Origin of the sequence: Bacillus sp. 41-22 (assembly GCF_025809295.1) — a bacterium.
GTDB lineage: Bacteria > Bacillota > Bacilli > Bacillales > Bacillaceae_G > Bacillus_A > Bacillus_A mycoides.
The window spans coordinates 4,412,746-4,528,088 of record NZ_CP084035.1 but is presented as its reverse complement, the minus strand read 5'-3'; the positions used below and the strand labels follow the sequence as shown (position 1 = coordinate 4,528,088).

Here is a 115,343-nt window from a genome sequence, read left to right as displayed (position 1 = left end):
TCATTTTTTCCATATTCATTGTATATCTTTGTTTCCAAGAGAGTGAGGGGTCTGATTCCCCATGATGAAATTCAAGAAGTATACCATCTAACGTACCTTTATCGACGATATAACGTATACCTGATTTTTGTAATTGATTCATCGGAAGCATTACTTGCATATCTTTACTAATGATGCGTATAACACAATATTGACGCGTAGTGCCTAATATTTCTTTCTCTTCAATTGCTTCGATGATTCCTGCACCGTGCATTGGATAAACGATTTTATCACCAATTTGAAACAAATCATCCACCTCCGTATGTGGTAACTACTTTTAATGATAACATACTAGGATAAAAATGTCAAATTTTATATAATATCACATCTGATATGCTGTAGTCAATATATAAAAGTCGTTTTTTTGCTCTTATAAGTTGAATAAATAGGGGGGATTTTTTTAGAAAAATAGTACAGGCGCAGAAAGAGGGCATATCCACTTATTTTTAAGCATAAAATATAAAATCGCTAATACAATATACCTAAATCCGTTCTTTGCAAGGGAGGGAGAGAAGGTGGGGCGCACAATTAGAATTGATATTACAAATAAAGTTGTAGCTAAATTTAGGCAAGATTATTTGGAATTATATACGAGTAAGTTTATGATAGGTAAGTTTTATGTCTATACTGAAGATAAACAATATGTGTTAGAAGACGGATATATATATGAAGATGGAAAGTTTTATCGCATCATAGATACGCACCGTGGCAATAAACAAGCGGCGGAGGGCTGCGATCTAGGATGGTGTTAACATGATTCGTGTGAAAGTGTTTGATGAAAGTCATGAAAAAGACTTAGAAGACGCTGTAAATGTATTTTTGAAAAAAATTGATGATAGTAACTTTGTAGATATTAAGTACCAAGTCGGTGTTTCTATTAACGATGACGAAAACCAAATTTATTGTTTTTCAGCAATGATCGTTTATAAAACATAAAAAAGAGCTGGGTGAGCCAGCTCTTTTTTATGTTTTATGTTGGGACAACATGTGTCGGTAATACGTTCATAATAGATTGAGTTGTGCCTAATTTCTTTGTCGCTAAAAGAGGCGCCCCTGTTTCATGGTTTTGGGCATCTGTACACATACCAAGGTGATAACGATCACCTAAAAATGGATCAATATAAAAACCGTTTTTAAAAACTTTATCATTCGGGTGTTTTTCATGGTGAATTTCAGAACAGTTAATGCAATAGAACATAGCTTTCATCTCCTTTTTATTTTTGTTTGAAAAAGTGGGTTGGTAGTCATTTCGCTCCTAAGGAAATGTTGAGGAGAAGAGAAATAACTACCTACCCAAATGGCGGGCATACTCCTTCTGATTTTTACATATCTCGCGTATTGTCCCCGAGGGAAGGAGGAGAGACGAAGTACAGATGAGATAAGTTAGGCGCTTCTCTCAATAGGAGTGATAGAGTTTCATATTGAGGGAATTTTCTATTTTTCATTGCCTTTGTGAGTATATTATGAAGGAATGGTGAGAGGGTGTTTGTCCTGTTGAAAAAATGTTGAGAATTTCTCAACAGTGAAAAAGAGTCTTTCTTGACATGAAACCAAAAGGTGTTATATTGTTAATATGAAACTAAAAGGTGTTATATTTTAATGCCGAATAAAGGAGATATAAATGGAACAACAAAATACATTAAATGATATTAAACAAACAATCGTTTTTAACGCGCCTATTCAAAAAGTATGGAATGTAGTATCGACTGCAGAAGGAATTGCGTCATGGTTTATGCCAAATGATTTCGAATTGGCGGTAGGACATGAGTTTCATGTGCAATCACCTTTCGGACCATCACCATGTAAAGTGTTAGAGATTGATGAGCCGAATTATTTATCTTTCTCATGGGAAACAGATGGCTGGGTTGTTTCATTTAATTTGAAAGACCTAGGAGATAATAAAACAGAATTTACGTTAATTCACGGCGGCTGGAAACATCCTGATGAAATCCTTCCGAAAGCGAATGCGAAGAGCTCTATTATTCGCGATAGAATGAATGGTGGCTGGGTAGCGATTGTAAATGAAAAACTGAAAAAGGTTGTCGAAGGTTAAGTGTCCTCGTCAGCAGCGAAATATGATGTATTTCAAGCAATTGCTGATCCAACCCGCCGAGAAGTGTTACGGTTATTAAGTGATAAAGAGTTACCAATTTCAAAAATAACGGATCATTTTCCGATGAGCCGTACTGCAGTTGTAAAGCACCTTCATATTCTTTCAGAAGCGAATTTAGTGAGTGGAAGAAAGAGTGGAAGAGAGAAGATATATCGTTTGCACCCAGAACCATTAGAGGAATTACAGCAGTGGCTCTCGTACTATGAACGATTTTGGGATAATAAATTGTCCGTGCTTAAACATATTGTGGAGAATGAAGAGTAGATTTTATGCAAAAAGGATGACCAAAATGGTCATCCTTTTTTTATTGTTCACTTGTTTGTTTAGCTGGCTTTAATAGGATCCAAGCGATAATTAATGTGAATACCGCTAATACGAAAGTGCTCATATAAATGACGTGTACACTTGATGCTAATGCGGATTGTGACTCGGTTGCTACGTTTGCTGTAGCCCCTCCATGTCCGCCAGAAGAAACAAGATCAAGGTTTTTAATGCCACGTGCATGAATCATCGTATTGAAGATCGTTCCGAAGATTGCAGCTCCTAGTGTTTGACTAAATGTATTAATAAATGTATTTAAACCAACTGCCGTTCCGCGCGTATGGGCCGGTACAGCTGCTTGAATTGTTACCATGTAAATTGGTGTAACAAGCCCCATTCCTAAGCCGAATAATCCGACTGCAACATAAATAAGGAATGATGGTGAATCTGTTGATAATGTAAATAATAAGAAAGTAGCAACTGATAAAATGCTAGCTCCAAGTAAAATAATTTGTTTCGTTTGTAACTTACCAACTAAGTTACCGGAGAACATAGCACCGAATGTCCACATAACAGGAATCGGCATTAAAATGAGTCCAGCCTCTGTCGCATTTTTTCCTAAAACACCTTGGCTCCAAATTGGAAGATACACTGTAATACTAATAATCATTGCGCCAGCAATAAGTGTTAGTATGTTTATTGTAGATAATGTACGGTTAGAGAAAAGTGCTAGCGGAATTAATGGCTCCGGAGACTTTTTCTCGATGTATAAGAAAATAATGAATGAAACAGCGGCAAAGATTAATAGGCCGATAATTGAAATGTCTCCCCAGTTTTGCTTACTGCTACCTGTTAATAATGCGTATAGTAAAGCAATTGTACTTAATGAGAAAACTGTCGCACCAAGATAGTCGATATGTTGCTTAGCGGCGGACTTAACAGATTCCTTATAAGAAGTGGCAAACATTAAGCAAGCGATAATTCCAAAAGGAACGTTTAAGAAGAAAATATAGCGCCAAGAAAGAGAATCGACTAAAAATCCACCTACTAACGGCCCAATAACACCAGATACACCCCAAACGGCACTCATCCAGCCTTGTGCTTTCGCGCGGTCTTTCGCTTCGCTATATAGATCTCCAATAATCGTCATTGTGATCGGCATAACAGCACCAGCCCCTATACCTTGAAGAGCACGGAAGAAGATTAATTGTTCCATTGATGTAACGACTCCGCAAAGTGCAGAACCGATTAAGAAGATTGTTGCTCCGATGAGCAGAACTTTTTTACGGCCGAATAAATCAGCTAGCTTTCCGTATATTGGAGTCGAAACAGCTGTTGCAAGCATATAGATTGCATATACCCAACTAACAAGTTCGACACCTGACAAATCACTCGTTATACGAGGGATCGCTGTACTAACAATCGTTCCTTCTACCGCAGAAAGAAACGTCATTAGCATTAAAGACATCATGACTTTTTTTCTCATTTGTTTTCCCCTTACCCTTTTTCGAATATTCAACAATATAAAATATAAAGGTACTAAGGTATATAAAGCAACAAAAAAGCAATGGGAAGTTAGGAAGAAGGGATATTTTTGAAGAAACGGTCGACATATTTAAAGTATCGCCGATATAATTTCGTGTATTACTTTGCTATTTCAACATACTAAAAAAAGAAACAGGAGTCCCTGTTTCTTCTTTAATATTGCATTTTTGAATTTTGTCCTGCTGTTGTTCCGGCAATTCGGCCAGTAACAAGGGCAGATGTAATGTTATAGCCGCCAGTATAACCGTGAATATCAAGAACTTCTCCACAGAAGTATAAACCATTCGTGAATTTCGAAGCCATTTCTTTCGGGTTAATTTCTTTAACGGATACCCCTCCGCCAGTAACGAATGCTTTTTCAATTGACTGCGTACCATTTACATGGACGGTAAATTCTTTAAAATCTTTCACAAGTGCGCGAATCTTCTCATGAGAAACTTGTCCAGCTTGTTCGCTACCGTCAATTTCATTTTTTTCTAATAAGAATAGGAAGTAACGTTCAGGAACATAGCCTTTTAAAACGTTTTTAATTCCTTTTTTCGGATCTTCTTTCATTTGTTTCAGCATGCGCTGGAACAGTTGCTCACTATTTTCTTCTGGCAATGCATCGATACTCATGTGCACTGTGTTCGTTTTAAACTTTTTCATCGCTTTCACAACGAATTGGCTACAGCGAAGAGCAGCAGGACCAGATAGGCCGAAGTGAGTGAAAAGCATGTCCATTTTATGAGAAATGATAACTTTTCCTTTCGGGTTTAATACACTTAAGTTTACATCTCGTAAAGCAAGACCTTGTAATGTGCGGTCACGAATAAACGGTTCGTTTGAAAGAATTGGTACTTCTGTTGGGAAAAGTTCTGTAATTGTATGCCCAGCTTTTTCAGCCCAAGCGTATCCGTCTCCAGTAGAACCAGTTTGAGGAACAGATTTTCCGCCAACAGCGATAACGACGTGATTCGTTTCTAACACTTCACCTGTTTGCAGAATAACAGCCTTCGTTTGACCGTTTTCATACTCAATCGTTTCGACAGGCGTATTCGTACGTATTTTCACACCTAAGTCTTTTAATCGTGTTAACAGTGCATCTACAACAGATTGCGCTTTATTTGATACTGGGAACATGCGGCCATGATCCTCTTCTTTCAGTTGTACACCGAGATTTTCGAAGAATGTAATAATATCTTCATTACTGAAAATAGAAAAAGCACTGTATAAGAAGCGACCATTTCCAGGTATATGTTTAACGATTTCATCAAGTGGTAGACGGTTCGTTACGTTACAACGACCACCACCAGAAATCGCAAGTTTACGTCCTAGTTTATTTCCTTTATCAAGAAGTAAGACGCTTGCGCCTTCTTCAGCAGCACCGATTGCAGCCATTAGCCCTGAAGGACCGCCGCCGATGACAATAACATCATAATGCATAATATATCGACCTCATTTTCTACATTTCCTGCCTAAAAGAATAGCATGTTTTCCCTTAAAAGAAAAATAGAGTGAAGTACTGCTTAAGAGGAGAATTGTGGTACAATACAAAAGTTAGAGTTCAGCATTATCCTGCTATTTATGGGCAATAAGACTACTACCTTAAGATTTTGGAGAAGTAAAGAGGGAGTTAAAGCAGCCTGTAAATGCTTGAATGGTTAGTAGGAGGAGAGTCTCCCACTAATTATAGTTTCACTTTATGTAGATGTAGGAGGATTTTCGTATGTCCGATTCAAAATTTCTGCGCGGAACGCTTATTGTGACGTTAGGGACATTTTTAGTAAAGTTCTTAGGCATGATTTACGTTTTTCCGTTTCATGCATTAGTAGGCACAGAAGGCGGAACGCTCTATACATATGGATACATTCCATATACGATATTTTTAAGTATCGCAACGGCAGGAGTGCCGCTTGCTGTTTCTAAGTTTGTTTCCAAATATAATGCACTTGGAGATTATAAAACGAGCCGGAGAATGTTCCGCTCGGGAATGGTTATGATGATAGTAACAGGAGTTCTTTCCTTCTTAGTACTGTACATGACCGCACCATTATTTGCAGAAGCAATGCTTGGTAAACAAAGTTTACAAAATAAGATAGAAGAAGTTACGACGATTATTCGCCTCGTAAGTTTTGCGCTTATTGTTGTGCCGGCAGCAAGTTTGATTCGTGGTTATTTCCAAGGCCACCAATCGATGGGACCGACTACGGTTTCACAAATTATTGAACAAATTATTCGTATCGTCTTTTTATTAGCGGGTAGTTTCATCGTTATTAAAGTACTTGGCGGTACAGTAGCAACGGCAGTTGGGGTTGCGACATTCGCTGCGTTCGTTTCAGCAGTTGGAGCACTTGGCGTATTAATTTGGTACTGGTTAAAACGTAAAAAATATTTGGATCAATATTTAATTGAGCAAACTGTACCAGAATCGACGGTAAGTACCGCTCAATTGTTTAAAGAGTTGTTTGCATATGCAATCCCTTACGTTGTAATTGGATTAACAATTCCTTTATATCAACAAATTGATACATTGACATTTAACTCTATTATGCAGGCGATTGGTCAAGGAGATATCGCAGAGCGAGCACTCGGTATTTTCACGATGTGGACGCATAAATTAATTATGATTCCAGTATCACTTGCAACAGCGTTTAGTTTAACGCTCGTGCCAGCGATTACAAAGTCGTTTACTGAAAAGCAATACCGTTATTTGAAATTACAAATTACACAAACATTCCAGGCGAATATGTTTTTAACATTGCCAGCAGTTGTCGGTATTTCTACACTTGCATATCCGATTTACACTGCTTTCTACGATTCAGACCCACTAGGTGGACAAGTATTAATGTGGTATGCGCCAGTTGCATTGTTATTCGCTTTATTCACAGTAACAGCAGCAATTCTGCAAGGGATTAACCAGCAGAAACATGCGATTGTTGCGCTTGTGATGGGTGTTATTTTGAAATTTGCATGTAACGTAATCTTTATTCGTTATTTCGGTACAGTTGGGGCGATTTTGGCTACTGCAGTCGGCTTCTTAGCTTCCGTATGGTATACGAATAGACAAATTAAAAAACACGCACACTATTCATTTGGTGTTGTATATAAGAGAACATTCCAAATTGCAGTCTTAACACTTGTAATGGTTATTGCTGTAAAACTATCACAATGGCTTCTATCCTTCATGATTTCGCCTGATGGCCGTATTGGTGCTCTTATTACAGTTGCGATTTGTGCAGGTATTGGTGGTCTTGTTTACGGATTGTTAGCGATTCGCACAGGAGTACTAGAAAGAGTATTTGGTGGAGAAGCTTTAGAGAAAATCCAGCGTAAACTTGGTAGTAGATTCAAAATAAAGTTGAAATCAAAAGGGGCGTAAATACGTCCCCTTTTCTATGATAAATAAAGAAGGTGTAGAACATGAGATTAGATAAATTATTAGCGAATATGGGACACGGAAGTAGAAAAGAAGTAAAGAAATTACTGAAAGACGGCGTTGTGAAGATTGATGGAACGCCAGTGAAAGATGCGAAGTTTCATGTGAATGTAGAAGAGCAAGAGGTTATGATTCACGGTGAAGTTGTGGAATATAAAGAGTTTGTTTATTTAATGATGCATAAACCACAAGGTGTTATTTCAGCGACAGAAGATGATAACCACGAAACAGTAATAGATTTATTAGAATTAGAAGATGCGATTTTCGATCCATTCCCTGTTGGAAGGCTCGATATTGATACAGAAGGTTTCTTATTAATCACAAATGATGGGAAGTTAACGCATCAACTATTATCTCCGAAAAAGCATGTGCCGAAAAAATATTATGCACACATTTCAGGTGTTGTAACGGAAGAGGATGTAATAGAATTCGCTAAAGGTGTTATTTTAGAAGATGGCTATGAAACGAAGCCAGGCGAACTTACAATTTTAAAAAGTGATGATATTTCTGAGATTGAACTCGTTATTACAGAAGGAAAATTCCATCAAGTGAAGCGTATGTTTGAAGCGGTAGGGAAAAAAGTAGTTTATTTAAAGAGAACAGAGATGGGACCTTTAATGTTAGATGAAGAGTTAGAACTTGGGCAATATCGTGAATTAACAGATGAAGAAGTAGAAATGTTAAAGACGTATCAAGTAGATAACGAAAAGTAACGCCAATTTCAGAGCATAGAAAAGACCCCTTTCTAATGAGTTAGAAAGGGGTATGTATTTATTTACATACAATTATTTTTTATTATGAGGTCATTCTCACTTTCTTTCCTGTCGTTGTCCACTTGCCGCGGCAAGGGCTATACACGAGTTCATTAAACTGCAACACATTTAGATCACGTTGTATTGTTCGCGGTGTGATCCCGAACTCATCTACAAGGTCTTTCGTTGTTACCGTACCGTTTTCATTGATGTACATATAAATCGATTTAATGCGTGTTAGCATACGAGTAGTTGTAGGTTTCAAGAGAAAACCGCTCCTCTACTAGTTTTTTTGACCCCATTCAGGAAAGAAGGTCGTTACTACCATTGTACTCTACATGATAAAATTCATGCTTTAACTTACTTAAATTTTACAAAAGTTTAACAAATATTCATATAGAAAAATATTGGTAGTTGACATTGTATGTCTGGTCAGTCAACTAACTCATAAATTTCTACGTAAAACGCCAAATTCCTGCAAATTTTTTTAAAAAAATAAAAGAAAAACTAATAAGAAATATCTGAAATATTACAATTGTCCGTTATTAGGTTTTCATGTATGGCATAAGAGATTTTCGTTTGCTATGATGAAAGAGACAATATAGTGAAGGATGGATGCGTGATGTCGACGATTAATTGGACAGAAGAAGTTACAAAACGAAAAGATGATTTAATTCGTGATACACAAAAATTTTTACAAATTAAAAGTGTATGGGAAGAAGAATCTGCGAAAGAGGGCGCACCATTTGGTGAAGGTGTAGAAAAAGCCTTATCTTTCATGTTACATAAAGGAGAAGCAGAAGGTTTCTGTTCTAAAAATTTAGAAGGATATGCAGGTCATCTTGAAATGGGACAGGGAGAAGAATTAGTAGGTATTCTTTGTCACGTTGATGTTGTACCAGAAGGAGATGGCTGGACAACGCCTGCGTATAGTGCGGATATTCGCGACGGGAAGATTTTTGCACGCGGTGCAATTGATGATAAAGGGCCGACGATGGCAGCTTATTATGCGATGAAAATCGTTAAAGAATTAGGCTTACCTCTTTCAAAACGTGTTCGTATGATTTTAGGAACAGATGAGGAAAGTAATTGGAAGTGTGTAGATCATTATTTTAAAAATGAAGAAATGCCAACAATCGGTTTTGCGCCGGATGCAGATTTTCCGATTATTAATGCGGAAAAAGGAATTTCTGACATACAAGTTGTGCAAAGTGGTGGCGAAGAGAAAGAAGGCACATTTAAGCTTATTTCATTTGAGTCAGGTCGTCGTTTAAATATGGTTCCTGATTTTGCAGAAGCAGTTATTACAGGAGAAGATGTAAATACACTTACAGTAGCATATGAAGAGTATTTACAAACTGCTAAAAAAATAGGTAAAGCAATTGTAGAAGGAAAGACGGTGACGTTGCAAATCAAAGGGATTTCAGCTCACGGATCTACTCCGGAAAAGGGAGAAAATGCAGGTTTATTATTGGTAAACTTCTTAACGAAAGTTTCTCTTGATGGAAAAGGGGCTTCATTTGCCTCGTTTGTAACAGAAACATTTACAGGTGATATTATTGGAGAAAAAGCTGGTATTTCTTATAAAGACGATATTAGCGGGCCGTTAACAGTGAATGTTGGTCGCCTGTCTTACTCGCAAGAAAACGGTGGTAATTTAGGATTAAATGTACGCTATCCAGTTACAACTAACTTTGAAGAAACAATTGCAAAGTTAAAAGAATATGTTGGTACTCATGGATTTGAAGTAGCGGATTATTCTAACTCTCGCCCGCATCACGTTGACAAAGATCATACGTTAATTCGTACTTTGCAACGTGTATATGAAGAACAAACTGGTGAAAAAGCTGAATTGTTAGCAATTGGCGGTGGTACTTATGCTCGTTCATTGAAAGCTGGTGTTGCATTTGGCCCGTTATTCCCAGGAAAAGAAGAACTTGCGCATCAAAAAGATGAGTACATTGAAATTGAAGATTTATTAAAAGCGACAGCGATTTATGCTCAGGCAATTCATGAATTAGCGAAATAAAAGATATTTAAATAATGACCGCTCTCTACTTTAGAGGGCGGATTCTTTTTAGCTGAATGAGATAAGGAAGAAAAGCAACAATAACATAAAGGAGACGATGTAGATGGTGCCGCATTATTTTGTCGCAGTAACTTTACCACGTCATATAAAAGAAATTCTTTCTAATTATAAAGAGGAAATGAAGGGTGAATTACCATTTCGCTCGTGGGTACATGAAGAAGACTATCATATTACCCTTTCATTTTTAGGAAGTGCGACAGAGGAACAGTTAGAAGGAATAAAGAATGGATTACAAACACTTACAGAAAAAACGGAATTATCGTTCACGTTACAAGGACTTTCTACATTCGGACAGGTGGACCAGCCGCGTATATTTTGGGCGGGGATAAGTGATAATCAAGATTTGTTTACTTTACAAAAGCAAGTGCATACAATTTGTGAAGAAAATGGCTTCTCTCTAGATACACGTCCTTATCATCCACATATTACTGTTGCGCGTAAATGGGTAGGAGAAAAAGTGTTTGATCTGACAAATGTAAAAGAGTTACCTGTAACATCATTTCAAGCAGATACGATTACTTTGTATGAATCTCACGTTAAGGAAACGCCGAAGTATAAATCGATTACTGAAATAAAACTACAAAAATAGAATGTATGAAAACGTTTTTTATACAGGTGAATATACTATAGGGAATAATGTGTTACTGTATAGAGCTTCGCTGATAAGAAAACCCTTATCACTTGCAGCTCGTTTCACCCCCTATTTGCGGGCAGTAAGACTCCCATCTCCAAATTAGGATGAAGCAAAGAAGTTAGGTGGGAGATCTACTGCCCATAAAGGCCCAATTGGTGAAGGCTAATAATCAGTGGGAGTAAAGCGTTCCCATTGATTAAAGTTTCACTTTATTTTAATTTTGAGAATGATGGTGATTTTTTATGTTGAAAGTAAAACGTCCATTTGATGCCTATTTAGATGAAATGAATAAAATTACAATTTTGCTCCCGCATGCGTATGGAACAAGCCGGACATTTCGTTTACAAGAAGGAAGCAATGTGAAAGAGTTACCGATTGTTCATACTATTGCTCTTCCAGATGCAACGAAGTATGAATGCTTTATAGAAGAGCCGATAGATGTGGGGAAGTATTATACAGTACGGGATGAACGGAATGAAGAAACAGATTTACAAATAGGCGCTGTGATTCGAACAGTAGTTTTCGATGAAAAATATTATTACGAAGGTACCGACTTAGGTGCTGTGTATAAAAAAGAAGAAACAATATTTAAAGTATGGGCTCCGACTGCAAGGCTTGCGAAAGTACGGATTTATAAAAGTGATAAAGAATATATTGATTATGAAATGTACAGAGAAGAAAACGGAGTGTGGATTCATACATTACAAGGTGATCATGATGGAGCACGATATACATTCCTTGTTTGTATTAATTTAATATGGAACGAAGCGGTTGACCCTTATGCAAAGTCTGCGACGATAAATGGAAAATACGGCGTCGTTATCGATTTGGAAAAAACGAATGTGACAAAACGAGTAGAATTATCACCATTACAGTCAATGACAGATGCCATATTGTATGAACTGCATATTCGTGACGCTACTATTCACCCAAACAGTGGGGTGAATAAGAAAGGGACATATAAAGGGCTAATGGAAGAGGAGACAGTAGGGCGAAATGGGACATTAACAGGATTGTCTTATATAAAAGATTTAGGCGTTACACATGTTGAACTATTACCTTTACATTGTTTTGGTGGTATAGATGAAGTGAATCCTGCTTCCGCATATAATTGGGGCTACAATCCGTTATATTACAATATACCAACAGGATTTTATGTTACAAACCTTTCTGATCCATATAACAGGATAGTAGAGTGTAAACAACTAATTGAAACATTTCATGATCACGGCATTCGAGTGATTATAGATGTTGTATATAATCATGTTTATGAAAGAGAATTATCATCATTTGAGAAGCTTGTCCCGGGATATTATTTTCGTCATGGGGAAGACGGTATGCCTTCTAATGGGACGGGAGTTGGAAATGATATAGCATCTGAACGGAAAATGATGAGGAAATTTATTATAGAATCTGTTTTATATTGGCTTACTGAATACAATGTTGATGGCTTCCGATTTGATTTAATGGGAATTTTAGATGTTGAAACGATGAATGAATTAGAAAAAGAAGTACGAACAATAAAGCAGGATGCGCTGTTATTAGGTGAAGGATGGGATTTGCAAACACCGCTTCCTCTTGAAGAGAAAGCGACGTTAAATAATGCGAATAAAATGCCATGTATCGCACAGTTTAATGATCAATTTCGTGATGGAATAAAAGGAAGTACTTTTAATATAAATAAACGTGGCTTTGCATTTGGTGGGCATGTAGACTGTAATCATTTGCAGTATATAGTAGCTGGTAGCCTTTTAAGTATGAAAGAAACAGGATTGTTCCTAGAGCCAGTACAAAGCATCAACTATGTAGAATGTCATGACAATATGACGATGTGGGATAAACTAGTGCAAAGTAATCCAGAATCAGAAGAAATTTTGAAAAGGCGTCATCGTTTAGCAACCGCAATGGTTATTCTTTCACAAGGGATTCCTTTCTTACATGCGGGGCAAGAGTTTTATCGTACGAAGCAAGGGAACGAAAATAGCTATAATGCAAATGATGAAATTAATCAATTAGATTGGGATCAAAAAGAGAAAGAGATGGAGACCGTTAACTATATAAAAGGGTTAATTGCGATTCGCAAAGGGCACGGGGCATTCCGATTACAAAATGCGGACCTTATAAAAAAGCATATGACTTTTTTGCAAACATCTACAGAAGTACTGGCATACCACCTAGAGTATGTAGAATTATTTGGACCGTGGAAAGAGATTGTAGTTTTATTTAATAGCGGTTTAGAAGCTAAAACGGTGCAGCTTCCAAAAGAAGAAACGTGGCATGTGTTAGTAAACGAAAAGCAAGCGAAAATAGAGCCAATTTCTTCATTTAGAGGAAAGGAACTTCAATTGGCTCCAATTAGCACGTATATATTGACGATAATGTGACAAATCGCTACTTGACGATGAGAATGTAATAAATGTAGAATTGACAAAGGTGACGATTTTCATAAGTTGTCATTCTATGATTGATTTTGTAAAATAAACTAGAAGAACAGGTGATTTATCCTGTTTTCGGCTTATGCCAAGTTTTTTCATTCAAATACAGTAAAATATATGAATCCACAACATGCGTAGAAATGTTGCGGTTTTTCTTTTCATAACTATAAAAGATAAGGATTTGTTAACGGGTAATGAATATGGAATGGTTGGAACAATTATTAGGAAAAGAGTGGAGTCTTATACCGGCTGGTGGAGTAACGGGCGATGCATATATTGCGCAAAACGGACAACAAAAGTTATTTTTAAAGCGGAATACATCGCCCTTTTTAGCGGTATTGTCAGCAGAAGGAATTGTTCCAAAATTACTTTGGACAAGAAGGGTAACGAACGGTGATGTAATTTCTGCTCAAAAATGGCTTCCGGGACAGAAGTTAGAGCCAGAGGATATGAAACTAGAACGTGTTGCGAAACTTTTGAAGAAAATACACTCCTCTAAAGCGCTTGTGCAGATGATTCAAAGGCTAGGAAAGCAGCCGCTTCATGCGCAAGAGTTATTACAACAATTACAGCTCGTTTTAAGAGGAGATATAAGAGTTGATGAAACAATTCAGCAAGGCCTGCAATATTTAACGGAGTCATTAAAAGATATTGAGTACAATGAATTCGTTGTATGCCATTGTGATGTAAACCATAACAATTGGATATTGTCGGACGAAGATGAATTGTTTTTAATTGATTGGGATGGGGCTGTTATTGCTGACCCAGCTTTAGATCTTGGTATGTTATTATATTGGTATGTTCCGCGCCATGAATGGAGTGAGTGGCTCGGATATTATGAGATTGAACTAGATGAATCATTGCTTAGGCGTATGAGATGGTATGTGATAGCACAAACGATTTTATCTATGCAATGGCACACAACAAAAAAGCAGCAAGCAGAAGCTAAATATTGGCATCAATATTTACAGCAACTACTTGCTTCAGAATAATACTTAAGAAAAATTGTCCATTCCAGCAATCCACTGAGTAAGTTGTTCTTGATTATTGGAAATATGGTTGTCCAAATTAGAGGAAGATTTACCCGATTGACTATAAGAATATACATCGTTTAGCATTACTTTAGTGTCACTACTTATACTATCGTTTGCGAGTAACGATTGAATGAGTCGCTCTAATTGCTCGCATTCAGAAACTGTCCCGCAGCAATCACTTTGATGGTTGATTAAAATATCTTTTAACACTTCTAATTGATGCTGTTGATTAATTGGCATGAACGGATCATCCTTTCGAGTGTTTTTCTCTCCCTAGAAATGTAAGAGAAAAAGCTGTTTCGTCATGGAATGTTTAATGCTTTATGTAGTTTTTATCAAAATGGTACATCTTATACTTGAAAGAAACGGACCGAGTGCTCGTACGTACTTGGTTTTTTGTTTGATAGATTGATTAAAACAGAAAGAAGGAATTTTTCCTTTAAAATAGTTTTGTAAAGAGAGGGAGACATCTATGCGTTTAAGACATAAGCCTTATGCAATGGATCGAATTAATGAGTATTCACATATCGTAATTGGAAACCCAGAGGAGAGCGCTGGTAACTGGAAAGAAATATTTGGAAATGAACAGCCAATTCATATTGAAGTAGGTACAGGACGTGGCCGCTTCATGTATGATATGGCAAAAGCAAATCCGCATATTAACTATATTGGAATTGAAAAATTCACAAGTGTTGTTGTAGATGCACTTGATAAATTAATTGAAGAAGAAGTACCGAACTTAAAGTTAATTAATAAAGATGCTGAAGATTTAACAGTTTTCTTTGCGAAAGGTGAAATTGACCGCGTTTATTTAAACTTCTCAGATCCATGGCCGAAGAATCGTCATACGAAGCGTCGTTTAACGTATAAAACATTTTTACGCAATTATGAAGAAGTGTTAGTAGATGGCGGAGAAATTCATTTCAAAACTGATAACCAAGGTTTATTTGAATATTCTATTATGAGTATGGCTGAGTATGGTATGTTATTAACTTACCTTAGCCTAGATCTTCATAATAGTGATTATGAAGGAAACATTATGACAGAATACGAAGAGAAATTTTCTAGTAAAGGTCATCGTATTTATCGAGTTGAAGCAAAATATCGTACGGAGCCTATGCAGTAATGCATAGGTTTTTTATATGAAAAATAATCGGAATATTATGTTAAAATTAAATGAAAAAGGGGGATGGGATATGGAACAGTTACAAATTGGAAATATAAAAGTGACGTGGCTAAAAGGTGGGAATACACATTTAGATGGAGGCGCGATGTTTGGAGTTGTGCCAAAAATACTTTGGTCACGAAAATATAAACATAATGATACAAATCATATTTATTTACGAACAGATCCGTTACTCTTACAAACGAAAGAAGGAAACATACTTATTGATTCAGGGATAGGGAATGGTAAATTGAATGAGAAAATGAAGCGAAATCAAGGTGTAACAGAAGAATCATCAGTTAAGGAATCTTTGGAAAAATTGGGACTGTATACTGAAGATATTCATTACGTCTTAATGACGCATCTTCATTTTGACCATGCATCTGGTTTAACAAAATGGGAGGAAAATCACCTTGTTCCGGCGTTTCCGAACGCAACGATTTATGTAAGTGAGACTGAATGGAATGAAATGAAAAATCCGAATGTTAGATCGCGTAATACATATTGGAAGGAAAATTGGGAGCCAATCGTTGATAAGATTGTTACGTTCAGGAAAGAAATGGAAATTACGGATGAAATAAAGATGGTGCATACGGGTGGTCATAGCGATGGACATGCCGTTGTCGTCCTTGAAAGTCAGGGTGAAACGATGCTTCATTTAGCGGACATTTTACCGACGCATGCACATCAAAATGTATTATGGGTAATGGCATACGATGACTATCCAATGACATCGATTGAACATAAACAAAAGTGGATGAAGTATGGTGCTGAAAAAGAGGCGTGGTTTACTTTTTATCATGATGCATATTACCGTGCAGTAAAGTGGAATGAGGAAGGGCATATAGTGGAGAAAATAGAGAGACAAACAAATATAGAAGCTTAATATTAATAAGAGGAAGGTGTCCAAAAATATTTATTGGAACAATCTCCACTTATTATGTATTGCTGTTATTATCAGCTTTTGTTGGTAATTCTAAAAAAAAGAGGTTCACCTAATGGGAAACCTCTTTTTATGCTGCTATAACCTCTAAAACAGTACCTGTTTTAGCATCAACTAAAAATTCAAATCGTTCTTGTATTTCATCTAACATCGTTGTAAGACCGCCGCGATAAACTTCGTACGCGACATCATATTTTTCAAATGCCTCTGGAACCATATGTACCCAAGAGCCAGTAATTTCACCTTTATGACTTAATGCTTGTTTCACCATTTTCAATGCTTTTTCTGAAGAAATATGGGATTGTTCTTGTACTTTGTTTGCAACGAAATAACCAGCTGCGAACCCAACGCCAAGACCTGTGACTAAACCTTTCCAGCTCATATATTCACCTCAATTCTGTAAAATAAAAATAGTGTACCAATAATAATTATAATGCAAATGCAACTAAAAAAGAAGAAACTAGAAACATTTCGAAAATTTCGTTACAATAAAAGAGGTATTCTACTAAGGTTTGAAAGAAGGGGACTTCGTGAATAAAGAGACATTACAATTATTTCGTACGTTAACAGAATTACAAGGTGCATCAGGTTTTGAACATGATGTGCGCAGTTTTATGAAGCAAGAATTAAGCAAATATGCTGATGAGATTGTGCAAGACGGTTTAGGTAGCGTATTTGGTCTGAAAAAAGGGGACGAAACTGGCCCGCGCGTTCTTGTAGCAGGTCATATGGATGAAGTAGGTTTCATGGTTACGCAAATTACGAAAAATGGGATGCTTCGTTTTCAAACGTTAGGTGGCTGGTGGAGCCAAGTACTATTAGCTCAGCGTGTACAAGTTATGACGAAGAATGGTCCTGTTATTGGGGTTGTTGGTTCCATTCCTCCTCATTTATTAAGTGATGCGCAACGTGCAAAACCGATGGATATAAAAAATATGTTAATTGATATAGGTGCAGATAGTTATGAAGATGCGATTGAAATTGGCATAAAGCCAGGGCAACAAATCGTTCCAATCTGCCCATTCACGCCAATGGCAAATGAAAAGAAAATTATGGCGAAAGCTTGGGACAACCGCTATGGATGTGGCCTTGCTATCGAATTGCTAAAGGAATTAAAAGATGAAACATTACCAAACACATTATACTCTGGTGCGACTGTACAAGAAGAAGTAGGTCTTCGCGGAGCACAAACTGCTGCAAATATGATTCAACCAGATATTTTCTATGCGCTTGATGCAAGTCCAGCAAATGATGCATCTGGTGATAAGACGCAGTTCGGTCAATTAGGAAAAGGCGCTCTTCTTCGTATTTATGACCGTACAATGGTAACACATAGAGGAATGCGTGAATTCATTTTAGATACAGCAGAAACACATAACATTCCGTACCAATACTTTATTTCACAAGGTGGTACAGATGCGGGCCGTGTGCATACAAGTAACTCTGGTATCCCATCAGCAGTAATTGGTGTTTGTGCACGCTACATTCATACACATGCTTCTATTTTACATGTTGATGATTATGCGGCAGCGAAGGAATTAATTACGAAGCTTGTGAGAGCAACGGACAAAACGACGTTAGAGACAATTAAGAATAACGCGTAAAGAGGAAGGGTGAAAAACCCTTCTTTTTTTAGGTTGAATAGATGACCCAGCGATGAATGGGAGCGGTCAGTGCCTAGTTGGTGCTCGAATGGTGTATTAAGACCTTGGATAGGAAGAGAGAGGAAGGCTGTTTTTGGAAAACCTTTTCTTTTTTTAGGTGGGAGAGATGACACAGAGATGCGTGTGTGCGGTCAGGCGCACTACGGTATAAATCTCAGTCATGAAGACTGATTTGGTGTTCGAGGCTAGTATTAGGATAGAATGATGAATTTATATAGAGGTGAATGAAATGAAGGTAGTAGTTGGATCGAAGAATAAGACGAAGGTTGGGGCTGTGGAGAAGGTTTGGGAAGATGCTGAAATTACATCTCTTTCTGTTCCATCAGGAGTAGCAAATCAGCCTTTTTCAGATGAAGAGACGATGCAAGGAGCAGTAAATAGAGCGAAGAGAGCATTGCAGGAAGGTGCAGCTCATATCGGCATTGGGCTAGAAGGTGGCGTTATGAAAACGGAGCATGGGTTATTTATGTGTAACTGGGGTGCTTTAGCGACGATTGAAGGTAAAACATTTGTTGCGGGCGGGGCGCGTATTAAGTTACCAGACGATTTTTTAGCACCGCTTGAAGAAGGAAAAGAGCTAAGTGAAGTGATGGAAGAGTTTGTAGAGCGAAAAGATATTCGTAGTCACGAAGGTGCTATCGGTATTTTTACAGATGATTATGTCGACCGAACGGAATTATTTGTACACGTTGTTAAGTTACTTGTTGGGCAATATAAGTATGATGAAAAGCAAGCATAAACCTTGCACCATGCGCGATGTATGGTAGTATAAAGAAAAGATTATAGTGTGAAAAAGTGCACTCGTTAGAGGAGGAAATATAGATGAAATCATTAGAAAGCATGGAACAATTCCAAGAATTAAAAAATGAAGAGAATGTAGTCTTCATGTTCTCAGCAGAATGGTGCCCAGATTGCCGTTTCGTTGATCCATTTATGCCAGAAGTGGAAGAGAAGTATAGTGACTTCTCATTTTACTATGTAGATCGTGATGAATTTATTGATTTATGCGTGAAAGTAGACGTATTTGGCATTCCAAGCTTTGTAGCGTACAATAAAGGTGAAGAAACTGGACGCTATGTAAATAAAGATCGTAAAACACAAGAGCAAATCGAAGAGTTTATTGAAGGTTTAAAATAAGACAATTAGCCAATTGAATTGTAAAAACAACCTCTACCTTCGCGGGGGAGGTTATTTTTTTGGAAGGGAGGAAAAAGAGATGAAAATGACAAGTAAAAAGATGAAAGACGAGTTAATGAAGAAATTATCTCGACCAGAATGGGACTTTCATTATGATAGCGAGAAAGAAGTTCTTCGTATTGAACAAACAGACTCGAAAAAAGGTATTAATGTATCACTTCCAGGAGTAGTTGCAAAATGGGAAGTGAACAAAGAAAAAGCAATTGAAGAGGTCGCTTATTACGTACAAGAAGCGCTAATTGCAATGCATAAAGAAGAAAATAGCACGGCGAAAATTTTACCTGTTATTCGCTCTACTTCTTTCCCGAAACAATCAGAAGAAGGAAATCCGTTTATTATGACGGACCATACGGCGGAAACACGTATTTACTATGCGCTAGATTCTAATAAAACATATCGATTAATTGATGAGCGCTTATTGCAAAAATTAGAGCTTACAGAGGAACAAGTACGTGAAATGGCATTATTTAATGCTCGCTCATTAGGCTATGAATTTAAGCAGGAGACAGTAGCAGGTAATACATTCTACTTTTTAAACACAAATGATGGATACGATGCGAGTCGTATTTTAAACGAATCGTTACTACACTCGATGCGTGAAAAGATCTCTGGTGATATGGTTGTTGCAGTTCCTCACCAAGATGTATTAATTATTGCTGATATCGTCAACGAAATCGGTTATGATATTATTGCACAAATGACAATGAAATTTTTTGCCGAAGGGCATGTTCCGATTACATCACTTTCATTCGTATATGAAGATGGGGACTTTGAACCAATCTTTATTTTAGCGAAGAATCGGAAGAAGACAGATGGAAAAGAGAAAGGATGAACGAAGTGAACGTTTTTTACAACCTTGAAGGAATTGGTGACACTTTAATTGTTACCTTACAAGATATTACTTTAGAAAACCGTACATTTGACCGCAAAGGAGATGTTGCTCGCGTATACGATCGTGAAAGCAACGTAACAGCAGGATTCAACATCTTTAATGCGTCTTCTTATGTAGAAGTAACAGACAACGGAAACGTTACATTAACGAAAGAGTTTGTTGAAAAAATTAACGGAATTTTAGCGAAGAATGGCTTTGAAGAAAAAGTAGAAGCTGATTTCACGCCGAAATTTGTTGTAGGCTATGTAGCTGAAAAAGAGAAGCATCCAAATGCTGATAAATTAAACATTTGTACAGTAGAAATCGGTACAGAAACATTACAAATCGTATGTGGTGCACCAAACGTTGATGCAGGACAAAAAGTTGTTGTTGCAAAAATCGGTGCTGTAATGCCAAGTGGTATGTTAATTAAACCAGCTGAACTTCGCGGTGTTCCTTCTTCTGGAATGATTTGCTCTGCACGTGAATTAGAGCTTCCAGATGCTCCAGAAGAAAAAGGTATTCTTGTATTAGAAGATAGCTTTGAAGTTGGACAAGAATTTAAATTTTAATTGATGTTAGAAAAAGTAGTCTCGCATATGTGAGGCTATTTTTTTTGTACGAAATTTCTAGGATTGTAACGTTTCCTCTCAAAATCTATATTGTATTTCAAAAATGGATTAGGTAAAATTTAGAAAAAAGAAGGGGGTAGACGTATGAAACAACAACCAAAAATTGCAGAACTTCTGAAACGAATTGAAACTTCAAAACAGCAAGATATCGAACTAGGTTCCTATGAAATATATGTGTTTAGCGAAAATGAATTAGAAAAAGGACAAATCGGTTATCGATATGATAAACATAAAAATTCATTAATAAGTGAAGAAAGTGGAAAATGGAAAGAGGAATGGATTGTTATCGGATATGAAACGGATATGGGGGATCCTGTTTTCGTAAATGTAGCTGATGATGCTTATCTAGTCTATACCGCAGAGCGTGGTACAGAAACGTGGCAACCCGTTCATATTGGAAATATGGATGAAATTATAAAACAATTATAAGAAAAACTTTGAGACCGGTGCAAAGTGATAGGAGAGAAAAATGAAGTATATAAAAATAATGAGCGCTATTGCAGTCATTGGAATATATATGGGAGGTTGTTCGCAAGAAGAGCCGAAAAAAGAAACAACATCTTCTATACAAGAAAAAAACAAAGATAATAAGGAAGACGCACCGGTAGAAAAGCAGCAAGAAGAACAAGAAAAGAAAGAACAACCGCAAGCAATTCAAACGAATGAGCAAGTGGAACATAAGCAGGAGGAAGTGCCGGCCGAGGAAAAGAAAGAGGAAACTACGCCGCTGCAGCCAACTGAGCAACCAGTACAAAATAATGAACAAAAAGTAGAGAGTAATGAAAAACAAGAAAAGTTTCTCGTCGTTATTGATCCAGGGCATCAACAAAAAGCGAATTTAAATTTAGAGGCAATTGGTCCAGGAGCAACTACGCAAAAATATAAAGTAACAGACGGAACAGCGGGGGTTGTAACGAAAAAGAGGGAATCAGTTCTTGTATTAGAGATGGCTTTTATATTGAAAGAAAAACTGGAAGCAAAAGGTATACAAGTATTGATGACGAGAACGTCACATGAGGTTGATATAAGTAATAAGGAACGAGCAACATTCGCGAATGATCATAAAGCGAATTTATTTTTGCGCCTTCACGCAGATGGTTCTGAAAATCCAAATCAAAGTGGATTTGCTGTATTGACACCGGCAGAAGGAAGTCCGTATACGAAAGAGATTTATGCTGAAAGTCTTCAAATCTCTCAAACGATAGTAAATAAAATGAGAGAGAATCATCAAGTGAAAGTAAATGGAATTAAATTTCGGGATGATCTTTCTGGATTTAATTGGTCAAAAGTTCCAGGAGTACTATTAGAACTTGGATTTATGTCAAACCCTGAAGAAGACAAAAAATTATCTGACCCACAGTATGTAAATTCCTTATTGCAAAGTGTAACGGATAGTGTGGATGAATATCGGAAGGGTAAAGATTAAACGAGGTCTTACATGTAAGACCTCGTTTTTCTATATGAAAAACAATCGTGAATTAGAATATTATGGATAAAACTAATATGCTTAATTTTACCTGCACTTTTTGCCGAATGCTGATACAATAAAGGATGTTACTATTTAGTAGAAAGAGTGGTAAACATGTTAGATTGGATGAAAAAGCTGTTTAACAAAGAGGAAGAAAAAACAGTGATGAATAAAGAAGTACCGGCACAAATTGAAAGTCAGCCGAAAATTCCTCGTGTAAACCACTACACTGAAGCAAGAGAAGCACAAATGGCAAGTCGGAATGCAGGGAAATGTCGTTTTCCATTAATACCAGATAATGGCTTCGATGAGGAGGATGTAAGAGAACTGCCTAACTTTGAAGAACAACCTATTCAAAGAGGAGCATATGAAGAACAGCCTACTCAAAGAGGAATAAAAGTGGAAAGAAGCAGACGACCGTATGTGGAAACAGAAGCACCTACATATGAGGAACCGGAATTGCAATATGAACCGGAACCAGAGCCTGTCGTAAAAAAAGCATTCGTACCGTCGCAAGAAAGTAACCGTAGACCATTTCGTCCAACAGAAATGATTTCTCCGATTTATGGATATAACCGTCCTTCAGTAGAAACGAAGGTTGTGCAGGAGGAAGAAAAGGTAAGAGAAGATCTTGAAATATCTGTTGAAGGAAAAGCTGTTGTTGACGCATGGTTAGAGAAAAAGGGATATACATTATCTGACTTTTCGGGAGTTCTACAAGGAAGTTCATCTGTTAAGAACGGAGTGAACGAACGAAGTAATAAAGTAGAAGAAAAATCGGTTGTGGATACATGGTTAGAGAAAAACGGTTACGAAGTTGAACGTCAAGCCCCTTCATTAGAAGAAAGCCTAAGTGATGATTTGCTTCATAAAACAGTAGGACAGCATGTGGAAAAAGAGGCTACAATTGTACAAGCCTTGAAGCAGGAGCAAGATGTAGTGGCGTTATCATCTACAGAAGATAACGAAGAAACTTTACAAGAAGAGTCAATAGATTCTAAAGTAGAGCATGTGTATTCGATATTAACAGAAGAAAATGAATGTAATACAGAAATAGAAGAAACTGTTGCTGAAGTTGCAGCAAATCAAGTCGAAGAAGAAACCTTAGAAGATGTAGTGATTGTAAAAGCAGATGAAAAGCTTGAAGAAACAATTACTATAGAAATACCAGATGCTTTTGAAGAAGAAGCTAAGGAAGCAGAAGAAGTTGTGGAATTAGAGAAATCTGAGGAAGCGACAGAAGAAGTTGTGGAATTAGAGAAACCTGAGGAAGCAGCAGAAGAAGTTGTGGAATTAGAGAAATCTGAGGAAGCGACAGAAGAAGTTGTGGAATTAGAGAAACCTGAGGAAGCAGCAGAAGAAGTTGTGGAATTAGAGAAATCTGAGGAAGCGACAGAAGAAGTTGTGGAATTAGAGAAATCTGAGGAAGCAGAAGAAGTTGTGGAATTAGAGAAACCTGAGGAAGCAGCAGAAGAAGTTGTGGAATTAGAGAAATCTGAGGAAGCAGCAGAAGAAGTTGTGGAATTAGAGAAATCTGAGGAAGCAGCAGAAGAAGTTGTGGAATTAGAGAAATCTAGAAAGAAGAAGTTGTGGAATTAGAGAAACTGAAGAAGGAAGCGACAGAAGAAGTTGTGGAATTAGAGAAATCTGAGGAAGCAGCAGAAGAAGTTGTGGGATTAGAGAAACCTGAGGAAGCGACAGAAGAAGTTGTGGAATTAGAAGAAGCTAAGGAAGCGACAGAAGAAGTTGTGGAATTAGAGGAATCTAAAGAAGCAGAAGAAGTTGTGGAATTAGAGAAATCTGAGGAAGCGACAGAAGAAGTTGTGGAATTAGAAGAAGCTAAGGAAGCGACAGAAGAAGTAGTGGAATTAGAAGAAACTAAGGAAGCGACAGAAGAAGTTGCAGAATTAGAGAAATCTGAGGAAGCGACAGAAGAAGTTGTGGAATTAGAAGAAGCTAAGGAAGCGACAGAAGAAGTAGTGGAATTAGAAGAAACTAAGGAAGCGACAGAAGAAGTTGTGGAATTAGAGGAATCTAAAGAAGCAGAAGAAGTTGTGGAATTAGAGAAATCTGAGGAAGCGACAGAAGAAGTTGCGGAGTTAGAGGGTACTAAGGAAGAAGAACCAATTTCTCAAGAAACAGTAATTGAAGAAACGATGAATACAGATTTAGTGGAAAATACACCAGTTGCAGAGCAACCAGTGATTTCTCAACAAGAAACAATTACGTTCAAGGAAGAAAGTGAAGTATTCGTACCAGTTTCAGAAACGGATGAGCAAACAAAGAAAGATGTTCAAAACTTTGCGAACGTTTTAATTGAAGAAGCGGAAGAAAAGAAGCAAGTTGCTGAAGAACAGCCTGCTTTACAAATAGAAGAACCGAAACGTGAGAAAAAACGTCATGTCCCATTTAATGTTGTCATGTTAAAGCAGGATAGAAAGAAATTAATGGAAAGACATGCGGCAAGAACGAACGTAATGCAATCAACTGTCAGTGAGCGAGTGGAAGAAAAGCCAGTGCAGCAAGTGGTAGTAGAACCACAAGCAGAAGAAAAGCCAATGCAGCAAGTGGTAGTAGACCTGCAAGTGGAAGAAAAACCAGTGCAGCAAGTGGTAGTAGACCCGCAAGTGGAAGAAAAACCAGTGCAGCAAGTGGTAGTAGACCCGCAAGTGGTAGTAGAAGCCCAAGTGGAAGAAAAACCAATGCAGCAAGTGGTAGTAGAAGCTCAAGTGGAAGAAAAACCGATGCAGCAAGTGGTAGTGGAACCGCAAGTGGAAGAAAAACCGATGCAACAAGTAGTGGTGGCTGGACAAGTACAAGAGTCAATTTCAAGTACGGAAGTACAAGAGAAAGCATATGTTGTAAATCAAAAAGAGAATGATATGCGCAACGTACTACAAGCGCCACCGAAGTATGAACTTCCGCCATTAACGTTGTTGTCAATTCCACAGCAGGCAGCATTAGATAATACGGAGTGGCTAGAAGAACAGGAAGAATTATTAAATACGACATTTAATAATTTCCATGTTGGAGCACATGTTATTAATGTGTCACAAGGGCCGGCGGTAACTCGTTTTGAAGTACAACCAGACCCAGGTGTGAAAGTAAATAAAATTACAAATTTAAGTGATGATATTAAGTTAAGTTTAGCTGCGAAAGATATTCGAATTGAAGCGCCAATTCCAGGGAAGAGTGCAATTGGAATTGAAGTTCCAAACAAGGAAAGTAAGCCAGTATTCCTGCGTGAAATTTTAAGAAGTCCTGTATTTACAAAGAGTGAATCACCGCTTACAGTTGCGCTGGGGCTTGATATTTCCGGTGATCCAATTGTAACGGATATTCGAAAAATGCCACATGGACTTATTGCGGGTGCAACTGGTTCAGGGAAAAGTGTGTGCATTAACGCGATTTTAACGAGCATTTTATATAAAGCGAAGCCGCATGAAGTGAAGTTGATACTAATTGATCCGAAGATGGTTGAGCTTGCACCATACAATTCTGTTCCACATCTTGTAGCACCTGTTATTACTGACGTAAAAGCAGCTACAGCTGCGTTAAAGTGGGCGGTTGAAGAGATGGAACGTCGTTATGAATTGTTTGCTCATGCTGGTGCTCGTGATTTAACTCGTTACAATACGATTGTAAGTGGTAGAGAAATCCCAGGTGAGACATTACCTTATATTGTAATTGTCATTGACGAGTTAGCGGACTTAATGATGGTTGCTCCTGGTGATGTGGAGGAAGCGATTTGTCGTATTGCACAAAAAGCGCGTGCTTGTGGTATTCACTTATTAGTTGCGACGCAGCGTCCATCTGTAGACGTTATTACAGGTTTAATTAAATCAAACATTCCAACGCGTATTGCGTTTACAGTATCATCTCAAGTTGATTCGCGTACGATCATCGATATTGGGGGCGCGGAGAAGTTACTTGGTCGTGGTGATATGCTATTTTTAGGAAACGGCACATCTAAACCAGTTCGTGTACAAGGTGTATACGTATCAGATGATGAGATTGAAAGAACAGTTGATCATGTGAAAAAGCAAATGAAGCCAAACTACTTATTTAAGCAAGAGGATTTATTAGCAAAATCAGAGCAGAGTGAGTCTGAAGATGAACTATTTTTTGATGCATGTCAATTTGTTGTAGAGCAAGGGGGAGCGTCCACATCTTCTGTACAGAGAAAATTCCGCATAGGTTATAATCGCGCGGCACGTCTAATTGAAGAGATGGAGTCGCAAGGGATTATTTCTGAAGGAAGAGGAACGAAACCGAGAGATGTCCTTATTTCTGAGGATGAATTCGCTGCTATGCAGGAAACAAATGTATAGGAAACGGTTTTGCTGTATACTAATAGAAAATGTTGGATAGTAAAGTAGGGAGTAAAGCGACATGAAAGAAATTGAATTAAAATTAAAAGGTGAAATAAATCGACTAACAAATAAAACATTTAAATTTGATGAACGTGTTGGAGAAGGCTGGTTCTCTGCCGTTTACTTTTTAAAAACTAGAGAAATCATTGAAGAATTTCGCCCGAAAAGCGTTGTAACAATGCAGTTTTTTCAAAAAGAACATGCAGTTCTTTGCGGAGCAGATGAGGTAATCGCATTGCTACAAACATTTGCCAAAAATCCTGAGGAATTAGAAATTCATTCTTTAAAGGATGGCGATAATATTAGTCCGTTTGAAACAGTTTTAACAATTCATGGTCCTTATGAATACTTCGGCTTTTTAGAAGGTGTAATTGATGGGATTTTAGCTCGTCGTACATCAGTTGCGACAAACGTATATAACGTTGTCCAAGCTGCACGTAGTGTAGATAAAGAAAAACCGGTTATTTTCATGGGAGATCGTGACGATCATTATACGCAACAAGCTGGTGACGGCTATGCGGCATACATCGGAGGTATGAGCGCGCAAGCGACGCATGCAATGAATGAATGGTGGGGCAGAAGTGGTATGGGGACGATGCCTCACGCTTTAATTCAAATGTTTAATGGTGATGTTGTTGAAGCTGCAAAGGCATATCATAAAAAATTCCCAGAAGATGAATTAGTCGTACTAATTGATTATAACAATGATGTCATTACAGATGCACTTCGCGTAGCGCGTGAATTTGGATCAACATTAAAAGGTGTACGTGTCGATACGTCTCGCACAATGATTGATCAATACTTCATTCGTCACCCAGAAGTACTTGGAACATTCGATCCACGTGGTGTAAATCCATCACTTGTATTTGCACTTCGTAAGGCTCTTGATGAGGAAGGGTTCCAACATGTAGATATCGTTGTAACTGGTGGGTTTGATGAGAAGCGTATTCGTGAATTTGAAGCTCAAAATGTTCCTGTCGATATATACGGAGTAGGAAGTAGCTTATTAAAAATGAATATTGGTTTTACTGGTGATAACGTAGAATTAAATGGAAAACCAGAAGCAAAAGCTGGTCGTAAATACCGTCCAAATTCACGTCTAGAGCGTGTTCAATTAGAAACAAAAGAAGATATGTAAAAGCGAGAAAAACTGATAGGTGATTGACCCTATCAGTTTTTCTGTTATCATAGTATAGCGGCTTGTTTTTTGCTATAATAAATGTGTTATGGACATAAAAGAAGTACGTACGAGTTTATCACTGATAAGTGAATATAAAAAGAAATTCACTGCATCAGAAATGTATGATGATTACCAAAATAAGAAAAGATTCATATACTGTCTTATAGATAGGCCGTTGTATTAGTTCGAAATGTTGGAGGTTCTTTAAGATGACAGTTTACCATTTTGTAGGAATTAAAGGAACAGGAATGAGTTCATTAGCACAAATTCTTCATGACATGAAGCATACTGTTCAAGGGTCTGATTATGAAAAGCGTTTCTTTACACAAACAGCATTGGAAAAGCGTGGTATTTCCATCCTTCCTTTTGATAAGAATAATATTAAAGAAGGACAAGTGATTATCGCAGGAAATGCATTTCCTGATACGCATGAAGAAATCGTAGCAGCAAAAGAATTAAATATCCCAGTACATCGTTACCATCACTTCTTAGGTGATCTTATGAATCAGTACACAAGTGTTGCTGTAACTGGTGCACATGGAAAAACATCAACAACTGGTTTGTTAGCCCATGTAATGCAAGGTGCACACCCAACATCATACCTTATTGGAGATGGAACGGGGCATGGGGTAGAAAATAGTAAGTATTTTGTATTTGAAGCTTGTGAGTATCGTCGTCATTTCTTGTCTTACTATCCAGACTATGCAATCATGACAAATATCGATTTCGATCACCCAGATTACTTTGCAGACATCAATGATGTATTTAATGCATTCCAAGAGATGGCATTGCAAGTGAAAAAAGGTATTATTGCATGTGGTGATGATGAAGAACTTCAAAAAGTTCAAGCGAAAGTACCTGTTATTTTCTATGGATTTGGAGAAGATAATGATTTCCAAGCACGTAACATTCAAAAGAGAACTGATGGTACTATATTCGATGTATTCGTTCGTAATACGTATTATGACACGTTCAAAATTACAGGATACGGCGATCACAGCGTATTAAATGCATTAGCAGTAATCGCGCTTTGCCATTATGAAAACGTTGATGTAGAAGCAGTTAAGCATCAGCTAACAACTTTTGAAGGCGTAAAACGTCGCTTTAATGAAAAGCCAATGGGAGAACAAGTTATCATTGATGACTATGCACACCATCCGACAGAAATTAATGCAACGATTGAAGCAGCTCGTCAAAAACATCCAGAGCGTGAAGTTGTCGCTGTATTCCAACCACATACATTCTCACGTACAGAGAAATTTTTAGATGAGTTCGCGGAAAGCTTAAGTAAAGCTGACCAAGTATACTTATGTGATATTTTCGGATCAGCACGTGAAAACAAAGGTGAATTAACAATTGAAGATCTGCAAAAACGTATCGATGGCGCAGAACTAATTACAGATACAACAACGGATGTGTTAAAGAAACATAAAAACGGCGTTCTTATTTTCATGGGCGCAGGTGACATCCAAAAATTCGAAGCAGCTTACGTAAAAGAAGTTCAAGTTGCAGAGAAGTAATAGAAAAGACGCATAGCTTGGCTGTGCGTCTTTTTTGTGCTGTCGTGGGTGTACAGCGTTGTCGAAACGTTGATATATTGGGAGTTGTGTTCGATATATTTCAAAAATTGTTGATATATTATGGTGCATTTCTTTAGTTTAAAATGTTAGAATAATAAGAAAAAAGGGGCTAAAAAAACATGTTCACACTCCGAGTAGATGACGAAATCGAATTACAACTATTAGAAAAACATCATAAAGAGGGACTATATGAATTAATAGATCAAAATCGTAATCATTTAAGAAGATGGCTTCCGTGGGTAGATGGGACGAAATCAGCTGATGCGTATAATGAGATTTTTCCGATGTGGTTAAAGAAATTTGCAGAGGGAGATGGGTTTGAGGCTGGTATACGCTATAAAGGAAAGCTCGTTGGGATGGTAGGTATTCATCCGGTGAGCTGGGGTAAGAAAGCTACGAGTCTTGGATATTATCTTGCAGAAGATGCTGGCGCGAAAGGTATTATGACGCGAAGTGTGAAGACTGTGCTTCATTATGCATTTGATAATTTAAAGCTGAATAAAATTGAAATTCGTTGCGGTGTTGAAAATGCGAAAAGCCGTGCGATTCCAGAACGTTTAGGTTTTAAATTAGATGGTATTTTAAGAGATGAAGAATGGATATATGATCATTTCCAAGATATCGCTGTGTATAGTTTACTAGCTTCAGAATGGAAGAAGATTCGATGAACGAGAAGATTTGTATTATTCCGTATGAAAGTATGTTTCAAGATGAAGTAGTAGATCTTATCGTTCATATTCAGCAAAAAGAGTACAATGTCCCTATTACGAAAGAAGAGCAGCCGGACTTACTAGAAATAGAAACGTTCTATCAAAGGGACAACGGAAATTTTTGGGTAGCAACTTATGATGGGAAAGTAGTTGGAACGATAGCTTTATTAGATATTGGGAAGCATCAAGTAGCGCTAAGAAAAATGTTCGTGAAGAAAGAGTTCCGCGGAAAAGAATGGGGCGCATCACATACGCTACTTCAAACGGCAATTTCTTGGGCGAAAGAAAAGAACTTGGAAGACATTTATTTAGGAACAACAGTTAAATTTCTAGCAGCACACCGTTTCTACGAAAAGAATGGTTTTCAAAGCGTGAGTATAGAAGAGTTGCCAAAAAGTTTTCCAGTGCTAGAGGTAGATAAGAAATTTTATAGGTATACTGTTTAAAAAGGTCATTCATAAATGATCTTTTTTTATGAACTAAAATGGAAATGATGGTATAATTTGGATTAGTGGGTGTGGGTATGAACTTTCCAATTCAGAGAAGTAAGTTAGGAATAATTTTCGTTAGTATAACGTTAGCTTTTATGGTGATATATCCAATAGTTATGTTCTTTACAAGAAAAGGGGATTGGGCTTCAGCTCTAATTGGGATGGGATTATGTTTTATTGTAAATGTCCCTCTCGTTTGGGAAATGTTCATTAAAAAACATAAAGTAGAAAATGGTATTTTAAAATACGGAATTTTAAATGACGACGTTGTATTAAAAGATATAAGAGTTATTCGTCAAGTTGGAAAATCATTTGAGATTACAACGAATGCATATAAAGTACATATGATTGCGATGCCGCAAGATCCGGATGAATTTTTGGCGCTTATCGCGAAAGAAAATCCATATGTGAAAATAGAAATGGTAGGTAAGAAATGAAATATGTAAAACTTTTGTTTTGTTTGGAAATTTTGTTTGTGCTTGTTGGTTGCACTAGAGTATATATGAAATGGGATCTGCCCTTATATGTCCCAATATTAATAGGTACTATCGCAGTGACACTTTTATTTTATTTTCATTTTCAGCAAACAAAAAGCGAGAAAAATAGCTCCATATAAAGTAGGGGGATTAGAAATGAAAAAGATCTATATGTTGTTTTTGTTTCTGCTAACTGCATCCATTCTTTTAATAGGATGTAGTGCGAAGAAAGAGAAGTCTGATGTTAGTTTAGAAAAGGCACAAAAAATTGAAATTGAATCGCTTATTGATTCGAGTGATAAAAAAACAATTACCGATAAGAAAGAAATCACAAAGTTGTTTGAATCAATCAAAATGGATGAGTGGGAAATGGAATCGGCTCCTTTAGATACTCCGCAAGGGAAAACGTTTAAAATGTATCAAGAGGATACACCGAAATTATTGGATTCGGGTAAAGATAAAAAAGAGTTACATGAAATTGGTACTATGACAGTATATAAAGATGTCCCTTATGTCGAAGTTGAAATGAAAAATAAGAAAATGAGTTTTAAAGTACCAGAAGATGTGGCGAAAGATTTATTACAATATTAATAAAAAGACGCTCGGAGAAAATTCCGAGCGTTTTTCATTATTTTAAGTTCTCTGGGTTTAAAGCTTCTAGTTCAGTTACAACGAAGCGTCCGTCTTTACGGATTAATACGTCGTCGAAGTAAATTTCACCGCCGCCGTATTCAGGGCGCTGAATGCATACTAAATCCCAGTGAATGTTAGAGTTGTTGCCGTTCCATGCATCATCATAAGCTTGTCCAGGTGTGAAGTGGAAGCTGCCATCGATTTTTTCATCGAATAGGATGTCTCCCATTGGATGTAAGATGTATGGGTTTACGCCGATTGCGAACTCACCAACGAAACGCGCGCCTTCGTCTGTATCGAAGATTTTGTTAATGCGCTCTGTATCATTTGCAGTTGCTTCAACGATTTGACCGTTCTCAAATTTAAGTTGTACATTTTCAAATGTATAACCGTTGTAAGGAGATGGTGTATTGTATGAAACTGTACCGTTAACAGAATCGCGAACTGGTGCAGAGTATACTTCACCATCTGGAATGTTTAAATGACCCGAGCATTTAATAGCTGGAATGTCTTTAATAGAGAATGTTAAGTCAGTTCCAGGGCCAGTTAAGCGAACCTTATCTGTTTTATTCATTAATGTAACAAGGCTATCCATCGCCTTATCCATTTTACCGTAGTCTAAGTTACAAACTTCGAAGTAGAAGTCTTCGAAAGCTTCTGTGCTCATTTTAGCAAGCTGCGCCATAGAAGCATTTGGGTAGCGAAGAACAACCCAGCGTGTTTTCGGAACACGGATGTCTCTATGAACTTTTTTGCCAACTGTTTGGCCGTGAACTTTCATACGTTCACTTGGAACGTCAGCTTGTTCGTTAATGTTATCACCAGAGCGAAGGCCGATATAAGCGTCCATATCTTTCATTACGCTCGCTTCATATGCAGCGATTTGTTCGAAGTGTTCTTCAGTAGCACCCATTAATAAAGAGCGATCTACTTGATGATCTTTTAAAGAAACGAATGGGAAACCACCAGCTGCATATGCTTCTTTTACAAGTGCAGTTACAAGTTCTTTTTGTAAGCCAAAGTTTTCAATTAATACTTTTTCGCCTTTTTGTAAACGAATAGAGTAGTTAATTAAATTGTATGCTAACTTTTCAATGCGTGGATCTTTCATATGTAAAGCCTCCCTACTAATTATGTATCCTCTCCTATTGTAACCTACTTAGTGGAATTTGTTGAATCATTTATGTTACAGTTAACGAATAAGTATGAAAATTCTAATGATAAGATAGGGATTAGAATGAAACGGAAAATGATTGTATAATGGGAGAAAGTATGAAAAAGATAAAGGAAGTGATGAAATGCAAGTTCTTCTATATGTAAGTGCGGCTATTATCGCGGTTGCTTTCGCAGTATTAGTAGTGTATGTATGCAGAACGTTGTTATCGGTTCAGAAGACGTTAGAAAACGTTGCGAGCACGTTAGAAGGTTTAGAAAAGCAAATGCAAGGAATAAGCGTAGAGACGGAGCAATTATTACATAAGACAAATGCGTTAGCTGATGATATTCAACAGAAGTCACAGTCGCTAAATAAAGTAGTAGAAGGTGTGGATGGAATCGGAACGACGATCCACTCTTTAAATACGAAGCTTCGCAACGTTTCAGAGTCTGTTACGGACGAAATTGAAAATAATGCAGATAAAGTGGCACAAGTTGTACAGTGGAGCAGTGCAGCAATTGAAGTATACAACCATTACCGTACTACGAGACAAGAGAAAAAGGTTGAAAAAGAAGAGCGTAAACTTGAGAGAGCTGAGCAGAAGGCTGAAAAGAGAGAGAAGCGCTCTAGACTTCGCATGAGAGGTGAGTAACGATGAGTATGATGAAGATTGAAACGATTGAAGAACTTGAAGCGTTAGTAGAAAAGAACGAGCCTTACGTTCTTTTTAAGCATAGTACGACATGCCCAATTAGTCACGGTGCATATACTGAGTTTCAAGCGTATTGCGGTGAAGAAAGAGAAGTGCCAGCATATTGCTTATACGTACAAGAGGCGAGAGATGTTTCGAACCATGTTGCAGAGCAGTACAGCATTAAGCATGAATCTCCGCAAGTGTTATACATAAAAGATGGAATGGTAGTATGGCATACATCGCACTGGAATATTAAAAAAGAAGCTTTAGAAGAGAATGTAAAATAGGGAGAGGCAAGCGAAGGGCTTGCTTCTTTTTTATTTTGTTGCAATATATTTAGTGGTACACTAGAGATACTTTAAAACTAAGTAAATTGACTTTTGAAAGTGGGTTTTAAGCAATGAAGAAAATGGCATTATGCATCGCAAGCTTAAGTTTATTACTGGGGGCTTGCAGCAATAATACTATTGAGAAGAAGGATGAAGTTGTACAGAAAGATACGAAAGAAAAAAGTATGATTCCAAGAACTGCTGTTTCTAAGGATTACTATAGAACTGTTATTCCTTTAAAAGAACAAAAGGTAATTAATACAGTTAATGTTAAAACTAATTCTAAACTAGATTTAGCAGAATATGAAAATGGTTTAATGGATATTGCTTCAAAACAATTCGATACAGAAAATTACGTATTACAATTAAATCAATATATTCCAGAGAAAACAATTGATGAATTAGTTACGAAACAAGAAGTACCAGTTTTGACTAATATTATAGAACAGGACTACTTCGGCAAACAAAATTCAAATGAACTAAGCTTATCTGGCGTTGTTATTGGTTTATCTATGTCTTCAAGTGTATCTAATGAGGAAGCTATTTCTAAAGGTACTGAAGTCGCTAAGGGGCTTATAGAAGCTATTAATAAAAATGATAAATATAACAAATCTCCAATTACGTTTGCTATATTTAAGCAAGAAAGTACAAGTTCTTTAAAGAATGGTACTTATATTTCAAGCGCTACTGTTCAAAAGAACGAGACTAATCTTGGAAATTGGGATACTATTGATGAAAAGTCGTATTCGTATCCTTCTCAAGAATTTGAGGGGGCACATGGAGAAGATAATGATAAGCTAAAGGATTTTTCTAAAGCAATGAAGGCATTTTCTCCAGGAGATTATATCCCTGTTAATGCTAAGATTTCTTATAAGCAAAATAAGATGGATAAATTAAAGATGGATATTGTCGTTAAATATAACGGTAAGTCAGAATTAATGGCACTCTCTCAAACGGCTGCTCAAAGTATGTTAGAACAATTTCCTAAAGATGCTAAAGTTCAATTACAAATAAAGTCCGAGAATAAAATCGAGGCTGTTATTATAAAAGAGAAGAACAGCGATAAACCGTTTGTTTCTTTCTTATAATGAAAAGACAGTTTTTAAGCTGAGGCTACTGAAAAAGTGAATACTTCGAGAAAAACATTTCGAATTTCCTAAAGATGTTGAAAGAAGAAAGGAGGTCATTGCCTGTACATAGTAGAGAATGACCTCTTTTTTCTTATGAAATAGACTCTTTCAGTGCCTTCTTTAAAGTGTCAGATTATGTTGATGTTATTCAAATTGGCGCTCGCAATATACAAAACTTTGAACTGTTAAAGGCAGCTGGTGCTTTAAATAAACCAATATTATTAAAGCGTGGTTTATCAGCAACAATTGAAGAATTTATTAATGCAGCAGAATATAGTATGGCAGAGGGGAATGGTACTATCATTTTATGTGAGCGTGGTATTCGCACATATGAAACAGCAACGCGTAATACGCTTGATATTTCCGCTGTGCCAATTTAAAAGAAAGAAATACATTTACCTGTTGTTGTCGATGTAACGCATTCTACAGGGCGACGTGGCCTTCTATTACCGTTTGCAAAAGCGGCTATGGCAATTGGTGCTTTTGCTATTATGGCTGAAGTACATCCAGACCCAGTAGTTGCATTATCAGATGAAGCGTAGCAAATGGACATTCCAGAATTCAATGAGTTTATGAAAGAATTAAAAGCATTCGGAAGTAAATTATAAAAAGATTTCTTAGTCTATGTAGGCTTGTTACATAGCTTTTTTACAAAAATTGACCTTTTTTGCATAAGAAATACGAAAATACGAGAAAAGAAGCGAATTTTTTCGAAACTTTTGCGGGAAAATATTGTATGACCCTGTGTTTTTAGCGTATCATTAGTAAAAGGAAGAACTCGGGACGATTGTTGGCATCTGCAAATAGAGTTGATGTCTTTTTTTCATTCAAGTGAACCGATACATAAAAATAGATAACATAAATAGAAGGAGTGTGCGAAGAGATGAACGTAACAATCTATGATGTAGCGCGTGAAGCAAATGTTTCAATGGCTACCGTATCACGCGTTGTGAATGGTAACCCAAATGTAAAGCCTACAACAAGAAAGAAAGTATTAGAAGCAATTGATCGTTTAGGATACCGCCCGAATGCGGTAGCACGTGGACTAGCAAGTAAGAAGACAACTACAGTGGGTGTTATTATTCCTGATATCTCAAATACGTTTTATGCAGAACTTGCTCGTGGAATTGAAGATATCGCAACAATGTACAAATATAACATCATTTTAAGTAACTCTGACCAGAACAAAGAGAAAGAGTTCCACTTATTAAATACGATGCTTGGGAAACAAGTGGACGGGATTGTTTTCATGGGTGAAGATATTACAGATATTCACGTTGAAGAGTTCAAAAAATCTCCAGTACCAATTGTATTAGCAGCGTCATTTGATGAACAAAATGAAACGTCATCAGTAAATATTGATTATACACAAGCAGCTTACGATGCAATGAAGCATTTTATTGAGCAAGGACATAAACGTATCGGTTTCGTCTCTGGTCCTTTCATTAATAAAGCAGGAAGCGCGAAGAAGTTACAAGGTTATAAAAAAGCTTTAGAAGAAGCAGGTATTTCATATGATGAAAATCTTATAATTGATGGAGATTACACATATGATTCAGGTATAGAAGCGTTTGAAAGACTTTGGGGCATGGATGAAAAACCAACAGCAATCTTCGTATCTTCTGATGAAATGGCACTAGGTGTAATCCACGCAGCACAAGACGCGGGATTAAACGTACCAACGGATATCGAAGTGCTTGGTTTTGACAACACACGTCTTGCATTAATGGTTCGTCCGCAACTTTCGACAGTTGTACAACCAATGTATGATATCGGTGCAGTAGCAATGCGTCTACTAACGAAATATATGAACAAAGAAAAAGTAGAAGATCACTCAGTTATCTTACCTCACCGTATCCAATTTAGAGATTCAACGAAGTAAGAATAAGAGAGCTCACAGCGATAGCTGTGAGCTTTTATTCATATTCAGGATAATGGTGTTTAACTACTGTATCTACACTTTCAGTTTTCTTAATATGTAAAAAGCGTGCATATAATTCTTTTCCTGTCTCAAATGGTGTGTCATCTAATTCGAAAACATGCAACACTTTTCTAAACGTCCATGTTACTTGCTCACCGTACATATTATCGTACGTATCTTCAGACTGTAGAGCTATCTTTTCACCTAGATCATGAGCTTCCTCTAAACTGTTCGCCTTAACGAGAATGATACTTTCTTCAAAAAGTGTATCGTGATTCTCTTCATAATGTTCATCAATTTTACTAGGATTAGGTTTACCTGAATGGACAGATTCAAATAATAATTTTACAGCATACACATGAGATCAGTCTCCTTATGCTGAATGTTTTATTTTATAAACAATACTCGCGATAAGTGAAGCGGGTATTGTAAATACGTTGCTTTGATAATGGTAATGTATTTGGGATTCTTTATAAGACATTCGCTACAGTTGGGGTTATTCCTTGTTATATGTCACACAAGTGCAAATTTAACTATTATAGGGCAATGTCATGTATAATAGAAAGAAAAGGCTTGTGAGGGGGGAGAAGAGATGATCGTTCTTTGGATAATTACGCTTTGCATGACTGCTATTTTTGCATATATGACGTTAAAACAAAATGGCTTAAAGCGATTTGTTCCAGGAAGTATTCTTGCAGGAATCGCCCTTATCACGTATGTAATTTCTATTTTTATTGAAAGTGTATCAGTGGACATGAGCACAAGTTTAATGTTCATGGGTATTACACTATTTGCAGGTAGCATTATGGTACTTATGGTTGCAGGTATTATTGCATTTATTCATATGAATTCGGAAACGTTATAGCATATAAAAAAAGGCATGTCCCGAGGGGGCATGCCTTTTTATCCGTTCAATTATGCTCTATCTTTAGAAGAGTTTTGTTGTTTTAGTAAGTCGCGAATTTCGCCAAGAATTTCTTCTTCTTTTGTTGGTTCTGGAAGTTCTTCTTTCTTTTCTTCTTCTTCTCTTTTAGATGTTAGTTTGTTGAAAACTTTAACAAACATAAAGATAGCAGCTGCAATAATTAAGAAATCAAAAATAGTTTGGATGAAGTTACCATACATAATAGATGATTTACCGAATGTAAGTTTTAAATCTGTAAAGTTAACGCCGCCCAGTACCATACCAAGTAATGGTGTGATGATATCTTTAACTAAAGAACTAACGATTTTACCGAATGCAGCACCGATTACAACCCCGACAGCTAAATCGATTACATTCCCTTTGAATGCGAATTTTTTAAACTCGTTCCACATGTGTTAATCCCATCCTTTCCACGATTCAATATGAAATTTATAATTCCTATCAACATATTCTATAGAAATTTGTGATAGAAATAAAGAGGAAATGGGAATGAAAGTAAATTCTGAAAAATGTATCCGTTTTAATTTTTGCTTACAGCTTGCAGTAGAGATTGGAGCATTTGTTGAGATTTTAATCCTTCTAATCCATCTACAATAGGCTGTGTATCACCTTGTACACATTGGATAAAATGATGAACAGCATCTTCAAATCCGCGCTGCTTTAACGTTGTCTCCCATGATGGTGAACCACTTTGTGAAACGGAGTTTTCTTGCTCAATTTCAAATGTGTTCATATTTTTTACGCGAATGATTTTACCTGCCGTTACAAGTTCAATTTGTTCTAAATTTGTACCTGCATGGCGGTGCATCGCCGTAGAAAGTAAAAGTCCATTTGCAGTTGTATATGTATGATGTCCGTAAAGAAGTTCGTTCTTTTCATTGATTTGCATCATATTATGAACGATGTTAAGGTCATCGTTAGCTAACCAGCGAGCAGTATCTACAATATGTAAGTAATCATCTAACATAGTAAAGTCATACGTATATGGCCCCACCTTATTTGTGCGGTGCTTTTCAATTCGAATCCATGAAGTATCAGTAGCTTGCTCTTTGGCAGTAACGTACATAGGAACGAAACGGCGATTAAATCCCACCATTAACTTTCGATTATACTTTTCACTCATTTCAACTAGCTTCTCTGCTTGCTTAGTAGTAGCAGCTAGCGGCTTATCAACATAAACATCGATTCCTTTTTTCAGAAGTTCAGAAACGATTTCATAATGTGTAGCAGTTGAACTATGAACGAAAGCCGCATCACATTCTGAAGCGAGTGCCTGAAGGTTAGCGAAATCTTGAATACGATATTGCTCGCAAATTTGTTTTCTTTTATTAACATTAGGTGTAAACGCTCCCACAAAAGTCCAATCAGTTTCCTTTGTCAGTGTTGGAAGGTAAGCCTTTTGTGCAATACTACCTAATCCAATCATTCCAATACGAGGTTTGCTCATGTTTTTTTCCCACCCTATTATAAATATATAAGTTGTCTAGCTGTATAGCTATGTGACGAAATAACTGTAGCATAGACTGGGGAGAATGGCAAAAAATAGATTTAAAAATGATACGTTTTTTATAGGAAATGAGCTTTTATTTATTTGTCGCTAACAAAATCTTCTCTATCTCTTCAAAGTTATGAACACGGGCATGCTCTAGCGGGGTAACACCATCGTTGTCGGGAATATTTACATCTGCACCGTGCTCAATAAGAAGCTGAATGACTTGTTGCTGTGTTTCGTTCCATTACTTAGTACGATGGCTTCCATTAAAGCGGTCCACCCGAGATTATTTACATGGTTAACATCAATAGTTGTTCGCGTAAGGAGTTCTTTAATAACATCAATATAGCCATGTTCTGAGGCGGGGATAAGAGCTGTTCCGCCGTAACGATTTGTAAGCGATGGATCTGCACCGGCATCAATCGTTAGTTTTAAAATATCAAAGTAACCTTCTGCACCGGCGTATAGAAAGGGATTGTTTTTCATATCGTCTTGGATATTTACGTCAGCCCCTGCTTCAATAAGCACTTTTGCAGTTTTTACATCATTTTTGTATGTAGCAATCATAAGAGAAGTACGTCCTTTATTGTCCGTTATATTTATGTCAGCCCCTTTTTTGAGTAATGATATAACAGTATTCGTTTTTTGTTTCTCAGTAGCTGTTAGTAGTGCTGTCTCCATGTTTGTCATCTCCTTTTTAACTTCTTGTTCTTGTGAGCATCCTTGTAAAAAAATTACGCAACATATCATGCTTAATGTTTTTTTGAACATGGAATTTCAACCTCCTTTTGCAAGCAATTCGGTATCCTAATTTAAACTGTAAAATAGGAACATTAAATTTTTATAAACTGGTGCTAAAATTACTATAAAATCGCTTGAGTATTTGAACATATATTTTTATGCTTATGAATAACAAGGTTTGTTAAAGTGAGGATGTAAGATATGTCTATTAAAACAAGATTTTTATTTTCTTATATCGCTGTTATTCTCGTTTCCATCACGCTCATATTAGTCGCGGGATTTTTAATTGTTTTTTCCATAACAGGAGACTTGGAATCAGTGAAAAATTTCTATAAAAGTTCCTATATTCAAAAGCCGCTTACGCCAGAAGAAGAGAATACGTATATTGAATTGAAATTAGCGGCAAAGAAAAATCAATCACAACTATTAGATGAATCGTTCGTTTCATCACTTGAAAAAGAAGGTGTGAAAATAGTTGTAAGAAAGGGAGAAACCATTTCTTATGCTACAAAAATATTTGAAGGTGTATCTTTAAAAGAAGCCATTCCGAAATTTGAATCAGCAAATATTAATAGTCGTGGTACAACGGAACTAGGCGATACATTTTATCGATATGTAAAATTTGATTTTTATTTTCCCGGAGATGAAGAAGGGAGTATATTTGTACTAAAAAGGCAGAGTTCATTTGTCGATCTTACACAAAAATTATTTCCAATTTTGTTCGGAGCGCTTTTACTGTTAGCCATTTTACTCATAGGGTTATTAAGTTATTTCGTCTCAAGAAGTGTGATAAAACCAATTTTTGTATTGAAAGATGCGACTGGGAGAATTAAAGAAGGGGATTTAGATTTTCAAATTCCAGTTACATCCTATGATGAGATTGGGCGATTAAATCAAGGGTTTGAGGAAATGAGGAAGAGATTAAAAGAGTCGATAGAGATGCAAGCACAGTATGAAGAAAATCGAAAAGAACTCATTTCAAACATATCTCATGATTTAAAAACACCGATTACATCTATTATTGGATATGTAGAAGGCATAAAAGATGGAGTCGCAAATACGCCAGAAAAAATGGATAAGTATTTAACGACCATTCATACGAAGGCAAAACATATGGATACACTCATTGATGAGCTCTTTTTGTTTTCAAAGCTTGATTTGAATCGAGTTCCCTTTCAGTTTGAAACGATAGAGTTAAACGTGTTTATGCAGGAATTATTAGAAGAGATGCAGATGGATTTAAGTGAGGAAGGTATAGAAGTTTACTTACAATTACAATCATCACCACTATATGTAACGGCTGATTGCGAAAAGATAAATAGAGTTATATCAAATTTGATTCATAATAGTGTGAAATACATGGATAAAGAAGAGAAGAAAATTACTGTAACAGTATTGAGTGATAACAATAAAGTTATTGTGAAAGTGATGGACAATGGGTCAGGTATAGAAGCTGATACGCTGCCGTATATATTTGAGCGGTTTTATCGTGCAGAGCAATCGCGAAATTCTAGCACAGGTGGAAGTGGACTTGGCTTAGCGATAGCGAAGCAAATTGTTGAAGAACATGGCGGGGAAATTTGGGCGGAAAGTAAGCTTTGGGAAGGTACAAGTATTTTCTTCTCATTGAAAAAAGTACAGGAATGTGGTGAGTAGAATGAAGAGAATTTTACTAGTAGAAGATGAAATAAGTATTGCAGAATTACAGCGAGATTATTTAGAAATTAGTGATTTTCAAGTCGATGTAGAGTATTCAGGTGAAATAGGCCTACAAATGGCTCTTCAGGAAGACTATGATTTAATTATTTTAGATATTATGCTTCCGAAAATGAATGGTTTTGAAATTTGTAAACAAATACGTGCTATAAAAGACATTCCTATTTTGCTTGTTTCAGCAAAGAAGGAAGATATAGATAAAATTCGCGGACTCGGATTAGGTGCAGATGATTATATAACGAAGCCGTTTAGTCCAAGTGAATTAGTCGCAAGAGTAAAAGCACATATTTCTCGTTATGAAAGATTATCAGGAAATGTGAGTAAGCAACGCGATACGTTATATATTCATGGAATTTCTATCGATCAGCGAGCGAGAAAAGTTTTTATAAACAATGAAGAAATTGCGTTTACAACGAAAGAATTTGATTTATTAACATTCTTTGTAACGCATCCAAACCAAGTATTAAATAAAGAACAGTTATTTGAACGTATTTGGGGACTAGAATCAGCTGGCGATTTAGCCACTGTCGTTGTTCACATTAGAAAGCTACGTGAAAAAATTGAAAGAGATCCTGCTCACCCGCAATATATTGAAACAGTGTGGGGAGCTGGTTATCGCTTTAACGTGTAATGTACCTGCCAAGTAATTGGTAGGTTTTTTATGTTATTCGAACAAAAAGGGAATAATAGGTAATTTATGTTAAAATATAAAGAGAGATAAAACATAGGAGAGCATGAGAGGGCGTGCTACATTTTGGGAGATACATTAAAAGATAATAAATCAAACAAGGCTTTAAAGATTGGAACCAATATCATACTTATCTTATTAATTATCGGTGCAGTACAAATGTTTTATGATGAAGATTCTACGAATGATCATTTCGGTGGGTTATTTATGATGGTCTTTTTTGGAATTAAAATAATTTCTAATTTTATGATGAGTATAAAAGCAGGAGATAAAAAGTCGATATTCATTGATGTAGGCTTAATGATTTTTTTGTTCTTCTTGTTGTTTCTAGTGTGAAATATTTCTTTTGAAAAAAGTTCATATTCTTATAGAGGCTGTGAGCTTTCCTTAGTAATAACGGTATTAGTGTAACGATTTATAAAATGTTTGAGTAGTAGAAGTAAACTGAGCAGCTTCTTCTAAAAAAGGATAATGGTTACTCTCCTCAAATATCACAAAGATAGAATTACGTATACCCTCATGCATCTCGATAGAATATTGGATCGGGCACTGTACATCATATCTTCCGCATATAATAAGGGTCTTTGTTTGGATGGAAGGTAAATTCTCTCTTAAATCAAATGACGGATATTCATTGGCGAAAGTGTTCATCCGGCTAGCGGACATAGTTTTTTTGATTGGTTTACAAAAATAAAATTTGTAGTTTTCGGGTTTATACAATGATAATTTTGTTCTCTTAGTAGATAGTTCTTTCCGTTCTTCACTTGTAAGGTGAGGGCTTTTTAAAGTTTCGATGAGTTGTTGCATATAATGAAACTGAGGATGTGCTGGGTAATAAATGCAAAATAGTGTTTCGGTATAGTTACTTGCTGCGGCTCCAACGATGACTAATGATTGTAAGGAATTTGGATATGTAATCGCATATAAAAGTCCAAGCATACCGCCTGTTGAGTGGCCAGCGAAATGCCATGTTGGGAGTTGTAAAGCTTCTCGTATTGCTTCTAAGTCGTGAACGGTTTCAATCATACTTAATTCTTTTTCTGAATTGGCTTTTGCTGAGTTACCAGCGTTTCGTAAATTAATGAGCAATACACGATGCGTAGCAGTGAAAACATCCGCAAAGTAATCGCCAGTGTCATTAAATTGTGAATAGTGATGTGTAATACAAAGCGGTTCGCCATTTCCTTTTGTAAAGAGTTCGAATGTGCCGCGTTTCGTGTTGATTATTTGTTGTTTCCACATAGTGTCACTACCTTTTCTCATTAGAGTTGGGGTTAGTTCATTAATAAATAAAAAATATATCATCGATTCGACACGGAATATCGATTTAACGACAAAACACAACAATAGTAGCAAACAAACTATAAAAGAAAGGAGACTGTTCAAAAAGCGAGCCTCCTCTCTGTTTAATATAAAGATTTTGTCATATTATTCCGAATAATTTCAAGGGATTTCGCTACAGTTAATGCATTTTTTTCTTCGATTTCTGGTTTTCTAGGGATAGGTTGATACATGTTGTCTGGATCTTCCCATGTAAGGGGAAGGTCGGTTTCTGCTTGTCCTTTCCAAGCGTCAATCCATTCTGGAGGGAGATAACCTGAGATGTTTTGGATGTTGTTCATTTCGAGCCAAATGAGTGCCCAAGCTCTTGGTACGACGCGCCAGTGATCATAGCCACCGCCGCCGACAGCAATCCAGCGACCGTCGCAATATTCATTAGCGATTTCACGAGCGAGCTTCGGTATTTCACGGTAAATGTTCATCGTTGCGCAAAGGTGTGTAAGTGGATCGTAATAATGTGCATCAGCACCATTTTGCGTTAAAATAATATCCGGTTTAAAGTATGCTGCCACTTCTTTTACAACTGTTCGATATGAATCTAAAAATGATTCGTCTTCTGTAAAAGCGTCGAGTGGAACGTTAAAAGAATAATTATATCCATTTCCTTGTCCACGTTCATTTACTGCGCCAGTTCCAGGAAATAAATAACGCCCAGTTTCGTGTAATGAAATGGTGCATACGTTAGGATCGTCGTAAAAAGACCATTGTACCCCGTCACCGTGATGAGCATCTGTATCAATATATAAAACGCGTAAACCGTATTTCTTCTGAATATATTTCATTGCGATAGAGCTATCGTTATAAATACAAAAGCCAGATGCTTTCCCGCGAAAGCCATGATGTAAGCCGCCGCCTAAATTAAGCGCATGCTTTACTTTTCCGGAAAGAACAGCATCGACAGCTGTTAATGTTCCGCCAACGAGTAATGCACTTGCTTCATGCATATTTGGAAACATTGGTGTATCTTCTGTTCCAAGCCCATATGTCATCGCAATTGATTTTTCTAGCTTTCCTTCTCCAGCAAGTTTTACCGCATTTATGTACTCCTCTGTATGAATGAATGCAATTTCCTCATCTGTAGCCATTCTTGGCGAGATGACTTGAGAAGGGGAGATAAAACCACTCTTTTGTAATAAGTCATACGTAAGTGTGACGCGTAGTTGGTTAAAAGGATGATCAGGGCTAAAAGAATAGCCCCGAAAGTCATCCGAATAAATGAAGGCGCTGCTCATGCTTGCATCCCCATTATGTTTGGCCATAATACGCGGTAGCCCTCTGCTTCGAGTGCATCGATCACTTTTAGAGGATTCATCGTTTGAATGCGGAAAACGAGTACTTTATCATTCTCATCTTTTGCTGGATAGACGAGAACGCTCACAATATTTATTTGTAAATCACTAAAAATAGCAACGACTTTTCCAAGAATACCAGGTTCATTTTTCACTTGAATTTCAATTTGTGAACTTGGTTGATGAGCTCCTGTTAATTTTACTAACGTGTGCAGCACTGTAGATTCAGAAATGATACCTACGAGTTTTCCAGCTTTCGTAACAGGAAGACAGCCTATTTTATTTTCAAAAAATAAAGTCGCAATTTCCTCAACGAAATCGAGAGGGTGACAAGTCATAACAGGGTGTTTCATTATGAGTTCAAGCGGTTGCTTCAGCATATCGAGTGAAACTTGTTCATCTAAAATAGACGGACTTGCATCTCTTACATCTCGATCAGAAATAATGCCTACTACGTGATTATTTTGATCGACAATTGGAATGTGCCGAATACCTTTCGTACGTATCGTTCGGATTGCTGTTTCAATTGTATCGTTTGGATGTAGTGTTACTACATTTTGATTCATAATTTCTTCTACAATCATTCCAGTTGCCCCCTTTATTAATACATAAAACGATTGTGAAAACGTAGACGATCAAATGCTTGAATGGAATCCGTATCGACGCGTTTACCGATGCGAACCATTAAACAGTTAGCCGGGTGTGAACAAATTTCAGGATCGTCTGTAGCCATCCATTGTAAACCACCAGCATTCATCATTTTTTCCATTACTTTTCGGTATTCCCAAACATTTAAGCCTGTTTGTTTTAAATCCCAGTGCCAATAATATTCAGTCGTTAATATAATGTAATCTTCCATATGATCGTCCATCATTGAAACTTCTAATAAATTTTTTCCGACAGAGCAACCACGAAAGGCTGGGACAACTTCAATCGCCCCGAGTTCAATTAAGTTTTCAATCTTTCCTTCTGACCATCGCTCGAGCGGATCAGGATATAAGTATGTAACATATCCAACGATCGTTTGGTCATGTCTAGCAATAATGAGACGAGCTTCTGGTAATTTAGAAATTTCGACAATTGCTTTATATTGCTGCTCGGCAGGACGAAACGCAATTAAGTCTGGATGAAATTCATACATTTCAAGATTATGTGTAGAGACAGGACCTTCAATAATTAAAGTGCCTTTCGCTGTTTTTAAGTTTCTGGCATTATATATTTTTTTATGAATCAATTTATTGCTCACCACCTTGAGGGTTTGTGAATCTATTAATATCGTACTTTATAATATATGCGATGTGAATCGAATTTTGTCATTAAAAATTTGTCTAAAAATCAACAAAAATACTGAAAATTTTAAATAATGTCATTATAATAGATAATAGAATACATAGGAGGGGGATGTAAAGTATGAAAGTGGAAACGCTTCCTGTCATTAAAGGAGAAAATAATTTGCCGAATTATGAAGAGGCATACGCGAATTTTAACTGGGAAGAGGTTAATAAAAATTTTACTTGGAATGAAACAGGACGAGTAAATATGGCGTATGAGGCAATTGATAAGCATGCGAAATCAGATCGAAAGAATAAAGTAGCACTTTATTATCAAGATGGATCGCGAAAAGAGAAATATACGTTTAAGGAAATGAAGGATTTTTCTAATAAAGCAGGAAATGTCCTGAAAAACTATGGCGATGTTGAGAAAGGCGATCGCGTTTTTATTTTTATGCCGCGTTCCCCAGAATTATATTTCGCACTTTTAGGTGCAGTGAAATTAGGGGCAATTGTTGGACCATTATTTGAAGCATTTATGGAAGGCGCAGTTCGCGATCGTTTAGAAGATAGCGAAGCTAAGGTGCTAATTACAACTCCTGAATTGTTAGAGCGCATACCATTAAATGATTTACCTGCTTTAAAAACAGTCTTCCTTGTTGGAGACAATGCAGAAGAAGGCGGTAAAACTGTAGCGTTCAATCCTTTATTTGAACAAGCTTCAAAAGAATTACATATCGAGTGGTTAGGCCGTGAAGACGGTTTAATTCTACATTACACATCTGGTTCTACTGGTAAGCCAAAAGGTGTCCTTCATGCGCAAAACGCAATGGTTCAGCACTATCAAACAGCGAAATGGGTATTAGATTTAAAAGAAGATGATGTATATTGGTGTACAGCTGACCCAGGCTGGGTAACTGGAACAGCTTACGGTATTTTTGCACCGTGGTTAGTGGGAGCGTCAAATGTTATTTTAGGCGGGAGATTTAGTCCGGAAGCGTGGTATGAAGCGTTACAAGATTACGGTGTAACAGTTTGGTATAGTGCACCGACAGCGTTCCGTATGTTAATGGGAGCTGGACAAGACGCAATTAAAAAATATGATTTATCACAAGTGCGTCACGTATTAAGTGTTGGTGAGCCATTAAATCCAGAAGTAATTCGCTGGGGTATGAGCGCATTTGGACTTCGTATTCATGATACGTGGTGGATGACAGAAACAGGCGGACAAGTTATTTGTAACTATCCTTGTATGGAAATCCGTCCAGGCTCAATGGGGAAACCAATTCCGGGTGTGAAAGCAGCGATTGTTGATAATGAAGGAAATGAAGTGCCTCCATACACAATGGGGAACTTAGCGATTGGTAAAGGTTGGCCAGCTATGATGCGTGGAATCTGGAATAACCCACAAAAATATGATTCTTACTTCATGCCGGGAGATTGGTACGTATCAGGTGACTCAGCTTATATGGACGAAGATGGATACTTCTGGTTCCAAGGACGTATTGACGATGTAATTATGACATCAGGTGAGCGTGTTGGTCCGTTTGAAGTAGAAAGTAAATTAATCGAGCATGCTGCTGTAGCAGAAGCTGGTGTAATTGGTATTCCTGATCCAGTACGCGGGGAAATCATTAAAGCATTTATCGCGCTTCGCGTGGGATACGAACCATCTGAAGAATTAAAAGAAGAGATTCGTCAATTTGTAAAAAAAGGCCTAGCAGCTCATGCAGCGCCAAGACAAATTGAATTTAGAGATAAATTACCGAAAACGAGAAGTGGTAAAATTATGCGCCGTGTATTAAAAGCTTGGGAGCTAAACTTACCAACAGGTGACTTATCAACGATGGAAGATTAAGAAGGAAGGGTCTGAACAAGTAATATGTTCAGACCTTTCTTTTTTTTATGTTATGATGTAGTTGTTCAACTTATATATATGAGTTAGAGGGGATAGTATGATGAAAACAGAAAAAGAAAAGATGATACAAGGGGAAATGTACATACCGGCTGATCCAGTTTTAGTAAAGGACAGGGAGCAAGCTCGTATATTAACGAGAAAATTAAATGAAACACCAGAAGTAAAGCTAGAAGAACGTAGTGCAATCGTAAAAGAATTATTCGGAACGACTGGAGATAACATTCATCTTGAATCTTCTTTTAGATGTGATTACGGTTATAACATTCACGTTGGTGAAAACTTTTACGCAAACTTTGACTGTACGATTTTAGACGTATGCCCAGTTACAATCGGAGTGAACTGTATGTTAGCTCCAGGTGTTCACATTTATACAGCAACGCATCCGCTTGATCCAGTAGAGCGCATAAGCGGATCAGAGTACGGAAAACCAGTTACAATTGGCGATAACGTATGGATTGGCGGAAGAGCGATTATTAATCCGGGCGTAACAATTGGAGATAATGCTGTCATCGCATCTGGCGCTGTTGTAACGAAAGATGTGCCAGATAATGTAGTAGTTGGCGGGAATCCTGCGAGAATCATAAAAAAAATAAAATAATATTTGAACGAAGCGCCTTCCTCGTCTGTATACATTTATGAAAGAATAGATGAGGGAGGATTTTTATATGTCCAATAAATTGATGCTTACTTTTGCTTTAATTGGAATTATAGTTGTGTTTTCTTGTGGTATGTTATTACCTATACCAATTGGATTTAAAATTTCAATGATTACATTTGGGATTATTATGATTGTTATTTTTTCAATCCTTATTCCGTTTGATAAGAAGTATATTGTACGAAAAAATGGAAATAAAATTGATTTTACAAAAACAAAAATATATTTTCGTTGGAATGTATTTGATACAATTTCGGTCTGTCTTGCAGTGTATGCATGTATATGTGTGCTAGCGTTAAATATTTTAGTTTCAACCGGCCATACGATTCAAAACCCATATATTCAATTTTTTACGAATCAGTCACAAGCATGGGTCATTGTCGCAAGTGCATATTTAATTTCCCGTATTTCATTAACGTTAAAAGGAATAAAGGAGATCAAAAAAAATGGCGCAGATTGGGATTGAGGAGGAGCTCATGCTTGCGTACCAAAATGGAGATAAGCAAGCTGGAGAAAAACTATATGTTTTAATCAAACCAGCGCTATATACATTTTTGTATCGATTTAATCGTGATGAACAACTGAGTATAGATCTCGTTCAAGATACGTTTTTGACTCTAGAGCGTAAGAAACATATGTATGAAACCCGAAAAGGAAAAATTAAAACGTATTTATTTCAAATCGGTTACCGTCTTATGATTAATAAATTAAATAGAAGAAAAAAGTGGCGTTCGCTCTTACCGTTTTTAGTACCAATGCAAGAGGTAGAGTTTTCCCACGAAGACCGGCTTACGGTAAGAGAAGCAATTTTGAAAGTTCCTGAAGAACAGCGAGCGGTCCTGATTCTTTCTTATTATCATGATATGCAGCAAAAAGAAATTGCAGAGGTACTGGATATTCCTGTTGGAACAGTGAAGTCGAGACTTCATAACGGGATAAAGAAATTAAAACAATTGCTGGAGGTGGATGAAATTGAACGAAAATCCCTTTAAGAATGAATATAAATTAAAGCAGCATTTAGATAGCGATCATGTAGAAATACCGGATTTTCCAAAAACGGTAAGCCGCTTCGAGCGATTTCTTGGATTTCTTGCTTCTCCAGCGAAAGATCCTGTGGAAGCGACGATTGGGAATGATTTATCGGTTGTGTTTCATGTGTCGTTATTAGTTGGTGTTCCAGTTATTTCTCTTATTACGATATTCCTTGCGACTTTATAAAGGATTGGTAGGGAAAGAACTCATACCTCTATTTGACACGCCTATATAAATGATGGTATAAAGAAAAGTATATGAATAATTGAGCGTGGAAAGGGAGAAGTAGTGATCATTTCCCTGTTTTAGAGAGCTGATGGTCGGTGGAAATCAGCACATAGATGATCGCGAATTACGCCCCTAGAGCATCTTTTTTCGATTGAAGTGTATTCAAAAGGGAAAAGACGGTGCTAAGCCGTTATGTAAATAAGGTGGTAGGCTTTTTTTGCCTGCAACTAGGGTGGTAACGCGATAATCAAAATCGTCCCTTATTTAAGGGGCGATTTTTTTATGTTTTCAACCTTCACGCCAGTAATGAACTTAAAGGAGAGTATGTAGGATATGGGTATTTTACAAGATCTTGAATTTCGCGGTTTAATTAATCAGCAAACAGATGCTGAGGGACTTGAGCAATTATTAGAAAAAGAAAGCGTTAAATTATACTGTGGTTTCGACCCGACAGCGGATAGCTTACACATCGGTCATATGTTACCAGTATTAATGTTACGTCGTTTCCAATTAGCTGGTCACCAACCAATTGCACTTGTTGGCGGTGGTACTGGCATGATCGGTGACCCAAGTGGTAAAAAAGCAGAGCGTACATTAAATACGAAAGATACAGTTGCTTACTACACAGAAAGCATTAAAAACCAACTTTCAAACTTCTTAGAGTTTGAAAACGTGGACAACCCAGCAACAATGGCTAACAACTATGATTGGCTTGGTAACTTAGATGTAATTTCATTCTTACGCGATATCGGTAAAAACTTCGGTTTAAACTATATGTTAGCAAAAGATACAGTAGCATCTCGTTTAGATACTGGTATTTCATTCACTGAGTTTAGTTATATGATTTTACAATCATACGACTTCTTAAACTTATACCAAAACCATAATTGCCGTCTACAAATCGGTGGTAGTGACCAATGGGGTAACATTACAGCTGGTCTTGAATTAATCCGTAAATCAGAAGAAGATGCGAAAGCGTTCGGTTTAACAATTCCACTAGTTACAAAATCTGACGGTACGAAGTTTGGTAAAACAGAAGGCGGTGCAATTTGGTTAGACCCAGAGAAAACAACTCCTTACGAGTTCTACCAATTCTGGATTAACACAGATGACCGCGACGTTGTTAAATACTTAAAATACTTCACATTCTTATCTCATGAAGAAATTCTTGAGCTTGAAAAGCAAGTAACTGAAGCACCAGAAAAACGTGCAGCACAAAAATCATTAGGATCTGAAATGACAAAACTTGTTCATGGCGAAGAAGCGTTAGAGCAAGCAATTAAAATTTCAGCTGCATTATTCAGTGGCTCTGTAGCAGAACTTACTGCAAGCGAAATCGAGCAAGGATTCAAAGACGTACCATCTGTAGAACGTACTGCAGAAGATACAGTATTAATCGACTTACTTGTAGAAAGCAAAATTTCACCATCTAAACGTCAAGCACGTGAAGATGTAACGAACGGTGCAATCTACGTAAACGGTGAGCGTACACAAGCGTTAGACTACGTTGTAACAGAAAACGACCGCATCGAAGGTAAATTTACAATCATTCGCCGCGGTAAGAAGAAATATTTCTTAATTCGTTACTAATCAGAAACGAATTTAAAACAAATAGTACCCCGAATGGTAGGCTGAAAAGTCTATCGTTCGGGGTTTTTATGTATGCATTTAAATTGCCTCATGATTTCTTTTAAATAGAATATGAAGAATTAATACGAGCATGTAAAGTAAGCTAATTAGCATAACGACAAATGCCCCGGGATAAAATTTTGCCGCATATATAAAGAAATCGATTTGATAAATATCGTCATAATGTGAAACGTACCCTTTAAAATAATTCGTAAACTTAGCGCTATATTTCCATTCATCAGGATTATCTATTAAATTACTCCCTTGATACCAACTCATAAGTGCTGAAGTAATAAACAGCATAAATGCACTGCCTAACTGAACCATTTGGTTTATTGTCAAAAAAAACACCCCCATTTTATGGTTATTATAACGTGATAATTTGCCTTAATAAACTATTCTGTAGATAAAATATAGTTAGCAATCCTGTAACCTTTTTGTTGTAATCTCCTTTTCGAGTTCATACGGAAATCACATGTAAGCGATATGATAAACGTATAACAAATAGAAAGGAGTGGTAAAACAAAATGTCACTAGAAGCGCTCATTATTTTTTCTTTGCTAAATGCTGGTCAGCTTGCAGAGCATTCGAAGGTTGATGTACATAAAGAGCAGAAAGATGCTTATGTATATGTTCAAAAAGAGGAAAATAAATAATTTTAATATATAAATAAAAGCTACCAGAGAGAACGTTTTAGTTTCTTTGGTAGCTTTTTCTATTGAGATATAATTTGGAAGTAATGAAAAAAGGAGTAGTCTGAAAATGAAATGATTATATGTTTAAGGAAATAAGTATAACAGCATGTAATGAAGATGGATTATAAAATTTTGCACAATAAACGGAGCTAGTATTAAAGAGAATCCAATCGTTGGAATGAATAAAAGAGAAGTAAGGACGATTATCCATAACTCATGAAAAAACTTCCTTGAAGTATCTTACTATACATACGATATTTATATAAATAAAAAAAGCCCAGGACCCTTGATAAACAAGGTTCCTAAGGCTTTTAATAATACTCTTTGCAGAGTACCGAGATTAACGAGAGTAGAACTCTACGATTAATGCTTCGTTGATTTCAGCTGCTAACTCAGAACGCTCAGCGTGACGAGTGTAAGTAGCTTCTAACTTATCAGCATCGAAAGTTAAGTATTCTGGTACGAAGTTGTTAACTTCGATCGCTTCTTTAACAACAACAAGGCTGTTAGATTTTTCGCGAACGCTGATAGTTTGGTTAGGTTTAACGCGGTAAGATGGGATATCTACGCGAGCGCCATCAACCGTGATGTGACCGTGGTTTACTAATTGGCGAGCTGCACGACGAGTGCGAGCTAAGCCCATGCGGTAAACTAGGTTGTCAAGACGAGCTTCAAGAAGGATCATGAAGTTTTCGCCGTGCTTACCAGGCATTTTACCTGCTTGGTCAAATGTGCGACGGAATTGACGTTCAGTCATGCCGTACATGTGACGAAGTTTTTGTTTCTCTTGTAATTGTAAACCGTATTCTGAAAGTTTCTTACGTTGGTTAGGACCGTGAGGACCTGGTGCGTAAGGGCGTTTTTCTAATTCTTTTCCTGTGCCGCTTAGAGAGATTCCAAGACGACGAGACAGTTTCCATGCTGGACCTGTATAACGAGCCATAGTTGACTCCTCCTTTAAAAATGTTTTTATTTTCGTAAAATAAAAACAGACGTAATCGATATTTACGGGTATTTTGTTTTCATGTACCTTCGCTCCAGCAGCAGGGAGTTACGAGATACACCTCCGCAGAGGAACAAAATACAAACGATAAACTCACATTACAAGGCTGCCTTTTTATTTTACACAAACGCTATTATATCTTTTACTTACAGTTTCGTCAAGAGACTCCCTTTTTGTTTTATGCAGATAAATTTTGGAAATTAACAAGAAGGAATTTAAAACAATATAAAAGAAAAGATAGAAACACAAATAAAACGCTTACATAAAATGTAGTAAAAACGTTCATCAGATTTTTCCTGGTGGATATGTGGCAATAAAGACATAAGGGGGATGTTTTTATGAAAAAGAAACATATAGAGACAGCATTAATTCATCATGGATATGAATCAAATGAAAATAAAGGGAGTTTAACACCACCTTTATTTCAAACTTCTACATTTACGTTTGAGACAGCACAGCAAGGGGAAGCGAGTTTTGCGGGAGAAGATCCATCTTATATTTATTCAAGGCTTGGGAATCCAACTGTGAAATTATTTGAAGAACGTATGGCTGTTTTAGAAGGTGGAGAGGAAGCGCTGGCGTTCGGTTCAGGTATGGCAGCCATTTCAGCAACGTTAATCGGTTTTCTAAAGGCTGGAGATCATATTATTTGTTCAAATGGATTATATGGATGTACGTACGGTTTTTTAGAAGTATTAGAAGAGAAATTTATGATTACTCATTCGTTTTGTGATATGGAGACAGAGACTGATATTGAAAATAAAATTCGTCCAAATACAAAGCTCATTTTCGTTGAAACACCGATTAATCCAACGATGAAATTAATTGATTTAGAAAAGGTGATCGGGGTAGCGAAGCGAAATGACTTACTTGTTATTGTTGATAATACGTTTTGTTCACCTTATTTACAAAGACCTCTTGAACTTGGTTGTGACGCCGTCGTCCATAGTGCGACAAAATATATTGGTGGTCACGGGGATGTTGTAGCGGGTGTAACAATTTGTAGAACGAAAACGTTAGCTGACAAAATCCGTCCGATGCGAAAAGATATCGGCGGTATTATGGCGCCGTTTGACGCGTGGTTATTGTTACGCGGATTAAAAACATTAGCAGTAAGAATGGATCGTCATTGTGATAATGCGGAAAAAATTGTATCGTTTTTGAAAAATCATGAAGCAGTAGAAGGTGTTTGGTATCCGGAGGGAGAATTAGCATCTCGGCAAATGAAACGAGGTGGGGGCGTTATTTCTTTTTCAATTAAAGGTGGAAAAGAGGAAACACAGTCGTTTATCAATGACCTCCATTTTATTACAATTGCCGTAAGTTTAGGTGATACAGAAACGTTAATTCAGCATCCAGCGACGATGACACATGCAGCTATTCCGGCTGAACTAAGAAAAGAAATGGGTATTTTTGATAATTTAATACGCCTATCTGTCGGCTTAGAATCATGGGAAGATATCGTTTCTGATTTAGAACAGGCACTAAAGAAGATATCTACTGTTAGTAATCAATAAAATGAAACTTTAATCAGTGGGGGTTTTGTCCATCCCCGGCTGATTATTAGCCCTCACCAATCGGGCTTTTACGGGCAGTTATCTCCCACTTAACTTCCTTGTATTCGCCGAATTTACTGCTCGTTAATGCGGGATAAAAAAGAGTGAGCTATCGGTTTCGTACGTTACGTACGTAATCGATAGCTCACTCTTTTCTTTATTAAATATGTTTTAGGAGTGTTTCCACAAACTTTTCTAAATAGTGCTGATCTACTTCATCGAAACGATTTTTTTCAGGACTATCAATATCAAGCACACCAATGATATTTCCTTCTTTTATAATCGGTACAACGATTTCAGAATTAGAGGCACTATCGCAAGCGATATGTCCTGGGAATTGGTGAACATCTGCTACAAGTTGCGTTGTTTTTGTTTCAGCTGCAACGCCGCAAACACCACGTCCGAACGGAATACGCACGCAAGCTGGCATTCCTTGGAATGGTCCAAGAACAAGCTGATTTCCTTCTGTTACATAAAAGCCAACCCAATTAACGCGATCTAAAAATTGATTTAATAGTGCGGACGCATTTGATAAGTTTGCGACTACGTTCGGTTCGCCAGTTAATAATGCATCCAGTTGTTTAATTACTGTCTCATATTGCTCTTCACGAGATCCTGCATAACTTTCTTTTGTAAACATGGAAACAACTCCCTTTTTAGCGAGATATGTAAAACGATAGCAAAATACGATGTATTTCACATGACTTTGTCGATAGAAAATTAAAGGAATTTGTCTTAAAAGTCAAGAAATTTAAACTATAGCTGTTCATTGAGAGGAAGTGAGCGCATGAAACAGACGAAACAAAAAGTAATTGATGCGGCAATATCGTTGTTTAACACGAAAGGTTATGATGGAACGTCGGTGCGAGAAATTGCAAAGCGAGCGGATGTGAATGTAGCGAATATTTCATATTATTTTGCTGGAAAGCAAGGGTTATTAGAACAGCTTATTACTGATTTTTTAGAAGGATATATTCACGTAATTGAAACGTCATTTGAACAGAGAGAATATTTATCGGCTAAAGATGTGATGGTGCAAATGGTGCGCGGGATTTTACGATATCAATTTGATAATAGAGAACTGACACGTTTTTTTTATAGAGAGCTTTCGCTTGATACGACATTAATTCGTGAAGTGATGACCGTTTATTTTTCTAGAGAAAGATATTATATAGAGCAAATCATTAAACAAGGACAAATGAAGCAAGAATTTAAAAAGGTATCTTTTACAATGTTTATGACGCAATTAAAAGGCATGATGAATATGCCGTTTTTATATCCACAATATATATCAGAGGTGCTACACTCATTTCCGTCTGAGACGTTTTTCTTAGAAATGTATACGAAGGAAATTGAGCAATGGATGGAACGAACATTATATAAAGCGAGTATGTATTATGAACTACCAAGAGCTGTTCATATGTGAAAAATCCCCACCTAACGAACTGAGGTGGGGATTTTTATATGTTGTTTTCTTTGCCATAAATTGTTGCATACTAGCGCAATAATTGTTAATGAGGCAACGGCAATTTCTATGTTATCGACAGTATAACTTTGAAACATAGAACCGATAAGTGCAAATACAGGAACTAAATTCATAAATAATATGCCGTTAATAGATGAAATATATCGATTTCCCGTGTTCCAGCAAAATACAGTGATACCCCCCGCAACAATCGACATATAAAGGAGTTCAAAACGAACGCTCATAACGGTATGTAGTGACGGTACAGAAATTCTATTTGTACCGAGTTTAGCGGCTCATTACATATCAAAGTGTAAAGACTTATTAGAGGATACATATGAAATAGAATGGAAAATTGAGCATATGAAAGTATTAATAGAGTTATTTAAAGAGTGAAAAGTTGAAGCGATGTTCATCGATTCAGTAGTAGAAGGCGCTACATATATAAAAGAAATGCGGGAAGAAAAAATCGTTTGTGCTGTTTCAAATGATCATCCGTATAGAGTGAAAAAGGTAATCCGAATGGAAGAGTTGCAAAATGAACAGCTAATTGTATACCCAGAAATATGTGATGTAAGGAAAATGATTATGAATGTGTTTCAATGTATGGGCGCGAAACCAATAATTGCGATGGTAGGAGCTGGACTTGGTATAACATTGCTTCCGGAAACCGCTTTACAGTAAGCCGTAATGCAAGGTAACGTACGTGCGATTTCTGTAGAACCACCACTAATGCGAAAGATTTATTTCGTCTCTCATATGAAAGAGAGCTCGTTATCCTGCATTAACTGCCCGTAAAAGTCTTACCTTTATTGCATTCATTTGAGGACGGATAATGGAATAAGTGGAATATTAAGAAATATTACAATCACATGTAAAGAAACATGAAATTTTAAAAAAAACTAGGTCAAAAACACGTCATTACATGGTATGATTAGAACATTGTTAGTTGTTAAATATAGGGGAATTCCCTTTTTATACATAATGCCTTCCATTTCATAAACGGAACGGACAAAAAAAGAGATATAACTAGGAGGCTTTTTTGCATGGATTCTATCCTGACGATCGTTATCATTGTAGTAAGCTCTATTCTAGTGCTGCTCATGATAGAGCTTGTGATAAGAAATCGTTCATATAAAGATATTGAAGCACTGGAGCAGTGGAAACAAGAGATAAAAGATAAACCTGTGGCAGATGAACTAAAGCGGGTAAAAGATTTAAATATGACAGGTCAAACGGAAGAGCTGTTTGGTAAATGGCGTGAAGAGTGGGATGAAATTGTATCAACAACTCTTCCGAAAGCTGAAAAAGATTTAGGGCAAGCGCGAAAATTCGCCTCGCAATTCTCCTTCCGCAAAGCAAAGCATGCGATGAAAGAATCCATAAGTGGTTTAGATGACGCTGATAATCGTATTACAGAAATTTTAAATGAATTACAGCAACTGTTAGAAAGCCATGAGAAAAATAGCGCGGAAATTGAAGGGTTACGTGATACATATCGTAGTATGAAAAAGAGCGTTCTTGCTCATCGACACATGTATGGAGCAGCTGAGCAAAAAATTGAAGAGATGTTAGATGTTGAATCCGAGAAGTTCAAAACTTTTGAAGAGGCAACAGATAATGGTGATTATTTAAAAGCGAGAGAAATTGTTATTAGTTTAGAAGAAGGTTTAGCAAGTTTAGAAATCGTTATTCATCAAATTCCGGATTTATTGGTAGAGTGTCAAGCGACATTACCAGTTCAGCTGGAAGATTTATTACAAGGTCATGATGATATGATAAGACAAGGCTATGTATTAGAGTATTTGGAAATCCCTAAAGAAGTCCGCGATATGACGACACAACTACACACATGTTTAATGGATATACAGGAACTTCATATAACAGAAGCAGCAGAAAAAGTAGAGAACTTAAAAACTCGTTTAGACAGTTTTTATGATCAACTTGAACAAGAAGTGCATGCGAAACATTATGTGGAGCAAAAAACACTGTCTGTTTATGAAGATTTAGAAGAAATTCGTACAGAAACAATTGAAACGAAAATAGAAACACAACTTGTGAAACAAAGTTATCAATTACAAGACAAAGATATTGAGTCACAAAAAGTAATTGAAAAGCAAATGCATATTTTAATGAAACGTTTTGAAGTGTTACAAATACGCGTTGCTGAACAAGATATTGCATTCTCTATTATTCGTGAGGAACTAGAAGAGGTTTATGAGCAATGTGAAACTTTAAAAGTACTTCATGCAGAATATAAAGAAATGCTGCAAACGATGCGCAAAGAAGAATTTGAAGCACGTGAGAAGTTACAAGAAATGCGAAATACAATTTTTGAGACGAAACGTTTTATGCAAAAGTCGAATTTACCAGGTCTTCCAGAGAGTATTATGGAAGATTTACAAAAAGGGCAAATGGCGATGCAAGCTGTATATGAGCAATTAGAAGTAAAGCCGTTAAATATGAATACTGTAAATAACAGTTTAGAAGAAGCATACACAGTTGTGAATGGTGTATCTGAAATGACAGAAGAATTAATTGGACAAGCTTATTTAGTTGAAAAACTAATTCAATACGGTAACCGATACCGCAGTCATGATGAGAATCTTGCAGAAAGCTTAAATTATGCGGAGAAATTATTCCGTGAATATCAATACGATGCAGCTTTAGAACAAGCGGCTTCTATATTAGAGCAACTTGAACCTGGTGTTGTTCAAAAAATAGCTGAATATGTAGACAATGAGCAAACCCTTTAATAAAGGGTTTGTTTTTTTGTGTAATTTTGAAGTCGATGTTGCTATAATGAATAGCGGAATACAGTAAGGTTGTTCGTTTCAAAATAAAGTGAAACTTTAATCAGTGGGAGGGGGCCATCCCCCCACTGATTATTAGTTGAACCAATCGGGCATTTACGGGCAGTGGATTTCCCACCTAACTTCTTTGCTCCAGCTGAATTTTGAGGTGGGAGTCTTACTGCCCGTTAATGCGGGATAAAGTGAAACCATAAGTGATGGGGTTTCATCCACCACTGATTATTAATCTTCACCACTCAGTATGCCTGCAAATGGCCGGGGGAAATGTACACTTTTATATAAAAACGGAACCTTTGAGTAGTCTTAGCGTAATTACACGTATTTGTGATATGATTATATGATGTGATAGCGCTGAAAGGGGAAGAACGATGATCTATTTTGATAATAGTGCGACGACGAAGCCATATCCAGAAGCGCTTCAATCGTACGTAACGGTTGCAGGGAAATATTTTGGTAATCCTTCTTCTATCCACTCGCTTGGAGGAGAGGCAGAGCGTCTATTAACACAATCGAGAACGATTGCGGCACAGCTCCTTCACGTTAAACCTTCTGAAATTATTTTCACATCAGGTGGAACGGAAGGGAATAACCTTGCGATTAAAGGGATAGCGATGAGGAATCGTTCGCGCGGCAAACATATCATTACAACAAATATTGAACACGCGTCTGTGTTTGAAGCATATAAACAATTAGAAGATCTCGGTTTTGATGTAACGTATTTACCGGTTAACGAGCACGGTGTTGTATCGGTAGAAGATCTAAAACGAGCACTTCGTGAAGATACGATTCTTGTGTCAATTATTCACGTGAACAACGAGACTGGAGCGATTCAGCCCGTTGCTGAAATTGGAACATTATTAACGAACTATCCGAAAATAAGATTCCACGTGGACCATGTACAAGGGATAGGAAAAGTACCACTTGATTTATACGCTTCTCATATTGACCTTTGTTCAATATCTGGACATAAATTTCATAGCGTAAAGGGGACAGGTCTTCTTTACGTACGTGATGGTGTAAGATTAGATCCAATCTTATCAGGTGGTCAACAAGAGCTCAAGTATCGTTCAGGTACAGAAAATTTACCTGGTATTGTAGCGATGGTGAAAGCACTTCGTATGACGATGGAACAAGTGAAAGAAAAGATAGTTCATTTGCAAAATTTACAAACAGAGCTGGTCCGTTTCTTTAAAGAGATGGAAACTGTAACGATTAATACATCACTTGAATATGCGGCACCGCACATTTTAAATGTATCATTTGTCGGTTTAAAACCAGAAGTAGTCGTTCATGCTTTAGAAGAGCATGGTGTATATGTATCGACGAAGTCTGCTTGTTCTTCAAAAGCAAATGAAGTGAGCAGAGTACTAGTGGCAATGGGAGTACCGCACGCCGCAGCTACAAGTGCGATTCGCATTAGTCTAGCACCAGACAACACGATGGAAGAAGTAAAACAATTTGAAGGTATTGTTAAAGAGACGATGCCAAAATTATATGAAGTGATGAGGTAAAGAAATATGATGACATATGAATATATTTTAGTTCGTTATGGAGAAATGACGACAAAAGGAAAGAACCGTTCTAAGTTTGTAAGTACGTTAAAAGATAATGTGAAATTCAAATTAAAAAAATTCCCAAACATTAAAATTGATGCAACACATGATCGTATGTACATTCAGTTAAATGGTGAAGACCATGAAGCAATTTCTGAAAGATTGAAAGATGTATTTGGTATTCATAAGTTTAACTTAGCAATGAAAGTACCATCAGAATTAGAAGATATTAAAAAAGGTGCATTAGCAGCTTTCTTACAAGTAAAAGGTGATGTGAAAACATTTAAAATTACAGTGCACCGCTCTGATAAGCGCTTCCCAATGAAGACGATGGAGTTACTTCCAGAAATCGGTGGGCACATTTTAGAAAATACAGAGGATATCACAGTAGATGTTCATAATCCAGATGTGAATGTACGTATAGAAATTCGCAGTGGTTACAGCTATATTATGTGTGGTGAGCACATGGGAGCTGGCGGTTTACCAGTTGGTGTTGGCGGAAAAGTAATGGTGCTTCTTTCTGGTGGTATCGATAGCCCGGTAGCAACTTACTTAACGATGAAACGCGGCGTATCTGTGGAAGCAGTTCACTTCCATAGTCCACCTTTCACAAGCGAGCGCGCGAAACAAAAAGTAATCGATTTAGCACAAGAGTTAACGAAATACTGTAAACGTGTAACACTTCACCTTGTTCCATTTACTGAAGTGCAAAAAACGATTAATAAAGAAATTCCATCTAGCTATTCTATGACAGTTATGCGTCGTATGATGATGCGTATTACAGAGCGTATTGCAGAGGAGCGTAATGCACTTGCAATTACGACTGGTGAAAGTCTTGGACAAGTAGCGAGCCAAACGTTAGATAGTATGCATACGATTAACGAAGTGACAAACTATCCTGTTATTCGTCCGCTTATTACGATGGATAAATTAGAAATTATTAAAATTGCAAAAGAAATTGGAACGTATGATATTTCAATTCGTCCATATGAAGACTGCTGTACAGTATTTACACCAGCAAGTCCATCGACGAAACCGAAGCGTGAGAAAGCAAATCGTTTTGAAGCGAAGTACGATTTCGCGCCGTTAATTGAAGAGGCTGTAGAGAACAAAGAAACAATGGTATTACAAACAGTAGAAGTAGTGGCTGAAGAAGAAAAATTCGAAGAACTTTTCTAAACCCATAAATTACCACATTCAAATGTGCATGAAGTCATGTTGTTTATCACACTCTATACTCACAAGGAGGTGATACAACATGGCAAGCACAAATAAATTAGCAGTATCTGGTGCTCAAGCAGCATTAGATCAAATGAAATACGAAATCGCTCAAGAGTTTGGTGTTCAACTTGGAGCTGATGCAACATCTCGCGCTAACGGATCTGTTGGTGGCGAAATTACTAAACGTCTAGTTTCACTAGCTGAGCAACAATTAGGCGGTTACCAAAAATAATCCCATATACGATGGCTTAGAAAGAGCGGGTTCTCCCGCTCTTTCTTTTTGTCGTTTTCGTCGTTATTTGCCGGTGAATCGTTATGTTAAAAACATCGTCGCTATACATTCATACATCATTTCGACATAAATATAAAAAAATTGTCAAAAGAAGAGGGTTCAAAATTTACTGAAAATTCTTTATTATATAAGGGAGGCATAGAAATAAAGGAGGATGTTATATGAAGAGAGAGGAATTGTTAGCGCCGCCGTCTTATAATTTAGTTTCGGAAATAGAGAAATATACGAGTGATAAAGAGAAGCTTGCTTTAATTTGGCAAGATGATAAAGGGAATAGACGAGAGATTACATATTTTGAATTAATGCAAGGTGCGAATAAAATTGGAAACGCTTTTATAAAAAGTGGCTTACAAAAAGGGGACAAGCTCCTTATTATGATGCCGCGCTTAATTGAAGCTTACATGACGTATATTGCTGCGATTAAAGCAGGATTTGTCGTTATTCCAAGCTCAGAAATGTTGCGTAAAAAAGATATTGAGTACCGTATTGGGCACGGAGAAGTGAAAGCAATTGTAAGTTACGAACCGTATATTGGACAATTCGACGGCGTAGAAGCGGTGGAATCTCTTCAAAAATTCGTTTTGAGCGAGCGTTCAGTAGATGGATGGACGAATTTAAAAACAGCATTAGAAACGGAAAGTGATACGTTAGAAATGGCGAAGACGGATAAAGAAGATATGGTCTTTTTATCTTATACGTCAGGGACGACAGGAAATCCAAAAGGAGTTGTTCATACGCATGCATGGGCATACGCTCATTTACGTACAAGCGCCCCGAACTGGCTCGGAATCGAAGAAGAAGATGTTGTATGGGCAACGGCTAGTCCAGGTTGGCAAAAATGGATTTGGAGCCCGTTTGTAGCGACTCTCGGTTCAGGTGCAACAGGATTTGTATACAATGGTAAGTTTGAACCAAAAACGTATTTAAATTTATTAGGCGATAATAAGGTGAATGTGCTTTGTTGTACGCCGACTGAGTATAGATTAATGGCAAAGGTAGAAAATTTAAGTGAGTACAATTTAGAAGCGTTACATAGCGCTGTATCAGCTGGTGAGCCGTTAAACAGGGAAGTTATTGAAACGTTCCAAAGGCATTTTGATATTACGGTAAGAGACGGTTATGGGCAAACGGAAAACACATTACTCGTTGGGATAATGAAAGGGATGGACATTAGACCAGGATCAATGGGAAAACCGACGCCAGGAAACCATGTTGATATCGTAAATGAAGAAGGAACTCCTGTACAGGTAGGAGAAGTTGGTGATATTGCAGTTCACATTGAAACACCAGCACTCTTTAAACAATATTATAAAGACGATGAGCGCACAGCGATGCAATTCCGCGGTGATTATTATATTACCGGTGATAAAGCGAAAAAAGATGAAGAAGGCTATTTTTGGTTTGAAGGTCGCGGTGATGATATTATTATTAGCTCTGGTTATACAATCGGACCGTTTGAAGTCGAAGATGCACTTGTAAAACATCCATATGTAAGAGAATGTGCGGTTGTCGCAAGCCCTGATGAAATTCGCGGAAGTGTCGTGAAGGCATTTATCGTATTAAGAGAGAATATAGACAAGAACGAAGAAACATTAATTCCAGTGCTCCAACAACACGTCAAAGAATTGACTGCACCATATAAATACCCTCGCAAAATTGAATTTGTAGATGAACTACCAAAAACGATTTCCGGAAAAATTCGCCGTATTGAACTTAGAAAACAAGAAATGGAGCTTCCTTCAAAATAATTTTGAAAATAGGGAAGTAAATAGTTGAATGAAATGTAAAACGATGATATTATAAAAACGAACACAAGTTCGATTTTATAAATTAAAAAAAGAGGTGTCCGTATGATTTTAGGTATTAATCCGTACTTAGTTTTAGATGGTAGTGGGCAAGAGGCTGTACAGTTTTACAAAGAGGCGTTAGACGCAAAAGTAGAAGTAATGCAAACTTTTGGTGACATGCCTGAAAATCCAGAATACCCAATTCCAGCTGAAGCGAAAGAGCGCGTTTTACATGCTACTTTAAAAGTTGGTAATACGGACCTTATGATTTCTGATACATTCCCAGGTCAAGGGCATGCAATCGGATCTCAAGTAACAATCGCAATTCAAATTAATAATGCAGAAAAAGCGAAAGAAGTATTTGATAAGTTACAAGAAGGTGGAGAAGTTATTATGCCACTTCAAGAAACTTTCTGGAGCCCAGCATACGGACAACTAAAAGATAAATTTAGCATTGAATGGCAAATTACAACGAACCCTACTGAACAAAATTAATTTTTGGAAAAGCACCATTTTTAATCGAAATGGTGCTTTTTTTATACGAACGAATTTCGTAGACTAAAGGGAAAAGGGGGACGAGTATATGGGAGAAATTTGGTATGGCGGCACCATTTACACTATGCGAGAAGACAATGAAAAAGTAGAAGCTATTTACGTTGAAAATGGCGTCATTGTTCATATAGGGAATAAAGAAGAGTTAGAAAACCGATATTCAGAAGTGAAGTTATGTGACTTAAAAGGGAAAACGATGATTCCAGGACTCGTTGATAGCCATATGCATCTTATTGGGCATGGGGAGAGGTTGCTTCGTCTAGATCTATCAAATTGCAAATCTTATAGCGAAGTACTTACTCTTGTTCAGAAGCGCGTAGAAGAAGCGCCAAAAGGATCTTGGATTATCGGAGAAGGATGGAATGAAAATAATTTTACAGATACAAAACAAGTTCATGTACGTGATTTAGATGAAATCTCTAAAGAACATCCGATTTTATTAAAGCGCGTTTGTCGTCACGTGACATGGGTGAATTCATACATATTGCAAGAAGCGAACATAACAGAAGCGACGCAAGATCCAAAGGGCGGAAAAATTGGTCGTGACTCATTAAATAAATTAACAGGACTTTTATATGAGCAAGGACAAGAGTTAATTAAACATGTTCAGCCCGAAATAGATGGAGTGTATTTGCAAAGTGCTCTGCAAACAGCGATTTCAGACTGCTGGCAATACGGACTCGTTGGCGGACATACGGAAGACTTAAATTATTATGGCGGCTTTCAAAAAACGTACAATGCGTTTTCACACGTTATAAAAGAAATGCGGTTTAAGGCGCATTTACTCGTTCACCATGAAGTAGCGAATGAACGAAAAGAATATGAAAATGAGCACTATATTGAATTTGGTGCGATGAAAATTTTTTCTGACGGCTCTTTTGGCGGAAGAACAGCTTTATTAAGTGAACCGTATGAAGATGCGAAGGAAACAAATGGAGTTGCCATTTTCTCACGTGAAGAGCTTGCAGGTTTAGTGAAAAAAGCACGAGATTTACATATGCCAGTTGCGATTCATACAATTGGTGATTTATCGCTTGAATATGTCATTGATGCGCTTGAATTACATCCACCAGCAGAAGGATTACGAGACCGTATTATTCATTGTCAGCTAGCTCGTGAAGAGTTGATTGAAAGAATGAAACAATTGCCAGCTATTATTGATATTCAACCAGTCTTTGTTTCATCGGATTTTCCATCAGTGATTGAAAAACTAGGAGACCATCGTCTTCGTTATGCGTATGCTTGGAAGACGTTACTGGATGCAGGATTACACTGTAATGGAGGCTCTGATGCTCCAATTGAACAAGTGAATCCGTTTTTAGGTATATATAGTGCTGTTACACGTAGAAGTTTTATTGATGGTGTATGTTATATCCCAGAAGAAAGATTAACGGTATATGAGGCTGTTTCTTTATTTACAACAGGAAGTGCGTATGCAATTGGAAAAGAAGGAAAGCGAGGACAAATTACAAAAGGATATGAAGCAGACTTTACGATATTAGACCGCAATATTTTTGAAATTGAGGCGGAAGAAATAAAAGAAGTACAGGCAGAAATGACCGTCATTGATGGGAAGATTGTTTATAGAAAAGACGTCTAAAAATTTGAGGGAGCGGCTCCGAAAATACATGTTGGTGATGCTTCCTCTTTTTAGATAGGCTGATGATGTCGTAAATTGATATTTTGGGTAAAATCGTTGATATATTTTGACTTGTGATAGATACATTCGAAAAATCGTTGATATAATTTCATATACTGTTGTCCTGTTCCAAAATGTTTTGTGAAACAGCATCAAGTTGCATTTGATAAATAAAAAACCCTCGAATTATGGAAATCCCATAATTCGAGGGTTTTTTGATTACTATAAAAATGTTCTCTGTACTTTTTCCCAGAAAGAGTTGTTTTTTAATTTAACAGTTTTAATTTGTTTATCGCTTAAACGAACAACGGCTTTTTCCACTTGTTTAATGCTAAGTGCTTCGTTATCCATTCCGATAACAGGATAATCATTTCCATCTGGTTTAAGTGTTAAAGTTAACGTACGCTCGTGATTTAAAAGGAACGGTGACCCGAGTGTACGGTATGTGTTGTTATTTAAAGATGCTAGTTCGCTTACTTGGAAACATGGGATAAGTGGATCGACAACTGCACCATGTAATGATTTATTGTAAGCGGTACTTCCTGTTGGTGTGGAGATAACTAATCCATCACCTCTAAAGGTTTCGAAATGTAAATTGTCGACGTGTACATCTACGACAAATGTTTTAATGATACTAGAGCGTAATGTGAATTCATTTAAACAATGGAAAGATGTACCGTGATCTACATCTACTTTAATTGTTGGATATTTTCGCACTTCAATTTCGTTTTTTGTAATTTCTTGAAGGGCTGTATCAACGTGATCGATGTGGAAATCGCAGTAGAAAGAAATTTCATCTTTCGTAGAAATACCTGCGTATAAGCAATCTTCTCTAAAGCCGGTTTTACGAACGGCTTGTAAGAAAGTCCCATCATCTCCAACGCTGACGATAGCGTTTGCATTTTTTGGATGATCTAATATGGTAAATCCATTCTCCTCTAAAATACGATATACTGGTTTCATTTTTTCAACGAGCGTTACTTTGTCATCACCATAAAAGAAAAATAAATTGCGACGATTTGCCATTATGTATCCCTCCACTGCAGTTAAATTTTCTAGTCTTAGTGCTACATATCGTCAGAGTATGTTTCTGGATGATATGTTCAAATAGTATATTTCGATATAAATTGTCAAAATTCCTTTTTATTTTTAGAAAAATTTTTATATTCAATTTTATCAAAGTCTGTTTAATGATGAATAAACTTGTCGATAATGGGTATGGAGTGAAAGGATGGTACGAATGAAGTGGCTCGTAATTGGAATGATAATTCTTCTACTTTTTATTTTGCTTATACTATTATCGAAAATATCGCTTAAGGTGACGTTTTTATATTCAGAAATGGAAAAACAATGTTTGTTTCAAGTGAAAATATGGATGATTCGATATACGTTTGATGTATTGGAAAGAATTGAAAAACAGCAGAAGAAGACAGGACAAAAAATTAAAAAAGCTGAAGAGGACGGCGGAATAGATAATAAAATTATGGCACAACTCGATAGTATAGGGGAACTGATAAAAAAGCTTCAAGACGTTCATACTATTGTTAAAGATTTTCTCAAAAGAGTGAAAATCAATGGTTGGAAATGGCATACGCAAATTGGAGCAGGCGACGCGGCTAGTACTGGAATTGTCACTGGATATGCATGGGGGACAAAAGGAATGGCTGCTGGAGTTGTAGGACAATATATGCATATTGTCGACGTACCAGAATTTGAAATTACTCCTGTTTTTCAAGGAAAGGGATTTGCATCAAGATGCGAGTTAACAGCATCTTTTCGTATATTCCGTACTGTAAAAACAGCGATAAAATTACTCGTGTTTATGAGAAAGCAAAAATCTGGTATGACAGAAAAATCTGTTCAAGCATAGGGGGGATATAGAATGGACCATCCAATTCAAGGTTTAATGACAACCGCAATGCAGCATTTAAAACAAATGACTGATGTAAATACAATTGTTGGTGACCCAATTAAAGCGGCAGATGGAAGTGTAATTCTTACAGTTTCGAAAGTCAGTTTTGGATTTGCTGCTGGTGGAAGTGAATTTGGTAAAGTAGAACATTCAGGCCGTCATCCATTTGGCGGGGGAAGTGGTGGAGGAGTTTCTATTAATCCTGTTGCCTTTCTTGTTATAAATGGAGAAGGTGTGAAAGTATTACACTTAGATAAGCAAACACACGTCATCGATAAAATAATTGAATTAGCGCCACAAGCTGTTGATAAAGTGAAAGAAATGATGGATAAACGAAAAGAAGATGATCCTGAATTTCAAATTTAACGAATAAAGAAGCTGATCAGTGGATTAGCTTCTTTAATTTTTTTGTAAATAAAGCGATTTTATTTGCATTATCGATAGGGACAAACTATCATTTACATTGTACATATTTTGTTTAAAATAAGGGAGGATTTTTAAGTGGCAAATGTAACTTTTAAAGGTAACCCAATGACTTTAGTTGGAACAGAAGTTAAAGTTGGCGATCAAGCGCCTAACTTCCAAGTATTAGCAAATGACTTATCTCCAGTAAGTTTAGAAACATACAAAGGTGAAGTGAAATTAATTAGTGTTGTACCTTCAATCGACACAGGTGTATGTGATGCACAAACTCGTCGTTTTAACGAAGATGCAGCAGGTATTGAAAACGCGAAAGTATTAACAATTAGCGCTGATTTACCATTCGCTCAAAAACGCTGGTGTGCAGCAAACGGTTTAGAAAATGTTGTAACACTTTCTGATCACCGTGACCTTTCATTCGGTGAAGCTTACGGCTTAGTAATGAAAGAACTTCGTTTACTTGCTCGTGCAGTATTCGTAGTAGATAGCAATGACAAAGTAGTTTACGCAGAATACGTAGGCGAAGGTACAAGCCATCCAAACTATGAAGCAGCATTAGAAGCAGCTAAATCTGCGAAGTAATGCAAATGAAGACGACCTCTCATTAAAGTTTTACTTTAGAAGAGGTCGTCTTTTCTCATGTATTGTTAACTGAACCAATATATGAGAAAAGACGTTACATCATAAACAACTTGAAGGGGAGCTCTTTGCAAGAGGTCGCTTTTTCTTTTGGGAAAAATTTAGATTATGGTATGATATAAGTTATGTGTAAAAGAGAGAAGGAGGAATGTACGTGAGTCAGGCAGTAGAAACATTATTTTCTATTTTTGATTCTTCTACGGTAGTTTTACGTAAAGAATTAGATGTAACATATTTAGAGGCGCTTGTAGAAACAGGTGATAACTTGTTTGAAGGAGCGATTTTACAAGAGGAATTATCCGAATCAACAATTGAAAGGTTGAATCGTGAATATAGTACGTTTAATGAAGAAACATATAAAGGGGAAGAAATTCGTAAAGCATTTCAGCTAGCCATTTTAAAAGGAATGAAAGAGGGCGTACAAGCGAATCACGAAATGACGCCAGATGCAGTTGGAATGTTCATGAGCTACTTATTCCATAAATTTATGCAAGGTCAAAAAGAAATTACTGTTTTAGACCCTGCAATTGGAACTGGTAACTTAATGACTACATTGTTTAATAGCGCCAAAGAAGAACTAACAATGAGTGGATTTGGTGTAGAAGTGGATGAGGTGTTAATTAAACTTGCTTTAGTAAATGCAAATTTACAAAAGCATGCAATCGAATTCTTCCACCAAGATGGACTAGCACCACTTTATATTGATCCAGTTGATGCAGTCGTTTCAGATTTACCAATTGGTTATTATCCAAATGAAATTGTTGCAAGTGAATATACATTAAAAGCAGATGAAGGAATGTCATATGCACATCACTTATTTATTGAACAAAGTGTGAAACATACGAAAGAAGGCGGGTATTTATTCTTCTTAGTACCAAACTTCATTTTTGAAAGTGATCAAGCGCCAAAGCTACATGCATTCATTAAAGAGACATGCTTTATTCAAGGATTATTACAGCTTCCTGTTTCCATGTTTAAAAACGAGAAAAATGCAAAAAGTATATTTGTTCTCCAAAAGAAAGGCCAAGGTGTAACAATGCCGAAACAGGCACTACTAGTGGAATTACCTAAATTCTCTAACATGAAGGCTATGGAGAACATTATGAATCAATTGAATACTTGGTTTGCAACACATAAATAATACGATATATATGTAACAGGGTTAGTAATTAATGTAGTACAGTTTTATAGGATATGTAATGTTTTTTAATATATACAAGATTTAACTGAATTTTTTTGAAATCTGTAATATATTTTTTTTCTTGGTGTTATAATTTTTTCACTTGAAATATATGTCGGACGATGTTTAAATTAAAATCGTGAGTATAAAATTTACTAATGATGAAACGTTTTCATAATGAGTGAATTTAATTAGATAAAATCGAGCGGTTTGTGGAATGATCCACACAACTACCAAGAGAAAAAGGGGCGAAAGACTAGATGTCAAAAATCATCGCGATTAACGCAGGAAGCTCTTCCTTAAAGTTCCAATTATTTGAAATGCCAAGTGAAACAGTATTAACAAAAGGTTTAGTAGAACGTATCGGTTTAGAAGATAGTATCTTCACTATTACTGTAGATGGCGAAAAACAAAAAGAAATTACAAACATCCCAGATCATGCAGTAGCAGTTAACATGCTTCTTAAGAAATTAACTGAAAACGGAATCGTAAAATCTCTTGATGAGATTGGCGGTATCGGTCACCGTGTTGTACACGGCGGCGAAAAATTTGCTGATTCTGTTTTAATTGATGCTGAAGTATTAGCTGATATCGAAGAATTAAGCGATTTAGCACCACTTCACAACCCAGCAAACCTTGTTGGTATTAAAGCATTCCAAGAAGTACTACCAAACGTACCAGCAGTAGCAGTATTTGATACAGCATTCCACCAAACAATGCCGGAATCTGCATTCCTATACAGCTTACCATATGAATACTATGAGAAATTTGGCATCCGTAAATACGGTTTCCACGGAACTTCTCATAAATACGTAACAGAGCGTGCGGCTGAATTATTAGGTCGTCCACTTGAAAGCTTAAGCCTACTTTCTTGTCACTTAGGTAACGGTGCAAGTATCGCAGCAGTAGAAGGTGGTAAGTCTATCGATACTTCTATGGGCTTCACTCCACTTGCTGGTGTAACAATGGGTACACGTTCTGGTAACATTGACCCTGCGTTAATTCCATACATCATGGAAAAAACAGGCCAAACTGTAGAAGAAGTAGTTAGCGTATTAAACAAGAAGAGTGGTATGTTAGGTCTTACTGGTTACTCTAGTGACCTACGTGACATCATTGCGAAAGAAGAAGAAGGCGACCACCGTGCGAAAGTAGCACTTGACGTGTTCGTGAGCCGTATCCATAAATACATCGGTTCTTACACAGCTCGTATGAAAGGCGTTGACGCTATCATCTTTACAGCTGGTGTAGGTGAAAACAGTGCAATTATTCGTGAGCGCGTATTAGAAGGCCTTGAGTACATGGGCGTATACTTCGACGTAAAACGCAATAACGTATTCGGTGAAGAAGCATTCATCAGCTTCCCACACTCTCCAGTAAAAATTATCGTAATTCCAACTGACGAAGAAGTTATGATTGCTCGTGACGTATTACGTCTTGGAGATATTGGTTAATATACTATATGAAAAAAAAGACGAGATCCTATAGGATCTCGTCTTTTTTCTTTTGGATATATTTCAAAATTCCATCCGGATATAGTAATTTTTCTTTTTGAATGAATGCAGTGAGGGAAATCCATTTTGCATATGACAGTGTTTGTTCATCTGATATATTCAGTATTTCCATTTCATATAGTGACATGTCTAATAAGCGTAAAGAATATAGCTGAATGATTTCATGACCAATTTCTCCATCTAGATGAAAGATGTTTTCTAAGCAGCCTAAATAATTGGTGATTTCCACTTCTGTGTGAAGCTCTTCTTGAAATTCGCGAATAACAGTATGTGCTGATTTTTCACCAAGTTCAATTGATCCGCCAAGGGGTCGGTAATATGTTTCATCGCCTGTATGATATTCTTGTACGAGAAGGCGACCGTGATGTATAGCGATGCCAAAAGCTTTTGCACGTGGATACATATATAATCACTCCTTATTTATTTTGTATAAGGATGATTATAAGGCAGGGTGTGATAAAAGGTGACGTGTATTTAAGCGTTTGGCCGAATTGTGATGCCATTAAATAAGTCATTCCAAAATGCTTCATTGTACTGGCATATATCCATCACTGGGCATTTTATAACACAAATATTTTGTAATCCCCAATCTTCTTGGGCGATAGTTGGTACATCTTCAGGAATGAGTAATAGGACAGAGAATGTATGTTTAACTATTTGAGATAAAATTTGTTCCAAGGAACGTGCTTCTTCGTATGTTCCTCCTGTTCGAATAAACAATGTGGATTCTGCCGTTTCGATTGTAGTTAGAAAACGATTAATTCGATGCTCATAGTTTAACTTAATTTCTGTATAAGAAGGCCAGGATGTTGGTGTGTTTACATCTGTTTTAAAGTCGTGACAGGAGTCGATTTCATATAGGTTGTCACGGAGTCTTAATTTCGCATCATCATCCCAAAATGAGATGAAGGATAAGTTTTCGAACTGTAAAAAACGGTCAAATCGATTTTGTAATAATAAATTCACTTTTTCTAATGAAGGGCTTAGCATAAAATCGATAACACCAAAAAATGGTGATAATTCGAATTGATATAAAGCCCAAGCAGGCCAGCAGTTTTGTCCTAAGCTGAATACTGCATTATATTCTTTTTTTATATTGGATAGATTCATGTGATTCATCTCATCCTTTTTGCTAATATTTTATGTCACTAAAAAATGGTATGTGAATAAAGATAGACAAGCATATTTGCAAAGAAGAAGCAGAAATATGTTACAATAGAAAAAAATCGAACGAGGTGGTTGTTACGATGCGATCGAAGCGAGAACAAGCCATTTTAGACAATATAAAAGAGTGGGAAGGGCAATTAGTAGAGCAAGAAGCGACCGATTTTCAAAAGATGTTTGATAAGTGGTTGCATACGACAATTGCGAAACTGCCTGAGAAAAAACGAAAAGACTTTTTTACGAAAGCAGATGGATGGCTCTTTCATTTGCATGCGCTTATTCAAAGTTCACAATCACAGCTAGATGCACGTAATCGTATTTTAGGAACGTCGAGATTATTTGATGAATCGATTGAGCAACTTGAAGATTTGAAGGCGTTATCTATTGATCAATTAACATACATAGCAGAGCAGCAAACAGCACGTCATCGTCTATATTCATTCGTACAAGGCGGAGCAACAGGTGCTGGTGGTTTATTATTATTAACGGCTGATTTTCCGGTTATGATTGCGTTAAATGTGAAGGCTGTCCAACTTGTTGCGACATCATTTGGGCATGATGTGAACAAGCCGTATGAAATGATGCTTGCGTTAAAGGTATTCCATGCAGCATTATTGCCGGCGAGACTTCAGCAATATGCATGGTACAATTTACTGAGAGAACTCGAACAAGAGGATTCATTCTTCTATGAAGGAGACGAAGCAGTATTAAAGCCAGCTTCTACTGAGGTTGTGTTAAAACAAATTTTGAAGACGTTTTCGATTTATGCTCTTCGTCGTAAAGTATTCCAAGGCATTCCTGTACTCGGAATGGCGATTGGCTCTACAGTGAACTATCGCCTAACGAGGAATGTTACTGAATTTGCAAATAAGTTTTATCAAGTACGCTACATATTAGAAAAAGAAAAGAGAGCATGAAAAAAAGCGAGAGGCCGAAGCCTTTCGCTTTTTAGTTTGTCGCATGTTTTTTGGATATTGGAATAGAAACGGGTTGCTTTGCTGCTTTCTTTTCTGTTTTTGGATAGTAAATTAAATCCAATGTTTTTGCCTGTACGGCAATCGAAAGAATAGTAAAAGCAATTTCTGTCCAATTTAAATAATATAATGAAAGCGCAAGAACAATCGCGTCAAAGACGAAGAAAATTTGCCCAATTGTAAACCGAGTTCGTTTACTTAATATAATTGTTAAAATATCGTCTCCACCGGTTGCACCGCCAAATCGCAATATAAAACCGAGTCCAATACCAGCTAACGCACCGCCAACTACTGCAGCTACAAATAAATTATTTGATAAATCTACCGTAAAAGGAGAATAATTTTCCATAAGGGAATAAAATACTCCAAATGAAAGTGAACCTAAGAATGAATAGCCAACCATTTTTCTACCTAAAAATGAAGCACATAGTAAAATAATAGGGATATCCATTACTACAGTTGAAATAGATGGTGAAATATCATAAAAATTTTGGATAAATAGTGCAATACCTACAAAGCCACCTTCTGTTAAGTGGTTTTGGAAGTGAATGTGATATAGCGCTGCTGCTAATATAAATGAACCGATTAAAACCATAAAAACTTCTTTAATAATTTGTCGACTTTGGATGTTCCTCATCGTTATTCCTTCTTTCCGTAGTTAGTAGTCCTTTTGGTGTTGTAAACTAACTACGAGCTCACATGTAGCTTTCAGTTAGTTTACGAAAAAAACTAACTACGCTATATGTCGCTGAAGAAATAACGAATAATCCTCTCGTCCATCAATTCTCCCTACCTTCGTTTTAGTTTAAGTCTTAAAGCGACTAAACAAAACGGGGAGTAGGATTCTTCATTTAGCAATCCTGCTCTTCTTTGTTTTGTTTAGCTAGTAACAATTAAGTCCTAAACAAAACGCTATGTGTAAGAAGAGTCTTTTTTTTGCCAAATTATCCTTCGGGCAATCATAATTTCCCCACTCTCGTATTTTTTTTCGCTAGACTAAAGTATCTGAGCTAAAAAATACGCTACGTGTATGATTCGTCAATACGATGCCACATGCTCCTTCGAGCGATCATGATATCAAAATCCCTTCCTTCAAGATTTATATTATTATATCATACTTTCAAAAAATACATGCGGATGGAAACCGACAATAACCGGAGGGAATCTACAAAAAATGTTATGTTTAAATATTTTTGTAGAAAAGCCTAAGTTATTTCGTAGAACTGGACAACTTTTAGAAGTTTGTCCAATAAGTAAGAAAAGAAGGGTTTTTATTCAATTGTATTGTTCTCATCACTTTTATCTTTAAAAAATGCATCCCAGCTAATGATACTTAAAAAAGTTAAAGCGATAATAATGAAAGCTCGCATAAGTTTGAGACCTCCTTTTGTACATAGTATATGAATAATTTGTTTCGGAATGTGTCATTTTTTTACAAGCTCTAACTATTATGAGAGTATATTAATATAGATAGATGAGGGGGAGAATGGAGATATGCTAAAAGACATGTTTAAAAGAAAAGAATTAAAATGTGTTTCATGTCAGAAAAAGATTCAATATGAAGAAGAGCTAGTTGCTTTTGTAAAGTTGCCGAAAGAAAGAAGTATATTAGTAGGCCCGTTTGATGTATGTTTAGCAAAAACGGCGCAAGAAATATATTGCAAAGCTTGTTACGACAAAAAAGCATGACCCAAATTAATTGAGGGGCATGCTTTTTTCATTGGTGTGCTTTTCCCTCAGATACGTTTTGGGTTAGACGATACCAAAGCCAAAGATCGTTAATAATTGAAGCAAGATCGGCAATTTCTGAATTTAGCTTGCAAGAAATTCCAAAGTCTTCTTCGTTATTTAAGTGGTGTTGTTTAGCGTTAATATGGTGCTCAAGTTCCTTTATGCGATCAGGTATTTTTCCGCGAACTTGCTCCCATTTTAATAAAATAGAATGCTGCGCTTGTTCAGAGATGTCTTCCCATTTTTCTTGTATGTTCGGTACTTCAATTCCTAGATGTTCATTGTATATAAAATACTTTTTCATGGACACCCCTCCATTTTCCTTCCTCTATTTTACATAAAAAAAGAAAGAAGTTCGACGAAATTGTTTGAAAAAATTTTATAAATTCCCCTTGATTCATTTTATGAAAGGTGATAAAGTTTGGATTATTATAATAAAATATGAATATTTATTCTTTAGGGGGATGCAAAATGGAGAAGAAAAAAGTTGTATTAGCATATTCCGGAGGTCTTGATACTTCCGTTGCAATTAAATGGTTACAAGAGAAAAATTATGATATTATCGCGCTTTGCTTAGATCTAGGGGAAGGTAAAGACTTAGCGTTTGTAAAAGAAAAAGCACTTTCAGTAGGTGCAATTAAATCATATATGATTGATGTTCAAGAAGAATATGCGAATGAATATGCATTGATAGCGATGCAAGCTCACACGTTATACGAAGGGAAATATCCTCTTGTCTCTGCATTATCTCGTCCGCTTATTGCAAAAAAATTAGTAGAAATTGCAGAGCAGGAAGGCGCAAGTGCAGTTGCACATGGATGTACAGGAAAAGGGAATGACCAAGTTCGTTTTGAAGTTTCTATTCAAGCGTTGAATCCATATTTAGAAGTTATTGCGCCCGTACGTGAATGGAAATGGTCACGTGAAGAAGAAATTGCATATGCAAAAGAAAATGATATACCGATTCCAATTAATTTAGATAGCCCGTTTTCAATCGATCAAAACTTATGGGGACGCAGCAACGAATGTGGAATTTTAGAAGATCCATGGGCAGCGCCGCCAGAAGACGCATACGAGATGACGTTGGCATTAGAAGATACACCGAATAAACCAGAGTTTGTAGAAATCGAATTTGAAGCAGGGGTACCGACGACTTTAAACGGCACTGCATACCCACTCTCAGAACTAATTAAAACGTTAAATGCACTTGCTGGAAAACATGGCGTGGGACGTATCGACCATGTAGAAAATCGCCTTGTCGGTATTAAATCTCGTGAAGTATATGAATGCCCAGCAGCAATGACATTAATAACAGCGCATAAAGAACTTGAAGATTTAACACTTGTGAAAGAGGTCGCTCATTTCAAACCGATGATTGAGCAAAAACTAACAGAATTAATTTATAACGGTTTATGGTTTTCACCTTTAAAACAAGCGCTCAATGCTTTCTTACAAGAAACGCAAAAAAATGTAACAGGTACAGTACGTGTGAAATTATTTAAAGGTCATGCGATTGTAGAAGGGCGTAAATCTGAGTACTCTTTATACGATGAAAAATTAGCAACGTATACTGCCCAGGATGAATTTAATCATGATGCAGCAGTTGGATTCATTTCATTATTCGGTTTACCTACGAAAGTATACAGTCAAGTGAATCAAAAGAAGGTGGAAGCGTGAGCAAACTTTGGGGCGGACGTTTTACAGAAGAAGCGGAAGCGTGGGTTGAAGAGTTTGGAGCATCCATCTCCTTTGATCAACAATTAGTAAATCAAGATATAAAAGGGAGTATCGCACATGTAACGATGTTAGCAAAGCAAGGCATTGTTACGAAAGAAGAAGCAGAGAAAATAAAGATAGGGCTTCAATATTTACTAGAGGAAGCGAAACAAAATAAATTGAATTTCTCAGTCGAGGCTGAGGACATTCATTTAAACATTGAAAAGATGTTAATTGAAAGAATCGGTGAAGTAGGAGGGAAACTTCATACAGGCCGAAGCCGTAACGATCAAGTAGCGACAGATATGCATTTGTATTTAAAAGAAAAAGTAGAAGATATTATAAAAGCTACAAAACAATTGCAAACTGTTCTTGTTCATCAAGCGGAAAATAACATTGAAACAATTATGCCCGGCTATACGCACTTGCAACGTGCACAGCCGATTTCATTTGCGCATCATATTCTTGCTTACTTTTGGATGTTAGAGCGCGATGTGAATCGTTATGAAGATTCGTTAAAGCGTATTAACATTTCACCATTAGGAGCAGGAGCACTAGCTGGTACAACATTCCCGATTGACCGAGAATATAGTGCGGAGCTTCTCGGATTTAATGGAATCTATGAAAATAGTTTAGATGCGGTAAGCGATCGTGATTTCATATTAGAGTTTTTAAGTAACTCATCTATGCTTATGATGCACTTATCACGCTTTTGCGAAGAACTTATTTTATGGAGTAGCCAAGAATTTCAATTTATTGAAATGAGCGATCAATACGCAACAGGAAGCAGTATTATGCCGCAGAAGAAAAATCCGGATATGGCGGAACTTATTCGTGGTAAAACGGGCAGAGTATACGGTAATTTATTCAGTTTACTTACAGTAATGAAAGGATTGCCGCTCGCTTACAATAAAGACTTACAAGAAGATAAAGAAGGAATGTTTGATACAGTGAAAACAGTAGAAGGATGCCTTCATATTATGGCAGGCATGCTTGAAACGATGACTGTAAACAAAGAAAAAATGGGGCAAGCTGTGACGCAAGACTTCTCTAACGCAACAGAAATTGCCGACTATTTAGCAAGCAAGGGACTGCCGTTCCGTCAAGCTCATGAAATTGTCGGGAAACTAGTTCTTCATTGTACGCAAAAAGGAATCTATTTATTAGATGTACCACTTGAAACGTATAAAGAAATGAGTCCGTTATTTGAAGAAGATTTATATGAAGTCCTTTCACCTTATGCAGCTGTAAAGCGCCGTAACAGTGCTGGCGGGACAGGATTTGAGCAGATTGAAAAGGCTTTGGAGAAGGCGAAGGGGTTAGCAATAGAGTTTGTTGGAAGTTAAATGATATATGATATAGAAGGTAAGGTGCTTTTTTAGAAAGTACCTTACCTTTTTGTATTTAGATTTTTAGGTATGTATCTATCATTTCATAATTATGTTTCATAATCATAAAATGATGCTTCTCATGAATCGCTAATAGTTGGATAGATTGAATAAGGTTAGGATAGTGAGCAATTGGATCTAAAAATACGATATGTCCTGCAATATCTTCTTCTATATTTTGAACTAGTTTTTTTATTTCATCTGTTTCACGTGAAAGTAATTCTTCTAATTCGTTTACATTCATAGAGTAATAGACTTTTTTTGAAGGGATTAAAATCCAAGGAGCTTTCATTCCTTTACCGTGTTTTTCTTTATATTCGGCATAAATGTCATGCATGTCAGTTGCAAATGGGGCGTTTTTTCTTAGTTTGGCATAAGGGATAAGAGTGAAAGAGAATTTAATCGCTACTTTTAGCATCCTTGCAATTAAATATAAGTGATAAAAGTGTTCACCAATAGACCATTTTCCGTCCTCTTTTCTATGCCATAGTTGTTCTTGTGAAAGTGAATGAAGCTCAGGAAGGAACTGGTTTCTTTGCACATGTAATGTGTGAAAATGTTTTGAGATATTTTCAGATTTCATATTCTGGTATCCTCTGCGTTTTTTCCTAATTATAACATTTTTCGTATAGATGTAATTAAGCCTAGAACAATATGTTCTAGGCTTAAAGCTTCATTGATTAATCATACTTGTGGCGATCTTCTGTAATTCGAATGTATTCAATATCCATTAAATCTCTAAGTAATGCACCGTGACTTAGTTCAACACCATGTTTTTCTTTAAAATGCTCGCGAATCATATCTAACATTTCGATTTCTTTCCCATTCACATCTAAAATAATGCGTTCATAATCATCCATGTAGCATCCTCCTTTTCTAAACACATATATTTTGTCCGTCTATTTCTAAAAAATGTATGTTAACCTAATGTTAGGAAATGAGAAAGGAATGGAAGATGAGACGTATTTATTTTGTAGGGTTAATTTTGTACACGCTAATTGTATTACACGTTGCATTCCCAGAAGTATTTTCATTTGAGAATGTAACAACAATGCATATAGCAATCTTTATCTTTACTTTATTTGTAGTAGATTGCTGTATTTCTGTATGGCTTTCTAGAAAAAAGAAAGTACAAGAAGTAAAAGATAAAAAAAATAGAACGGAAAAAGAGAAAACGTTCATTTTGGATGATGACGTATTGTTTTTCTTTAGTGATTGCTGCTGCATTTTTTAGTGAGCATATTCCACTAGAAAGATTGGATATTGAATTTTGGGCAATAATATTTACATGTTATTTTTTCATGCACTTTCTTCCTTATATGAAAGAAAAGGGAGAGAACAAGAGAGTAAGAGAATAGAAGAAGACATAAAGAAACTTGGAGAACACAAGTGGTATTTAAAATCTAAAATCATATATGTTCTTTGTTTTATTACGCCGCCAATTGGTTATTTGTATGTTTTTTTACTTCGCAAAAAAATGACAGAAGATGCAAAACAAACGTACTTAACGGTTGCGACGTTAATGATGGTGTTATGGTCTTTGAAGTTCCTTCCGCCTTATGTGTTTGCAGTTGTCATTGTTGTTCTAGCTTGTCTCGTATTTGTAGTGAAATATGTGAAATGAAAAACACCAAGCCCATGTGGACTTGGTGTTTTTTTATTATAAATTAAAGATCACCTTGCTCCTCGTCACCACGAACAACAAGGACATCGCATTTCGCATAGCGAATAATATGTTCAGAGACGCTACCAATTAGGAAACGTTCTACAGCATTTAAACCAGTTGCACCACACATAATTAAATCCACTTTATGGTTTGGAGCGATTTCTTTTGAAATTTTAGATTTAGGATTACCAAATTCTAATACAGTTTCCACTTTTTCAAGACCAGCTTCAAGCGCAGTTTTTTTGTAGTCTTCTAATAAGTCTTCTGCAAATAGATTTGCACGTTCAGCAATTGCGCGGCTATAAGCCTCTACTGCTGAGTATGCTTTTACATCAACGATATGAGCAATTGTTAATGTTGCGTTGTTTCGTTTTGCAACTTGAATTGCTTTTTTAAAGGCTTTTTCTGCTTCTTTAGAACCGTCCACCGCAATTAAAATATTTGTATATGTATTATTCATAGTAAATTCCTCCCAATCATTTTTATTACCGTTTACAATTTTATTATAAAACAAATTTTGGTAATGTGCTTGTTGGAAACGTTACAGAATTTTGAAAACTTTGCCTTAATTCATTTTAGTTGTAATTGAAGCGAGAACTTGTTACATATGGAGTATAGCAATTTAAAAGGAGGCATGTTTGTGAGACACGCGCTCATTACAGCCGGTACGAAAGGTTTAGGAAAGCAAGTAACAGAAAAGTTATTGGCTAAAGGATATTCAGTAACAGTAACATATCATAGCGATACAAGTGCTATGGAAACAATGAAAGAAACATATAAAAATATGGAAGAACGTCTACAGTTCGTGCAAGCTGATGTCACGAAAAAGGAAGATTTACATAAAATAGTAGAAGAAGCGATGAGCCGTTTTGGCAAAATTGACTTCTTAATTAATAATGCTGGTCCTTACGTATTTGAAAGGAAAAAATTAGTCGATTACGAAGAAGACGAATGGAATGAAATGATCCAGGGTAATTTAACAGCGGTGTTTCATTTATTAAAACTTGTCGTACCGATTATGAGAAACCAGCAATTTGGCCGTATTATTAACTATGGATTTCAAGGGGCAGATAGCGCGCCTGGATGGATTTATCGTTCAGCCTTTGCAGCTGCGAAAGTCGGACTTGTTTCTTTAACGAAAACAGTCGCATACGAAGAAGCTGAATACGGTATTACTGCGAATATGGTATGTCCTGGTGATATAATTGGTGAAATGAAAGAGGCAACGATTGAAGAAGCACGAAATCTGAAAGGTAGTAACACACCAATTGGTAGATCTGGAACAGGGGAAGATATCGCAAGAACCATTTCGTTTTTATGTGAGGACGATTCTGATATGATTACTGGCACGATTATTGAAGTAACAGGCGCTGTTGATGTTATTCATAGACATCGATAGAATTAAATAAAGTGACGTTTCGAATAATTGGACAGTTTATCCTTTATACTGAGAGGTACGGATAATACTGTCCTTTCATGCAAGATTAAATCTATCGGAAAACTTGTATTATTTTTTTGTCAAATATTGAGATATTATGTTAGAATATAAGAGTATAGAAAGCGCTTTAAAAAATGATTCAGGGGTCATTTCATAACTCAAGGGGGAACTAATAATGCGTATCGGTATTCCAACAGAAATTAAAAACAATGAAAACCGCGTGGCAATGACGCCAGCGGGAGCTGTACATTTAGTACAAAATGGTCATGAAGTTTTTGTTCAAAAAGGATCAGGTGTAGGATCAGGCTTTACAGATGAAGAATACGTACAAGCTGGTGCGAAACTTGTTGAAACTGCTGAAGAAGCATGGAATCAAGATATGGTTATGAAGGTAAAAGAGCCAGTTGAAAGTGAATACGGTTATTTCCGCGAAGGTTTAATTTTATTCACATACTTACACTTAGCTCCAGAGCCAGAATTAACGAAAGCATTAATTGATAACAAAGTGGTATCAATTGCATACGAAACAGTACAATTAGACAATCGTTCTTTACCATTACTTGCACCTATGAGTGAAGTAGCTGGTCGTATGTCTGCGCAAATCGGTGCACAGTTCCTTGAGAAAAACAAAGGTGGTAAAGGTATTTTACTTGCAGGTGTTCCAGGGGTGAAACGCGGTAAAGTAACAATTATCGGCGGTGGTCAAGCTGGTACAAACGCAGCGAAAATTGCAGTAGGTTTAGGTGCAGATGTAACAATCATCGACTTAAGTGCAGAACGTCTTCGTCAATTAGATGACATTTTCGGAAACCAAGTAAAAACGTTAATGTCTAACCCGTATAACATTGCAGAAGCTGTAAGAGAATCTGATCTTGTAATCGGTGCAGTATTAATCCCAGGTGCAAAAGCGCCAAAACTTGTAACAGAAGAAATGATTCAATCAATGGAACCAGGTTCTGTCGTTGTAGATATCGCGATTGACCAAGGTGGTATTTTCGAAACAACTGACCGTATTACAACTCACGACAACCCAACTTATGAGAAACATGGTGTTGTTCATTATGCAGTTGCAAATATGCCAGGTGCGGTTCCACGTACATCAACTCTTGCATTAACAAACGTAACAGTACCATATGCAGTACAAATTGCTAACAAAGGCTACAAAGAAGCTTGCCTAGGCAACACTGCATTATTAAAAGGTATTAACACATTAGATGGATACGTAACATTCGAAGCAGTTGCAGAAGCGCACAGCTTACAATATGCAGATGCAAAAGAGCTTCTTGAAAAAGCTCCTGCTTTATCATAATAGAAATAAAATAAAGACCTTTCCTTTGTAGGAAGGGTCTTTTTGTTTAAACTAATTATCTAATTTCTTCACAATTTTCAAGCCGAACATCATTGTGAAGAAAAGAATTCCAAACAAGTAATACAGGGCATACTCTACTCGTATCGTCGAATTTTTGTCAGTAATATATAAAATAAATAGTATCGCAGAGCCGATTAAATGAGAGAGACCGAAAATTTGCGCCATAAGCTTTAAGCCCATTTTTTCAATTCTTTCATCTGTCTCAGGTAATGGGTATTGCTCGGACTCTTTCTTTTTTTTCTTAAAGAATATTCGTTTCACTACTAATAGTACCAAGGCTAAGAGTATGTATACGCTAGCGAATAGAAGGACAGAACGAATCTTTTCTTCATCACTACTATTGAAATAAAGAAAGGCCGATCCTAACACTAAAATAGTAAGATGCGAAGCAAACCCTTGGATAAAATTATTTTTCATTTCTTTCCTCCCCAGTCTTATCTAATTGAAATAAATCCTCCACTTTACAGCCGAAAAACTCACATAATTTCAATGCTAATTCTAAACTCGGGTTGTATTTATTCTTCTCGATAGCGATGAGGGATTGTCTAGTGATTTGAACAGAGGAAGCTAATTGCTCTTGGGTGATGTCTCTAACGACGCGGAATTGTTTTACTTTATTTTTAATCAAATATACAAAGTCTCCTTTTTGTAAATTTGTTACATTTATAATATCCATTTTTAGGTAAAAAGTAAATAAAACTTTACAAAAAGTAAATAAAACTTTACGAGAAATATTGCTTGTTATGATGTTGTTTTTTGTGATAATTTGGAATTAAATGAAAAATGAAAGTCGATAGAGGAGATTCAATGGGGAGCAAAAAGAGTAAGAAAAAGCAAGCTAAAAGACAAAAGTATATAAAGAAAAAACAGGAACAGAACATACCTCTTTCAAAAAAAGTAGTCATTATGATAGAAAAAACATTTCGGTATATTTGTATGGCTCTGTATGTGATTTTGTGTATGTATTCATTTGGACTGTTTTACAGTTTTGAGATAACTCCTAATATTATTGAGAGTAGTCTAGTTTTTATCCTTGTTGTAATAGAATTGGTTTTATTCGTTATATTCTTTCATAAAGTATGGCCTAGTTATGAAAGTAAGAGAGATAGGAAAAGAAAAAAGAGAAAAAAATCTTCATCCGATTCAAGCTCATCAAGTGGATTTGGTGATTATAGTAGCAACGATTGTAGCAGCTCAAGTGATGGTGGAGGAGATTGCGGAGGTGGTGGAGACTAAGTTAGTTTTTCAGAAGAACGACTAATGAAAGGGTGGGACGAAAGATGGAAACTGTAAATTTATTAGAATTAACAAAGGACATTCAAGAACAACATAAAAACTTCGTTGTTTCAAATGTAAATAATCATTGCTTACGAATAGCCGTATTTACTGGTGAATATGATTGGCACTATCATTCTAATTCGGATGAATTATTTATTGTGCTAGAGGGAGAACTACTTATCGATTTTGAAGATGGAGAGACGGCGGTTTTAAAGCCAAATGATTCTATCTTAATTCCAGCATGCACGATCCATAGAACGAGAGCATTCAAGAGAACGGTAAATCTTTGTTTTGAAAATATAGAGGCGGATACGATTAAAGTGGAGCAATTATGAAAAAATTATCTGTAGCCCAGTATAGAAAAATCCTTCCGATTTTAGAAGGTCATACAAGGACAACAACCTTTGCTCATGCGGTATGTGATCAAATGATAGATGGTGAAGTTTTTGCAAACGAGAAGTTAACAGCAGGACTAATTCGTACAGCTAATGGTATCTATTATTTATTTGGTGATACGGATGATCAAAATTATAACGAATATTTATTTGCATATTTAAAAATGGCTATTGAAAAAACAGAGAAGAGATTTACATTGTTCACTTCGAGTGACGAGTGGGAAATGATGTTAGAAGAGCGTTTTAGTAATGCATTTCGGAACATCCCACGAATGACATTTCAATTTCAAAGAGAAGTTTTTGAAGATAGAAAAATAGAATTAAACAAAAATACATATGAAATTAAACGTATTGATAAAAGTGATATAGAACGAAGTAATGAATTTACAGAGGATTATTATAAAGAATATTGGGGATCAAAAGAAGTGTTTTTAAATAACGGCTTTGGTTTTTGTATAGAACAAGATGGGATGATTGTAGCCGAATGCGTCTCAATATTTAGAGGGAATGGTTTTGCTGAAATTGATATTGCAACACATGAAGCACATCAAGGGAAAGGGTTAGCTCAAGCTGTCGCAACACGTTTCATTGAACAGTGTATACAAAATCATATTACACCATGCTGGGATTGTAATGTAGATAATATTCCCTCGCAAAAATTAGCTAGTAAATTAAGCTTCCATAATCCAGTAGAATATGTTTTGTTTGTCCGCAAGAAAATGGGGGAATAAAAGATGAACGTAGAATTAACAAGATTCAAAGTCAAGCCAGGTAAAAGTCATCGCGTAGATGAATGGATGCAGCTTCTTAATGATAATATGAAAGAAGTGCTTTTGACATTAAACGACGAAAAGATGTATGTAGAGACAATTTTCCGGGAAATAAGAGATGGAGAAGAGTACTTATATTGGTATTCTGTGCAAGGAGAAGGCGGGGCTCTTGTCGAAAATTCTCATCATGCAATTGATAAAAAGCACTTAGCGTTTTGGTATGAATGTATTGATGAAGAAGCACTGGCTGTCGATCTGAAGACGGAAGTCGTTATGATTCAAGATGTTGTGAAAGAAGCGATGAAATAATAGAGTAGTATTTTGTAAAGATAAACCATCCTCTTTTTTGGTGAAATATATATTATTGGAGATGCTGTAAGATGCGAATTAGTCATAAATATATCACTCTCGATGAAATAGAGATAATCAGAGACTCATTAGATAAATTGCATGAATATCATAACAGTAAATCAAAATATTTTTCTGGTGATTATCCAAGAATGACATTTGAGGAACGTATTGAAGATTATAAAAAAAATTCAAAGTACGGAGAATATAGAATTGAACTATTGATTGAGTTAGAAACAGATAATATATTAGGCTTTTGTATAGCGTATAGTAAAAGCGTAAGTGGGAAGATTGAAGTTTTATTTGTTGATGAAAAATATCGAAGAAACGGATTCGGTTTGAAATTAATGAATAGTGCAGTGGAATGGTTTAAAGAAAAGCAAGTAGATGACATTGAATTAATAGTAGTGTACGGAAATGAAGCTGTATCGTTTTATCAAAAGCTGGGATTTTATCCACGTTCAATTATTATGACAACTAAATCATAAAGATATTATGAGAATATATCTTTTAAATGAGTGGAAGTTTTTATTTCGAAAAAATTGATTTGTATGTTAAAAAATTAAAATATATGTGCTTTTTATTATGAAAATGTTTTTGGATTTGAAGGAAGTTATTCAAAAGTGAAAGAAGATATGAAAAACGATATAACAATAAACTCAAAAGAGTTTCTATACCAAATGAAGTATTTAGCAAAAAATAGTGAGGGTATACCAAGTGATTATTTTGAACAATATTATAAAGAAATAAAAAACATCAAACCAAAAGACCTACCAATATACGGTGTAGTTGTAACAGGGAAAACAGAGGATTTACAAGGTTTACAAGGAGCCCCATATATTAAAGCGGCTGTTAGAGGTGTAACAGTGGAGAAATATTAATTACAGTTAATTAATGTGAATAATCAGAAAATTTATGTTATAATATGGGAAAAGGAGGCTTATATGAGGCAAATACATGGAGCAATTTATATTTACATAACAATGTTTTTCGTGGCGATATCCTATGGATTAGGGCACGTGTATTCGCATCCTATACTAACTTTTTTAAGCGGAGCATGTATGGCGTTTGCGCTTCTTGTCCACCTTTTCTCAGTTTGGATCGTAAAATTTCAAATAAATATTAGTGAGATAGAAGAAGGCACTTTTTAAAGGGCCTTCTTTAATAAAAAGGTAGCGATCACGCTACCTTTTTTATTATTTCACAAATTGTAATTCTTTCGGGAATTTCGTTAAGATTTCTGATCCGTCTTTTGTGATGTAAATATCATCTTCAATACGAACGCCGCCTACGTTTGGTACGTAAATACCTGGCTCGATTGTGAAGACCATACCTTCTTTTAATAGAGACTCATTGCCTTCTTTTACATCTGGATATTCGTGTACGCTAATTCCAAGTCCGTGACCAAGTCGGTGTGGGAAGAAGTCTCCATAACCTGCATCTGCGATAACAGAGCGAGCGGCGTTGTCAATTGCACCAAATGTAACGCCTGGTTTACATGCTTCAACTGCTTGTAGTTGTCCAGCAAGTACAGTGTTGTAAATGCGAGTTTGTTCTTCAGAAAGTTCACCAAATGCTACTGTACGCGTAATGTCAGAGCAATAACCTTCAATGATCACACCTAAATCAAATAGTACGAAATCACCGCGTTTCATTTTGTTTGCACCTGGAATACCGTGTGGAAGAGCAGAGTTCGCACCTGCTAATACCATCGTGTCAAATGACATTTTATGTATGCCTTTTGTTTTTAATTCGTGTTCAATGATTGCTAATACTTCTAGCTCACTACGATTTTCTTTAATTGCATTTACACCAACTTCAACAGCATAATCTGCCATTTTAGCCGCTTCACGCAAAATAGAAAGTTCTTTTTCGTCTTTAATTAAGCGAAGTTCGCGAATTTTCTCTTCAGCTGATTTGAAAGCTGCATTTGGGAATAACTTTGTTAATTCTTCGTAACGTTCTACGTTTAAATGTTCTTTTTCAATTGCAACTGCATTTGCATCAATACCACGATCTTTAATTGCTTTTGCAATCATATCCCATGGTCTGTCCGTATCAGTAAATCCGATAATCTCATGTGCCCAGCCAGCGTTACGTGCTTGGCCTTCTTCCATTTTAGGACAAATTAAAATAGGCTCTTTTTCTTGGAATACAAACATACCAAGTAGTCTTTCATGTGGTTCACAGTGGAAGTTTGTCATGTAGAAGACGTTCGGTGTAGAAGTTAAGAACGCAGCTTCTACGTTTTTTTCTTTTAGCCATTGCATTAAATTTTCTAATCTAGCATTCATCGATTGGCACCCCCGAGATATTTAATTACAAATATAACTTTACATCGGACGAAAGCGTTATGACAAGTAAATCGATGTTAGAAAAGACAGGGAATTGAGAAATCATGTAGAATAAAAAGTGTGAATGTGAATAGGGGAGGAATGTAATGATGAAAGTATCGTATCACGGGCATTCAGTTGTAAAGATTGAAACGAATGGAAAAGTTATTTTAATTGACCCATTTTTAACGGGAAATCCGAAAACAGATTTAAAGGCTGAAGATGTAAAAGTTGATGCGATTATTTTATCGCACGGACATGGTGATCATGTTGGGGATACAGTAGAGCTTGCGAAGAAAAATAATGCAGTTGTAGTAGCACCATTTGAACTGGCGACATTTTTAAGTTGGCAAGGTGTAAATACACATCCAATGCATATTGGAGGTTCTCATGAATTTGACTTCGGAAAAGTGAAGTTTACACAAGCATTCCACGGTTCTAGTTATATTGACGAAGAAAATAAGACGATTACATATACAGGTATGCCAGCGGGTATTTTGTTTACAGCAGAGGAGAAAACGGTATATCATGCAGGAGATACTGCTTTATTCTCTGATATGAAGTTAATTGGAGAACTGAATAATATTGATTTAGCATTTTTACCAATTGGCGATAATTTCACAATGGGGCCAGAAGATGCTGTGTTAGCAGCAAAATGGATAGAGGCGAAAACAGTTGTACCGATGCATTACAATACGTTCCCAGTTATTGAACAAGATCCATATCAATTTGTAGGAAAGCTACAAAATTGTACAGGGAAAGTATTAGAAGCTGGAGAAAGTATTACACTATAAAAAAGAAACCCTTCATTTGAAATGACAAGTGAAGGGTTTTTTATGTGTGTAGTACAGTTTTTAAAGCCTGTATTTGTTTAGCTGATTCTTCTCGTTTTGTACGTGGCTGTTCAGGTGTTTCATTCAATTCCATCGCAACTTTTTCCCCATCTACGAAAGCTAAAAACACAGCACCTATAACCTCTAAAAACTTTTTCATAATGTATTCGCTCCTTTGTTTCATTTCTTGTCTTAATTGTATATTGAAGCGTGTGGACAAAACATCGAACGAGATGACAATACCATTACATTGTTGTAATAGAATGACTGGTGTAATGTAAGGAGCATTTTGTTATAAAAAAAATAGTACAGACATACAAAGAGAGAGTGTAACAGTTTTGGAAATATAGTATACTGAAAATACAACACATGAAGAATTTAGGGAAAAGAAAGTATGGTGAAACCATTTGGCTACCAAACATAATCAAATTTTAGAACATATTAATAGCCTGCCAGTAGGGCATAAAATTTCTGTGCGGCAAATTGCGAAAGATTTAAGTGTAAGTGAAGGGACCGCTTACCGTGCAATTAAAGACGCAGAAAATAAAGGATATGTTAGTACAATTGAACGTGTCGGAACAATTCGAATTGAACAAAAGAAGAAAGAGAATATCGAAAAACTGACATATGCAGAAGTCGTTAACATTGTCGATGGTCAAGTACTTGGAGGCAGAGAAGGACTACATAAAACATTAAATAAATTCGTAATTGGGGCTATGAAATTAGAAGCGATGATGCGCTATACAGAAGCAGGGAATTTACTTATCATCGGTAACCGTACGAACGCACATCAATTAGCATTAGAAACAGGGGCTGCTGTATTAATTACAGGTGGATTTGATACAGAAGAGCATGTGAAAAAGTTAGCAGATGAATTGAAATTGCCAATTATTTCAAGTAGTTATGATACATTTACGGTCGCAACGTTAATTAACCGTGCAATTTATGATCAACTTATTAAGAAAGAAATTGTACTAGTTGAAGATATTTTAACACCAATTGAAGAAACACTATATTTAAAGCCTAGTGACATAGTGCAGAAATGGCATGAGTACAATGAAGAGACGATGCATGGACGTTATCCAATTGTGGATGAAAATAAAAAGGTGTTAGGTATCGTAACTTCGAAAGATATGATTGGTGTTGCGAAAGAAACACCGATTGATAAAGTTATGACGAAACACCCTATTACGGTAAACGGAAAAATGTCTGTCGCAGCTGCAGCACGTATGATGGTGTGGGAAGGTATTGAATTACTTCCTGTTGTGGAGGATGGAAATAAATTGCAAGGTATCATTAGTCGTCAAGATGTACTTCAGGCCTTGCAGATGATTCAGCGTCAACCACAAGTTGGTGAAACGATTGATGACATTGTAACGAATCAATTTATGACGCCGAAAGAAGCAAAAAATGAGCATTTATATCAATTTTCAGTGACACCACAAATGACGAATTCAATCGGGACGTTATCTTACGGTGTATTCACAACAATTGTGACAGAAGCAACAAACCGCGTCATTCGTGCGCAGAAGAAGAGCGATTCAATTGTTGAGAACTTAACAATTTATTTCGTAAAACCGGTTCAAATTGATAATGTTGTATCGGTTCATCCGAAAGTATTAGAAATTGGCCGTAAATTTGGTAAGGTTGATGTAGAAGTACATCATGAAGGTAATGTTGTCGGGAAAGCATTACTTATGGTGCAGTTAATCGATAAATAAAAAGGTGGAACAAATCGCTTTGGTTTGTTCCATCTTTTTTGTTTTATTGGGTTTTGAAGCTGTTGCTAAAGATGTGGAGGAGTTTTAGCTGGAAATATATATATAAGGAGAGATGATTGTATAATTAGAAAAAACAGAATATTAATCCATTTAGAGTGTATACTATGATATAATTAGATTGTAAGATAATGGATGACGGAAGGGGGATGCAATATGTCATCAGAATTACTCTTTTTTGGTGGTATCGCACTCTTTTATTTCCTTGTGATGATACCAATTCAATACTTATACTTACAAGGATTAAATGAAAAAAAGAAACGAACAGGATTATCTCAGCAAGAACTATACAAACAGATGTCTTTTGGAGAAGAACAATTACATTTTCACGTGCAAGGTAATCCCTTTAATATACCATCTGCGTTTGTTGCATATATGATTTTGAAAGTGAAGGGACGTAAAAAAGCATCACAATGTTGATGCTTTTTTTACGTTGTTTTATAAGATTCGGCTTCTTTGACTGCTAATGGTAGAAAATGTTTATATTGGCGGAATCCATTAAATGTACTCGCGCTGCCAAGTAACATAAACAAAACACCAACGATAATGCGTGCAGTTGAAAGTTCTAAAAAGAATTGGTTTATCCCAAAGAATAGGACGAATAAGCCGAGTGCCATTGCGGATTTTCCAGAGAGCCAACCTTTCTCCATTGGACGGTTTGTACGAAAGAATTTTGTTTTATAGAAGAGGTACAACACAAATGAGATGATAATACAAAAGACGAATACTGGCATAATACACGCTCCCATCGATTGGTATAAAAATAACAATTTAGAAAAAAGAAAAATCTAAACTTTCTAACTTTTATTATAAAGCAATTGTTCGCATGTATGAAATGTTTTCCGTTATAATGGGGGATAAAGTGAAACTTTAATTAGTGTGGGGAGATCCCACGTGCTAATTATTAGCCCTCACCAATCGGGCTTTTACGTGCATCCAGGCTCCAAATTAATTTTGCCCCATTGTTTTTAATACTTTTGAGGTGGGAGTCTTACTACACGTTAATGCGGGATAAAATGAAGAAGTTGAATAAAAAGGAGATTATACATATGCATGAGCAAATTTTAGGAGCAATTAAAGAGTTTGATACAATTATTATTCATCGTCATGTACGTCCGGATCCGGATGCGTTAGGTTCTCAGTGCGGACTTGGTACAATTCTGCAAGAATCGTTTCCAGAGAAAAATATTTATATGGTTGGGTACAACGAGCCTTCTTTATCGTTTTTACGAGTAATGGATGATATTGAAGATAGTGTATATGAAGATGCACTTGTTATCGTTTGTGATACAGCGAACCAAGAGCGTGTTTGTGATCAGCGTTATGCAAAAGGAAAGATGTTAATTAAAATTGATCATCATCCGAATGAAGACCCGTACGGAGATATTACATGGGTGGATACGACAGCAAGTTCTACAAGTGAAATGATTTATGAATTTTACAGTTATGGAAAAGATAAAGGATTAACGATTTCAAAGGAAGCAGCTCGCCTTATTTTAGCGGGTATTGTTGGAGATACAGGGCGTTTCTTATTCCCGAATACAACAGCGAAAACACTTCGTTACGTAAGTGAGCTCGTTGACATGGATGTAAAATTCACAGATTTATACAATGAAATGTATAAGACGAAAGAAAAAATTGCTCGTTTGAACGGTTATATTTTACAAAACTTTACGATGGTAGAAGAAGGTGCAGCGTACATTAAATTAACGAAAGAGGTACTAGAAGAGTTTGATGTACTTTCTACTGAAGCATCTGGTGTTGTCGGAGCACTTGGTAATATTGATGGATTAAAGGCATGGGTTCTATTTTTAGAGGAAGATGATGTTATTCGTGTTCGTCTTCGTTCAAAAGGACCAGTTATTAATAAATTAGCAATGCAATATAATGGCGGAGGACATCCGATGGCTTCTGGTGCAAAAGCATCTTCTTGGGAAGAAGCAGATCGCCTGTTTGCTGATTTACGTGAGCTGTGTAGATAAAAATTGTATGTTGAACGAAAGAGAAGGAGAGGCACAGAAGCCCTCCTTTTTTTTATTTTTCTTTCTCTATATCAATACTAATTTCAAGTACGGTATCAAAAGAGACTGTGTCTACTTTAAAGCGGTATATACGATCGTAATGTTTGTACGTTTTATTTTCGATGACTTTTTTGAGCAGGTCTTTATTTTTTGCGATGCTTTGAATGTTTTTCGTTAAAAGATGCTGGAGATCATTATGGATAGAAGTGGTCATGTTTTCAAGTGTAAGATTGTCTAAATCATATTTTTTTCGATTTATAATTTTTATTTTGATTTCTTGAATTGTTAAGAGCCGTTTATTTTCTGTGTTCAATTTCTCTTGGTCTTCGAGAAGGACGTGGAGTTTTGCTTCTTGTTTTTCGATAATTTCTTTTTGTTCTGCTATTTTACTAGTTTGTTCTTCTTGAAAAACACCGTATATGTACAAAAAAACAAACCAGCTCAATACTCCTCCAACAGCAGCGCCAGCTAAAACTAAATACCACCTTTTGGCTGTATTGGCACTGGGTACTCTCATACATGTTCCTGTGTAAGCCATTTAATAATAATAAGACCAGTTTGCATACCGCCAGTTGCAAAAAAAATAAGGAGAATTTGTTTTACGATATCTTTCATATCTCCGCCAAAGAAGCTTCTTTCAAAGCTATAAAAGGTATCGAACGTTCCGCCAATTGCTGCAACGAGTGCCCAAATTCTTAAATTTTGGGCGAATTGATTAATATAAGTTAGAGTTGGTTTTCCGATGAGAAATGCACCAAATCCGCCTATTAATGAACCACCAAGTATAACTCCAAAGGCAATAAAATAACTAATAATAAGCAGAGAGAAAAAAGTATGTTCTCTTACATCCATCGTCATTCCCCTTTCTTCTTCATATATATGGACAAAGTATGAGAAGTATGTTTTGATTTCCGCTTTCCTCATCACCTATAATAAAAGTAGTCACATAGGTAAAGAGAGGGTACAACAGTGAAGTTTGTGCATTTACAATGTCAAACCGTTTTTAGTTTATTAAAAAGTGCTTGTAAAATTGATGAGCTTGTCATTCGGGCGAAAGAGCTTGGATTTTCATCGCTGGCCATTACAGATGAAAATGTTATGTATGGAGTTATTCCGTTTTATAAAGCATGCAAGAAAAATGGTATACAGCCTATTATCGGCTTAACAGCTTCTATTTTTAGTGAAGAAGAAGAAAGGTCTTATCCACTTGTCTTACTTGCTGAGAATGAAATAGGCTATCAAAATTTATTAAAGATCTCTAGCAGCATTATGACGAAGTCAAAAGAAGGTATCCCGAAGAAGTGGCTTGCTCATTATGCGAAAGGGTTAATTGCAATTTCACCAGGGAAAGACGGAGAGATTGAACAGCTATTATTAGAAGACAAAGAGAGTCAGGCTGAAGAAGTAGCTCATACGTATCAAAATATGTTCAGCAATTTTTATATAAGTTTGCAGCATCATGCAATTCAAGATGAACTGCTTTTACAAGAAAAACTGCCTGAATTTATTAATAAGGTAAACGTTCCAGTCGTTGCAACAAATGATGTTCGCTATATTAATCAAAGTGACGCACTTGTTCATGAATGTTTATTATCTGTTGAAGGCGGAACGAAAATGACTGATCCAGATAGACCGAGAATGAAAACGGATCAGTATTATTTAAAGTCATCGGATGAAATGGGAGCACTATTTTCTCATGCTGAGGAAGCGGTTCAAAATACAATAACAATCGCGGAACGTTGCCAAGTAGAAATTCCTTTCCATGTAAATCAATTACCGAAATTTCCTGTTCCATCTAACGAGACGAATGATACGTATTTGCGCCGTGTTTGTGAAGAAGGCTTGCAGAAACGCTATGGTACGCCGAAAGAAGCGCATATAGGACGTTTGGATCATGAATTAAATGTTATTTCTCGTATGGGATTTAGCGATTATTTCCTCATCGTATGGGACTTTATGAAATATGCACATGAAAATCATATTTTAACTGGGCCAGGCCGTGGATCGGCAGCTGGTTCACTCGTTTCTTACGTATTGGAAATTACAGATATTGATCCGATTGAATATGAATTATTATTTGAAAGGTTTTTAAACCCTGAACGTGTGACACTTCCAGATATTGATATTGATTTTCCAGATATAAGACGTGATGAGATGATTCGATATGTGAAAGATAAATATGGTCAGCTTCGTGTTGCTCAAATTGTAACGTTCGGAACTCTTGCAGCGAAAGCCGCAATTAGAGACATTGCTCGTGTAATGGGGCTCCTGCCAAGAGATATTGACATATTTTCAAAACTTATCCCATCAAAGCTTGGTATAACGTTAAGAGATGCATATGAGGAATCGCAATCGCTCCGTGAGTTTATACAAGGGAATCTGTTACATGAGCGTGTGTTTGAAATTGCAAAACGTGTAGAGGGATTACCGCGTCATACGTCTATTCATGCAGCTGGCGTTATTATGAGCCAAGAACCGTTAACGGGAAGTGTAGCGATTCAAGAAGGGCATAACGATGTTTATGTTACGCAATATCCAGCTGATGCATTAGAAGAACTTGGATTGCTCAAGATGGACTTTTTAGGCTTACGTAATTTAACGTTACTTGAAAATATTATAAAATTTATTGTTGAAAAAACTGGGAAACAAATTGATATAAGAAATTTACCTCTGCAAGATGAAAAGACGTTTCAATTGTTAGGAAGAGGGGATACAACAGGTGTATTCCAGCTTGAATCAGGTGGTATGCGAAATGTACTTCGTGGGTTAAAACCGAATGAATTTGAAGACATAGTCGCTGTTAACTCGTTATACAGACCAGGACCGATGGAACAAATTCCAACCTTTATTGAATCGAAGCATGGGAAAAGACAAATTGAATATTTACATCCGGATTTAAAGCCGATTTTAGAAAGAACATACGGCGTAATTGTATACCAAGAACAAATTATGCAAATCGCATCGAAGTTAGCTGGATTTTCGCTTGGAGAAGCGGATTTGCTGCGTCGTGCAGTGAGTAAAAAGAATCGTGATATTTTAGATCAAGAACGTAAGCATTTTGTTCAAGGTTGTTTGGAAAATGGATACGATGAGACATCTTCAGAACAAATTTATGATTTAATTGTAAGATTTGCGAATTACGGTTTTAACCGAAGTCACGCTGTAGCTTACAGTATGATCGGATATCAGCTTGCATATTTAAAAGCAAATTATACGCTGGAATTTATGACTGCGTTATTATCAAGTGCAATTGGAAATGAAGATAAGATTGTGCAGTATGTACGAGAAACGAAGCGGAAAGGTTTTCACGTTTTACCGCCGTCTCTTCAGAGAAGTGGTTACAACTTCCAAATAGAAGGAAATGCGATTCGATATAGTTTACTTTCGATTCGGAATATCGGGATGGCTACCGTGACGGCATTACTCGAAGAACGAGAGGAAAAAATGTTCGAAGATTTATTTGAGTTTTGTCTTCGTATGCCATCAAAATTTGTAACAGAGCGAAATTTAGAAGCGTTTGTCTGGTCTGGTTGTTTTGACGGTTTTGGTGTTTCGAGGACGACGTTATGGAGAAGTCTTAAAGGAGCGTTGGAGTATGCAAATCTTGCACGTGATTTTGATTTAGGGGATGCTGTTCCGAAATCAAAATACGTACAAGGAGAAGAGCTATCCTTTATTGAACAGTTAAATAAAGAGAAGGAAGCACTCGGTTTTTATTTATCTAGCTATCCGACAGCGCAGTATGCGGAACTAGGAAAAGAATTAGAAATTCCATCTCTTGCTCAGGCGATGCGACATAAGAAAAAAGTACAAAGAGCGATCGTATATATAACAAGTGTGAAAGTTATTCGTACGAAAAAGTTGCAAAAGATGGCGTTTATTACATTCTGTGATCAAAATGATGAAATGGAAGCCGTTATTTTTCCAGAAACGTATATACATTTTTCGGACAGGTTACAAGAAGGTGCAATCGTTTTAGTTGATGGTACGATCGAGCAAAGAAATCATAAGTTGCAATGGATCGTGAATGGACTATATCCGCTAGAAGAAATGGATGTTTATGAAGGAATGAAAGAAGCATCTGTTTACGTGAAATTGCCGTCTCAATATGAAAAAAAGCTTGTAAATCAAGTTACAAAAATATTGTTTGATTATTCAGGTTTTACGAAAGTACTAATTTATTATGAAAAGGAACATAAAATGGTACAATTATCTCGAAGTTTATCGATTCATCCAAGTGAAGAATGTCTAGGAGCACTTCGAGAAATTGTCGGTGACGAAAATGTCGTTGTGAAAATATAATGGACAATTTCCCTACACTTCGATTATTATAGTAGTAGTGTTCGTGGTCAGACCACTTGGAGAAATTGATATCAGCAAGCATAATTTGAGGAGAGTGGATAGTTTGTCAACACTTCGTGAAGAAGCACTTCACATGCATAAAGTGCATCAAGGAAAATTAGAAACTGTATCAAAAGTAAAAGTAGAAAATGCAAAAGATTTAAGTCTTGCATATTCTCCAGGGGTTGCAGAGCCTTGTAAAGAAATTTATGACGATAAAAGTAAGGTATATGAATATACAATGAAGGGAAATATGGTAGCAGTTGTGACAGATGGAACGGCTGTACTTGGTCTTGGTAACATTGGACCTGAAGCATCTCTTCCAGTAATGGAAGGTAAAGCTGTATTATTCAAGAGCTTTGCTGGTGTAGATGCATTCCCGATTGCCTTAAATACAAACGATGTAGATAAAATTGTTGAAACTGTAAAATTAATGGAGCCAACTTTTGGCGGTGTAAACTTAGAAGATATCGCAGCGCCAAACTGCTTCGTTATTGAAGAACGTTTGAAAAAAGAGACAAATATTCCAATATTCCATGATGATCAACACGGAACAGCTATCGTAACAGTAGCAGGCCTTGTGAACGCGCTGAAGTTAGTTGGAAAGAAAATGTCTGACATTAAAGTTGTCGCAAATGGTGCAGGTGCAGCAGGTATTGCAATCATTAAACTTTTATATCGCTATGGTGTACGTGACGTTATTATGTGTGACCGTAAAGGTGCAATCTATGAAGGTCGTCCTGTCGGTATGAATCCGGTGAAAGATGAAGTTGCAAAATATACAAATAAGAGTCGTATAGAAGGTTCTTTAGCTGATGTTTTACAAGGTGCGGACGTATTCATTGGTGTATCTGCAGCAGGTGCATTAACTGAAGAGATGGTTCGTACAATGAATGACGATGCAATTATTTTTGCAATGGCGAATCCGGTTCCAGAAATTATGCCAGAATTGGCAAAAGCAGCGGGCGCAGCTGTTGTTGGAACAGGTCGTTCTGACTTCCCGAACCAAGTAAATAATGTACTAGCGTTCCCAGGTATTTTCCGCGGTGCACTTGATGTACATGCGACACAAATTAATGAAGAAATGAAGATGGCAGCTGTACAGGCCATTGCAGAGCTTGTATCAGAGGATGAGTTGAATGCAGATCATATCATTCCAGCACCATTTGACGCGCGTGTAGCGCCTCAAGTAGCGGCTTACGTTGCGAAAGCAGCAATGGAGACAGGAGTAGCTCGCCGTCAAGTAGATCCAAATGAAGTCGCTGAGAAAACAAAACAATTAGCGCTGATTGGTAAAGAATAAGCGAGGAATTTCCATTGACATCATCAAATACAAAAGTATATCTCGAAATTGTAAAAAAAATCCGTTCCATTATGGAAGAGGATTGTTTAGTAGCAGGGGATCGTTTGCCATCTGAGCGTGAGTTAAGTTCACGCTTAAATGTTGGACGTTCCTCTGTAAGAGAAGCATTACGTGCGTTAGAACTGGTAGGATTAATTGAAACGAGACGTGGTGAGGGGACGTTTATTCGAAACTTTTACGATAACGGTCTTGTACAATTAATTGCTCCGTTCTTGCTGCAAGATGAGAAAACAATTCGTGATTTATTACAAACAAAACGATTGCTTGAGAAAGATATGATTCGACTTGTATGTAATTTACCGAAAGAAACGTTTTCTGAAGTACTAAGTAAATTACACCAAGTGCTTGAAGAAAATGAAAGCTCAATTCCGGTGCTTCATCAAACGTTCTTTAAAACACTTATTGAACAATTCAATAATTATTTACTCTATCGCATTTGGATGATCGTAAATGATTACGTTGCAACTCTTTCTTGTGAAGTTTCAGGAGATTCTATCGAAATGTATAGAAAGCTTTATGCTACTTTGGAAGTGAAACAAGAAAATGATGCGTTAAAAATTTACGATGAATTAGTAGAGAATATACAGTTTCACTCGTAATGTATAAAATTTGTCGAAATGACCATGACACGTTATGACAAACATTCTACCGCATAGCGGTTAAAGTTAAACGTAAAGAGAGAGGTTATTAGACAGATTGAGAAGATAAGGCTAACATCAAACATTGGTGTTAGCCCCATTTTCTTCTTACGCTAACCTTAGCTCTCAATGAAGGGGGTCAAATTGTGCTAAGAGATTTATTCGTGAAAAAGAAAAAGTACGCTGCAATACCTTCAGAACAAGTACGAAAAGATGTACCAGATGGCGTTATGACAAAATGTCCGAAATGTAAAAAAATCATGTATACGAAAGAGCTTCTTAAAAATTTAAAAGTATGCGTGAATTGTGGATATCATCATCCGATGAATGCATGGGAACGCCTTGATAGTATATTGGACGAAGGTTCATTTCGTGAGTATGACAAAGAGATGGTTTCACTAAATCCACTTGAGTTTCCGGGATATGAAGAGAAACTAGAAAACGATCGTAAGAAGACTAAATTGAATGAAGCGGTTGTAACTGGTGAAGGAACAATTGATGACATGCTTGTTGTTGTTGCAGTAATGGATTCTCGTTTTCGAATGGGCAGCATGGGCTCTGTTGTAGGAGAGAAAATTGCCCGTGCGGTTGAAAAGGCATACGACTTACAAGTTCCATTTATTATCTTTACTGCGTCGGGTGGTGCTCGTATGCAAGAAGGGATATTAAGTTTAATGCAAATGGCAAAAACAAGCGTAGCTTTGAAAAAGCATAGTAATGCAGGAGGGTTATTTATTTCTGTTATGACTCACCCAACGACGGGCGGGGTTTCAGCGAGTTTCGCTTCACTTGGTGATTACAATCTTGCAGAGCCAGGTGCACTTATCGGATTTGCTGGTAGACGCGTAATTGAACAAACAGTGCGTGAGAAACTGCCGGAAGATTTCCAAACGGCAGAATTTTTACTAGAGCACGGTCAATTAGATGCGGTGGTGCATCGTGATGATATGAGAGAATCACTCCGTAAGATTTTAGAAGTTCATCAAGGAGGGGAAATGGCTGTATGGCAGAGCTAGAATTTGAGAAACCAGTTGTTGAGCTAAGAAATAAGATTCGTGAACTGAAAGACTATACGAAAAACAGCCAGATGGACTTCAGTGAGGAGATTCGTATTTTGGAAGACAAGCTAGAAAAACTAGAGGAAGATATATACGGCAATATGAAAGTATGGGACCGTGTTCAAATTGCTCGTCATGCAGAACGACCGACAACGCTCGATTATATTGAGCACTTATTTACTAATTTTTTTGAATGTCATGGAGATCGCCTATTTGGCGACGATGCAGCGATTGTCGGCGGCATTGCGAAATATAAGGGGATGCCCGTAACTGTAATTGGGCACCAACGCGGAAAAGATACGAAAGAAAATATTCGTCGTAATTTTGGGATGCCTCATCCAGAAGGATATCGAAAAGCACTGCGTCTAATGAAACAAGCGGAAAAGTTTAATCGTCCCATTATTTGTTTCATCGATACGAAGGGAGCTTATCCTGGTAAAGCAGCTGAAGAACGTGGACAAAGTGAGGCAATTGCCCGTAATTTATTTGAAATGGCGGGTTTAACTGTACCTGTTATTTGTATCGTTATCGGTGAAGGTGGTAGCGGTGGTGCGTTAGGTCTTGGAGTAGGAGATTACATTCATATGCTGGAAAATTCCACTTATTCTGTTATTACACCAGAGGGTGCGGCGGCGATTCTTTGGAAAGATGCTGGTAAAGCAAAAGAAGCTGCAGAAGCGATGAAAATTACAGCATTAGATTTGAAAGAATTAGGTGTAATTGACGAAATTATTCCAGAGGCAAAAGGCGGAGCACATCGTAATGTTTTGAAACAATCAGAAAATATAGATTTAATGCTTAAGAAAACTTTTGAACAATTAAGCGGAATTTCGAAAGATGAATTAATCGAAAAACGTTATGAAAAATATATGAAAATTGGGCAAGTTTCGTTTTCAAACGCTTCCATTGGGATAAAATAAGAAAAGCGTGCGTTCCTCTTCGCGAATGCACGTTTTTATTATGAAAAGACACATCTTCTCCATTGTGTTTTTGTATTTTTTCGTGTTATTTTATTATAAGGCAAATAATCTTTATGAGGTGAGTACAAATGAAACGTATTGGTGTATTAACAAGTGGTGGAGATTCACCTGGTATGAATGCTGCCATTCGTGCAGTTGTTCGTAAAGCGATTTTCCATGATATTGAAGTATATGGTATTTACCATGGGTACGCTGGTTTAATTTCTGGTCATATTGAAAAATTAGAACTTGGTTCTGTTGGCGATATTATCCACCGTGGTGGTACAAAATTATATACAGCAAGATGTCCTGAGTTTAAAGACCCAGAAGTACGACTAAAAGGAATCGAGCAATTAAAGAAACATGGTATTGAAGGACTTGTCGTTATTGGTGGAGATGGTTCGTACCAAGGCGCAAAAAAATTAACTGAGCAAGGATTCCCATGTGTAGGTGTACCAGGTACAATCGACAATGATATCCCTGGAACAGACTTCACAATTGGTTTTGATACAGCTTTAAATACTGTTATTGATGCAATTGATAAAATCCGTGATACAGCTACATCTCATGAACGTACATATGTTATCGAAGTAATGGGACGTCACGCTGGAGATATCGCATTATGGGCTGGTTTAGCTGATGGTGCAGAAACTATCTTAATTCCAGAAGAAAAGTATGACATGGAAGATGTTATCTCTCGTCTGAAACGCGGTAGTGAACGTGGTAAAAAGCACAGTATTATCGTTGTAGCTGAAGGTGTTGGAAGTGCAATTGACATCGGTAAGCACATTGAAGAAGCAACAAGCTTTGATACTCGTGTAACTGTATTAGGTCACGTACAACGTGGTGGATCACCAAGTGCACAAGACCGTGTATTAGCTAGTCGTCTTGGCGCAAGAGCAGTTGAATTATTAATTGCTGGTAATGGCGGACGTTGTGTTGGTATTCAAAATAATAAACTTGTTGATCATGACATTATCGAAGCGTTAGCTCAAAAGCATACAATCGATAAAGATATGTATCAATTATCTAAAGAATTATCTATCTAATCGGCTTAATGCCTTGTATTTGGGAACGGTTTCATAATTTTCGGAGGTGCAATATGCGTAAAACTAAAATTGTATGTACTATAGGTCCTGCTAGTGAAAGTATTGAGAAATTAGAGCAATTAATGGAAGCGGGTATGAACGTTGCTCGTTTAAACTTCTCTCATGGTAGCCATGAAGAGCATGGAGCTCGTATTAAAAATATTCGTGAAGCTTCAAAGAAAACTGGTAAAACAGTTGGTATCTTACTTGATACAAAAGGTCCAGAAATCCGTACACATGACTTCGTAGACGGACAAGCTGAGCTTGTAACAGGTGCAGAAGTAATTCTTTCTACTGAACAAGTATTAGGAACTGCAGAGAAGTTCTCTGTATCTTATGCTGGTCTTTATGATGATGTTGATCCAGGTTCTCGTATTCTAATCGATGACGGTCTTATCGAACTAGAAGTAATCGAGAAAGCTGACGGAAACATCCGTACAAAAGTATTAAACAGCGGAACTGTAAAAAATAAAAAAGGTGTTAACGTACCAAACGTAAGCATTAAGCTTCCTGGTATCACTGAAAAAGACGTGCAAGATATCGTTTTCGGTATCGAGCAAAAAGTTGATTTCATCGCAGCATCTTTCGTACGTAAAGCATCTGATGTATTAGAAATTCGTGAATTATTAGAAGGGCATAACGCTCAATACATCCAAATCGTACCAAAAATCGAAAATCAAGAAGGTATCGACAACATCGATTCAATCTTAGAAGTTTCTGACGGTTTAATGGTTGCTCGTGGTGATATGGGTGTAGAAATTCCACCAGAAGAAGTACCATTAGTACAAAAACGTCTAATCAAAAAATGTAACGTATTAGGCAAACCAGTTATTACTGCAACACAAATGTTAGATTCTATGCAACGTAACCCACGTCCAACTCGTGCGGAAGCAAGTGACGTAGCAAACGCAATCTTCGATGGAACAGATGCAATCATGCTTTCAGGTGAAACTGCTGCGGGTCAATACCCTGTAGAAGCTGTAACAATGATGGCTAACATTGCGGTACGTGTTGAAAAATCATTACAATATGAAGATATGTTCAAAAAACGTATTAAAGAGTTCACACCAACAATTACAGATGCAATTAGCCAATCTGTTGCGCACACAGCACTTGCTCTTGATGTAGCTGCAATCGTAGCTCCAACAGAAAGTGGACATACTGCGAAAATGATCTCTAAATACCGTCCGAAATCTCCAATCGTAGCTGTAACATCTGACGAGCAAGTAGGACGTCGTCTTGCACTTGTTTGGGGTGTTCAAGCATTTAGGTCTGAGAAACGTGCAGCTTCTACTGACGAAATGTTAGATACAGCAATTCAAACAGGTATGGATGCGGGTCTAATCGGACTTGGAGATACTGTAGTAATCACTGCTGGTGTTCCAGTTGCTGAAACTGGTACAACAAACTTAATGAAAATCCACGTTGTTGGTGAAAAAGTTGCTAAAGGGCAAGGAATCGGTCGTAAATCTGCAAAAGGTAAAGTAGTTGTAGCGAAAACAGCTGCTGAAGCTGTAGCGAACGTAAACAAAGGTGATATCCTTGTTACAACAAGCACAGATAAAGATATGATTCCTGCAATTGAAAAAGCTGCTGCTCTAGTTGTAGAAGAAGGCGGTCTAACAAGCCATGCAGCTGTTGTAGGTGTATCAATCGGTATTCCTGTTATCGTTGGTGTAAACGGCGTAACAACAACTTTAAAAAATGGCCAAGAAGTAACAGTTGATGCAGCACGCGGAATTGTTTATAATGGACATGCGGAAGTGCTATAAGAAGTAATACGGAGAGAAGGATCGGAGTCCTTCTCTTTTTTTTACACAAAAAAGGATAGAGATAGCTTTAAATACCTGAAATCGCTTTGAAAAACGTTTATTATAATGTTTAGTGGAAGAGGGTTATTTGTCCTTTATGAAGCTTGTATGAGCGTTTTAAGGGGCTTATAAGGGGTTTTGCAAGGGTGATACTTTCAAAACTTTTAAATGAAATATGAAGGAGTGCGAGCTATGAAGTGGTTACTGTTCTTACTTATTTTAGTGCCGGCGATTGAGATTACGGTGTTAATAGGATCGAGTCATGTAATAGGTTTATGGTCTACGTTCGCTATGATTGTATTTACGGGTATTGTGGGTGTATATTTGGCGAAACGACAAGGGTTTAAAGTACTTAGAGAGATTCAATTTAGGCTAAATAGAGGAGAAATGCCGGGTGATGCGGTTCTAAATGGTATTTTTATATTCGTAGGAGGTATTCTTTTAGTACTGCCTGGATATGTGACGGATATAATAGGTTTTATCTTTGTTGTTCCTATAACGAGGGCTTTATTGAAGCCGGCTGTTATGAAGTGGATTGATTGGAAATTTAGAAAGAGAACTACTATTATTGTTCAGAAATAACGCGTAGATTATAGCGATCTACGCGTTATTTTTTTATTTGCTATTTATAGTCAATCGTTAGCTTCCTGCTCGGGTTGGATTTTTGTTAGTTATTAAACGATAGGATGCAGAGGGTTCTTGTGAATGAAAAGTGTTACATTAGGATGCTGTTTTTTGCTTGTAGTAAGATTCGACTAGTGAGCAGAAGTTAGACAGGAGAAGAAAAATTACTGATTAAAGGGTTCATCTGCCTCGTTTTGTATATTTATTCATTTACATAAAAAGTAATAAATGTAAGTAATAATTATAAAATATATAGAATAAAAATGTATTTCCGTCCTAAAATATGCGTTTTTATGCAAAAAAATAAGAGGATTATCCTTTTTTAGGAAATTCTCTTATAGATGTAGGTAGTACAAAAAAGTACAGTGAGTAATCAGTGGGAATTTCCCACTGATTACAGTTGATTTTTTATTGTGTATGAATTAGGAAATATTATTTTGATGGTGAACCCTTAATGAATTTCCATAAGTCGTGGAATACATGAGCTTTGTGTAATGTATTAAGTAGTACTAATATGACTGGACCGATGATTAATCCTAAAAAACCAAAGAGCTTAAAGCCGACAAATAGAGCGATGAGTGTCGCTAATGGATCTAGTCCAATATTAGATGAAAGTACTTTTGGCTCCATGATTTGTCTTTGGACAATCACGACGATGTATAGGATGAGAAGACCGATGGCGAATGCAGTATCACCTGTGAAAAATACGTATATAACCCAAGGAACGAATACGGCTCCAGTTCCTAAATACGGGAGTAAATCTACAACCCCTGTAATAATCGCGATAGTAATTGCGTATGGCACGCGTAATATTAAAAGGCCGATTAGTACAATGATAGTTGTCATAGATACGAGTGTAAGTTGCGCTTTAACAAAACCAAACAAAGCTTTTCTTAAATCGACAAAAATAGTTTTTCCGTATCCATGCAAACGATTAGGTAGAAGTTTTCTTACTTTATGAGCAAGACGGTGCCAATCGTAACTAATGAAGAAGGTGGCTAATAAGACGAAGACAAGGACAGTTAAAGTTGTTGGTAATGCACTAATGAAATTTGTTAACCCACTTATAATGGCGGTTAAAAGTTCTTTCATTTGTGTCGTTGCTTCGGTGCCTAAGTTTTGAATGTTTTGTGTAATAGTGTATCGCTGTGGTTCTCCGAGATGATTAAATTTAGAGATTAAATCATCATAGAGAGGCATAATATGATTAAGTGCAAATTGTTGGGCGAATGCAACGATATCTGGAAACTTAACTGTAACAATTTGTAGTAAGTACGTTGTGGCAGATATTGCTTCAGTTACAAGGTATGTAACAAGTCCAACGATAGCTCCGAATACGAGAATTAAGCTAACGAGTACCGCTAATGCGCGAGGGAATTGTAGTTTTTGATTAAGGAAATTGACGACAGGATTAATCAAATAAGCGAATGCAAAAGCGATAATAAAAGGGTAGATAAGACCTGACATGTACAGCAATGCATAGAACCCAACTACCGTTGCTACAATGACAAATATGAGTCGTAATATCATATATAGTAAGTTTCGGTTCAAAGATGTATACCTCCCATTCCAATTTGGATTATCCTAATTCGTTCAACTTATAACTAGTGAGATTCACTGATCAAAGTTTCACTTTATGTTATAGTGGAATGATGGATTTAGCCTGCTTCTGCAGCGGATTAATGACTACAGAAGCTTGTTGGTGATGCTTCTACTATATGGTAAAAACTTCATTTTCTCTCCTTTTTATTTTACCTGTTTCTTATTATAAAAGAAAGGAGAGACATCCGCTTTTAAATGTATATGCATGCTTTATTTTTTTCTGGTTAAAGTCTTGTTTGTAATTTTGAAATGCGCATGAAAATCAATTTGTTTCTTTATTATAATTGGTAAATACGCATCGATATAGCATGTATAACGATAGGTTTAAAGGTATTTTTGTTTGGAAGCGAGTTCATTATTTTCAGAAAGGAAGTGCAAACATGATTAGTCAGTCAACGTTATTTTTATTCATACTACTTATTATAGGACTTATTGCTAAAAACCAATCGCTTACTGTAGCTATTGGAGTGTTATTCTTATTGAAATTTACGTTTTTAGGAGATAAAGTCTTTCCTTATCTACAAACGAAAGGGATTAACCTTGGTGTAACAGTCATTACAATAGCAGTGCTCGTACCGATTGCGACAGGGGAAATAGGCTTTAAACAACTCGGAGAAGCAGCGAAATCGTATTATGCATGGATTGCTTTAGCCTCAGGTGTGGCGGTCGCTTTGTTAGCGAAAGGCGGCGTACAATTATTGACGACGGACCCACATATTACAACCGCACTTGTTTTTGGGACAATTATAGCTGTAGCTTTATTTAATGGAGTCGCTGTAGGTCCATTAATTGGGGCTGGAATTGCCTATGCAGTTATGAGTATTATACAGATGTTTAAATAAGGAATTTTATAGTAATATAAAATTTTTGAATTCTTTCTGTTCACAAAAGTCAGATAATTGTTTATAATAGGATTAGAAACTTTGAAAAGTTACATAACAGCAGAGACTTTACACCAGATAAAATAAAAACAACATAAAACAATTTTATAATGATATTGTTTTATGTTGTTTTTATCATAAACTCTTCGGAATTCATTTTCCTCACTAACTTGTTGTTCTGAGCGTGAGGATTCGGGGAGACATTCACGCTCATGCTTTCCATGTAAGCAATGGACAATAAGAGGGGAACATCGCAATAAATTTGCATGAACGTGCATTTTGCTTGCCTAAAGAGTGAACGAGCGTTCATAATTTATAAGGGGAGCAAATAGATATAAGGAGCAAGGTTGGGAGAATTTTCAGGAAAAGGAGAGAATGTCATGACTGTTATTCGAGGTTTAGAAGGGGTAGTAGCAACAACATCATCTGTGAGCTCTATTATTGATGATACATTAACTTATGTTGGGTATAATATTGATGATTTAGCTGAGAATGCTACGTTCGAAGAAGTAGTGTACTTATTATGGCACCGCAAGCTTCCTAACGAAAAAGAACTAGCGGAATTTAGTGGAACAGTATCTGAATACTATAAGGTACCAGGTGAGGTTTTAACATATTTGAAACAAGTAGATTTAAAAATCGCGCACCCGATGTCGGTTTTACGAACTGCGATTTCCATGCTATCATTATATGATGAGAGCGCTGAAATAATGGATGGAAAGTCTAATTATTTGAAAGCGGTTAAATTACAGGCTCAGGTCGGAACTTTAATTGCGGCTTATGCAAGAATTCGCAAAGGTTTAGATGTTGTTGAGCCAAGAAAAGATCTATCATTAGCTGCAAACTTCTTGTACATGTTAAATGATCGTGAGCCAAATGAAGTTGAAATTGAGGCTTTTGATAAGGCACTTGTACTTCATGCCGATCATGAGTTAAACGCTTCTACATTTACTGCACGTGTTTGCGTAGCTACACTTTCAGATGTGTATTCTGGTATTACAGCAGCAATCGGTGCATTAAAAGGTCCTCTTCACGGCGGGGCAAATGAAAATGTAATGAAGATGTTAACTGAAATTGGCGAAGAAGAAAATGTAGAATCATATATTCATAATGCTCTTCAAAATAAAGTGAAAATTATGGGATTTGGTCATCGCGTATATGAGCATGGTGATCCACGCGCGAAACACTTACGCGAAATGTCTAAGAGATTATGCGTGCTTTTAGGAGAAGACAAATGGTATAATATGTCTATCAAAATTGAAGACATTGTAACAAAAGAAAAAGGTCTTCCACCAAATGTTGATTTCTATTCAGCTTCTGTATACCATTGTTTAGGAATTGACCATGACTTATTTACACCTATCTTTGCAATTAGCCGTATGTCAGGCTGGTTAGCTCATATTCTAGAACAATATGAAAACAACCGTTTAATCCGTCCGCGTGCTGATTATGATGGACCGACACATCAAGTGTACGTTCCGCTAGCGCAACGATAAGCGAAAAACACTATTTTGATAGTGAAAATACGCTTTCAAAAGTCTGATTTTTTTGGGAAGATGTAATGATTAGAATATTTAAATTTGACTAACGGTTTGAACTGAGGGGTTATTCCCTCAGTTTCATACATATGAAATTTCAAACATGGGGGTTATCACATTGACGACAGGTGAAAAAATTACTGTAACTAATGGTGTTATGAATGTACCAAACAATCCGATTATTCCATTTATCGAAGGAGATGGAATTGGTCCTGATATTTGGGCTGCAGCATCTCGCGTAATAGAAGCAGCAGTTGAAAAAGCTTATGATGGTGAGAAGAAAATCGTTTGGAAAGAAGTGCTTGCAGGGGAAAAAGCATTCAACCAAACAGGCGAGTGGTTACCAGAAGAGACTTTAAATTTAATTCGTGAATATTTAATCGCAATTAAAGGTCCACTTACAACTCCAGTTGGTGGTGGTATTCGTTCTCTAAACGTTGCGCTTCGTCAAGAATTAGATTTATATGTATGTCTACGTCCAGTTCGTTACTTTGAAGGTGTTCCTTCACCTGTAAAACGTCCGGAAGATACTGATATGGTTATTTTCCGTGAAAATACAGAAGACATTTACGCTGGAATTGAATATGCACAAGGTTCTCCAGAAGCAGAAAAAGTTCTTGCTTTCTTAAAAGAAGCAATGGGTGTTAATAAAATCCGCTTCCCAGAAACATCAGGGATTGGTATTAAACCAATTTCAGAGGAAGGGACAAAGCGTCTTGTTCGCGCTGCAATTCAATATGCAATTAACGAAAAACGCTCTTCTGTTACATTAGTTCATAAAGGAAACATTATGAAATTTACAGAAGGTGCTTTCAAAAACTGGGGTTACGAAGTAGCTGAACAAGAATTCGGCGACAAAGTATTTACTTGGGCTGAATATGATCGCATTGTTGAAAAAGATGGAAAAGATGCAGCGAATAAAGCGATGGCAGACGCAGAAGTGGCTGGGAAAATCATCGTAAAAGATTCTATTGCAGACATCTTCTTACAACAAATTTTAACTCGTCCACGTGAGTTTGATGTTGTTGCAACAATGAACTTAAACGGAGACTACATCTCTGATGCACTTGCTGCACAAGTAGGTGGAATTGGTATTGCACCTGGTGCAAACATTAACTATGTGACTGGACATGCTATCTTTGAAGCTACACATGGTACAGCTCCAAAATATGCAGGTTTAGATAAAGTAAACCCATCTTCAGTTCTTCTTTCTGGTGTATTATTATTAGAGCACTTAGGATGGAACGAAGCTGCGAATTTAGTAACTGATTCAGTTGAGAAAACAATTGAATCAAAAGTAGTAACTTATGATTTCGCACGCTTAATGGAAGGTGCAACAGAAGTGAAATGTTCTGAGTTCGCTAATGAACTTATTAAAAACATGGATGTAGCGATAATCAAAAACGCATAATTAAAGCGGGGGGTAAATTATGACAATCAAACGCAAGAAAGTTTCAGTCATCGGTGCAGGATTTACAGGAGCAACAACAGCATTCTTATTAGGACAAAAAGAACTTGCAGATGTTGTATTAGTGGACATTCCACAGCTGGAAAATCCAACAAAAGGGAAAGCGTTAGATATGTTAGAAGCGAGCCCAGTACAAGGTTTTGATGCTAACATTATTGGTACATCTGATTACGCAGATACTGCTGATTCTGACGTTGTCGTTATTACAGCAGGTATTGCGCGTAAGCCTGGTATGAGCCGTGATGACTTAGTAGCAACAAACTCTAAAATTATGAAAAGTATTACGCGCGACATTGCGAAACATTCACCAAATGCGATTATTCTTGTATTAACAAATCCAGTTGATGCAATGACATATTCTGTATTTAAAGAAGCAGGATTCCCGAAAGAGCGTGTTATCGGTCAATCGGGTGTATTAGATACAGCTCGTTTCCGTACATTTATTTCACAAGAGTTAAACCTTTCTGTGAAAGACATTACAGGATTTGTTCTTGGTGGACATGGTGACGATATGGTACCTCTTGTACGCTATTCCTATGCAGGTGGCATTCCGTTAGAAACATTAATTCCAAAAGAGCGTTTAGAAGCAATCGTAGAACGTACACGTAAAGGTGGCGGTGAGATTGTAGGCTTATTAGGAAACGGTAGTGCATATTACGCACCAGCAGCTTCTTTAGTTGAAATGACAGAAGCGATCTTGAAAGATCAACGCCGTGTATTACCAGCTATTGCGTACCTTGAAGGTGAATATGGTTATAGTGACCTTTACTTAGGGGTACCAGTAATTCTAGGTGGTAACGGAATTGAAAAAATTATTGAATTAGAACTTCTTGCAGATGAGAAAGAAGCGTTAGATCGCTCTGTAGAATCTGTACGTAACGTTATGAAAGTTCTTGTTTAATAATTAAATATAAGTGGAAAAAGATTCGGGGCCCCGAATCTTTTTCTACTATATATTGAAATGTTTTTTTGAAATAATATGAAAACGCTATCATTTGGTGTATCCTATAATGAAACTATAGACTTATACTATACATTGCCCTCATCACAGTAAATTTCGGATAAGGTATCGCTTTTAGTAGGATAATAAGGTGAAAAAATCGGAGGGGGTTGTAACATGTTAAAGAAAAAAGTTCAAATTGGTCGTAGAATGGATGAAATTACAGTAGGAGAGAAATTATCTATCACTGAAAAAATTGAGGATAAAGATTTGTTATTGTACTTAGGGTTAACGAATGATGCCAATCCATTATATATTCAGCATGATTACGCATCCCAAACTCCGTATGAAAAGCCGATTGTCCCAAGCATTATGCTAACGGGATTGATTACAACGGCGGTTACGAAATATTTACCAGGTCCAGGTAGTCATATTACTAGGAAGGACCTTACGTTCGTGAAACATGTTCACCATTATGAAACGTTACAAATCCACTTTGAAGTTGTGGCTGTTTCAGAGGAGGAACATACAATTGATATGCTTGTATTTGCTCATGATGAAAAAGGAGAAACTGTTGTAAAAGGTTCATTAACAGTAACACCACCTTTTAAATCTGTTTCCATTATGGAAAAAGCATTAGATAATTTTTAAAATATGAAAATATGAATAGCGCTAGCATACCTTTTATAAGGGGCTAGCGCTATTTTAGTTGAAAAATCCTTCTTTGAACCCTTCAGCAAATTCTGAACAACCTGTTTTAATCGTATCCCAGCTAGGTACGTTAAAAGTAAGGAAACATGTTACTACTAAAGTTAAAATAGGTAGTAATATTCGCATAATAGCCCCCTTTTATCGAATTTATTTATATATTTAAATTAATAATATGATTATTGGTAATTGAAGTCAATTAAGGGGGAGGTTTTTTTAGATGAAGTGGAAAAGAGAAGACGTTATCTTTGAAACGATAAGAGAAGCTGAAGTATGGGCCGATTCAATCGCAAATGAAATGTACGGGAAAGTATTTGATGGATATGAAACACCAGATTATAAAATAGCGTATGCTCTTTCGTTTTTCCTAGCGCAAAATCGAGAGTTTATAGTTCATACGGAAGAAGAGTTTAAAAAAGATAGATTCATCTATAAAGTTTGGATAGCGACCGGATAGAGGGAATGAAGTTACGATTGCTTTTATTTTCCGAAACTCTAGTACAAACGAGCTCCATGAATAGACAATTATATTGAGGGAGACCTTGTTTTCTAGTATGATGAGAATAACGGGGAAAATACTAGGATGAAGAAGGTTTCAAGTCTATAACTTGGAGGAAAAGAATGAACAATCGTATTTTAGTAGTTGATGATGAGGAATTTATCTTAACTTTAATTGAATTTAATTTACAACAAGCTGGGTTTGAAGTTATTACAGCAATGGATGGAGAAATGGCGCTTCAAAAAGCGACTACAGAACGCCCAGATTTAATTATATTAGATTTAATGCTTCCAAAAATGGATGGTATGGAAGTTTGTAAAGAATTACGATTGCAGCGTATTATGACGCCGATTTTAATGTTAACAGCAAAAGATGATGAATTTGATAAGGTGCTAGGTCTTGAGCTTGGGGCTGATGATTATATGACGAAGCCATTTAGTCCAAGGGAAGTTGTTGCTCGTGTGAAGGCGATTTTGCGCCGTACGAAATTACAGCAGGAAGAACAAGTTTCAGAATCGCCAGATGAAGAGAGCATCAAAATTGGAGAGCTTAAAATTTTACCGGAGTTTTATGAAGCGTACTTCCAAGGAAGGAAACTGGAATTAACACCGAAAGAATTTGAGTTACTTGTTTATCTTGCGAAAAATAAAAGTCGTGTATTAACTCGTGACCAATTATTAAGTGCTGTATGGAATTATGATTTTGCCGGTGATACAAGAATTGTTGATGTCCATATTAGCCATTTGCGCGATAAAATTGAACAAAATACGAAAAAACCGACGTACATTAAAACGATACGTGGTTTAGGTTATAAATTAGAGGAGCCAAAAGTGGATGAATAAGTTTCGTTCCAGGCTTCTTTTTACATTTGTTTCTCTTATCGTTTTTATTTTAGTTGGACTAGGTGTATTATTAGAAACTGTATTTGAAAACTACTATATAGATCATGCTAAAGAGAGAATGATAAAAGAGACACAGTATGTTGCGGTATTAGCAGAAGAGCAAGGGTTTGATGCTGTTTTAAAAAAGCCTTATGTATTTGAAAAGTTAGAAGAAAAAATACCAGCTTCTATTATATTTGTTGATGAAAAAAAGAAAGTTCAATATAGCGGAGGGCAACCATCTGCATTTAATCAAGAGATGATTAAAGAACTTTCTTCTGAAGCAGCAAAACAACGAAGTAAAGTGATTACGCAAGAAACAGATCAAAAGAATGAATTTTATCATGCGGTGTTCGTTCAAGATCTAGCAGGAAAACAAGGATATATTTTGGTGAAAAGTACAATTGAGCCATTGAAAGACGTACATCAAAAAACGTGGGGATTATTAATTATAGGATTTGTTATCGCTTGTCTCGTAGTCGTATTTTTAGGTATGAAAATTACGGGGCAATATATTAGGCCGATTGAATCGGTTACGAAAGTTGCCATTGAATTAGCGAAGGGAAATTATAAAGCACGCGCTTATGAAAGTCATTCGGATGAAACAGGGATGCTGAGTAAAGCGATTAATATTTTAGCTCGTAATTTACAAGAGATGACTCTTGAGCAGGAAATGCAACAGGATCGTCTGCATACGTTAATTGAAAATATGGGAAGTGGAATGATTTTAATTGATAGCCGCGGTTATATAAACCTTGTAAACCGTTCTTATAAGGAAACTTTCCACGTAACAGATGAAGAATATTTAGATCGCTTATATTATGAATCGTTTCATCATACAGAAATTATTGAGCTTGTGGAAGAAATCTTTATGACAGAAGTGAAAGTGCGTAAACAAATGTTATTGCCGCTTGGAATTGAGCGAAAGCATTTCGAAGTATATGGAGCGCCAATTATTGGGACGAACCATGAATGGAAAGGTATTGTTCTTGTGTTCCATGACATAACAGAGTTAAAGAAATTAGAACAAATGAGAAAAGACTTTTTAGCGAATGTTTCTCATGAACTAAAGACGCCAATTACTTCTATTAAAGGTTTTTCAGAAACGCTCTTGGATGGGGCTATGGATAATAAAAAATTCTGCGAACATTTCTTACATATTATTTTAAAAGAAAGTGAACGCATGCAAGGATTAATTGAAGATTTATTAGACTTGTCAAAGATCGAGCAACAAGGGTTTAAACTAAATATGGGGACCGTTGATATGAAGGAACTTCTTGAAGATATTCATATGGTGCTTGATAATAAAGCGGGAGAAAAAGAAATCTCTTTACAAGTGAATGCATTAAAACGTGTCTCTGTCATTGGGGATCCAGGTCGCTTGAAACAAATCTTTATTAATTTAATTAATAACGCGATTGTATACACACCGGCTGGAGGCGTTGTTTCTGTTGAATTGGCAGAAGATAAATATAATGCTTATATAAAAGTATCTGATACTGGAATTGGTATTAGTAAAGAGGAAATCCCACGTATTTTTGAACGCTTTTACCGAGTGGATAAAGCAAGAAGTAGAAATACGGGTGGAACGGGTCTTGGTTTATCAATTGTAAAACATTTAGTTGAAGCGCATCAAGGTACGA

Annotated in this window: 122 protein-coding genes, 8 pseudogenes and 1 other annotated feature (2 of these 131 only partly in view); of the genes and pseudogenes, 92 read left to right on the top strand and 38 right to left on the bottom strand. The window is 36.6% G+C overall.

The window, feature by feature from the left end; genetic code table 11:
- Positions 1-286, bottom strand: the 5' portion of a protein-coding gene (locus tag LCF45_RS23225) for a CarD family transcriptional regulator (protein ID WP_002089061.1). 194 nt of this gene lie to the left of the window's left edge; 286 of the gene's 480 nt are visible here — the first part of the coding sequence; its start codon is at positions 284-286; the stop codon falls past the left edge of the window.
- Positions 287-554: 268 nt separating this feature from the next.
- Between LCF45_RS23225 and LCF45_RS23220 the strand changes: the two genes are divergently transcribed.
- Both LCF45_RS23220 and LCF45_RS23215 read left to right on the top strand, forming a co-directional pair.
- Positions 555-791, top strand: a complete 237-nt coding sequence (locus LCF45_RS23220; protein ID WP_002089059.1) for a DUF2553 family protein — start codon at positions 555-557, stop codon at positions 789-791.
- 1 nt (position 792) lies between these two features.
- The gene (locus tag LCF45_RS23215) at positions 793-975 is read left to right on the top strand and encodes a sporulation protein Cse60 (protein ID WP_000621752.1); all 183 of its coding nucleotides are present in this window, start codon (positions 793-795) and stop codon (positions 973-975) included.
- Between the two features lie 34 nt (positions 976-1,009).
- Here the strand turns inward: LCF45_RS23215 and LCF45_RS23210 are convergent, their stop codons facing one another.
- Positions 1,010-1,237: a DUF3973 domain-containing protein gene (locus tag LCF45_RS23210; protein WP_002129470.1), complete on the bottom strand. Its 228-nt coding sequence runs from the start codon at positions 1,235-1,237 to the stop codon at positions 1,010-1,012.
- A gap of 423 nt (positions 1,238-1,660) precedes the next feature.
- On the opposite strand from LCF45_RS23210, the gene LCF45_RS23205 reads away from it, so the two are divergent.
- Together LCF45_RS23205 and LCF45_RS23200 are read left to right on the top strand one after the other, a co-directional pair.
- Complete coding sequence (locus tag LCF45_RS23205) at positions 1,661-2,092, top strand: SRPBCC family protein (RefSeq protein ID WP_263894304.1); 432 nt, start codon at positions 1,661-1,663, stop codon at positions 2,090-2,092.
- Complete coding sequence (locus LCF45_RS23200; protein ID WP_002015665.1) at positions 2,093-2,416, top strand: ArsR/SmtB family transcription factor; 324 nt, start codon at positions 2,093-2,095, stop codon at positions 2,414-2,416.
- A 40-nt stretch (positions 2,417-2,456) separates the two neighbouring features.
- Here the strand turns inward: LCF45_RS23200 and LCF45_RS23195 are convergent, their stop codons facing one another.
- Together LCF45_RS23195 and LCF45_RS23190 are read right to left on the bottom strand one after the other, a co-directional pair.
- Positions 2,457-3,899, bottom strand: coding sequence for an MDR family MFS transporter (locus LCF45_RS23195; RefSeq protein ID WP_002112346.1), 1,443 nt, complete (start codon positions 3,897-3,899; stop codon positions 2,457-2,459).
- 212 nt (positions 3,900-4,111) lie between these two features.
- Positions 4,112-5,383, bottom strand: a complete 1,272-nt coding sequence (locus tag LCF45_RS23190) for a BaiN/RdsA family NAD(P)/FAD-dependent oxidoreductase (protein WP_002129466.1) — start codon at positions 5,381-5,383, stop codon at positions 4,112-4,114.
- A 283-nt stretch (positions 5,384-5,666) separates the two neighbouring features.
- Between LCF45_RS23190 and LCF45_RS23185 the strand changes: the two genes are divergently transcribed.
- Positions 5,667-7,319, top strand: coding sequence for a putative polysaccharide biosynthesis protein (locus LCF45_RS23185; RefSeq protein WP_002129465.1), 1,653 nt, complete (start codon positions 5,667-5,669; stop codon positions 7,317-7,319).
- A 41-nt stretch (positions 7,320-7,360) separates the two neighbouring features.
- A complete protein-coding gene (locus LCF45_RS23180) occupies positions 7,361-8,089 on the top strand; it encodes a pseudouridine synthase (RefSeq protein ID WP_002034388.1) in 729 nt (242 codons plus the stop codon).
- A gap of 82 nt (positions 8,090-8,171) precedes the next feature.
- On the opposite strand, the gene LCF45_RS23175 is transcribed toward LCF45_RS23180, so the two are convergent.
- Positions 8,172-8,393: a DeoR family transcriptional regulator gene (locus LCF45_RS23175; RefSeq protein WP_000805512.1), complete on the bottom strand. Its 222-nt coding sequence runs from the start codon at positions 8,391-8,393 to the stop codon at positions 8,172-8,174.
- A gap of 357 nt (positions 8,394-8,750) precedes the next feature.
- Here LCF45_RS23175 and pepV point away from each other — a divergent pair, with 357 nt between their 5' ends.
- From pepV to LCF45_RS23155, 4 genes are all read left to right on the top strand, one after another.
- Positions 8,751-10,157 carry a dipeptidase PepV gene (gene pepV / locus LCF45_RS23170; protein WP_002089051.1) on the top strand — a complete coding sequence of 469 codons (1,407 nt, stop codon included), beginning with the start codon at positions 8,751-8,753 and terminating at the stop codon, positions 10,155-10,157.
- Between the two features lie 103 nt (positions 10,158-10,260).
- Complete coding sequence (gene thpR, locus LCF45_RS23165) at positions 10,261-10,806, top strand: RNA 2',3'-cyclic phosphodiesterase (protein ID WP_197219501.1); 546 nt, start codon at positions 10,261-10,263, stop codon at positions 10,804-10,806.
- A 287-nt stretch (positions 10,807-11,093) separates the two neighbouring features.
- Positions 11,094-13,235 (top strand): type I pullulanase, encoded by a 2,142-nt coding sequence (gene pulA, locus LCF45_RS23160; protein ID WP_263894303.1) that lies wholly within the window; start codon positions 11,094-11,096, stop codon positions 13,233-13,235.
- Positions 13,236-13,480: 245 nt separating this feature from the next.
- Positions 13,481-14,278, top strand: coding sequence for a phosphotransferase family protein (locus LCF45_RS23155; protein ID WP_002034382.1), 798 nt, complete (start codon positions 13,481-13,483; stop codon positions 14,276-14,278).
- 3 nt (positions 14,279-14,281) lie between these two features.
- Here LCF45_RS23155 and LCF45_RS23150 read toward each other — a convergent pair whose 3' ends face one another.
- The gene (locus LCF45_RS23150) at positions 14,282-14,560 is read right to left on the bottom strand and encodes a YtzH-like family protein (RefSeq protein WP_002015625.1); all 279 of its coding nucleotides are present in this window, start codon (positions 14,558-14,560) and stop codon (positions 14,282-14,284) included.
- A gap of 232 nt (positions 14,561-14,792) precedes the next feature.
- Between LCF45_RS23150 and trmB the strand changes: the two genes are divergently transcribed.
- Both trmB and LCF45_RS23140 read left to right on the top strand, forming a co-directional pair.
- Complete coding sequence (gene trmB, locus LCF45_RS23145; RefSeq protein WP_002015624.1) at positions 14,793-15,446, top strand: tRNA (guanosine(46)-N7)-methyltransferase TrmB; 654 nt, start codon at positions 14,793-14,795, stop codon at positions 15,444-15,446.
- Between the two features lie 70 nt (positions 15,447-15,516).
- Positions 15,517-16,371: a YtnP family quorum-quenching lactonase gene (locus tag LCF45_RS23140; RefSeq protein ID WP_412838325.1), complete on the top strand. Its 855-nt coding sequence runs from the start codon at positions 15,517-15,519 to the stop codon at positions 16,369-16,371.
- A 127-nt stretch (positions 16,372-16,498) separates the two neighbouring features.
- Here LCF45_RS23140 and LCF45_RS23135 read toward each other — a convergent pair whose 3' ends face one another.
- Positions 16,499-16,810 carry a PepSY domain-containing protein gene (locus LCF45_RS23135; RefSeq protein WP_002015622.1) on the bottom strand — a complete coding sequence of 104 codons (312 nt, stop codon included), beginning with the start codon at positions 16,808-16,810 and terminating at the stop codon, positions 16,499-16,501.
- A gap of 148 nt (positions 16,811-16,958) precedes the next feature.
- Here LCF45_RS23135 and LCF45_RS23130 point away from each other — a divergent pair, with 148 nt between their 5' ends.
- The 15 genes and pseudogenes from LCF45_RS23130 (at position 16,959) to LCF45_RS23060 (ending at position 31,661) form a co-directional block, all read left to right on the top strand.
- On the top strand, positions 16,959-18,032 hold the full coding sequence (locus tag LCF45_RS23130) for a M42 family metallopeptidase (RefSeq protein WP_002089046.1): 1,074 nt from the start codon (positions 16,959-16,961) through the stop codon (positions 18,030-18,032).
- A 289-nt stretch (positions 18,033-18,321) separates the two neighbouring features.
- Positions 18,322-18,831 carry a DUF84 family protein gene (locus LCF45_RS23125; RefSeq protein ID WP_002089045.1) on the top strand — a complete coding sequence of 170 codons (510 nt, stop codon included), beginning with the start codon at positions 18,322-18,324 and terminating at the stop codon, positions 18,829-18,831.
- Between the two features lie 83 nt (positions 18,832-18,914).
- Entirely contained in the window at positions 18,915-19,229 is a 315-nt protein-coding gene (locus LCF45_RS23120; protein ID WP_002015619.1) for a thioredoxin family protein, read from the top strand.
- Between the two features lie 79 nt (positions 19,230-19,308).
- Positions 19,309-20,121, top strand: a complete 813-nt coding sequence (locus LCF45_RS23115) for a DUF1444 domain-containing protein (RefSeq protein WP_002129459.1) — start codon at positions 19,309-19,311, stop codon at positions 20,119-20,121.
- A complete protein-coding gene (gene ytpR / locus LCF45_RS23110) occupies positions 20,118-20,732 on the top strand; it encodes a YtpR family tRNA-binding protein (RefSeq protein WP_002089041.1) in 615 nt (204 codons plus the stop codon). Before LCF45_RS23115 ends, ytpR begins: the two co-directional genes overlap by 4 nt.
- 144 nt (positions 20,733-20,876) lie before the next feature.
- The gene (locus LCF45_RS23105; protein WP_002015616.1) at positions 20,877-21,221 is read left to right on the top strand and encodes a hypothetical protein; all 345 of its coding nucleotides are present in this window, start codon (positions 20,877-20,879) and stop codon (positions 21,219-21,221) included.
- 40 nt (positions 21,222-21,261) lie between these two features.
- Positions 21,262-22,218, top strand: coding sequence for an N-acetylmuramoyl-L-alanine amidase (locus tag LCF45_RS23100; RefSeq protein ID WP_002015615.1), 957 nt, complete (start codon positions 21,262-21,264; stop codon positions 22,216-22,218).
- Between the two features lie 156 nt (positions 22,219-22,374).
- Positions 22,375-26,591 (top strand): annotated as a pseudogene (locus tag LCF45_RS23095) (DNA translocase FtsK).
- 61 nt (positions 26,592-26,652) lie between these two features.
- Entirely contained in the window at positions 26,653-27,771 is a 1,119-nt protein-coding gene (locus LCF45_RS23090; protein ID WP_002015597.1) for a nicotinate phosphoribosyltransferase, read from the top strand.
- Between the two features lie 251 nt (positions 27,772-28,022).
- Complete coding sequence (gene murC / locus LCF45_RS23085; protein ID WP_002015598.1) at positions 28,023-29,333, top strand: UDP-N-acetylmuramate--L-alanine ligase; 1,311 nt, start codon at positions 28,023-28,025, stop codon at positions 29,331-29,333.
- Between the two features lie 179 nt (positions 29,334-29,512).
- A complete protein-coding gene (locus tag LCF45_RS23080) occupies positions 29,513-30,061 on the top strand; it encodes a GNAT family N-acetyltransferase (protein ID WP_002034364.1) in 549 nt (182 codons plus the stop codon).
- Positions 30,058-30,549 carry a GNAT family N-acetyltransferase gene (locus LCF45_RS23075; RefSeq protein WP_002190912.1) on the top strand — a complete coding sequence of 164 codons (492 nt, stop codon included), beginning with the start codon at positions 30,058-30,060 and terminating at the stop codon, positions 30,547-30,549. Before LCF45_RS23080 ends, LCF45_RS23075 begins: the two co-directional genes overlap by 4 nt.
- A gap of 77 nt (positions 30,550-30,626) precedes the next feature.
- Positions 30,627-31,031 (top strand): PH domain-containing protein, encoded by a 405-nt coding sequence (locus LCF45_RS23070; protein ID WP_002164959.1) that lies wholly within the window; start codon positions 30,627-30,629, stop codon positions 31,029-31,031.
- Entirely contained in the window at positions 31,028-31,210 is a 183-nt protein-coding gene (locus LCF45_RS23065; RefSeq protein ID WP_078175974.1) for a hypothetical protein, read from the top strand. The genes LCF45_RS23070 and LCF45_RS23065 overlap by 4 nt, the downstream gene beginning before the upstream one ends.
- Before the next feature lie 16 nt (positions 31,211-31,226).
- Positions 31,227-31,661: a hypothetical protein gene (locus LCF45_RS23060; RefSeq protein ID WP_002129451.1), complete on the top strand. Its 435-nt coding sequence runs from the start codon at positions 31,227-31,229 to the stop codon at positions 31,659-31,661.
- A gap of 37 nt (positions 31,662-31,698) precedes the next feature.
- On the opposite strand, the gene LCF45_RS23055 is transcribed toward LCF45_RS23060, so the two are convergent.
- Positions 31,699-32,814 (bottom strand): aminopeptidase, encoded by a 1,116-nt coding sequence (locus LCF45_RS23055; protein ID WP_002167560.1) that lies wholly within the window; start codon positions 32,812-32,814, stop codon positions 31,699-31,701.
- A 187-nt stretch (positions 32,815-33,001) separates the two neighbouring features.
- On the opposite strand from LCF45_RS23055, the gene LCF45_RS23050 reads away from it, so the two are divergent.
- The 5 genes and pseudogenes from LCF45_RS23050 to ccpA all read left to right on the top strand — a co-directional run bounded on the left by LCF45_RS23050 (position 33,002) and on the right by ccpA (position 36,894).
- Complete coding sequence (locus tag LCF45_RS23050) at positions 33,002-33,511, top strand: DUF948 domain-containing protein (RefSeq protein ID WP_050001013.1); 510 nt, start codon at positions 33,002-33,004, stop codon at positions 33,509-33,511.
- A 2-nt stretch (positions 33,512-33,513) separates the two neighbouring features.
- Positions 33,514-33,840: a bacillithiol system redox-active protein YtxJ gene (ytxJ, locus tag LCF45_RS23045; protein ID WP_002129447.1), complete on the top strand. Its 327-nt coding sequence runs from the start codon at positions 33,514-33,516 to the stop codon at positions 33,838-33,840.
- A gap of 113 nt (positions 33,841-33,953) precedes the next feature.
- Complete coding sequence (locus LCF45_RS23040) at positions 33,954-34,970, top strand: CamS family sex pheromone protein (RefSeq protein WP_002129446.1); 1,017 nt, start codon at positions 33,954-33,956, stop codon at positions 34,968-34,970.
- Positions 34,971-35,140: 170 nt separating this feature from the next.
- Positions 35,141-35,620 (top strand): annotated as a pseudogene (locus LCF45_RS23035) (bifunctional 3-deoxy-7-phosphoheptulonate synthase/chorismate mutase); the annotation flags it as partial.
- 275 nt (positions 35,621-35,895) lie between these two features.
- Entirely contained in the window at positions 35,896-36,894 is a 999-nt protein-coding gene (ccpA, locus tag LCF45_RS23030; protein ID WP_002034370.1) for a catabolite control protein A, read from the top strand.
- Positions 36,895-36,928: 34 nt separating this feature from the next.
- On the opposite strand, the gene LCF45_RS23025 is transcribed toward ccpA, so the two are convergent.
- Both LCF45_RS23025 and LCF45_RS23020 read right to left on the bottom strand, forming a co-directional pair.
- Entirely contained in the window at positions 36,929-37,291 is a 363-nt protein-coding gene (locus tag LCF45_RS23025; protein ID WP_002129443.1) for a DUF4288 domain-containing protein, read from the bottom strand.
- A gap of 15 nt (positions 37,292-37,306) precedes the next feature.
- A pseudogene (locus LCF45_RS23020) lies at positions 37,307-37,414 on the bottom strand (DUF3949 domain-containing protein); the annotation flags it as partial.
- 111 nt (positions 37,415-37,525) lie between these two features.
- Here LCF45_RS23020 and LCF45_RS23015 point away from each other — a divergent pair.
- Entirely contained in the window at positions 37,526-37,798 is a 273-nt protein-coding gene (locus LCF45_RS23015; protein WP_002129437.1) for a DUF3917 domain-containing protein, read from the top strand.
- A gap of 50 nt (positions 37,799-37,848) precedes the next feature.
- Here LCF45_RS23015 and mscL read toward each other — a convergent pair whose 3' ends face one another.
- From mscL to LCF45_RS23000, 3 genes and pseudogenes are all read right to left on the bottom strand, one after another.
- Complete coding sequence (gene mscL / locus LCF45_RS23010; RefSeq protein ID WP_002015591.1) at positions 37,849-38,250, bottom strand: large-conductance mechanosensitive channel protein MscL; 402 nt, start codon at positions 38,248-38,250, stop codon at positions 37,849-37,851.
- A 128-nt stretch (positions 38,251-38,378) separates the two neighbouring features.
- On the bottom strand, positions 38,379-39,305 hold the full coding sequence (locus LCF45_RS23005; protein ID WP_263894302.1) for a Gfo/Idh/MocA family protein: 927 nt from the start codon (positions 39,303-39,305) through the stop codon (positions 38,379-38,381).
- Between the two features lie 136 nt (positions 39,306-39,441).
- Positions 39,442-40,121 (bottom strand): annotated as a pseudogene (locus LCF45_RS23000) (ankyrin repeat domain-containing protein).
- A 171-nt stretch (positions 40,122-40,292) separates the two neighbouring features.
- Between LCF45_RS23000 and LCF45_RS22995 the strand changes: the two are divergent.
- The 3 genes from LCF45_RS22995 (at position 40,293) to LCF45_RS22985 (ending at position 42,831) form a co-directional block, all read left to right on the top strand.
- On the top strand, positions 40,293-41,747 hold the full coding sequence (locus LCF45_RS22995) for a sensor histidine kinase (protein ID WP_002129434.1): 1,455 nt from the start codon (positions 40,293-40,295) through the stop codon (positions 41,745-41,747).
- 1 nt (position 41,748) lies between these two features.
- On the top strand, positions 41,749-42,438 hold the full coding sequence (locus LCF45_RS22990; protein ID WP_002015585.1) for a response regulator transcription factor: 690 nt from the start codon (positions 41,749-41,751) through the stop codon (positions 42,436-42,438).
- Between the two features lie 123 nt (positions 42,439-42,561).
- The gene (locus LCF45_RS22985) at positions 42,562-42,831 is read left to right on the top strand and encodes a hypothetical protein (protein WP_002184821.1); all 270 of its coding nucleotides are present in this window, start codon (positions 42,562-42,564) and stop codon (positions 42,829-42,831) included.
- Positions 42,832-42,897: 66 nt separating this feature from the next.
- On the opposite strand, the gene LCF45_RS22980 is transcribed toward LCF45_RS22985, so the two are convergent.
- From LCF45_RS22980 to acuA, 4 genes are all read right to left on the bottom strand, one after another.
- Positions 42,898-43,758 (bottom strand): alpha/beta fold hydrolase, encoded by an 861-nt coding sequence (locus tag LCF45_RS22980; protein WP_412838329.1) that lies wholly within the window; start codon positions 43,756-43,758, stop codon positions 42,898-42,900.
- A 143-nt stretch (positions 43,759-43,901) separates the two neighbouring features.
- The gene (gene acuC, locus LCF45_RS22975) at positions 43,902-45,068 is read right to left on the bottom strand and encodes an acetoin utilization protein AcuC (protein ID WP_002167566.1); all 1,167 of its coding nucleotides are present in this window, start codon (positions 45,066-45,068) and stop codon (positions 43,902-43,904) included.
- Positions 45,065-45,709, bottom strand: a complete 645-nt coding sequence (locus LCF45_RS22970) for an acetoin utilization AcuB family protein (RefSeq protein ID WP_002123078.1) — start codon at positions 45,707-45,709, stop codon at positions 45,065-45,067. The genes acuC and LCF45_RS22970 overlap by 4 nt, the downstream gene beginning before the upstream one ends.
- Positions 45,710-45,726: 17 nt before the next feature.
- A complete protein-coding gene (gene acuA, locus LCF45_RS22965; RefSeq protein WP_002112293.1) occupies positions 45,727-46,359 on the bottom strand; it encodes an acetoin utilization protein acetyltransferase AcuA in 633 nt (210 codons plus the stop codon).
- 176 nt (positions 46,360-46,535) lie between these two features.
- On the opposite strand from acuA, the gene acsA reads away from it, so the two are divergent.
- The 6 genes from acsA (at position 46,536) to tyrS (ending at position 51,819) form a co-directional block, all read left to right on the top strand.
- Entirely contained in the window at positions 46,536-48,254 is a 1,719-nt protein-coding gene (gene acsA / locus LCF45_RS22960) for an acetate--CoA ligase (RefSeq protein ID WP_002089009.1), read from the top strand.
- Positions 48,255-48,354: 100 nt separating this feature from the next.
- The gene (locus LCF45_RS22955; protein ID WP_002129424.1) at positions 48,355-48,912 is read left to right on the top strand and encodes a maltose acetyltransferase domain-containing protein; all 558 of its coding nucleotides are present in this window, start codon (positions 48,355-48,357) and stop codon (positions 48,910-48,912) included.
- A 67-nt stretch (positions 48,913-48,979) separates the two neighbouring features.
- Positions 48,980-49,435, top strand: a complete 456-nt coding sequence (locus LCF45_RS22950; RefSeq protein WP_002129423.1) for a hypothetical protein — start codon at positions 48,980-48,982, stop codon at positions 49,433-49,435.
- On the top strand, positions 49,416-49,961 hold the full coding sequence (locus LCF45_RS22945) for an RNA polymerase sigma factor (protein ID WP_002129421.1): 546 nt from the start codon (positions 49,416-49,418) through the stop codon (positions 49,959-49,961). The genes LCF45_RS22950 and LCF45_RS22945 overlap by 20 nt, the downstream gene beginning before the upstream one ends.
- A complete protein-coding gene (locus LCF45_RS22940; protein ID WP_002129419.1) occupies positions 49,942-50,187 on the top strand; it encodes a hypothetical protein in 246 nt (81 codons plus the stop codon). Before LCF45_RS22945 ends, LCF45_RS22940 begins: the two co-directional genes overlap by 20 nt.
- 77 nt (positions 50,188-50,264) lie before the next feature.
- Positions 50,265-50,493 (top strand) — a binding site (T-box leader).
- A gap of 69 nt (positions 50,494-50,562) precedes the next feature.
- Positions 50,563-51,819, top strand: a complete 1,257-nt coding sequence (tyrS, locus tag LCF45_RS22935) for a tyrosine--tRNA ligase (RefSeq protein WP_002015575.1) — start codon at positions 50,563-50,565, stop codon at positions 51,817-51,819.
- 78 nt (positions 51,820-51,897) lie between these two features.
- Here the strand turns inward: tyrS and LCF45_RS22930 are convergent, their stop codons facing one another.
- Entirely contained in the window at positions 51,898-52,200 is a 303-nt protein-coding gene (locus LCF45_RS22930) for a YjdJ family protein (protein ID WP_002167568.1), read from the bottom strand.
- A gap of 185 nt (positions 52,201-52,385) precedes the next feature.
- Between LCF45_RS22930 and LCF45_RS22925 the strand changes: the two genes are divergently transcribed.
- Positions 52,386-52,514: a hypothetical protein gene (locus LCF45_RS22925; protein WP_000050938.1), complete on the top strand. Its 129-nt coding sequence runs from the start codon at positions 52,386-52,388 to the stop codon at positions 52,512-52,514.
- Between the two features lie 379 nt (positions 52,515-52,893).
- Here the strand turns inward: LCF45_RS22925 and rpsD are convergent, their stop codons facing one another.
- Positions 52,894-53,496 carry a 30S ribosomal protein S4 gene (gene rpsD / locus LCF45_RS22920; RefSeq protein ID WP_002015568.1) on the bottom strand — a complete coding sequence of 201 codons (603 nt, stop codon included), beginning with the start codon at positions 53,494-53,496 and terminating at the stop codon, positions 52,894-52,896.
- Between the two features lie 398 nt (positions 53,497-53,894).
- On the opposite strand from rpsD, the gene megL reads away from it, so the two are divergent.
- Positions 53,895-55,073, top strand: a complete 1,179-nt coding sequence (megL, locus tag LCF45_RS22915) for a methionine gamma-lyase (RefSeq protein WP_002015566.1) — start codon at positions 53,895-53,897, stop codon at positions 55,071-55,073.
- A gap of 199 nt (positions 55,074-55,272) precedes the next feature.
- Here the strand turns inward: megL and LCF45_RS22910 are convergent, their stop codons facing one another.
- Complete coding sequence (locus LCF45_RS22910; RefSeq protein ID WP_002129416.1) at positions 55,273-55,752, bottom strand: GAF domain-containing protein; 480 nt, start codon at positions 55,750-55,752, stop codon at positions 55,273-55,275.
- Between the two features lie 147 nt (positions 55,753-55,899).
- On the opposite strand from LCF45_RS22910, the gene refZ reads away from it, so the two are divergent.
- Entirely contained in the window at positions 55,900-56,538 is a 639-nt protein-coding gene (refZ, locus tag LCF45_RS22905) for a forespore capture DNA-binding protein RefZ (RefSeq protein ID WP_002088994.1), read from the top strand.
- An 11-nt stretch (positions 56,539-56,549) separates the two neighbouring features.
- On the opposite strand, the pseudogene LCF45_RS22900 reads toward refZ, so the two are convergent.
- A pseudogene (locus LCF45_RS22900) lies at positions 56,550-56,858 on the bottom strand (EamA family transporter); the annotation flags it as partial.
- Here LCF45_RS22900 and LCF45_RS22895 point away from each other — a divergent pair.
- From LCF45_RS22895 to LCF45_RS22860, 8 genes and pseudogenes are all read left to right on the top strand, one after another.
- A pseudogene (locus tag LCF45_RS22895) lies at positions 56,857-57,375 on the top strand (LysR family transcriptional regulator substrate-binding protein); the annotation flags it as partial. The pseudogenes LCF45_RS22900 and LCF45_RS22895 sit on opposite strands and share 2 nt — an antisense overlap.
- A 248-nt stretch (positions 57,376-57,623) precedes the next feature.
- Positions 57,624-59,333 carry a septation ring formation regulator EzrA gene (ezrA, locus tag LCF45_RS22890; protein WP_002167570.1) on the top strand — a complete coding sequence of 570 codons (1,710 nt, stop codon included), beginning with the start codon at positions 57,624-57,626 and terminating at the stop codon, positions 59,331-59,333.
- A 425-nt stretch (positions 59,334-59,758) separates the two neighbouring features.
- Positions 59,759-60,901 (top strand): cysteine desulfurase family protein, encoded by a 1,143-nt coding sequence (locus LCF45_RS22885; protein ID WP_002167571.1) that lies wholly within the window; start codon positions 59,759-59,761, stop codon positions 60,899-60,901.
- Positions 60,902-60,907: 6 nt separating this feature from the next.
- Entirely contained in the window at positions 60,908-62,122 is a 1,215-nt protein-coding gene (gene thiI, locus LCF45_RS22880) for a tRNA uracil 4-sulfurtransferase ThiI (protein ID WP_002129411.1), read from the top strand.
- Between the two features lie 79 nt (positions 62,123-62,201).
- The gene (locus LCF45_RS22875; protein WP_000168891.1) at positions 62,202-62,396 is read left to right on the top strand and encodes an alpha/beta-type small acid-soluble spore protein; all 195 of its coding nucleotides are present in this window, start codon (positions 62,202-62,204) and stop codon (positions 62,394-62,396) included.
- Between the two features lie 221 nt (positions 62,397-62,617).
- A complete protein-coding gene (gene mbcS / locus LCF45_RS22870; protein WP_002167572.1) occupies positions 62,618-64,204 on the top strand; it encodes an acyl-CoA synthetase MbcS in 1,587 nt (528 codons plus the stop codon).
- A 102-nt stretch (positions 64,205-64,306) separates the two neighbouring features.
- The gene (locus LCF45_RS22865) at positions 64,307-64,738 is read left to right on the top strand and encodes a VOC family protein (RefSeq protein WP_002129408.1); all 432 of its coding nucleotides are present in this window, start codon (positions 64,307-64,309) and stop codon (positions 64,736-64,738) included.
- Between the two features lie 88 nt (positions 64,739-64,826).
- Positions 64,827-66,395 (top strand): amidohydrolase, encoded by a 1,569-nt coding sequence (locus tag LCF45_RS22860; protein WP_002167573.1) that lies wholly within the window; start codon positions 64,827-64,829, stop codon positions 66,393-66,395.
- A gap of 261 nt (positions 66,396-66,656) precedes the next feature.
- On the opposite strand, the gene LCF45_RS22855 is transcribed toward LCF45_RS22860, so the two are convergent.
- Positions 66,657-67,460: an NAD kinase gene (locus LCF45_RS22855; protein WP_002015552.1), complete on the bottom strand. Its 804-nt coding sequence runs from the start codon at positions 67,458-67,460 to the stop codon at positions 66,657-66,659.
- Between the two features lie 205 nt (positions 67,461-67,665).
- On the opposite strand from LCF45_RS22855, the gene LCF45_RS22850 reads away from it, so the two are divergent.
- The 5 genes from LCF45_RS22850 to ackA all read left to right on the top strand — a co-directional run bounded on the left by LCF45_RS22850 (position 67,666) and on the right by ackA (position 72,039).
- Complete coding sequence (locus LCF45_RS22850; RefSeq protein WP_002167574.1) at positions 67,666-68,304, top strand: DUF2953 domain-containing protein; 639 nt, start codon at positions 67,666-67,668, stop codon at positions 68,302-68,304.
- A 12-nt stretch (positions 68,305-68,316) separates the two neighbouring features.
- Positions 68,317-68,712, top strand: coding sequence for a GerW family sporulation protein (ytfJ, locus tag LCF45_RS22845; RefSeq protein ID WP_000350005.1), 396 nt, complete (start codon positions 68,317-68,319; stop codon positions 68,710-68,712).
- A gap of 135 nt (positions 68,713-68,847) precedes the next feature.
- Entirely contained in the window at positions 68,848-69,348 is a 501-nt protein-coding gene (gene tpx, locus LCF45_RS22840; protein ID WP_002015549.1) for a thiol peroxidase, read from the top strand.
- A gap of 211 nt (positions 69,349-69,559) precedes the next feature.
- Entirely contained in the window at positions 69,560-70,546 is a 987-nt protein-coding gene (locus LCF45_RS22835) for a class I SAM-dependent methyltransferase (protein WP_263894300.1), read from the top strand.
- Between the two features lie 299 nt (positions 70,547-70,845).
- Positions 70,846-72,039: an acetate kinase gene (gene ackA / locus LCF45_RS22830; RefSeq protein WP_002129402.1), complete on the top strand. Its 1,194-nt coding sequence runs from the start codon at positions 70,846-70,848 to the stop codon at positions 72,037-72,039.
- 28 nt (positions 72,040-72,067) lie between these two features.
- Here the strand turns inward: ackA and LCF45_RS22825 are convergent, their stop codons facing one another.
- Positions 72,068-72,502 carry an NUDIX hydrolase gene (locus tag LCF45_RS22825; RefSeq protein WP_050001021.1) on the bottom strand — a complete coding sequence of 145 codons (435 nt, stop codon included), beginning with the start codon at positions 72,500-72,502 and terminating at the stop codon, positions 72,068-72,070.
- A gap of 71 nt (positions 72,503-72,573) precedes the next feature.
- Positions 72,574-73,209, bottom strand: a complete 636-nt coding sequence (locus LCF45_RS22820; RefSeq protein ID WP_263894299.1) for a papain-like cysteine peptidase — start codon at positions 73,207-73,209, stop codon at positions 72,574-72,576.
- Between the two features lie 137 nt (positions 73,210-73,346).
- Between LCF45_RS22820 and LCF45_RS22815 the strand changes: the two genes are divergently transcribed.
- Positions 73,347-74,180: an EcsC family protein gene (locus LCF45_RS22815; protein WP_002129397.1), complete on the top strand. Its 834-nt coding sequence runs from the start codon at positions 73,347-73,349 to the stop codon at positions 74,178-74,180.
- Between the two features lie 31 nt (positions 74,181-74,211).
- Here the strand turns inward: LCF45_RS22815 and LCF45_RS22810 are convergent, their stop codons facing one another.
- Positions 74,212-74,874, bottom strand: a complete 663-nt coding sequence (locus LCF45_RS22810; RefSeq protein ID WP_002015542.1) for a YitT family protein — start codon at positions 74,872-74,874, stop codon at positions 74,212-74,214.
- Between the two features lie 857 nt (positions 74,875-75,731).
- Here LCF45_RS22810 and LCF45_RS22805 point away from each other — a divergent pair.
- Positions 75,732-75,926, top strand: coding sequence for a hypothetical protein (locus LCF45_RS22805; protein WP_002034321.1), 195 nt, complete (start codon positions 75,732-75,734; stop codon positions 75,924-75,926).
- A gap of 28 nt (positions 75,927-75,954) precedes the next feature.
- On the opposite strand, the gene LCF45_RS22800 is transcribed toward LCF45_RS22805, so the two are convergent.
- The gene (locus LCF45_RS22800; protein ID WP_002129395.1) at positions 75,955-76,272 is read right to left on the bottom strand and encodes a hypothetical protein; all 318 of its coding nucleotides are present in this window, start codon (positions 76,270-76,272) and stop codon (positions 75,955-75,957) included.
- A 167-nt stretch (positions 76,273-76,439) separates the two neighbouring features.
- Between LCF45_RS22800 and LCF45_RS22795 the strand changes: the two genes are divergently transcribed.
- Both LCF45_RS22795 and argH read left to right on the top strand, forming a co-directional pair.
- Complete coding sequence (locus LCF45_RS22795) at positions 76,440-77,645, top strand: argininosuccinate synthase (protein WP_263894298.1); 1,206 nt, start codon at positions 76,440-76,442, stop codon at positions 77,643-77,645.
- Positions 77,642-79,030 (top strand): argininosuccinate lyase, encoded by a 1,389-nt coding sequence (gene argH / locus LCF45_RS22790; RefSeq protein ID WP_002143374.1) that lies wholly within the window; start codon positions 77,642-77,644, stop codon positions 79,028-79,030. Before LCF45_RS22795 ends, argH begins: the two co-directional genes overlap by 4 nt.
- Positions 79,031-79,088: 58 nt before the next feature.
- Here argH and LCF45_RS22785 read toward each other — a convergent pair whose 3' ends face one another.
- On the bottom strand, positions 79,089-79,655 hold the full coding sequence (locus LCF45_RS22785; RefSeq protein ID WP_263894297.1) for a DinB family protein: 567 nt from the start codon (positions 79,653-79,655) through the stop codon (positions 79,089-79,091).
- A 97-nt stretch (positions 79,656-79,752) separates the two neighbouring features.
- Positions 79,753-79,932 carry a hypothetical protein gene (locus tag LCF45_RS22780; protein ID WP_002129390.1) on the bottom strand — a complete coding sequence of 60 codons (180 nt, stop codon included), beginning with the start codon at positions 79,930-79,932 and terminating at the stop codon, positions 79,753-79,755.
- Positions 79,933-80,027: 95 nt separating this feature from the next.
- On the opposite strand from LCF45_RS22780, the pseudogene LCF45_RS22775 reads away from it, so the two are divergent.
- Positions 80,028-80,696 (top strand): annotated as a pseudogene (locus LCF45_RS22775) (hypothetical protein).
- 43 nt (positions 80,697-80,739) lie between these two features.
- Here the strand turns inward: LCF45_RS22775 and LCF45_RS22770 are convergent.
- Positions 80,740-81,198, bottom strand: a complete 459-nt coding sequence (locus LCF45_RS22770; protein ID WP_001066676.1) for a universal stress protein — start codon at positions 81,196-81,198, stop codon at positions 80,740-80,742.
- 147 nt (positions 81,199-81,345) lie between these two features.
- Here LCF45_RS22770 and LCF45_RS22765 point away from each other — a divergent pair, with 147 nt between their 5' ends.
- Positions 81,346-82,137 carry an SDR family oxidoreductase gene (locus tag LCF45_RS22765; protein ID WP_002034312.1) on the top strand — a complete coding sequence of 264 codons (792 nt, stop codon included), beginning with the start codon at positions 81,346-81,348 and terminating at the stop codon, positions 82,135-82,137.
- A 214-nt stretch (positions 82,138-82,351) separates the two neighbouring features.
- On the top strand, positions 82,352-83,485 hold the full coding sequence (ald, locus tag LCF45_RS22760; RefSeq protein ID WP_002015529.1) for an alanine dehydrogenase: 1,134 nt from the start codon (positions 82,352-82,354) through the stop codon (positions 83,483-83,485).
- Positions 83,486-83,536: 51 nt separating this feature from the next.
- Here ald and LCF45_RS22755 read toward each other — a convergent pair whose 3' ends face one another.
- Positions 83,537-83,962: a hypothetical protein gene (locus LCF45_RS22755; RefSeq protein WP_002129385.1), complete on the bottom strand. Its 426-nt coding sequence runs from the start codon at positions 83,960-83,962 to the stop codon at positions 83,537-83,539.
- Positions 83,952-84,221 (bottom strand): helix-turn-helix transcriptional regulator, encoded by a 270-nt coding sequence (locus LCF45_RS22750; protein WP_263894296.1) that lies wholly within the window; start codon positions 84,219-84,221, stop codon positions 83,952-83,954. The genes LCF45_RS22755 and LCF45_RS22750 overlap by 11 nt, the downstream gene beginning before the upstream one ends.
- Positions 84,222-84,352: 131 nt before the next feature.
- Between LCF45_RS22750 and LCF45_RS22745 the strand changes: the two genes are divergently transcribed.
- From LCF45_RS22745 to LCF45_RS22715, 7 genes and pseudogenes are all read left to right on the top strand, one after another.
- Positions 84,353-84,781: a hypothetical protein gene (locus tag LCF45_RS22745; RefSeq protein WP_002129381.1), complete on the top strand. Its 429-nt coding sequence runs from the start codon at positions 84,353-84,355 to the stop codon at positions 84,779-84,781.
- Positions 84,782-84,825: 44 nt separating this feature from the next.
- The gene (locus LCF45_RS22740; RefSeq protein WP_002129379.1) at positions 84,826-85,158 is read left to right on the top strand and encodes a cupin domain-containing protein; all 333 of its coding nucleotides are present in this window, start codon (positions 84,826-84,828) and stop codon (positions 85,156-85,158) included.
- On the top strand, positions 85,155-85,949 hold the full coding sequence (locus tag LCF45_RS22735) for a GNAT family N-acetyltransferase (protein ID WP_002129377.1): 795 nt from the start codon (positions 85,155-85,157) through the stop codon (positions 85,947-85,949). Before LCF45_RS22740 ends, LCF45_RS22735 begins: the two co-directional genes overlap by 4 nt.
- 3 nt (positions 85,950-85,952) lie before the next feature.
- Entirely contained in the window at positions 85,953-86,297 is a 345-nt protein-coding gene (locus LCF45_RS22730) for a DUF6176 family protein (protein WP_002190864.1), read from the top strand.
- A gap of 71 nt (positions 86,298-86,368) precedes the next feature.
- Entirely contained in the window at positions 86,369-86,824 is a 456-nt protein-coding gene (locus tag LCF45_RS22725) for a GNAT family N-acetyltransferase (protein WP_002190862.1), read from the top strand.
- Between the two features lie 102 nt (positions 86,825-86,926).
- A pseudogene (locus LCF45_RS22720) lies at positions 86,927-87,217 on the top strand (anti sigma factor C-terminal domain-containing protein); the annotation flags it as partial.
- Between the two features lie 63 nt (positions 87,218-87,280).
- Complete coding sequence (locus LCF45_RS22715; RefSeq protein ID WP_002088956.1) at positions 87,281-87,487, top strand: hypothetical protein; 207 nt, start codon at positions 87,281-87,283, stop codon at positions 87,485-87,487.
- Positions 87,488-87,532: 45 nt separating this feature from the next.
- Here LCF45_RS22715 and pepQ read toward each other — a convergent pair whose 3' ends face one another.
- Complete coding sequence (gene pepQ / locus LCF45_RS22710) at positions 87,533-88,630, bottom strand: Xaa-Pro dipeptidase (protein ID WP_263894295.1); 1,098 nt, start codon at positions 88,628-88,630, stop codon at positions 87,533-87,535.
- A gap of 149 nt (positions 88,631-88,779) precedes the next feature.
- Here pepQ and LCF45_RS22705 point away from each other — a divergent pair, with 149 nt between their 5' ends.
- Positions 88,780-89,463, top strand: coding sequence for a metal-dependent hydrolase (locus tag LCF45_RS22705; protein ID WP_263894898.1), 684 nt, complete (start codon positions 88,780-88,782; stop codon positions 89,461-89,463).
- Positions 89,464-89,503: 40 nt separating this feature from the next.
- Here the strand turns inward: LCF45_RS22705 and LCF45_RS22700 are convergent, their stop codons facing one another.
- Positions 89,504-89,662 carry a hypothetical protein gene (locus LCF45_RS22700; RefSeq protein WP_263894910.1) on the bottom strand — a complete coding sequence of 53 codons (159 nt, stop codon included), beginning with the start codon at positions 89,660-89,662 and terminating at the stop codon, positions 89,504-89,506.
- 247 nt (positions 89,663-89,909) lie between these two features.
- Here LCF45_RS22700 and LCF45_RS22695 point away from each other — a divergent pair, with 247 nt between their 5' ends.
- Positions 89,910-91,223, top strand: coding sequence for a DRTGG domain-containing protein (locus LCF45_RS22695; protein WP_002034295.1), 1,314 nt, complete (start codon positions 89,910-89,912; stop codon positions 91,221-91,223).
- Between the two features lie 213 nt (positions 91,224-91,436).
- Positions 91,437-91,700, top strand: a complete 264-nt coding sequence (locus LCF45_RS22690) for a DUF3949 domain-containing protein (protein WP_002034294.1) — start codon at positions 91,437-91,439, stop codon at positions 91,698-91,700.
- 8 nt (positions 91,701-91,708) lie between these two features.
- Here the strand turns inward: LCF45_RS22690 and LCF45_RS22685 are convergent, their stop codons facing one another.
- Positions 91,709-92,014 (bottom strand): YtpI family protein, encoded by a 306-nt coding sequence (locus tag LCF45_RS22685; RefSeq protein WP_002129367.1) that lies wholly within the window; start codon positions 92,012-92,014, stop codon positions 91,709-91,711.
- Positions 92,015-92,329: 315 nt separating this feature from the next.
- On the opposite strand from LCF45_RS22685, the gene LCF45_RS22680 reads away from it, so the two are divergent.
- Complete coding sequence (locus LCF45_RS22680) at positions 92,330-93,262, top strand: DHH family phosphoesterase (protein ID WP_002167586.1); 933 nt, start codon at positions 92,330-92,332, stop codon at positions 93,260-93,262.
- 52 nt (positions 93,263-93,314) lie between these two features.
- On the opposite strand, the gene ytrI is transcribed toward LCF45_RS22680, so the two are convergent.
- Positions 93,315-93,818 carry a sporulation membrane protein YtrI gene (gene ytrI / locus LCF45_RS22675; RefSeq protein ID WP_002088948.1) on the bottom strand — a complete coding sequence of 168 codons (504 nt, stop codon included), beginning with the start codon at positions 93,816-93,818 and terminating at the stop codon, positions 93,315-93,317.
- A complete protein-coding gene (locus LCF45_RS22670) occupies positions 93,815-94,228 on the bottom strand; it encodes a YtrH family sporulation protein (protein ID WP_002015507.1) in 414 nt (137 codons plus the stop codon). Before LCF45_RS22670 ends, ytrI begins: the two co-directional genes overlap by 4 nt.
- A 42-nt stretch (positions 94,229-94,270) precedes the next feature.
- Between LCF45_RS22670 and dnaE the strand changes: the two genes are divergently transcribed.
- The 8 genes from dnaE to LCF45_RS22630 all read left to right on the top strand — a co-directional run bounded on the left by dnaE (position 94,271) and on the right by LCF45_RS22630 (position 105,141).
- Positions 94,271-97,603: a DNA polymerase III subunit alpha gene (dnaE, locus tag LCF45_RS22665; protein WP_002129365.1), complete on the top strand. Its 3,333-nt coding sequence runs from the start codon at positions 94,271-94,273 to the stop codon at positions 97,601-97,603.
- Positions 97,604-97,736: 133 nt separating this feature from the next.
- On the top strand, positions 97,737-98,945 hold the full coding sequence (locus LCF45_RS22660) for an NADP-dependent malic enzyme (RefSeq protein WP_161793975.1): 1,209 nt from the start codon (positions 97,737-97,739) through the stop codon (positions 98,943-98,945).
- A gap of 14 nt (positions 98,946-98,959) precedes the next feature.
- A complete protein-coding gene (locus LCF45_RS22655) occupies positions 98,960-99,604 on the top strand; it encodes a FadR/GntR family transcriptional regulator (protein WP_002129364.1) in 645 nt (214 codons plus the stop codon).
- A 185-nt stretch (positions 99,605-99,789) separates the two neighbouring features.
- On the top strand, positions 99,790-100,659 hold the full coding sequence (accD, locus tag LCF45_RS22650) for an acetyl-CoA carboxylase, carboxyltransferase subunit beta (RefSeq protein WP_002015500.1): 870 nt from the start codon (positions 99,790-99,792) through the stop codon (positions 100,657-100,659).
- On the top strand, positions 100,647-101,621 hold the full coding sequence (gene accA, locus LCF45_RS22645) for an acetyl-CoA carboxylase carboxyl transferase subunit alpha (protein WP_000818787.1): 975 nt from the start codon (positions 100,647-100,649) through the stop codon (positions 101,619-101,621). The genes accD and accA overlap by 13 nt, the downstream gene beginning before the upstream one ends.
- Positions 101,622-101,749: 128 nt before the next feature.
- A complete protein-coding gene (gene pfkA, locus LCF45_RS22640) occupies positions 101,750-102,709 on the top strand; it encodes a 6-phosphofructokinase (RefSeq protein ID WP_002015498.1) in 960 nt (319 codons plus the stop codon).
- Between the two features lie 53 nt (positions 102,710-102,762).
- Positions 102,763-104,520, top strand: a complete 1,758-nt coding sequence (gene pyk / locus LCF45_RS22635) for a pyruvate kinase (RefSeq protein ID WP_263894294.1) — start codon at positions 102,763-102,765, stop codon at positions 104,518-104,520.
- Between the two features lie 231 nt (positions 104,521-104,751).
- Positions 104,752-105,141, top strand: coding sequence for an FxsA family protein (locus LCF45_RS22630; RefSeq protein ID WP_002129362.1), 390 nt, complete (start codon positions 104,752-104,754; stop codon positions 105,139-105,141).
- Between the two features lie 474 nt (positions 105,142-105,615).
- Here the strand turns inward: LCF45_RS22630 and ytvI are convergent, their stop codons facing one another.
- Positions 105,616-106,734 carry a sporulation integral membrane protein YtvI gene (gene ytvI / locus LCF45_RS22625; protein ID WP_002129361.1) on the bottom strand — a complete coding sequence of 373 codons (1,119 nt, stop codon included), beginning with the start codon at positions 106,732-106,734 and terminating at the stop codon, positions 105,616-105,618.
- A gap of 431 nt (positions 106,735-107,165) precedes the next feature.
- Here ytvI and LCF45_RS22620 point away from each other — a divergent pair, with 431 nt between their 5' ends.
- From LCF45_RS22620 to LCF45_RS22600, 5 genes are all read left to right on the top strand, one after another.
- Entirely contained in the window at positions 107,166-107,627 is a 462-nt protein-coding gene (locus LCF45_RS22620; RefSeq protein WP_000625507.1) for a DUF441 domain-containing protein, read from the top strand.
- A gap of 419 nt (positions 107,628-108,046) precedes the next feature.
- On the top strand, positions 108,047-109,162 hold the full coding sequence (gene citZ, locus LCF45_RS22615) for a citrate synthase (protein ID WP_012261808.1): 1,116 nt from the start codon (positions 108,047-108,049) through the stop codon (positions 109,160-109,162).
- A gap of 160 nt (positions 109,163-109,322) precedes the next feature.
- A complete protein-coding gene (icd, locus tag LCF45_RS22610) occupies positions 109,323-110,615 on the top strand; it encodes an NADP-dependent isocitrate dehydrogenase (RefSeq protein WP_002088934.1) in 1,293 nt (430 codons plus the stop codon).
- A gap of 19 nt (positions 110,616-110,634) precedes the next feature.
- Entirely contained in the window at positions 110,635-111,573 is a 939-nt protein-coding gene (mdh, locus tag LCF45_RS22605) for a malate dehydrogenase (RefSeq protein ID WP_002131240.1), read from the top strand.
- A gap of 216 nt (positions 111,574-111,789) precedes the next feature.
- Entirely contained in the window at positions 111,790-112,263 is a 474-nt protein-coding gene (locus LCF45_RS22600) for a MaoC/PaaZ C-terminal domain-containing protein (RefSeq protein ID WP_002015489.1), read from the top strand.
- Between the two features lie 54 nt (positions 112,264-112,317).
- Here LCF45_RS22600 and LCF45_RS22595 read toward each other — a convergent pair whose 3' ends face one another.
- Positions 112,318-112,449 (bottom strand): hypothetical protein, encoded by a 132-nt coding sequence (locus LCF45_RS22595; protein WP_002015487.1) that lies wholly within the window; start codon positions 112,447-112,449, stop codon positions 112,318-112,320.
- Positions 112,450-112,540: 91 nt separating this feature from the next.
- Between LCF45_RS22595 and LCF45_RS22590 the strand changes: the two genes are divergently transcribed.
- The 3 genes from LCF45_RS22590 to phoR form a co-directional block, all read left to right on the top strand.
- Positions 112,541-112,777 (top strand): hypothetical protein, encoded by a 237-nt coding sequence (locus LCF45_RS22590; RefSeq protein WP_002129357.1) that lies wholly within the window; start codon positions 112,541-112,543, stop codon positions 112,775-112,777.
- Between the two features lie 164 nt (positions 112,778-112,941).
- On the top strand, positions 112,942-113,661 hold the full coding sequence (gene phoP / locus LCF45_RS22585; protein WP_002129355.1) for a two-component system response regulator PhoP: 720 nt from the start codon (positions 112,942-112,944) through the stop codon (positions 113,659-113,661).
- On the top strand, positions 113,654-115,343 hold the 5' portion of the coding sequence (gene phoR / locus LCF45_RS22580) for a sensory box histidine kinase PhoR (protein WP_002167588.1). 74 nt of this gene lie beyond the right edge of the window; 1,690 of the gene's 1,764 nt are visible here — the first part of the coding sequence; it begins with the start codon at positions 113,654-113,656; the stop codon falls past the right edge of the window. Before phoP ends, phoR begins: the two co-directional genes overlap by 8 nt.

Bases quoted from the DNA above. Each gene is read 5' to 3' on its own strand.
- LCF45_RS23215 (WP_000621752.1), top strand. From the start codon at position 793: ATGATTCGTGTGAAAGTGTTTGATGAAAGTCATGAAAAAGACTTAGAA.
- LCF45_RS23210 (WP_002129470.1), bottom strand. From the start codon at position 1,237: ATGTTCTATTGCATTAACTGTTCTGAAATTCACCATGAAAAACACCCG.
- LCF45_RS23205 (WP_263894304.1), top strand. From the start codon at position 1,661: ATGGAACAACAAAATACATTAAATGATATTAAACAAACAATCGTTTTT.
- LCF45_RS23195 (WP_002112346.1), bottom strand. From the start codon at position 3,899: ATGAGAAAAAAAGTCATGATGTCTTTAATGCTAATGACGTTTCTTTCT.
- LCF45_RS23190 (WP_002129466.1), bottom strand. From the start codon at position 5,383: ATGCATTATGATGTTATTGTCATCGGCGGCGGTCCTTCAGGGCTAATG.
- LCF45_RS23185 (WP_002129465.1), top strand. From the start codon at position 5,667: ATGTCCGATTCAAAATTTCTGCGCGGAACGCTTATTGTGACGTTAGGG.
- LCF45_RS23180 (WP_002034388.1), top strand. From the start codon at position 7,361: ATGAGATTAGATAAATTATTAGCGAATATGGGACACGGAAGTAGAAAA.
- pepV (WP_002089051.1), top strand. From the start codon at position 8,751: ATGTCGACGATTAATTGGACAGAAGAAGTTACAAAACGAAAAGATGAT.
- thpR (WP_197219501.1), top strand. From the start codon at position 10,261: ATGGTGCCGCATTATTTTGTCGCAGTAACTTTACCACGTCATATAAAA.
- pulA (WP_263894303.1), top strand. From the start codon at position 11,094: ATGTTGAAAGTAAAACGTCCATTTGATGCCTATTTAGATGAAATGAAT.
- LCF45_RS23155 (WP_002034382.1), top strand. From the start codon at position 13,481: ATGAATATGGAATGGTTGGAACAATTATTAGGAAAAGAGTGGAGTCTT.
- LCF45_RS23150 (WP_002015625.1), bottom strand. From the start codon at position 14,560: ATGCCAATTAATCAACAGCATCAATTAGAAGTGTTAAAAGATATTTTA.
- trmB (WP_002015624.1), top strand. From the start codon at position 14,793: ATGCGTTTAAGACATAAGCCTTATGCAATGGATCGAATTAATGAGTAT.
- LCF45_RS23140 (WP_412838325.1), top strand. From the start codon at position 15,517: ATGGAACAGTTACAAATTGGAAATATAAAAGTGACGTGGCTAAAAGGT.
- LCF45_RS23135 (WP_002015622.1), bottom strand. From the start codon at position 16,810: ATGAGCTGGAAAGGTTTAGTCACAGGTCTTGGCGTTGGGTTCGCAGCT.
- LCF45_RS23125 (WP_002089045.1), top strand. From the start codon at position 18,322: ATGAAGGTAGTAGTTGGATCGAAGAATAAGACGAAGGTTGGGGCTGTG.
- LCF45_RS23120 (WP_002015619.1), top strand. From the start codon at position 18,915: ATGAAATCATTAGAAAGCATGGAACAATTCCAAGAATTAAAAAATGAA.
- LCF45_RS23115 (WP_002129459.1), top strand. From the start codon at position 19,309: ATGAAAATGACAAGTAAAAAGATGAAAGACGAGTTAATGAAGAAATTA.
- ytpR (WP_002089041.1), top strand. From the start codon at position 20,118: ATGAACGAAGTGAACGTTTTTTACAACCTTGAAGGAATTGGTGACACT.
- LCF45_RS23105 (WP_002015616.1), top strand. From the start codon at position 20,877: ATGAAACAACAACCAAAAATTGCAGAACTTCTGAAACGAATTGAAACT.
- LCF45_RS23100 (WP_002015615.1), top strand. From the start codon at position 21,262: ATGAAGTATATAAAAATAATGAGCGCTATTGCAGTCATTGGAATATAT.
- LCF45_RS23090 (WP_002015597.1), top strand. From the start codon at position 26,653: ATGAAAGAAATTGAATTAAAATTAAAAGGTGAAATAAATCGACTAACA.
- murC (WP_002015598.1), top strand. From the start codon at position 28,023: ATGACAGTTTACCATTTTGTAGGAATTAAAGGAACAGGAATGAGTTCA.
- LCF45_RS23080 (WP_002034364.1), top strand. From the start codon at position 29,513: ATGTTCACACTCCGAGTAGATGACGAAATCGAATTACAACTATTAGAA.
- LCF45_RS23075 (WP_002190912.1), top strand. From the start codon at position 30,058: ATGAACGAGAAGATTTGTATTATTCCGTATGAAAGTATGTTTCAAGAT.
- LCF45_RS23070 (WP_002164959.1), top strand. From the start codon at position 30,627: ATGAACTTTCCAATTCAGAGAAGTAAGTTAGGAATAATTTTCGTTAGT.
- LCF45_RS23065 (WP_078175974.1), top strand. From the start codon at position 31,028: ATGAAATATGTAAAACTTTTGTTTTGTTTGGAAATTTTGTTTGTGCTT.
- LCF45_RS23060 (WP_002129451.1), top strand. From the start codon at position 31,227: ATGAAAAAGATCTATATGTTGTTTTTGTTTCTGCTAACTGCATCCATT.
- LCF45_RS23055 (WP_002167560.1), bottom strand. From the start codon at position 32,814: ATGAAAGATCCACGCATTGAAAAGTTAGCATACAATTTAATTAACTAC.
- LCF45_RS23050 (WP_050001013.1), top strand. From the start codon at position 33,002: ATGCAAGTTCTTCTATATGTAAGTGCGGCTATTATCGCGGTTGCTTTC.
- ytxJ (WP_002129447.1), top strand. From the start codon at position 33,514: ATGAGTATGATGAAGATTGAAACGATTGAAGAACTTGAAGCGTTAGTA.
- LCF45_RS23040 (WP_002129446.1), top strand. From the start codon at position 33,954: ATGAAGAAAATGGCATTATGCATCGCAAGCTTAAGTTTATTACTGGGG.
- ccpA (WP_002034370.1), top strand. From the start codon at position 35,896: ATGAACGTAACAATCTATGATGTAGCGCGTGAAGCAAATGTTTCAATG.
- LCF45_RS23015 (WP_002129437.1), top strand. From the start codon at position 37,526: ATGATCGTTCTTTGGATAATTACGCTTTGCATGACTGCTATTTTTGCA.
- mscL (WP_002015591.1), bottom strand. From the start codon at position 38,250: ATGTGGAACGAGTTTAAAAAATTCGCATTCAAAGGGAATGTAATCGAT.
- LCF45_RS23005 (WP_263894302.1), bottom strand. From the start codon at position 39,305: ATGAGCAAACCTCGTATTGGAATGATTGGATTAGGTAGTATTGCACAA.
- LCF45_RS22995 (WP_002129434.1), top strand. From the start codon at position 40,293: ATGTCTATTAAAACAAGATTTTTATTTTCTTATATCGCTGTTATTCTC.
- LCF45_RS22990 (WP_002015585.1), top strand. From the start codon at position 41,749: ATGAAGAGAATTTTACTAGTAGAAGATGAAATAAGTATTGCAGAATTA.
- LCF45_RS22980 (WP_412838329.1), bottom strand. From the start codon at position 43,758: ATGAGAAAAGGTAGTGACACTATGTGGAAACAACAAATAATCAACACG.
- acuC (WP_002167566.1), bottom strand. From the start codon at position 45,068: ATGAGCAGCGCCTTCATTTATTCGGATGACTTTCGGGGCTATTCTTTT.
- LCF45_RS22970 (WP_002123078.1), bottom strand. From the start codon at position 45,709: ATGATTGTAGAAGAAATTATGAATCAAAATGTAGTAACACTACATCCA.
- acsA (WP_002089009.1), top strand. From the start codon at position 46,536: ATGAAAGTGGAAACGCTTCCTGTCATTAAAGGAGAAAATAATTTGCCG.
- LCF45_RS22955 (WP_002129424.1), top strand. From the start codon at position 48,355: ATGAAAACAGAAAAAGAAAAGATGATACAAGGGGAAATGTACATACCG.
- LCF45_RS22950 (WP_002129423.1), top strand. From the start codon at position 48,980: ATGTCCAATAAATTGATGCTTACTTTTGCTTTAATTGGAATTATAGTT.
- LCF45_RS22945 (WP_002129421.1), top strand. From the start codon at position 49,416: ATGGCGCAGATTGGGATTGAGGAGGAGCTCATGCTTGCGTACCAAAAT.
- tyrS (WP_002015575.1), top strand. From the start codon at position 50,563: ATGGGTATTTTACAAGATCTTGAATTTCGCGGTTTAATTAATCAGCAA.
- LCF45_RS22925 (WP_000050938.1), top strand. From the start codon at position 52,386: ATGTCACTAGAAGCGCTCATTATTTTTTCTTTGCTAAATGCTGGTCAG.
- rpsD (WP_002015568.1), bottom strand. From the start codon at position 53,496: ATGGCTCGTTATACAGGTCCAGCATGGAAACTGTCTCGTCGTCTTGGA.
- megL (WP_002015566.1), top strand. From the start codon at position 53,895: ATGAAAAAGAAACATATAGAGACAGCATTAATTCATCATGGATATGAA.
- LCF45_RS22910 (WP_002129416.1), bottom strand. From the start codon at position 55,752: ATGTTTACAAAAGAAAGTTATGCAGGATCTCGTGAAGAGCAATATGAG.
- refZ (WP_002088994.1), top strand. From the start codon at position 55,900: ATGAAACAGACGAAACAAAAAGTAATTGATGCGGCAATATCGTTGTTT.
- ezrA (WP_002167570.1), top strand. From the start codon at position 57,624: ATGGATTCTATCCTGACGATCGTTATCATTGTAGTAAGCTCTATTCTA.
- LCF45_RS22885 (WP_002167571.1), top strand. From the start codon at position 59,759: ATGATCTATTTTGATAATAGTGCGACGACGAAGCCATATCCAGAAGCG.
- thiI (WP_002129411.1), top strand. From the start codon at position 60,908: ATGATGACATATGAATATATTTTAGTTCGTTATGGAGAAATGACGACA.
- LCF45_RS22875 (WP_000168891.1), top strand. From the start codon at position 62,202: ATGGCAAGCACAAATAAATTAGCAGTATCTGGTGCTCAAGCAGCATTA.
- mbcS (WP_002167572.1), top strand. From the start codon at position 62,618: ATGAAGAGAGAGGAATTGTTAGCGCCGCCGTCTTATAATTTAGTTTCG.
- LCF45_RS22865 (WP_002129408.1), top strand. From the start codon at position 64,307: ATGATTTTAGGTATTAATCCGTACTTAGTTTTAGATGGTAGTGGGCAA.
- LCF45_RS22860 (WP_002167573.1), top strand. From the start codon at position 64,827: ATGGGAGAAATTTGGTATGGCGGCACCATTTACACTATGCGAGAAGAC.
- LCF45_RS22855 (WP_002015552.1), bottom strand. From the start codon at position 67,460: ATGGCAAATCGTCGCAATTTATTTTTCTTTTATGGTGATGACAAAGTA.
- LCF45_RS22850 (WP_002167574.1), top strand. From the start codon at position 67,666: ATGGTACGAATGAAGTGGCTCGTAATTGGAATGATAATTCTTCTACTT.
- ytfJ (WP_000350005.1), top strand. From the start codon at position 68,317: ATGGACCATCCAATTCAAGGTTTAATGACAACCGCAATGCAGCATTTA.
- ackA (WP_002129402.1), top strand. From the start codon at position 70,846: ATGTCAAAAATCATCGCGATTAACGCAGGAAGCTCTTCCTTAAAGTTC.
- LCF45_RS22825 (WP_050001021.1), bottom strand. From the start codon at position 72,502: ATGTATCCACGTGCAAAAGCTTTTGGCATCGCTATACATCACGGTCGC.
- LCF45_RS22820 (WP_263894299.1), bottom strand. From the start codon at position 73,209: ATGAATCTATCCAATATAAAAAAAGAATATAATGCAGTATTCAGCTTA.
- LCF45_RS22815 (WP_002129397.1), top strand. From the start codon at position 73,347: ATGCGATCGAAGCGAGAACAAGCCATTTTAGACAATATAAAAGAGTGG.
- LCF45_RS22810 (WP_002015542.1), bottom strand. From the start codon at position 74,874: ATGAGGAACATCCAAAGTCGACAAATTATTAAAGAAGTTTTTATGGTT.
- LCF45_RS22805 (WP_002034321.1), top strand. From the start codon at position 75,732: ATGCTAAAAGACATGTTTAAAAGAAAAGAATTAAAATGTGTTTCATGT.
- LCF45_RS22800 (WP_002129395.1), bottom strand. From the start codon at position 76,272: ATGAAAAAGTATTTTATATACAATGAACATCTAGGAATTGAAGTACCG.
- LCF45_RS22795 (WP_263894298.1), top strand. From the start codon at position 76,440: ATGGAGAAGAAAAAAGTTGTATTAGCATATTCCGGAGGTCTTGATACT.
- LCF45_RS22785 (WP_263894297.1), bottom strand. From the start codon at position 79,655: ATGAAATCTGAAAATATCTCAAAACATTTTCACACATTACATGTGCAA.
- LCF45_RS22780 (WP_002129390.1), bottom strand. From the start codon at position 79,932: ATGGATGATTATGAACGCATTATTTTAGATGTGAATGGGAAAGAAATC.
- LCF45_RS22770 (WP_001066676.1), bottom strand. From the start codon at position 81,198: ATGAATAATACATATACAAATATTTTAATTGCGGTGGACGGTTCTAAA.
- LCF45_RS22765 (WP_002034312.1), top strand. From the start codon at position 81,346: ATGGAGTATAGCAATTTAAAAGGAGGCATGTTTGTGAGACACGCGCTC.
- ald (WP_002015529.1), top strand. From the start codon at position 82,352: ATGCGTATCGGTATTCCAACAGAAATTAAAAACAATGAAAACCGCGTG.
- LCF45_RS22755 (WP_002129385.1), bottom strand. From the start codon at position 83,962: ATGAAAAATAATTTTATCCAAGGGTTTGCTTCGCATCTTACTATTTTA.
- LCF45_RS22750 (WP_263894296.1), bottom strand. From the start codon at position 84,221: ATGGATATTATAAATGTAACAAATTTACAAAAAGGAGACTTTGTATAT.
- LCF45_RS22745 (WP_002129381.1), top strand. From the start codon at position 84,353: ATGGGGAGCAAAAAGAGTAAGAAAAAGCAAGCTAAAAGACAAAAGTAT.
- LCF45_RS22740 (WP_002129379.1), top strand. From the start codon at position 84,826: ATGGAAACTGTAAATTTATTAGAATTAACAAAGGACATTCAAGAACAA.
- LCF45_RS22735 (WP_002129377.1), top strand. From the start codon at position 85,155: ATGAAAAAATTATCTGTAGCCCAGTATAGAAAAATCCTTCCGATTTTA.
- LCF45_RS22730 (WP_002190864.1), top strand. From the start codon at position 85,953: ATGAACGTAGAATTAACAAGATTCAAAGTCAAGCCAGGTAAAAGTCAT.
- LCF45_RS22725 (WP_002190862.1), top strand. From the start codon at position 86,369: ATGCGAATTAGTCATAAATATATCACTCTCGATGAAATAGAGATAATC.
- LCF45_RS22715 (WP_002088956.1), top strand. From the start codon at position 87,281: ATGAGGCAAATACATGGAGCAATTTATATTTACATAACAATGTTTTTC.
- pepQ (WP_263894295.1), bottom strand. From the start codon at position 88,630: ATGAATGCTAGATTAGAAAATTTAATGCAATGGCTAAAAGAAAAAAAC.
- LCF45_RS22705 (WP_263894898.1), top strand. From the start codon at position 88,780: ATGAAAGTATCGTATCACGGGCATTCAGTTGTAAAGATTGAAACGAAT.
- LCF45_RS22700 (WP_263894910.1), bottom strand. From the start codon at position 89,662: ATGAAAAAGTTTTTAGAGGTTATAGGTGCTGTGTTTTTAGCTTTCGTA.
- LCF45_RS22690 (WP_002034294.1), top strand. From the start codon at position 91,437: ATGTCATCAGAATTACTCTTTTTTGGTGGTATCGCACTCTTTTATTTC.
- LCF45_RS22685 (WP_002129367.1), bottom strand. From the start codon at position 92,014: ATGCCAGTATTCGTCTTTTGTATTATCATCTCATTTGTGTTGTACCTC.
- LCF45_RS22680 (WP_002167586.1), top strand. From the start codon at position 92,330: ATGCATGAGCAAATTTTAGGAGCAATTAAAGAGTTTGATACAATTATT.
- ytrI (WP_002088948.1), bottom strand. From the start codon at position 93,818: ATGAGAGTACCCAGTGCCAATACAGCCAAAAGGTGGTATTTAGTTTTA.
- LCF45_RS22660 (WP_161793975.1), top strand. From the start codon at position 97,737: ATGCATAAAGTGCATCAAGGAAAATTAGAAACTGTATCAAAAGTAAAA.
- accA (WP_000818787.1), top strand. From the start codon at position 100,647: ATGGCAGAGCTAGAATTTGAGAAACCAGTTGTTGAGCTAAGAAATAAG.
- pfkA (WP_002015498.1), top strand. From the start codon at position 101,750: ATGAAACGTATTGGTGTATTAACAAGTGGTGGAGATTCACCTGGTATG.
- pyk (WP_263894294.1), top strand. From the start codon at position 102,763: ATGCGTAAAACTAAAATTGTATGTACTATAGGTCCTGCTAGTGAAAGT.
- LCF45_RS22630 (WP_002129362.1), top strand. From the start codon at position 104,752: ATGAAGTGGTTACTGTTCTTACTTATTTTAGTGCCGGCGATTGAGATT.
- LCF45_RS22620 (WP_000625507.1), top strand. From the start codon at position 107,166: ATGATTAGTCAGTCAACGTTATTTTTATTCATACTACTTATTATAGGA.
- citZ (WP_012261808.1), top strand. From the start codon at position 108,047: ATGACTGTTATTCGAGGTTTAGAAGGGGTAGTAGCAACAACATCATCT.
- mdh (WP_002131240.1), top strand. From the start codon at position 110,635: ATGACAATCAAACGCAAGAAAGTTTCAGTCATCGGTGCAGGATTTACA.
- LCF45_RS22600 (WP_002015489.1), top strand. From the start codon at position 111,790: ATGTTAAAGAAAAAAGTTCAAATTGGTCGTAGAATGGATGAAATTACA.
- LCF45_RS22595 (WP_002015487.1), bottom strand. From the start codon at position 112,449: ATGCGAATATTACTACCTATTTTAACTTTAGTAGTAACATGTTTCCTT.
- LCF45_RS22590 (WP_002129357.1), top strand. From the start codon at position 112,541: ATGAAGTGGAAAAGAGAAGACGTTATCTTTGAAACGATAAGAGAAGCT.
- phoP (WP_002129355.1), top strand. From the start codon at position 112,942: ATGAACAATCGTATTTTAGTAGTTGATGATGAGGAATTTATCTTAACT.